At 68.0% G+C, this 112,704-nt stretch carries 106 protein-coding genes (2 of these 106 cut by a window edge); 56 read left to right on the forward strand and 50 right to left on the reverse strand.

Annotation, left to right across the window (positions count from 1 at the left end):
• Window positions 1-131, reverse strand: partial view of a vitamin K epoxide reductase family protein gene (locus ACWF4Z_RS02160; RefSeq protein WP_452241064.1) — the beginning only. The gene continues 346 nt to the left of window position 1, outside the view; 131 of the gene's 477 nt are visible here — the first part of the coding sequence; the start codon lies at window positions 129-131; its stop codon lies off the left edge, out of view.
• 3 nt (window positions 132-134) lie between these two features.
• Complete coding sequence (locus tag ACWF4Z_RS02165; protein WP_452241065.1) at window positions 135-1,037, reverse strand: DUF929 family protein; 903 nt, start codon at window positions 1,035-1,037, stop codon at window positions 135-137.
• A gap of 256 nt (window positions 1,038-1,293) precedes the next feature.
• Here ACWF4Z_RS02165 and ACWF4Z_RS02170 point away from each other — a divergent pair, with 256 nt between their 5' ends.
• Both ACWF4Z_RS02170 and ACWF4Z_RS02175 read left to right on the forward strand, forming a co-directional pair.
• A complete protein-coding gene (locus ACWF4Z_RS02170) occupies window positions 1,294-2,169 on the forward strand; it encodes an AurF N-oxygenase family protein (protein WP_452241066.1) in 876 nt (291 codons plus the stop codon).
• Window positions 2,166-3,389, forward strand: a complete 1,224-nt coding sequence (locus tag ACWF4Z_RS02175) for an FAD-dependent oxidoreductase (RefSeq protein WP_452241067.1) — start codon at window positions 2,166-2,168, stop codon at window positions 3,387-3,389. Before ACWF4Z_RS02170 ends, ACWF4Z_RS02175 begins: the two co-directional genes overlap by 4 nt.
• Here the strand turns inward: ACWF4Z_RS02175 and sigJ are convergent.
• Window positions 3,382-4,275 (reverse strand): RNA polymerase sigma factor SigJ, encoded by an 894-nt coding sequence (gene sigJ, locus ACWF4Z_RS02180; RefSeq protein WP_452241068.1) that lies wholly within the window; start codon window positions 4,273-4,275, stop codon window positions 3,382-3,384. The genes ACWF4Z_RS02175 and sigJ overlap by 8 nt on opposite strands.
• Window positions 4,276-4,364: 89 nt before the next feature.
• Between sigJ and ACWF4Z_RS02185 the strand changes: the two genes are divergently transcribed.
• From ACWF4Z_RS02185 to ACWF4Z_RS02200, 4 genes are read left to right on the forward strand one after another with little or no spacing between them, the layout of a single operon-like run.
• Window positions 4,365-4,805, forward strand: coding sequence for a YybH family protein (locus ACWF4Z_RS02185; protein ID WP_452241069.1), 441 nt, complete (start codon window positions 4,365-4,367; stop codon window positions 4,803-4,805).
• Window positions 4,806-4,862: 57 nt separating this feature from the next.
• Window positions 4,863-6,176: a sensor histidine kinase gene (locus tag ACWF4Z_RS02190; protein WP_452241070.1), complete on the forward strand. Its 1,314-nt coding sequence runs from the start codon at window positions 4,863-4,865 to the stop codon at window positions 6,174-6,176.
• Window positions 6,173-6,796, forward strand: a complete 624-nt coding sequence (locus ACWF4Z_RS02195) for a response regulator (protein ID WP_452241071.1) — start codon at window positions 6,173-6,175, stop codon at window positions 6,794-6,796. Before ACWF4Z_RS02190 ends, ACWF4Z_RS02195 begins: the two co-directional genes overlap by 4 nt.
• A gap of 55 nt (window positions 6,797-6,851) precedes the next feature.
• Window positions 6,852-7,274: a hypothetical protein gene (locus ACWF4Z_RS02200; protein ID WP_452241072.1), complete on the forward strand. Its 423-nt coding sequence runs from the start codon at window positions 6,852-6,854 to the stop codon at window positions 7,272-7,274.
• Window positions 7,275-7,283: 9 nt separating this feature from the next.
• Here ACWF4Z_RS02200 and lexA read toward each other — a convergent pair whose 3' ends face one another.
• The 5 genes from lexA to ACWF4Z_RS02225 all read right to left on the reverse strand — a co-directional run bounded on the left by lexA (window position 7,284) and on the right by ACWF4Z_RS02225 (window position 14,597).
• A complete protein-coding gene (gene lexA / locus ACWF4Z_RS02205; RefSeq protein ID WP_452241073.1) occupies window positions 7,284-7,937 on the reverse strand; it encodes a transcriptional repressor LexA in 654 nt (217 codons plus the stop codon).
• 96 nt (window positions 7,938-8,033) lie between these two features.
• Complete coding sequence (locus ACWF4Z_RS02210) at window positions 8,034-10,118, reverse strand: glycosyl hydrolase family 28-related protein (protein ID WP_452241074.1); 2,085 nt, start codon at window positions 10,116-10,118, stop codon at window positions 8,034-8,036.
• Between the two features lie 35 nt (window positions 10,119-10,153).
• Window positions 10,154-11,062 carry a carbohydrate ABC transporter permease gene (locus tag ACWF4Z_RS02215; RefSeq protein WP_452241075.1) on the reverse strand — a complete coding sequence of 303 codons (909 nt, stop codon included), beginning with the start codon at window positions 11,060-11,062 and terminating at the stop codon, window positions 10,154-10,156.
• Window positions 11,059-12,987, reverse strand: coding sequence for a carbohydrate ABC transporter permease (locus ACWF4Z_RS02220; protein WP_452241076.1), 1,929 nt, complete (start codon window positions 12,985-12,987; stop codon window positions 11,059-11,061). The genes ACWF4Z_RS02215 and ACWF4Z_RS02220 overlap by 4 nt, the downstream gene beginning before the upstream one ends.
• A gap of 2 nt (window positions 12,988-12,989) precedes the next feature.
• Window positions 12,990-14,597 (reverse strand): ABC transporter substrate-binding protein, encoded by a 1,608-nt coding sequence (locus ACWF4Z_RS02225; protein ID WP_452241077.1) that lies wholly within the window; start codon window positions 14,595-14,597, stop codon window positions 12,990-12,992.
• Between the two features lie 196 nt (window positions 14,598-14,793).
• Between ACWF4Z_RS02225 and ACWF4Z_RS02230 the strand changes: the two genes are divergently transcribed.
• Both ACWF4Z_RS02230 and ACWF4Z_RS02235 read left to right on the forward strand, forming a co-directional pair.
• Window positions 14,794-15,573: a FadR/GntR family transcriptional regulator gene (locus ACWF4Z_RS02230; protein ID WP_452241078.1), complete on the forward strand. Its 780-nt coding sequence runs from the start codon at window positions 14,794-14,796 to the stop codon at window positions 15,571-15,573.
• Window positions 15,574-15,700: 127 nt separating this feature from the next.
• Entirely contained in the window at window positions 15,701-18,466 is a 2,766-nt protein-coding gene (locus ACWF4Z_RS02235; RefSeq protein WP_452241079.1) for a BTAD domain-containing putative transcriptional regulator, read from the forward strand.
• Between the two features lie 30 nt (window positions 18,467-18,496).
• Here the strand turns inward: ACWF4Z_RS02235 and ACWF4Z_RS02240 are convergent, their stop codons facing one another.
• On the reverse strand, window positions 18,497-19,681 hold the full coding sequence (locus ACWF4Z_RS02240) for a Cmx/CmrA family chloramphenicol efflux MFS transporter (protein ID WP_452241080.1): 1,185 nt from the start codon (window positions 19,679-19,681) through the stop codon (window positions 18,497-18,499).
• 37 nt (window positions 19,682-19,718) lie between these two features.
• The gene (locus ACWF4Z_RS02245; protein WP_452241081.1) at window positions 19,719-20,294 is read right to left on the reverse strand and encodes a TetR/AcrR family transcriptional regulator; all 576 of its coding nucleotides are present in this window, start codon (window positions 20,292-20,294) and stop codon (window positions 19,719-19,721) included.
• 114 nt (window positions 20,295-20,408) lie between these two features.
• Here ACWF4Z_RS02245 and ACWF4Z_RS02250 point away from each other — a divergent pair, with 114 nt between their 5' ends.
• Window positions 20,409-22,427, forward strand: a complete 2,019-nt coding sequence (locus tag ACWF4Z_RS02250) for a glycoside hydrolase domain-containing protein (RefSeq protein WP_452241082.1) — start codon at window positions 20,409-20,411, stop codon at window positions 22,425-22,427.
• Here ACWF4Z_RS02250 and ACWF4Z_RS02255 read toward each other — a convergent pair.
• The gene (locus ACWF4Z_RS02255) at window positions 22,420-23,289 is read right to left on the reverse strand and encodes a LysR family transcriptional regulator (protein WP_452241083.1); all 870 of its coding nucleotides are present in this window, start codon (window positions 23,287-23,289) and stop codon (window positions 22,420-22,422) included. The genes ACWF4Z_RS02250 and ACWF4Z_RS02255 overlap by 8 nt on opposite strands.
• Before the next feature lie 84 nt (window positions 23,290-23,373).
• Here ACWF4Z_RS02255 and ACWF4Z_RS02260 point away from each other — a divergent pair, with 84 nt between their 5' ends.
• Both ACWF4Z_RS02260 and ctaD read left to right on the forward strand, forming a co-directional pair.
• Window positions 23,374-24,183: an alpha/beta fold hydrolase gene (locus ACWF4Z_RS02260; RefSeq protein ID WP_452241084.1), complete on the forward strand. Its 810-nt coding sequence runs from the start codon at window positions 23,374-23,376 to the stop codon at window positions 24,181-24,183.
• A gap of 61 nt (window positions 24,184-24,244) precedes the next feature.
• On the forward strand, window positions 24,245-25,939 hold the full coding sequence (ctaD, locus tag ACWF4Z_RS02265) for an aa3-type cytochrome oxidase subunit I (protein ID WP_452241085.1): 1,695 nt from the start codon (window positions 24,245-24,247) through the stop codon (window positions 25,937-25,939).
• A gap of 82 nt (window positions 25,940-26,021) precedes the next feature.
• On the opposite strand, the gene ACWF4Z_RS02270 is transcribed toward ctaD, so the two are convergent.
• Window positions 26,022-26,891 carry a helix-turn-helix domain-containing protein gene (locus tag ACWF4Z_RS02270; RefSeq protein ID WP_452241086.1) on the reverse strand — a complete coding sequence of 290 codons (870 nt, stop codon included), beginning with the start codon at window positions 26,889-26,891 and terminating at the stop codon, window positions 26,022-26,024.
• 79 nt (window positions 26,892-26,970) lie between these two features.
• Here ACWF4Z_RS02270 and ACWF4Z_RS02275 point away from each other — a divergent pair, with 79 nt between their 5' ends.
• Complete coding sequence (locus ACWF4Z_RS02275) at window positions 26,971-27,420, forward strand: GNAT family N-acetyltransferase (RefSeq protein ID WP_452241087.1); 450 nt, start codon at window positions 26,971-26,973, stop codon at window positions 27,418-27,420.
• Between the two features lie 201 nt (window positions 27,421-27,621).
• Here ACWF4Z_RS02275 and ACWF4Z_RS02280 read toward each other — a convergent pair whose 3' ends face one another.
• From ACWF4Z_RS02280 to ACWF4Z_RS02290, 3 genes are read right to left on the reverse strand one after another with little or no spacing between them, the layout of a single operon-like run.
• The gene (locus ACWF4Z_RS02280; RefSeq protein ID WP_452241088.1) at window positions 27,622-28,212 is read right to left on the reverse strand and encodes an O-methyltransferase; all 591 of its coding nucleotides are present in this window, start codon (window positions 28,210-28,212) and stop codon (window positions 27,622-27,624) included.
• Between the two features lie 51 nt (window positions 28,213-28,263).
• On the reverse strand, window positions 28,264-28,938 hold the full coding sequence (locus ACWF4Z_RS02285) for a class I SAM-dependent methyltransferase (protein WP_452241089.1): 675 nt from the start codon (window positions 28,936-28,938) through the stop codon (window positions 28,264-28,266).
• Window positions 28,931-30,511, reverse strand: a complete 1,581-nt coding sequence (locus ACWF4Z_RS02290; RefSeq protein ID WP_452241090.1) for an ATP-dependent DNA ligase — start codon at window positions 30,509-30,511, stop codon at window positions 28,931-28,933. The genes ACWF4Z_RS02285 and ACWF4Z_RS02290 overlap by 8 nt, the downstream gene beginning before the upstream one ends.
• Before the next feature lie 102 nt (window positions 30,512-30,613).
• Between ACWF4Z_RS02290 and ACWF4Z_RS02295 the strand changes: the two genes are divergently transcribed.
• Window positions 30,614-31,525 (forward strand): hypothetical protein, encoded by a 912-nt coding sequence (locus tag ACWF4Z_RS02295; protein WP_452241091.1) that lies wholly within the window; start codon window positions 30,614-30,616, stop codon window positions 31,523-31,525.
• 3 nt (window positions 31,526-31,528) lie between these two features.
• On the opposite strand, the gene ACWF4Z_RS02300 is transcribed toward ACWF4Z_RS02295, so the two are convergent.
• On the reverse strand, window positions 31,529-32,494 hold the full coding sequence (locus ACWF4Z_RS02300; protein ID WP_452241092.1) for a Dyp-type peroxidase: 966 nt from the start codon (window positions 32,492-32,494) through the stop codon (window positions 31,529-31,531).
• 51 nt (window positions 32,495-32,545) lie between these two features.
• Between ACWF4Z_RS02300 and ACWF4Z_RS02305 the strand changes: the two genes are divergently transcribed.
• Together ACWF4Z_RS02305 and ACWF4Z_RS02310 are read left to right on the forward strand one after the other, a co-directional pair.
• Window positions 32,546-33,784: a CPBP family intramembrane glutamic endopeptidase gene (locus tag ACWF4Z_RS02305; RefSeq protein WP_452241093.1), complete on the forward strand. Its 1,239-nt coding sequence runs from the start codon at window positions 32,546-32,548 to the stop codon at window positions 33,782-33,784.
• Window positions 33,785-33,828: 44 nt separating this feature from the next.
• Window positions 33,829-34,539: an HAD family hydrolase gene (locus tag ACWF4Z_RS02310; RefSeq protein WP_452241094.1), complete on the forward strand. Its 711-nt coding sequence runs from the start codon at window positions 33,829-33,831 to the stop codon at window positions 34,537-34,539.
• Between the two features lie 70 nt (window positions 34,540-34,609).
• On the opposite strand, the gene ACWF4Z_RS02315 is transcribed toward ACWF4Z_RS02310, so the two are convergent.
• The 3 genes from ACWF4Z_RS02315 to ACWF4Z_RS02325 all read right to left on the reverse strand — a co-directional run bounded on the left by ACWF4Z_RS02315 (window position 34,610) and on the right by ACWF4Z_RS02325 (window position 38,277).
• Window positions 34,610-35,569 carry a sigma-70 family RNA polymerase sigma factor gene (locus ACWF4Z_RS02315; RefSeq protein ID WP_452241095.1) on the reverse strand — a complete coding sequence of 320 codons (960 nt, stop codon included), beginning with the start codon at window positions 35,567-35,569 and terminating at the stop codon, window positions 34,610-34,612.
• 271 nt (window positions 35,570-35,840) lie between these two features.
• Window positions 35,841-37,928, reverse strand: coding sequence for a S9 family peptidase (locus tag ACWF4Z_RS02320; RefSeq protein WP_452241096.1), 2,088 nt, complete (start codon window positions 37,926-37,928; stop codon window positions 35,841-35,843).
• A 28-nt stretch (window positions 37,929-37,956) separates the two neighbouring features.
• Window positions 37,957-38,277, reverse strand: coding sequence for an NIPSNAP family protein (locus ACWF4Z_RS02325; RefSeq protein WP_452241097.1), 321 nt, complete (start codon window positions 38,275-38,277; stop codon window positions 37,957-37,959).
• Between the two features lie 127 nt (window positions 38,278-38,404).
• Between ACWF4Z_RS02325 and ACWF4Z_RS02330 the strand changes: the two genes are divergently transcribed.
• Window positions 38,405-38,812: a winged helix-turn-helix transcriptional regulator gene (locus ACWF4Z_RS02330; RefSeq protein WP_452241098.1), complete on the forward strand. Its 408-nt coding sequence runs from the start codon at window positions 38,405-38,407 to the stop codon at window positions 38,810-38,812.
• Here ACWF4Z_RS02330 and ACWF4Z_RS02335 read toward each other — a convergent pair.
• Complete coding sequence (locus tag ACWF4Z_RS02335; protein ID WP_452241099.1) at window positions 38,809-40,206, reverse strand: aminotransferase-like domain-containing protein; 1,398 nt, start codon at window positions 40,204-40,206, stop codon at window positions 38,809-38,811. The genes ACWF4Z_RS02330 and ACWF4Z_RS02335 overlap by 4 nt on opposite strands.
• 138 nt (window positions 40,207-40,344) lie before the next feature.
• Here ACWF4Z_RS02335 and ACWF4Z_RS02340 point away from each other — a divergent pair, with 138 nt between their 5' ends.
• Both ACWF4Z_RS02340 and ACWF4Z_RS02345 read left to right on the forward strand, forming a co-directional pair.
• Entirely contained in the window at window positions 40,345-41,568 is a 1,224-nt protein-coding gene (locus tag ACWF4Z_RS02340; RefSeq protein WP_452241100.1) for a Tm-1-like ATP-binding domain-containing protein, read from the forward strand.
• 48 nt (window positions 41,569-41,616) lie between these two features.
• Window positions 41,617-42,450 (forward strand): phosphoenolpyruvate hydrolase family protein, encoded by an 834-nt coding sequence (locus tag ACWF4Z_RS02345; protein ID WP_452241101.1) that lies wholly within the window; start codon window positions 41,617-41,619, stop codon window positions 42,448-42,450.
• Here ACWF4Z_RS02345 and ACWF4Z_RS02350 read toward each other — a convergent pair.
• Together ACWF4Z_RS02350 and ACWF4Z_RS02355 are read right to left on the reverse strand one after the other, a co-directional pair.
• Window positions 42,447-43,253 carry an exodeoxyribonuclease III gene (locus ACWF4Z_RS02350; protein WP_452241102.1) on the reverse strand — a complete coding sequence of 269 codons (807 nt, stop codon included), beginning with the start codon at window positions 43,251-43,253 and terminating at the stop codon, window positions 42,447-42,449. The two genes, ACWF4Z_RS02345 and ACWF4Z_RS02350, sit on opposite strands and share 4 nt — an antisense overlap.
• Window positions 43,254-43,268: 15 nt before the next feature.
• Window positions 43,269-43,736: a DUF2269 family protein gene (locus ACWF4Z_RS02355; protein WP_452241103.1), complete on the reverse strand. Its 468-nt coding sequence runs from the start codon at window positions 43,734-43,736 to the stop codon at window positions 43,269-43,271.
• A gap of 77 nt (window positions 43,737-43,813) precedes the next feature.
• Between ACWF4Z_RS02355 and ACWF4Z_RS02360 the strand changes: the two genes are divergently transcribed.
• Window positions 43,814-44,242: a MarR family winged helix-turn-helix transcriptional regulator gene (locus tag ACWF4Z_RS02360; RefSeq protein ID WP_452241104.1), complete on the forward strand. Its 429-nt coding sequence runs from the start codon at window positions 43,814-43,816 to the stop codon at window positions 44,240-44,242.
• Between the two features lie 12 nt (window positions 44,243-44,254).
• On the opposite strand, the gene ACWF4Z_RS02365 is transcribed toward ACWF4Z_RS02360, so the two are convergent.
• Entirely contained in the window at window positions 44,255-44,842 is a 588-nt protein-coding gene (locus ACWF4Z_RS02365) for a TetR/AcrR family transcriptional regulator (protein WP_452241105.1), read from the reverse strand.
• An 83-nt stretch (window positions 44,843-44,925) separates the two neighbouring features.
• Between ACWF4Z_RS02365 and ACWF4Z_RS02370 the strand changes: the two genes are divergently transcribed.
• The 5 genes from ACWF4Z_RS02370 to ACWF4Z_RS02390 are packed head-to-tail and all read left to right on the forward strand — an operon-like array spanning window position 44,926 to window position 48,904.
• Window positions 44,926-45,810 carry an SDR family oxidoreductase gene (locus tag ACWF4Z_RS02370; protein ID WP_452241106.1) on the forward strand — a complete coding sequence of 295 codons (885 nt, stop codon included), beginning with the start codon at window positions 44,926-44,928 and terminating at the stop codon, window positions 45,808-45,810.
• On the forward strand, window positions 45,807-46,943 hold the full coding sequence (locus tag ACWF4Z_RS02375; protein WP_452241107.1) for a saccharopine dehydrogenase family protein: 1,137 nt from the start codon (window positions 45,807-45,809) through the stop codon (window positions 46,941-46,943). The genes ACWF4Z_RS02370 and ACWF4Z_RS02375 overlap by 4 nt, the downstream gene beginning before the upstream one ends.
• A complete protein-coding gene (locus ACWF4Z_RS02380) occupies window positions 46,915-47,784 on the forward strand; it encodes an alpha/beta fold hydrolase (RefSeq protein ID WP_452241108.1) in 870 nt (289 codons plus the stop codon). The genes ACWF4Z_RS02375 and ACWF4Z_RS02380 overlap by 29 nt, the downstream gene beginning before the upstream one ends.
• Entirely contained in the window at window positions 47,781-48,176 is a 396-nt protein-coding gene (locus ACWF4Z_RS02385; RefSeq protein WP_452241109.1) for a YccF domain-containing protein, read from the forward strand. Before ACWF4Z_RS02380 ends, ACWF4Z_RS02385 begins: the two co-directional genes overlap by 4 nt.
• Window positions 48,173-48,904, forward strand: coding sequence for an MBL fold metallo-hydrolase (locus tag ACWF4Z_RS02390; protein ID WP_452241110.1), 732 nt, complete (start codon window positions 48,173-48,175; stop codon window positions 48,902-48,904). Before ACWF4Z_RS02385 ends, ACWF4Z_RS02390 begins: the two co-directional genes overlap by 4 nt.
• 4 nt (window positions 48,905-48,908) lie before the next feature.
• Here ACWF4Z_RS02390 and ACWF4Z_RS02395 read toward each other — a convergent pair whose 3' ends face one another.
• From ACWF4Z_RS02395 to ACWF4Z_RS02405, 3 genes are all read right to left on the reverse strand, one after another.
• Window positions 48,909-49,421, reverse strand: a complete 513-nt coding sequence (locus tag ACWF4Z_RS02395; RefSeq protein WP_452241111.1) for a hemerythrin domain-containing protein — start codon at window positions 49,419-49,421, stop codon at window positions 48,909-48,911.
• Between the two features lie 598 nt (window positions 49,422-50,019).
• Entirely contained in the window at window positions 50,020-50,940 is a 921-nt protein-coding gene (locus ACWF4Z_RS02400) for a hypothetical protein (protein ID WP_452241112.1), read from the reverse strand.
• The gene (locus ACWF4Z_RS02405) at window positions 50,933-52,288 is read right to left on the reverse strand and encodes a DNA polymerase IV (protein WP_452241113.1); all 1,356 of its coding nucleotides are present in this window, start codon (window positions 52,286-52,288) and stop codon (window positions 50,933-50,935) included. The genes ACWF4Z_RS02400 and ACWF4Z_RS02405 overlap by 8 nt, the downstream gene beginning before the upstream one ends.
• A 36-nt stretch (window positions 52,289-52,324) precedes the next feature.
• Here ACWF4Z_RS02405 and ACWF4Z_RS02410 point away from each other — a divergent pair, with 36 nt between their 5' ends.
• The 10 genes from ACWF4Z_RS02410 (at window position 52,325) to ACWF4Z_RS02455 (ending at window position 61,811) form a co-directional block, all read left to right on the forward strand.
• Complete coding sequence (locus tag ACWF4Z_RS02410) at window positions 52,325-53,086, forward strand: MBL fold metallo-hydrolase (protein WP_452241114.1); 762 nt, start codon at window positions 52,325-52,327, stop codon at window positions 53,084-53,086.
• 95 nt (window positions 53,087-53,181) lie between these two features.
• A complete protein-coding gene (locus ACWF4Z_RS02415) occupies window positions 53,182-54,660 on the forward strand; it encodes a glutamate--cysteine ligase (protein ID WP_452241115.1) in 1,479 nt (492 codons plus the stop codon).
• A 341-nt stretch (window positions 54,661-55,001) separates the two neighbouring features.
• Window positions 55,002-55,415: a universal stress protein gene (locus tag ACWF4Z_RS02420; RefSeq protein ID WP_452241116.1), complete on the forward strand. Its 414-nt coding sequence runs from the start codon at window positions 55,002-55,004 to the stop codon at window positions 55,413-55,415.
• Between the two features lies 1 nt (window position 55,416).
• Window positions 55,417-56,037, forward strand: coding sequence for an HhH-GPD-type base excision DNA repair protein (locus ACWF4Z_RS02425; protein ID WP_452241117.1), 621 nt, complete (start codon window positions 55,417-55,419; stop codon window positions 56,035-56,037).
• A 322-nt stretch (window positions 56,038-56,359) separates the two neighbouring features.
• A complete protein-coding gene (locus ACWF4Z_RS02430) occupies window positions 56,360-57,691 on the forward strand; it encodes an RNA polymerase sigma factor (RefSeq protein ID WP_452241118.1) in 1,332 nt (443 codons plus the stop codon).
• Window positions 57,692-57,696: 5 nt separating this feature from the next.
• Window positions 57,697-57,957: a DUF6412 domain-containing protein gene (locus ACWF4Z_RS02435; protein WP_452241119.1), complete on the forward strand. Its 261-nt coding sequence runs from the start codon at window positions 57,697-57,699 to the stop codon at window positions 57,955-57,957.
• 45 nt (window positions 57,958-58,002) lie between these two features.
• Complete coding sequence (locus ACWF4Z_RS02440) at window positions 58,003-58,680, forward strand: YidC/Oxa1 family membrane protein insertase (protein WP_452241120.1); 678 nt, start codon at window positions 58,003-58,005, stop codon at window positions 58,678-58,680.
• 74 nt (window positions 58,681-58,754) lie between these two features.
• A complete protein-coding gene (locus tag ACWF4Z_RS02445; RefSeq protein ID WP_452241121.1) occupies window positions 58,755-59,915 on the forward strand; it encodes an ROK family transcriptional regulator in 1,161 nt (386 codons plus the stop codon).
• Entirely contained in the window at window positions 59,912-60,754 is an 843-nt protein-coding gene (locus tag ACWF4Z_RS02450) for a sugar phosphate isomerase/epimerase family protein (RefSeq protein WP_452241122.1), read from the forward strand. Before ACWF4Z_RS02445 ends, ACWF4Z_RS02450 begins: the two co-directional genes overlap by 4 nt.
• Before the next feature lies 1 nt (window position 60,755).
• Complete coding sequence (locus ACWF4Z_RS02455) at window positions 60,756-61,811, forward strand: Gfo/Idh/MocA family protein (protein ID WP_452241123.1); 1,056 nt, start codon at window positions 60,756-60,758, stop codon at window positions 61,809-61,811.
• 275 nt (window positions 61,812-62,086) lie between these two features.
• On the opposite strand, the gene ACWF4Z_RS02460 is transcribed toward ACWF4Z_RS02455, so the two are convergent.
• Both ACWF4Z_RS02460 and ACWF4Z_RS02465 read right to left on the reverse strand, forming a co-directional pair.
• The gene (locus ACWF4Z_RS02460) at window positions 62,087-62,458 is read right to left on the reverse strand and encodes a hypothetical protein (RefSeq protein WP_452241124.1); all 372 of its coding nucleotides are present in this window, start codon (window positions 62,456-62,458) and stop codon (window positions 62,087-62,089) included.
• A gap of 36 nt (window positions 62,459-62,494) precedes the next feature.
• The gene (locus ACWF4Z_RS02465; protein ID WP_452241125.1) at window positions 62,495-63,304 is read right to left on the reverse strand and encodes a phosphotransferase; all 810 of its coding nucleotides are present in this window, start codon (window positions 63,302-63,304) and stop codon (window positions 62,495-62,497) included.
• A gap of 59 nt (window positions 63,305-63,363) precedes the next feature.
• Between ACWF4Z_RS02465 and ppk2 the strand changes: the two genes are divergently transcribed.
• Window positions 63,364-64,281, forward strand: a complete 918-nt coding sequence (gene ppk2 / locus ACWF4Z_RS02470) for a polyphosphate kinase 2 (RefSeq protein WP_452241126.1) — start codon at window positions 63,364-63,366, stop codon at window positions 64,279-64,281.
• On the opposite strand, the gene ACWF4Z_RS02475 is transcribed toward ppk2, so the two are convergent.
• The 4 genes from ACWF4Z_RS02475 to ACWF4Z_RS02490 all read right to left on the reverse strand — a co-directional run bounded on the left by ACWF4Z_RS02475 (window position 64,267) and on the right by ACWF4Z_RS02490 (window position 67,710).
• The gene (locus tag ACWF4Z_RS02475) at window positions 64,267-65,679 is read right to left on the reverse strand and encodes a sensor histidine kinase (protein WP_452241127.1); all 1,413 of its coding nucleotides are present in this window, start codon (window positions 65,677-65,679) and stop codon (window positions 64,267-64,269) included. The genes ppk2 and ACWF4Z_RS02475 overlap by 15 nt on opposite strands.
• A 101-nt stretch (window positions 65,680-65,780) precedes the next feature.
• Complete coding sequence (locus ACWF4Z_RS02480; RefSeq protein ID WP_452241128.1) at window positions 65,781-66,482, reverse strand: response regulator transcription factor; 702 nt, start codon at window positions 66,480-66,482, stop codon at window positions 65,781-65,783.
• Between the two features lie 84 nt (window positions 66,483-66,566).
• The gene (locus tag ACWF4Z_RS02485) at window positions 66,567-67,100 is read right to left on the reverse strand and encodes a hypothetical protein (RefSeq protein WP_452241129.1); all 534 of its coding nucleotides are present in this window, start codon (window positions 67,098-67,100) and stop codon (window positions 66,567-66,569) included.
• 124 nt (window positions 67,101-67,224) lie between these two features.
• The gene (locus ACWF4Z_RS02490) at window positions 67,225-67,710 is read right to left on the reverse strand and encodes a DUF456 domain-containing protein (protein ID WP_452241130.1); all 486 of its coding nucleotides are present in this window, start codon (window positions 67,708-67,710) and stop codon (window positions 67,225-67,227) included.
• Window positions 67,711-67,769: 59 nt separating this feature from the next.
• Between ACWF4Z_RS02490 and ACWF4Z_RS02495 the strand changes: the two genes are divergently transcribed.
• Complete coding sequence (locus ACWF4Z_RS02495; RefSeq protein WP_452241131.1) at window positions 67,770-69,761, forward strand: glycogen debranching N-terminal domain-containing protein; 1,992 nt, start codon at window positions 67,770-67,772, stop codon at window positions 69,759-69,761.
• On the opposite strand, the gene ACWF4Z_RS02500 is transcribed toward ACWF4Z_RS02495, so the two are convergent.
• Window positions 69,719-70,345, reverse strand: coding sequence for a LysE family translocator (locus tag ACWF4Z_RS02500; protein WP_452241132.1), 627 nt, complete (start codon window positions 70,343-70,345; stop codon window positions 69,719-69,721). The two genes, ACWF4Z_RS02495 and ACWF4Z_RS02500, sit on opposite strands and share 43 nt — an antisense overlap.
• A gap of 88 nt (window positions 70,346-70,433) precedes the next feature.
• Here ACWF4Z_RS02500 and ACWF4Z_RS02505 point away from each other — a divergent pair, with 88 nt between their 5' ends.
• Window positions 70,434-71,909: an aminotransferase-like domain-containing protein gene (locus tag ACWF4Z_RS02505; protein ID WP_452241133.1), complete on the forward strand. Its 1,476-nt coding sequence runs from the start codon at window positions 70,434-70,436 to the stop codon at window positions 71,907-71,909.
• Window positions 71,910-72,028: 119 nt separating this feature from the next.
• On the opposite strand, the gene ACWF4Z_RS02510 is transcribed toward ACWF4Z_RS02505, so the two are convergent.
• Entirely contained in the window at window positions 72,029-72,259 is a 231-nt protein-coding gene (locus ACWF4Z_RS02510; protein WP_452241134.1) for a DUF7455 domain-containing protein, read from the reverse strand.
• A 462-nt stretch (window positions 72,260-72,721) separates the two neighbouring features.
• Between ACWF4Z_RS02510 and ACWF4Z_RS02515 the strand changes: the two genes are divergently transcribed.
• A complete protein-coding gene (locus ACWF4Z_RS02515) occupies window positions 72,722-74,806 on the forward strand; it encodes a DNA gyrase/topoisomerase IV subunit B (RefSeq protein ID WP_452241135.1) in 2,085 nt (694 codons plus the stop codon).
• Between the two features lie 84 nt (window positions 74,807-74,890).
• On the opposite strand, the gene ACWF4Z_RS02520 is transcribed toward ACWF4Z_RS02515, so the two are convergent.
• Window positions 74,891-76,366, reverse strand: coding sequence for an FAD-dependent monooxygenase (locus ACWF4Z_RS02520; protein WP_452241136.1), 1,476 nt, complete (start codon window positions 76,364-76,366; stop codon window positions 74,891-74,893).
• A gap of 216 nt (window positions 76,367-76,582) precedes the next feature.
• On the opposite strand from ACWF4Z_RS02520, the gene ACWF4Z_RS02525 reads away from it, so the two are divergent.
• Both ACWF4Z_RS02525 and ACWF4Z_RS02530 read left to right on the forward strand, forming a co-directional pair.
• Window positions 76,583-77,422: a helix-turn-helix domain-containing protein gene (locus ACWF4Z_RS02525; RefSeq protein ID WP_452241137.1), complete on the forward strand. Its 840-nt coding sequence runs from the start codon at window positions 76,583-76,585 to the stop codon at window positions 77,420-77,422.
• A 66-nt stretch (window positions 77,423-77,488) separates the two neighbouring features.
• Entirely contained in the window at window positions 77,489-78,079 is a 591-nt protein-coding gene (locus ACWF4Z_RS02530; protein WP_452241138.1) for a dihydrofolate reductase family protein, read from the forward strand.
• 28 nt (window positions 78,080-78,107) lie between these two features.
• Here the strand turns inward: ACWF4Z_RS02530 and ACWF4Z_RS02535 are convergent, their stop codons facing one another.
• Window positions 78,108-79,016, reverse strand: coding sequence for an NADP-dependent oxidoreductase (locus ACWF4Z_RS02535; RefSeq protein ID WP_452241139.1), 909 nt, complete (start codon window positions 79,014-79,016; stop codon window positions 78,108-78,110).
• A 150-nt stretch (window positions 79,017-79,166) separates the two neighbouring features.
• Window positions 79,167-80,462 (reverse strand): hypothetical protein, encoded by a 1,296-nt coding sequence (locus ACWF4Z_RS02540; RefSeq protein WP_452241140.1) that lies wholly within the window; start codon window positions 80,460-80,462, stop codon window positions 79,167-79,169.
• A gap of 135 nt (window positions 80,463-80,597) precedes the next feature.
• On the opposite strand from ACWF4Z_RS02540, the gene ACWF4Z_RS02545 reads away from it, so the two are divergent.
• Window positions 80,598-81,359 carry a carbonic anhydrase gene (locus tag ACWF4Z_RS02545; RefSeq protein ID WP_452241141.1) on the forward strand — a complete coding sequence of 254 codons (762 nt, stop codon included), beginning with the start codon at window positions 80,598-80,600 and terminating at the stop codon, window positions 81,357-81,359.
• 78 nt (window positions 81,360-81,437) lie between these two features.
• On the opposite strand, the gene ACWF4Z_RS02550 is transcribed toward ACWF4Z_RS02545, so the two are convergent.
• The 7 genes from ACWF4Z_RS02550 to ACWF4Z_RS02580 form a co-directional block, all read right to left on the reverse strand.
• On the reverse strand, window positions 81,438-81,935 hold the full coding sequence (locus ACWF4Z_RS02550) for a beta-class carbonic anhydrase (RefSeq protein WP_452241142.1): 498 nt from the start codon (window positions 81,933-81,935) through the stop codon (window positions 81,438-81,440).
• Window positions 81,932-82,873, reverse strand: coding sequence for a sucrase ferredoxin (locus ACWF4Z_RS02555; protein WP_452241143.1), 942 nt, complete (start codon window positions 82,871-82,873; stop codon window positions 81,932-81,934). Before ACWF4Z_RS02555 ends, ACWF4Z_RS02550 begins: the two co-directional genes overlap by 4 nt.
• 46 nt (window positions 82,874-82,919) lie before the next feature.
• Window positions 82,920-84,593, reverse strand: a complete 1,674-nt coding sequence (locus ACWF4Z_RS02560) for an MFS transporter (protein WP_452241144.1) — start codon at window positions 84,591-84,593, stop codon at window positions 82,920-82,922.
• An 11-nt stretch (window positions 84,594-84,604) separates the two neighbouring features.
• Window positions 84,605-85,315 carry an LppX_LprAFG lipoprotein gene (locus ACWF4Z_RS02565; RefSeq protein WP_452241145.1) on the reverse strand — a complete coding sequence of 237 codons (711 nt, stop codon included), beginning with the start codon at window positions 85,313-85,315 and terminating at the stop codon, window positions 84,605-84,607.
• Between the two features lie 4 nt (window positions 85,316-85,319).
• Window positions 85,320-87,770: a DNA gyrase/topoisomerase IV subunit A gene (locus ACWF4Z_RS02570; RefSeq protein WP_452241146.1), complete on the reverse strand. Its 2,451-nt coding sequence runs from the start codon at window positions 87,768-87,770 to the stop codon at window positions 85,320-85,322.
• A gap of 142 nt (window positions 87,771-87,912) precedes the next feature.
• Window positions 87,913-89,850, reverse strand: coding sequence for an FtsX-like permease family protein (locus ACWF4Z_RS02575; protein WP_452241147.1), 1,938 nt, complete (start codon window positions 89,848-89,850; stop codon window positions 87,913-87,915).
• Window positions 89,850-90,617: an ABC transporter ATP-binding protein gene (locus ACWF4Z_RS02580; RefSeq protein ID WP_452241148.1), complete on the reverse strand. Its 768-nt coding sequence runs from the start codon at window positions 90,615-90,617 to the stop codon at window positions 89,850-89,852. The genes ACWF4Z_RS02575 and ACWF4Z_RS02580 overlap by 1 nt, the downstream gene beginning before the upstream one ends.
• A 109-nt stretch (window positions 90,618-90,726) precedes the next feature.
• Between ACWF4Z_RS02580 and ACWF4Z_RS02585 the strand changes: the two genes are divergently transcribed.
• Genes ACWF4Z_RS02585 through ACWF4Z_RS02600 form a run of 4 tightly spaced genes read left to right on the forward strand, consistent with a single transcriptional unit; the run spans window position 90,727 to window position 93,534 of the window.
• The gene (locus ACWF4Z_RS02585; RefSeq protein ID WP_452241149.1) at window positions 90,727-92,031 is read left to right on the forward strand and encodes a sensor domain-containing protein; all 1,305 of its coding nucleotides are present in this window, start codon (window positions 90,727-90,729) and stop codon (window positions 92,029-92,031) included.
• On the forward strand, window positions 92,013-92,666 hold the full coding sequence (locus tag ACWF4Z_RS02590; RefSeq protein ID WP_452241150.1) for a response regulator: 654 nt from the start codon (window positions 92,013-92,015) through the stop codon (window positions 92,664-92,666). Before ACWF4Z_RS02585 ends, ACWF4Z_RS02590 begins: the two co-directional genes overlap by 19 nt.
• 22 nt (window positions 92,667-92,688) lie before the next feature.
• The gene (locus tag ACWF4Z_RS02595; protein ID WP_452241151.1) at window positions 92,689-93,090 is read left to right on the forward strand and encodes a CoA-binding protein; all 402 of its coding nucleotides are present in this window, start codon (window positions 92,689-92,691) and stop codon (window positions 93,088-93,090) included.
• Window positions 93,091-93,111: 21 nt separating this feature from the next.
• Window positions 93,112-93,534, forward strand: a complete 423-nt coding sequence (locus ACWF4Z_RS02600) for a TIGR03667 family PPOX class F420-dependent oxidoreductase (RefSeq protein ID WP_452241152.1) — start codon at window positions 93,112-93,114, stop codon at window positions 93,532-93,534.
• A 44-nt stretch (window positions 93,535-93,578) separates the two neighbouring features.
• On the opposite strand, the gene ACWF4Z_RS02605 is transcribed toward ACWF4Z_RS02600, so the two are convergent.
• From ACWF4Z_RS02605 to ACWF4Z_RS02620, 4 genes are all read right to left on the reverse strand, one after another.
• Entirely contained in the window at window positions 93,579-93,827 is a 249-nt protein-coding gene (locus tag ACWF4Z_RS02605) for a DUF2630 family protein (RefSeq protein ID WP_452241153.1), read from the reverse strand.
• The gene (locus tag ACWF4Z_RS02610) at window positions 93,824-94,591 is read right to left on the reverse strand and encodes an ABC transporter permease (RefSeq protein WP_452241154.1); all 768 of its coding nucleotides are present in this window, start codon (window positions 94,589-94,591) and stop codon (window positions 93,824-93,826) included. The genes ACWF4Z_RS02605 and ACWF4Z_RS02610 overlap by 4 nt, the downstream gene beginning before the upstream one ends.
• On the reverse strand, window positions 94,591-96,324 hold the full coding sequence (locus ACWF4Z_RS02615) for an AMP-binding protein (protein WP_452241155.1): 1,734 nt from the start codon (window positions 96,322-96,324) through the stop codon (window positions 94,591-94,593). The genes ACWF4Z_RS02610 and ACWF4Z_RS02615 overlap by 1 nt, the downstream gene beginning before the upstream one ends.
• 93 nt (window positions 96,325-96,417) lie before the next feature.
• Entirely contained in the window at window positions 96,418-97,458 is a 1,041-nt protein-coding gene (locus tag ACWF4Z_RS02620) for an SLC13 family permease (RefSeq protein WP_452241156.1), read from the reverse strand.
• 41 nt (window positions 97,459-97,499) lie between these two features.
• Between ACWF4Z_RS02620 and ACWF4Z_RS02625 the strand changes: the two genes are divergently transcribed.
• Window positions 97,500-100,202: a bifunctional acetate--CoA ligase family protein/GNAT family N-acetyltransferase gene (locus ACWF4Z_RS02625; protein ID WP_452241157.1), complete on the forward strand. Its 2,703-nt coding sequence runs from the start codon at window positions 97,500-97,502 to the stop codon at window positions 100,200-100,202.
• Here the strand turns inward: ACWF4Z_RS02625 and ACWF4Z_RS02630 are convergent.
• The gene (locus tag ACWF4Z_RS02630) at window positions 100,199-100,708 is read right to left on the reverse strand and encodes a DUF2087 domain-containing protein (protein ID WP_452241158.1); all 510 of its coding nucleotides are present in this window, start codon (window positions 100,706-100,708) and stop codon (window positions 100,199-100,201) included. The two genes, ACWF4Z_RS02625 and ACWF4Z_RS02630, sit on opposite strands and share 4 nt — an antisense overlap.
• 53 nt (window positions 100,709-100,761) lie before the next feature.
• Here ACWF4Z_RS02630 and ACWF4Z_RS02635 point away from each other — a divergent pair, with 53 nt between their 5' ends.
• The 5 genes from ACWF4Z_RS02635 (at window position 100,762) to ACWF4Z_RS02655 (ending at window position 106,109) form a co-directional block, all read left to right on the forward strand.
• Window positions 100,762-101,817: a P1 family peptidase gene (locus ACWF4Z_RS02635; RefSeq protein WP_452241159.1), complete on the forward strand. Its 1,056-nt coding sequence runs from the start codon at window positions 100,762-100,764 to the stop codon at window positions 101,815-101,817.
• Window positions 101,818-101,925: 108 nt separating this feature from the next.
• Window positions 101,926-102,627, forward strand: a complete 702-nt coding sequence (locus tag ACWF4Z_RS02640; RefSeq protein WP_452241160.1) for an ABC transporter ATP-binding protein — start codon at window positions 101,926-101,928, stop codon at window positions 102,625-102,627.
• Between the two features lie 5 nt (window positions 102,628-102,632).
• The gene (locus ACWF4Z_RS02645; RefSeq protein ID WP_452241161.1) at window positions 102,633-104,267 is read left to right on the forward strand and encodes an FtsX-like permease family protein; all 1,635 of its coding nucleotides are present in this window, start codon (window positions 102,633-102,635) and stop codon (window positions 104,265-104,267) included.
• 104 nt (window positions 104,268-104,371) lie between these two features.
• A complete protein-coding gene (locus tag ACWF4Z_RS02650; protein WP_452241162.1) occupies window positions 104,372-104,983 on the forward strand; it encodes a DUF5998 family protein in 612 nt (203 codons plus the stop codon).
• Between the two features lie 4 nt (window positions 104,984-104,987).
• The gene (locus ACWF4Z_RS02655) at window positions 104,988-106,109 is read left to right on the forward strand and encodes an alkaline phosphatase family protein (RefSeq protein ID WP_452241163.1); all 1,122 of its coding nucleotides are present in this window, start codon (window positions 104,988-104,990) and stop codon (window positions 106,107-106,109) included.
• Here the strand turns inward: ACWF4Z_RS02655 and ACWF4Z_RS02660 are convergent.
• Window positions 106,106-107,725 carry a S8 family peptidase gene (locus ACWF4Z_RS02660; protein WP_452241307.1) on the reverse strand — a complete coding sequence of 540 codons (1,620 nt, stop codon included), beginning with the start codon at window positions 107,723-107,725 and terminating at the stop codon, window positions 106,106-106,108. The two genes, ACWF4Z_RS02655 and ACWF4Z_RS02660, sit on opposite strands and share 4 nt — an antisense overlap.
• A gap of 113 nt (window positions 107,726-107,838) precedes the next feature.
• On the opposite strand from ACWF4Z_RS02660, the gene ACWF4Z_RS02665 reads away from it, so the two are divergent.
• The 5 genes from ACWF4Z_RS02665 to ACWF4Z_RS02685 all read left to right on the forward strand — a co-directional run.
• Entirely contained in the window at window positions 107,839-108,495 is a 657-nt protein-coding gene (locus tag ACWF4Z_RS02665; protein WP_452241164.1) for a thymidine kinase, read from the forward strand.
• A 42-nt stretch (window positions 108,496-108,537) separates the two neighbouring features.
• On the forward strand, window positions 108,538-109,371 hold the full coding sequence (locus ACWF4Z_RS02670; RefSeq protein WP_452241165.1) for a sulfurtransferase: 834 nt from the start codon (window positions 108,538-108,540) through the stop codon (window positions 109,369-109,371).
• 256 nt (window positions 109,372-109,627) lie between these two features.
• Window positions 109,628-110,680 (forward strand): DUF4185 domain-containing protein, encoded by a 1,053-nt coding sequence (locus tag ACWF4Z_RS02675; protein ID WP_452241166.1) that lies wholly within the window; start codon window positions 109,628-109,630, stop codon window positions 110,678-110,680.
• A 188-nt stretch (window positions 110,681-110,868) separates the two neighbouring features.
• The gene (locus tag ACWF4Z_RS02680) at window positions 110,869-112,251 is read left to right on the forward strand and encodes an ABC transporter substrate-binding protein (RefSeq protein ID WP_452241167.1); all 1,383 of its coding nucleotides are present in this window, start codon (window positions 110,869-110,871) and stop codon (window positions 112,249-112,251) included.
• Between the two features lie 53 nt (window positions 112,252-112,304).
• Window positions 112,305-112,704: the start of a carbohydrate ABC transporter permease gene (locus ACWF4Z_RS02685; RefSeq protein ID WP_452241168.1), read on the forward strand. The gene runs 479 nt beyond the window's last position; 400 of the gene's 879 nt are visible here — the first part of the coding sequence; the start codon lies at window positions 112,305-112,307; its stop codon lies beyond the right edge, outside the window.

The raw sequence follows: 112,704 nt of genomic DNA on the forward strand, positions 1-112,704 counted from the left end.
GTACCGGCGGTGAAGTGTTCATAGGTCAGGTACGCCGCGACCCCGATGCCGACGATCGACACGGCCAGCGTGGCCCACGGGATCCAGCCCAGTCCGGTGGAGGTGTCGGAGCGTTGTGCTGTGCTGCTCATTGCTCAGCTCTTCCCCAGCTTCGCGGCCGCGCCGGTGACGGCCTCGGTCGAGCAGACGTTGGTCGGCTGGTTGTTGGTGAGCTTGCACATCGCGGCGGTGTAGACGTTGGCCGAGCCGAGGATCGCCTTCGCGATCGGGCTGGACGGATCCTTGAGCGCGTCCGCGACCTCGGCCTGCGTCTTGCCGGCCAGGACCTCCGGGGTGTTGGTGGCACCCGACCCGACGAACTGCCCGCCGAGGTCGATGAACGGGATCGAGCCCCCGGTCTTCACGTACGGCGGCTGGTTGTACTTGTCGAACGTCGCCTGGTCCGCGGCGGTCGGGGTGTCGAGCGGCTTGTAGTTGTTGCCCTCCGGCTCGTTCGTCGTGGTCTCGACGCCGGTGAAGCTGAGGTACTGGCTCGTGTACGTCGCGCCGTGGAACGACAGGGTCGGGGTGTTCGGATACACGTCGGCCGCGGCGGAGTGCGTCGTACCGAGGTTGGTGAACTTGCCGAACCGGGACAGCGCCACCGTGACCGGCCACCGCTCGAACGCGCAGTACGGGCAGAACTCGGCGCCGATGTAGAGCACCTTGGGCTTGCCGTCGGCGGTCAACGGCTCGCCGGTGATCGCCGACGGCGCGGCCTGGACACCGGAGGAGCCGACCGCGGCGAAGGCTGAGTCGGGGACCGAGGAGAGCGCGGCAACGATCGACGCGTCCGCGGCGCCGGTAGGACCGGTCGCGGTCTTCTTGCCGCCACCGACCAGGCGGATCGTCACCAGACCGGCGATGAGCACGATCACCACCACCACGGCACCGACCGCAAGCAGAACCCGCCGCCGCTGCTCGGCCCGCTTCTGGGCCGCAAGCTGCGCCGCGATCTGCTCGCGCCGCTGGGCCTTCTGCTCGACACGCCTACTCATGACTCTCCTTAAGTCGCAGCCGTCGTACTCGGGCGCGCGCCATCCATTACACCCATGGAACACAACTGCTGGTCGTCCCCGGAAGTTCCGCTCGCCCCCAGCGAACTACCGTTCCGTCACCACGAGATTACAGAGGGCAGAGACAGCGGTGTTCGGGGAGGGTCGGTGTGTCTGAGGTTCGGCTGTGTAGACGGTTGCCGGTTGGTTCGACATCGCTTATGTTACATAGGGGATGTCAGATGATCGGAGGTGCTGGATGCAAGGCACGGACGAGACGGCGCGGCGGTTGCTCGGGTCCTCGGCGCAGTTGTCGCGGGATCCGGAGACGGAGATCGACTGGGACACCCCGGTCGGCGACGCGTACGGCCTGAGCCCGGAGTGGAGCACGCTCTACGGCACGCCGTACTGGGATGAGCTGACCGTGGCGCAGCGGCAGGAGCTCAGCCGGCACGAGGCGGCGTCGGTGGCGACGACCGGGATCTGGTTCGAGCTGATCCTGCAGCAGTTGATCATGCGCGACGTGTACGACAAGCCGCCGACGAGTGCGGAGTTCCAGTGGTCGCTGACCGAGGTCGCCGACGAGTGCCGGCACTCGATCATGTTCGCGAAGGTCTCGGCGCGACTGGCCCAGGCCGAGTACCGGCCGCGGTGGCTCGCGCGTGAGCTCGGCCGGATGTTCAAGACGGTCGCCATCGGCGAGACGGCGTACGCCGCGATCCTGGTCGCCGAGGAGGTCACCGACGTGATGCAACGCGACTGGATGCGCGACCGGCGGGTCGAGCCGCTCGTGCGCCAGGTGAACCACATCCACGTCGTCGAGGAGTCGCGGCACATGGTGTTCGCGCGCGACGAGACCCGCGAGCGGCTGGCCGGCGCGGGCCGCGTCCGGCGCTGGGTCAGTGCGCTGGTGATCGCGCTCGCCGCGGACGTGATCGTGTCGAGCATGGTCGTCCCCGAGGTCTACGCCAACGTCGGCCTGGACGTCGACCGCGCCGTCCGCGCGGCGCGGCACAACAAGCATCACCGATCGTTGCTGCGGGCAAGTTGTGCGAACCTGATGGACTTCCTCGGTTCGATGGGCCTGCTGACGCCGGCGGCCGCGCGCGTGTATCGGCGGACCGGGTTGCTATGAGCTACGCCATTTCGGGCGAATGCTGCGCGGACGCGAGTTGTGTCGCGGCCTGCCCGATGAACTGCATCCACCCGACGCCGGGGGAGCCCGGATTCGGGACCGGCGCGAGCCTGTTCATCGATCCGCGGACGTGTATCGACTGCGGGGCGTGTGCCGACATCTGCCCGGTCGATGCCGCCCAGCCCGCGGATCAGGCCGCCGCGGAGGATGTGGAGCGCAACGCGGCCCACTTCGCCGATCAGGAGCCGCTCGACGGGACGGATCTGGATGCGTGGCAGCCGCCGGCCTTCCGGACCTGGGGTGGCGGGCCGCGGCGCGTGCTCGTGGTCGGCGCCGGTCCGGCGGGGATGTATGCGACCAGGGAACTGTTGCTGCGGACGTCGGCCGAGGTGACGTTGGTGGACCGGCTGGCGGAGGTCGGCGGGTTGGTGCGGTTCGGGGTGGCGCCGGATCATCCTCGTACCCGGCAGATCATCTCGACCTTCGAGCGCATCGCCGCGCACCCGCGGGTGCGCTGGCAGCCGGGGACGGATGCGGCCGAGGCTGGGCCTGAGTACGACGCGGTCATCCATGCGGTCGGCGCCTACCAGAGCCGGCGGCTGGGGATTCCGGGTGAAGAGGCGGCGTGTGCCGCGGAGGACTTCGTTGCCTGGTACAACGGTCGACCGGGTGCGGTGCTGCCGGTCGCGTTGACCGGCCCGCGAGCAGTTGTCGTGGGCAACGGCAACGTCGCTCTCGACCTGGCCCGGCTGCTGGTGAGCGACGAGGCCAGGCTGGCGGAGATGGAGCTGCCGGCGGATGTACGTCGTACGCTCGCGACCAGCGAGGTCCGTGAGGTCGTGCTGCTGGGGCGGCGTGGTCCCGAGCAAGCGGCCTACACCCAGCCGGCGCTGGCGGAGCTGATGGCCGCGGTGGGTGACCGCGTCGAGCTGCGCTTCGGCGTCCGGCCAACCCGATGGAGCTCGGCCGGACTGCAGCTCGACACCGGCGAGACGATTGCCGCGGGCAACCTCTTCACCGCGATCGGGTTCGAAGGACGCGCGATCGACGGACTGCCGTTCGACGCCGAGCGAGGCATCGTGCCGAACGTCCGCGGCGCCGTGGTCGACCGGCCCGGGCACTACGTCGCCGGCTGGATCAAACGCGGCGCGCGGGGTGGTATCGGTGTGAACAAGGCCTGTGCGCAGGAGACCGTGCATACGTTGCTCGGGGCTAGTTGATCCAGGGCCGCAGCTTTTCGGGGTTGCGGACGGCCCAGATGTTCGCGATGCGATCGTCGGCGATGTCGAACGCGATCACGGTCTCGATGACGCCGTCGTACTCGATCACGAGACCGGGCTGGCCGTTGACGGTCCGCTCGTGCAGGGTACGGCCGAGGCTGAAGATCGGCAGGTCGATGAAGTACCGCGCGACCGCTGTCCCACCGTGGACCGGGAAGAGCGAGGCCTGGACCAATCCACCACCGTCGGCGGTCGCGGTGACGTCGGGGTCCAGCAGTGCGATGAGCGCCTGGATGTCCGCCGCCTCCCAGGCCTGTTTGAACTTGCCGATGAGCTCGGGCCGCGGCGCCGGAGTCAGCGCCGGATACAGCGTCGGATTCTGGGCGGAGTTGATCCGCCGCCGGGCCGAGGTCGCGAGTTGGCGGCAAGCGGCCGGCGTCCGGCCGACGATCTCGGCCACCTCCGGGAACGGGTACCGGAACACGTCGTGCAGGATGAACGCGACCCGCTCGGCCGGCGTCATCGAGTCGAGGATGACCAGGAACGCCATGTTGACCGACTCGTCCAGGGTGACCCGGTCGGCCGGATCGGTGCTGGTCTGCCACTCCGAGGGCAACGGCTCCGGCACCCATTCACCGACGTACCGCTCCCGCCTGACCCGCGCCGAGCGCAGCAGATCGAGGCAGATCCGGCTCGCGACCTTGGTCAGCCAGGCACCGGGTACGTCGATCGCCTGTTGCTCCTGACTCGACATCGCATACCACCGGACGTACGTCTCCTGGACCACGTCCTCCGCGTCGGACAGCGAGCCGAGCAGCCGGTACGCGAGATTGATCAGCTGCCGCCGCTCGCCCATGATCACGCCCAACTCCGGGTCGTCGGTCATCGTCCGCCCTCCCTTTCCACTGGTACGACGAAACGCCGCACCAGACTGTGAGGTCTCACAGTCCCGCCGACTGTTTCGTCGTACCCGACATGACAACACAGCAGGCACTGGCCGAAGCCGACATCCGCGAACGCATCGAGACGCTGCGCGACGGGATCATTACCGGGGACCTGGGTGCGCTGAAGACGATGTTCGCGCCGAACCTGGTCTCGTTCGATGTCGAACCGCCCTTGCGACACCTCGGCGCCGAGGCGAAGTGGAAGAACTGGGAGCGCGTCTTCACCGTCTTCCGGCCACCGCTCGGTTACGACGTCAGCGATCTGACCGTCCTCGTGGACGGCGACCTGGCCGTCGTGTACAGCCTCAACCAGCTCAGCGGCACGATGCCGAACGGCGTGAAGAGCGCGTCCTGGGTCCGGTGGACGGCGGCCTGGCAGAAGATCGACGGTGAGTGGCTGATCGTCCACGACCAGGTCTCGTTCCCGACGTACTTCGAAACCGGCCAGGCCGCGATGGACCTGATCCCCTGAGTACTAGTACTGAGGTCGGGGCTGTTCTGGGCGTGAGTGGCACCTACGATCCCAGGCATGGTGAGACGTGGTGACCGTGGGCCGATCTCCACGGGTGGTTTGCTGGTGCGGTTCACCGCGGCCGGGCTGATCGTGTTGCTGTCGTTGGCTGCGTTGATCGCGTATGTGGCCCGGCAGGCGGGGGTGGAGCAGGCAACCGATTCGGCCCGGCAGGTGACGTTCGTGACCGCGCGGGGCGTGGTCGAACCACGCCTCGACCCGGAGGTGGTTAGCGGGCAGCCGGCCGCGTTGCAGTCGTTCGATACCGCCATGCGGAGGTATGTCCTGCAGGGCTCGCTCGTGCGGGTGAAGTTGTGGAACGCCGATGGCCGGATCGTGTACTCCGACGAGCCGCAGCTGATCGGCCAGCAGTTTCCGCTCGCGGCCGACGAGCTCGAGGCGCTTCGGCTGCAGGGGAGTATCGCGTCGGAGGTCAGCGATCTCAGCCGGCCGGAGAACCGCTTCGAGATCCCGTACAAGAAGCTGCTCGAGGTGTACGTCGGAGTCCGCGGCACCAACGGGGAAGCGATGTTGTTCGAGGCGTACTTCCAGTACCAGGCGGTGACCGAGGCCGGACAGGCTGCGTGGCAACGGTTCGCGCCGCCTTCCCTGGGTGCGTTGCTCGTGCTGGAACTGGTGCAGATCCCGTTCGCGTGGTCGCTGGCCCGGCGGGTGCAACGGCAACAGCGTGAGCGCGAGCGGCTGCTGCAGCACGCCGTCGACGCATCGGATGCGGAGCGACGGCGGATCGCGGGGGAGTTGCACGATGGCGTCGTCCAGGAGTTGACCGGGCTGAACTATGCGCTGGATGCGATGCGGCTGGGCAATCCGACCGAGGGCCAGCGGGCCGAGGTGATCGCCGACAGCGCCGGCAGGCTGCGCGGGAGTATCGGGTCGCTGCGCTCGTTGCTGGTGGACATCTATCCGCCGAACCTGGCCGAGGAAGGGCTCGCGTCGGCACTCGCGGAGCTGGCGGGCGGCCTCGAGCGTGCGGGTATCGACGTACGGCTCGAGACCGAGGGAGCGGAGGACTTGCCGCCGGCGACGGCGGCGTTGCTGTTCCGGGCGGCGCAGGAGGTGGTGCGCAATGTGGCCGCGCACAGTGGCGCGCGGGAGGTCCTGATCAAGGCGGAGCGGGTCGACGGTCGCGCGGTCTTGATCGTCGACGACGACGGCCGGGGATTCGACGAGTCGCGACTCGATGAGCGCAGCAGTAACGGGCACCTCGGGCTACGCTCGATCGGCGACCTGCTCGCGGAGTCGGGTGGCACGCTGACGGTCCGGGCCGCACCCGGCCAGGGGACACGGGTGGAAGCCGAGGTGCCGGTGTGATCCGGGTGTTGATTGTCGACGATCACGCGATCGTCCGGACCGGACTGTCTCAGCTGCTCGGGACCGCGGACGACATCGAGCTGGTCGGTGCCGCGGGTGACGGTGCCGAGGCGGTGACGATGGCGGCCGAGCTGCGGCCGGACGTCGTACTGATGGACCTGTCGATGCCCGGGACGGACGGGATCGCGGCGACCGGCCAGATCGTGGCGGCCGATCCTGAGGTGCATGTGCTGGTGCTGACGTCGTTCAGTGATCAGGCGCGGATCCTGGACGCGCTGCAGGCCGGAGCCGAGGGGTATCTGCTCAAGCACAGTGAACCGGAGGTGATCCTGGCCGGGGTGCGCGAGATCGTCGCCGGCGGATCGCCGCTGGATCCGAAGGCCGCGCGGGTCCTGCTGACGAACCGGCGCAGCCCCGGGCCGGAGACCAAGCTGACCGATCGCGAGCAGGAGGTGCTCGCCATGGTCGGGGACGGCCTGCCGAACAAGACGATCGCCCGTCGGCTCGGGATCAGCGAGCGGACGGTGAAGGCCCATCTCACCAACGTGTACCAGCGCCTCGGGGTGACCGACCGCACCCAGGCCGCATTGTGGGCGCAGCGCCAGCGGCGGGATGAGTAGGTACTAGTACCAAGGTCCGATGGCGCCGACCGCCCACCTGGGACACCATCTAGCCATGGACTCGGACGACCCACGCCGCCGGCCGGTCGTGCTGCGGACCGGCGGAGCAGACTCAGAGCCGACCCGGCGGCCGGTGCGCTACCTAGCCTGGGCCGGCATGAGTTTGCTGGGCTTGGTTGCGGCGGCCGGGCTGGTGGCCGGAGGTACGGCGGTCTGGTCCGCCTTCGACCCTGGTACGCCGGGGAACTCGCCGGCCCCCCTGTGGTTCCCGCCGCCGACGACCATCACTCCCCAGCAGGCCACGCCAACACCTGACGACCACGGCGGCGATCGCACCCGCACGCCGTCCAGCACCACCACGCCCTCCGACGATCACCGGACCACCACCACCGAGCCGGGTGACGACAAGGGTGGCGATCGTTCCGGCAAGTCCGGCTCCGGCAAGTCCTCCTCCGACGACAAGCTCGGCCACAACTGAACCTGAGGGCTAGACGCTCCGGAGGACGGAGACGACGATGCCGAGGATGACCGCGGTGTCGCCGTCGATGACGTCGTACGCCGGGTTCCTCGGCTCGAGGTAGACGTGCCCGTTACGGCGGCGGTAGACCTTCACGGTGGCCTCCTCGTCGATCATCGCGGCGACGATCTGACCCGAGTGCGCCTCGGACTGCTGCCGGACCACGACGATGTCACCGTCGCAGATCGCGGCGTCGATCATCGACTCGCCACGGACCCGGAGGCCGAACACGTTTCCGCGTCCGGTCAGACCACGCGGTAGCTGCATGACGTCGTCCACGTGCTCGATCGCGGAGATCGGCGTACCGGCCGCGATGTCACCGACGACGGGCACCGGCACCGAGTCCCCGTCCGATTCCCGCGCGGCCGACTCCGGGAGGAACATCCGTACGTCGATCGACCGTGAGACCGACGGGCTGCGTCGGAGGAAGCCCTTCTCCTCGAGGCTGGCCAGATGCTTCGACACCGAGGACGACGACCGCAGTCCGACCGCGGCACCGATCTGCCGGCTGCTCGGTGCGTAGCCGTACCGCGTCGCGTGGTCCCGGATCAGCACCAGGATCCGCTGTTGCCGCTCCGGAAGCGCGGCGGTGTCGAGGTCCCCGAACGGGTCAAGATCAGTCACCACGAGATCCTAGACCGCCGCCTCCCGGCCACGGTCCTTCGACCCGCCGGTGGGTGGGCCACCCGCGCTCCGGGCGACCCACCACCTGTCCGTCGGTTACGGCTTGCTGGTGTAGAGCGGCATCATCGTGCCGGTGCTGCTGCGTGGGGTCAGCGCCCGGACAGCCACCGAGGTGAGATCTCGGGTGACGCCTTGCTGGATCTCGCGGATCTGCACCTTCACATCGCCGTCGGCGACCGCCGGATCGGCCACCACCGGGTTGTGGACCGAGTTGGCGTAGATGAACGACGCCTTGGAATCCCTGATCAGGAAGGAGATCTGGTCGGTCGGAATGAGCTTCTCGACCGGGTAGAGCAACGCGCCGAGCAGTTCGGTCTTGCCGCCGCTCTCGGTGTCGATGATGCCGCCGACACCTCCGACGTCGGAAATACGTTCGGTCTTCATGCCGAGGATCCAGAGGGTGCCACCAAGGTTGATCACCTTCTGAACGGGCCCCTCGGCGTTGAACTGGCGGGCGAAGACCCGCTGCGGGTGACCGATCGTGTAGCCCGCCCCGCAGACGTCCTCGATGAAGAGATCACCGGTGCCGGCAACGCCGTTCTGGTACGCGTGCCCGGGGTCCTTGCGGTCGAAGACGGTGTTCCGAATGGTCACGGAGCCGCTGGAGTCGTGCTGGAGGTAGACCAGCCCGGGATAGACCTGCGAGCCGTTGCCGAAGCGGATGTGGTCGACGATCACATCGGTGGGACCGTTGAACACGAACAGCGGACGTCGCGGTGTGCCGGGCGCGGGGGTCGTGGTGTAGGAGGTCCCGGGCACGACCTTGGAGTCGAAGCCCTGGATCATCCGGATGCCGCCGGACACCTGGATCGGGTCGTTCAGGGTGTACTTGCCGGCCGGGAAGTAGATCGTCGTGGCGCCATGGAGGTTCGCATACGCGATCGCGGCCTGCACGCCGGGAGAACTGTTCCCCGCACCGGTCTTGTCCGCGCCGTAGTCGGTCACGTCCACCATCTTGGCCTGATCGGTCTCCTCGAACTCCGGGGTCTCGACGATCGGTAGCTTGAGCGACGCCGACCCGCCGCCGAACTGGGTGTAGACCGGTCCCGAGGTGTACTCCGCGATCGACGCGCCGGGGATCGTTTGCAACTGGGCGTCGGACAGGGCCGACTTGTACCCGGTGGTGCTGACGTCGCGTGCGTACAGGGTCTGGTAGTTCTGGATCGCTGAGACGGTGTTCGAGCCGCCAGTGAGTTGCGCCCCGATCAGGGTGACCAGACCGGACTGGCCGGTGAGCGTACTGCTGAAGTTCTGGATGGCCGGTACCCGGTTGTTCGAGGACAGATTGCGGATCGACAGCACGTTGTCGGTGTTGAGGATGCCGGCCGTCAGCTGGTTGCTGAGGGCAAGGTTCTCGAACGTGACGGAGTACTCCAGCTTGCTCGTGCGGACGCCGTACTGGAACCCGTCGATGGTGACGTTCTTCATCAGGCAGGGGCCGGTGGCATATCTGATCATCGCGAGCCCGGCGACGCCGATGTGGTTCGGGTCGCCCGAGCGCAGGGTGACGTTGCGCAGACCGCAGTAGTTGTTGCCGAGGAAGCTGACCGCGTTGGCGCCGGGGTTACCCTTCCCGGTGTTGACCGTCAGATCGAAGATGTAGTTGTCGAATCCGTTGTTGCCGCCACCCTGACCGGCGTCTCCCGACGACGGCTCCAGCGAGGCGGTGTGGATGACAGAGTTCGGCTCGGACGTGTTCTGGAAGAGCGGGTTGTTGTCGCTCAGTTGGATAGTGGTCTTGCCCTGGTTGTCGCCCTGAAGGGTGATCTCGGACTGCCACAGGCCGCTGGTGTCCTTGTAGAACAGGGGTTTGGTGACTCTGTAGGTCCCTTGCGGGAAGTAGAGGATGCGCGAGGTGTCCTGCTTGCGGATGTTCGCCGAGATGGCTGCCTGGATCGCCGCGGTGTCGTCGGCGATGCCGTCACCAACGGCACCGTAGACGGTCTTCACGTTCAGCATGCCGTTGTTGGCGGGGAACGTGCGTTGGGCCGACAGGCTGGTCCAGTTCGGTCGAGGTCGCTTCGCTTCCGCCGGAGTCTTGTCAACGGTGGACAGTCCGGTCCACGCGAGTGGTATTGCCAGTAGGAGGGAAACTGCGATGGCCAACGGGCGGTGTCTCATGGTGTCCTCACTCTGGTTGCAGGATGGCAGATCCTTCAGGCCTTCACCGCTCCGGACGTGACGCCGGCGACGAAGTACCGCATGCCCAGTACGAACACGATCAGTTGAGGGATGGTGGCGAACGCATAACCGGCGGCCTGGATGCCGAAGTCGGGCCGGTTGACGTACTCGTCGATCCGCGGGCTGAAACTCTGCAACGCCATCAGCAGCGTCTCGTTGTCCTTGCCGAGGATCAGGGTCGGCCAGATGTAGTCGCCGTAGAAGGTCAGGAAGTTCATGATCGCGACGGTGACCAGGATCGGGAACGCCAGCGGTACGGCGATCCGCAGCATCGACTGCAGTTCAGAGGCGCCGTCGATCCGCGCGGCCTGGAAGATCTCGTCGGGCTGGGACCGGAAGAAGGTCGAGATCAGGAAGATCGCGAACGGCAGCCCGGCCGCGATGTAGAACACGATCAGTCCCCACAACGAGCCGACCAGATGCAACTGGTTGGCCAGCACGAAGTCGGGGGTGAGCAGGATGACGCTGGGCACGGTCATGACCGCGAGGACCGCGTAGTACAGGAAGTCGCGACCGGGGAAGCGCAGCCTGGCGAAGGCATACCCGGCGGCGACGGAGACGACCAGGATCCCGGCGATCGACACGACCGCGACGAACAGGGTGCGACCCATTGCCGGGAGCAACTTCAGCAGCGCCGCGCGGTAGTTGCCGAAGTAGGGCGCGGAGAAGGGGTTCCAGAAGTCGACGTAGATGTCCACTCCGCGCCGCAGGGACAGGTCGATCATGGTCAGGATCAGGAAGAACGACGCGATCGCGAGGCCGATCAGGATCGCGTACTGCACAATCCCCGCGGCGGTGACCCGACGCCGGCGCTGCGGTCGGGCGACAGGTCGCTCGGCGGGTGCGGGCGGGGTGGCGGCCCGGGTCCGGGTGGTGATGCTCACGCCTCTACCTCCATGGCCGAACGCCGGAACCGCAGGATGAACATGGTCGCCGCGACGATGACCACGAACAGGATCACGCCGATCGCGGAGGCGTACCCCAGGTCGCCCGACCCGATCCGCGAGTACATCTCCAGCGCCGGTACGTAGGTGGACGTTCCGGGTCCGCCGTTCGTGAGCAGGAAGATCGACGCGAAGCCCTCGACCGACCCGACCACCGCGAAGAACGTGACGATCCGGAACTGTGGCCGCAGGTAGGCCAGATCCACATGGAAGAATCGTTGCCATCGGCCCGCACCGTCGATCGCCGCCGAGTCGTACACCTCCCGGCCGATCGTCAGCAGGCCACCGAGGAAGATCAGGAACGGGAAGGCGGTCAGGTACGGGAAGCCGACCGCGATGACGGATCCCAGCGCGGTCGCCTCCTCACCGAGCCAGGCATGCTGCAGCTGACCGAGACCGATGGCCGAGAGCACCTTGTTGACCAGGCCGTCCGGGTCGAAGATCTGCTTCCACAACAACGTGACCACGAGCGTCGGTACGACGGCCGACAGGACGAACAGGGTCCGGAAGAGGTACTGGTGAAAGGCATTGCGCAGCCAGTACACGAGCTCGGCCGCGAGCAGGGGAGCCACGATGGTCTTCACGATGCTGGCTGCCACCACGATCACCATGTTCTTGACGCCGGCCCAGAAGTAGGCGTCGTCGGTCAGGATCGTGTGGTAGTTGTTCAGACCCACCCAGGTGGTCACCGAGGTGAGGTTGAAGTCCGTGAACGAGTAGTAGAAGGCGCTCAGGGCCGGATAGAAGGTCAGACCCACCACGAGCAGGACAGTGGGCGCCACCATCAGATACGCCAGTCGCGCGCGCCAGACCTGCGTGGCCGTGCGGGTGACTGTCGCCCGGCGACGGCCCGTCAGCGCAAGTAGCACGATCAACGCGATCGCCAGGAGTACGTCGAACGCGATCCACCAGGGCTGCAATGCCTCCGCGCGGACGATGCCGCGGGCGGCGCTGACGTCGATCGCAGACCAAGGACCGGACTGCGGTACGGCGGCTGTGGGGGTCAGAGCACGGATTGCGGAGTCAGCCGCCTGGCGTGAGACCAGTAGGCGCCCTGACCCATCCAGGACGCTCACCGCGCCGTGCTGATCGCCGATGAGGATCTGGCCGGATGCTGCGTCGTACGCGATCGCCGTGATCGGGTAGTCGCCGACGTCGACCGTGCCGAGCGAGTTGCCGTCCTTGTCGAGCAGGTTGAGTCCGCCGGTCTTGTCGCCGACCAGGACCCAGCCGCGCTGCGGTACGGACGCGATGCTGGTGACGGGCTGTGGAATGGTCACTTGCCACGCTTGCCTGCCGTCCCGGAGTGAGAGCATGCCGACCCGGGCACTGACCGTTCCGTACACCGCGCTGTCGCCCGTAGCGTCCAGAGCGGTCACCGTCGAGCCGACCCGCACCGCAGTCCCGGCCGGGTAGACGTCGACGCTCGAGTTCTCGCCGTACACGCCGGCGCCGTGCGCTGTCACCAGGGTGGAATCCGGTCCTGCCCGGAGACCACTGACCGCGTCCGGCACGTGGCGGGTCGACGTCGGGTGCAGTGTGGAGTCGAAGGTGTAGACCGTGCCCAACGACGTACCTGCGTAGTAGGTCGATCCGTCCGCGGCGATGCCGCCGACCGTTCCGTCCAGCTTCTGGCGTGCGGCCACCTGGCCGTCCCGGACGATCGCCACCTCATTGCCCAGCGTGGCGACCAGCGTGGTCGACGGATCCACAGCCACGGCGGCCGCGATGCCCTCGACCGCCGCCGGCCGGGCCGACACCAGCTCGCCGTCGGTCGACGCGTGGACGACGGCGAACGCTGCGTTGCCGACCACCGCGACGCCCAGCAGCGCCGCGGTCAGTAACCGGGTCTTTGTGGTCTTCACGATTACGCCGCACCTGGCCGGCGCGACGGGTTGTCGATGTCGTCCTTGGTCAGCGACAGCTTGGCGATCATCTTGTCGAAGTTGTCGTGGAAGTACTTCTGCAGTTCCGAGGCGTAGGCCTGCGGAGTGATGCTGCCTTGCAGCGCCTTCTTCAGCAGGCCTTGCAGATCGGCCTTCGAGGTCGGGTCGGCTCCGGCCGTCCAGGCCTGGTTCAGCACGACCTCCGCGTTGCCGACGAACTTGACCGCGTCGTTCTGCTTCTGGATCGCGGCCGGCAAGGTCAATCCGTTGATGCCCATCGTGCCGACCTCGATGCCGGCGCCGATCTCGGCGTCCAGATAGGGCTGGTAGCCGGCCTTGGACAGCCAGAACATCGCGAAGTCGACGGCGAGCTCGGTGTGCTGGGTGTCCTTCTTGATGATGCTGACGTAGTCGCCGCCCTTGGGTTCGATCGCCCGCAGCTTCGACTTCACCAGGGTGCCCGACATCGCCGGGCTGTCGAAGGTCTGGACGGTGAACGGCTTGACCGACTTCGACGTGAAGTCGGCGGTCAGGGTCTTCTGCGTCTCCAGCGGGTCGGCCATGATCATCGCGACGTTGCCCTTCAGCAGCGACGGGTAGACGTCGGCCATCACGAAGAAGTCGCTGGTGGCGTACTTGGGGAAGACCTTCGCGAGGTTGCCGACCAGCTCGGCCATCGCGGGGGTGTCGAACCGCAGCTTCCCGTCCCGGATGCCCTGCCACAGGCGCTGCGGGCTGTAGGTGTACTTGGAGTGGATGGCGCCGTCGTTCGCGTCGTAGCTGAACTTGCCGTCGAGGTCCGGGTTGTAGTTCCAGTCGCCCTTCTGCGCGCGCACGGTGTTCACCCAGTCGACGTGGTACTGATCGAAGTAGATCTCGGTCAGCCACTGCGGCACGATCCACTGGTAGTTTGCCGCGATCGGCGTGATGCCCGCGGCCTTCAGCTTGGCGCAGACGTCCGCGAACTCGTCCCAGTTCGTCGGCGGGTTCACGCCGGCCTTGGCGAACAGTTCGGTGTTGTAGACCCAGCTCAGGTGCGAAACCCCGGTCGCGGCCTGGTACAGCTGGCCGAGCGCGTTGCGCGAACCGCCACGATCGAAGTTGATGTCCTGACCCCACGGCTGGCCCGTGTAGGGGTTGGTGGTTGTGCGGTACTGATCGAGGTCGACGTACCCGCTGTAGGTCTTGGCGTAGACGCCGCTGACGAAGTCGGGCCGGGGGTTCTTCGCCGCCAGTTGGGTGGTGAGGAACTGCGTGTAGGCGTCCGAACCGCTGAACTCCTGGGTCTCCCAGACGATCTCGACGCCGGGCTGGACCTTCTTGTACGCGTCGGTGAGCGCCTGCTGGGCGGCCTTCGGGGGATTGGTCGTCGTGCTGATCACCAGCTGACCGGTGAACCTCTTCGCCGCCCCGCCCGTGGTTGCGCCGGCTTTGGTCTGCTCGAAGCCCTTGTCGTCGCTCCCGCTGCAGGCCGCGAGGAAGGCGCCGAGACCCGGTACGGCGACGCCCACCGCCGCCGCCCTGGTCAGGAACTCCCGCCGCGTCGACCCACGGCCGCCCACTGGATCCAGACTCAGCTTGCTGGTCATCGTGACCCCTCCACCCACTCCGAATTAACCCGATGAATCGCTTGGTGCGGCGACCGTACAACCGAGTCTGTGAGGAGTCAATAACCGGGTGTATCTGATCTGAACCGGTACTTCGAGCCTGCAGAACGCCGGAATCATCCGGTTATTGACCCGGTTGATGGTCGCCTCTATCGTCGGCGGTGAGATCATTCATCCGATGATTCAGCGAAGAGAGGTCGTGTGGCCGATGGGACGCATCGACGGTGCGGTGGATCAGATGAAACAGCTCATCACCGACGGCCGGCTCCGGCCCGGTGACAAGCTGCCGGTCGAGAAGGACCTGGCCGGCTTGCTGGGCGTCTCGCGGAACTCGGTCCGCGAGGCCGTGCGGGCGCTGACCACGATCCGCGTACTGGAGGCGCGCCAGGGGGACGGGACCTACGTCACCAGCCTCAAGCCCGAGCTGCTGCTGGACAGCCTGAATTTCCTCGCCGACCTGCATCAGGACGCGACCGTGCTGGACTTTCTTGCGGTCCGGCGATTGCTCGAGCCGGAAGCGACCGCGCTGGCCGCGAGCCGTATCGGGGTGGACGAGTTGGAGGAGCTCGATCGACTGCTGATCGAGGCCGAGGAGCTCGCTGCCGCCGACGAGATCGACCACGCCGGCATGGTCGCCAACGACCACGCGTTCCACTCGCTGATCATGCGAGCCTCGGGCAATCCGGTGCTGGCCGGTGTCATCGCCAACATGTCCGGCCAGACCCTGCGGGCTCGTGTCTGGCGCGGTCTCATGCAGGACCAGGCCGCCTCCCGCACCGTCGCCGAGCACCGCGCGATCCTGGAGGCTCTCACCGACCGCGACCCCGACCGGGCCAAACTCCGCGCCGCCATCCACGTCGCCGGCGTCGAGGACTGGCTCCGCACCACCGTCGCCGCCGACGTAGACCCCGAAGACACCACCCAAGCCGACCGCGAACCCCCTTGGCCCGACCGATAACGCCAAGCAAGGCCCCAGGATGATCGATAAACCTGCTGCCTGCTTCCATCTCTCTTCAATTGGCTCTCGTCGGACTGCCCGAAAGGATCTTGCAGAGGAACCGCCTGTCACTGTCATGATGTAACGCATGACGGGATCGGGGGATCCCCGGGTCGAGGTGCTGGTGCTTGGGCCGGTGGGCGTTGTCGTGGGGGAGGAATCGCTCGAGATCGGGCGACGGATGGAGCGGATGCTGGTGGTCCGGCTCGCGCTCGCGCGCAGGCGGGTGGTGCCCGATGAGGCACTGGCCCGCGATCTGTGGGGTGAGGAGGAGCTGGAACCGGACCGCGTGGTCGAGCGGCTCCGGGTGCTGTCGCATCGGCTGCGCCGAGCGCTCGGTGCCTACAGTTTCGCCGTACGGCGTAGTGGCGGCGGCTACACGCTGGATGCGATCGTGGCGGACGCCGACGCGGTGTCGGAGGCACTCGGCCGGACGTCCGGCTTCCGCCGTACTGGGGAACCCAAGCGCGCATTGGGCGTCATCGTCGAGGCGCTGGAGCTCTGGCGCGGGCCGGCGCTGGCGGACCTGCGCGACATCCCGTTCGCCGCGACCGAAGCGGCTCGCCTCGACGGGATCCAGCGCGAGCTGCAGGTCCAGCGGGTGGAGCTGGAGCTCGAACTGGGCATCGACAACACCACCGACGTCGAGCGCCTGGTCATCGAGCATCCGCTGGACGAACGGCTCACCGGCCTCGCGGCGGTCGCGCTGTACCGGGCCGGCCGGCAGGCCGATGCTCTGGATCGGTTGAGCCGGTTGCGGACTAGGCTCGCCGACGAACTCGGCGTCGACCCGTCGCCGGCCACCGTCGAGCTGGAGGTGCGGATCCTTCGCCAGGACCCGGAGCTGCTGCCGGCCGCCGAAGCGGCCCGCTCCCGGCTGCCGGAGCTGCCCTGGCTGACGCCCCGTGAGAACTTCGTCGGCCGGAGCAACGATCTCGTCCAGCTCGTCGAGGAGCTGGACCGGCTCGGCCTGGTCACCATCGTGGGCGGACCGGGCGCCGGCAAGACGCTGCTGGCCCGCGAGGCCGCGATCGCGATCCAGCGCGGCGGCCGACCGGTCGCCTGGTGCGATCTGGCGCCGGTCACCGACTCGCCTGGTCTGATGGCCGCGCTGGCCGTCGCGACCGGCGTCGACGCAGGGCCTGACGCATTCGGGGGTGCGGTCGAGCGTCTCGAGGGTGCCCTGCTCGTGCTCGACAACGCCGAGCATCTGGTCGACGAGGTGGCCGAGCTGGCCAGGACCGTTGTCTGGAAGGGGAATCGGCTCTCCGTCCTGGTCACGTCGCAACGGCCGCTCCGGCTGCGCAACGAGCACATCCACCGGCTGGGATCGCTCGATTCCGCGGCCGCAGCCGAACTGTTCAAGGCCCGCAGCAAGTGGGACGCCAACGAGTTGGACGACGAGCGAGTGAGCGCGATCTGTGCGGCGGTCGATCGGCTGCCGCTCGGTATCGAGCTGGCCGCCGGTTTGTTGCGCACGCTGACGTTGGATCAGCTGGCGGTCCGGATCGACCGTCGGATGCGGCTGCTGGTGGCCGGCAACCGCGACTCGGGCGCCCGTCATTCCAGCCTGCGCGCGGCCATCGACTGGAGCTACGCGCTCCTCGATCCGGCCGGCCAGAGCGTCCTCGAACGGCTGTCCGTCTTCGTCGGCGGCTGCACGCTCGAGGCTGCCGAGGAGGTTGCCGGGGGCAACGGGATCCCGGTCGCCGACATCCCGGTCATTCTCGCCGATCTGCACGAGCGCTCGCTTCTCACCGTCACCACGGTGAACGGCGTCCCGCGGTACGTCCTGCTCGAATCGATCCGCGACTTCGCGCTCGAACGCCTGGCCGGCCAGGGCGACGCCGTACGACGCGAGCACGCCCGCTGGTGTGCGGACCTGGCCGGACGGACCGAGCGGTACGGCGCTGCCGACCACTCGGACCTGGTGCGCGAGCTCCGGGCCGAGGAGGCGAATCTGCGCGCGGCGATCGGGTTCTGCCTCGACAACGATCCGCCGCAGGTCCTCCGGATCGTGAGCCCGACCTGGTGGTTCTGGTGGAGCCACGGCATGATCGCGCAAGGCAGGGACTGGCTGCGCCGGGCGCTGGCAGCCGCCGATCCGGCGCCGAGCCTCGAGCGAGCCACGGCACTTCGCGTAACCGCTTCGTTGACCCGCAACAGTGGGGATTTCGAGCCGGCGCGGGAGTTGGGCGAGGACGCCCTGGCCATGTTCCGCGACCTCGGCGACGACCGCGGGTACGGGTCCTCGTTGGTGGGGGTGGCGATCACCAGTCTGGCCGTCCGTGATTTCGGGCAGGCGCTGGTTCAGGCAACCGAGGCCGCCGGGGTGTTCGGTCCGATGGGTAACGAGCGACTGTTGTGCACGGCCTTGAACGTGGTCGGTGCGGCGTTGCGTGGCCTCGGCCGGTCGCAGGAGGCCGAGGAGGTGCTGCGGGACGTCTGTGCGCGGTGGACCGCGATCGACGATGCACGCGGACTGGCCGGGTCGTTGGTCAGTGTCGCCTTGATCCGGCTGCACATCGGCGACCTCGTCGAGACGCGTGATCTGCTGGTCCGGGCGATGCGGCTCTACCGCCAGCTCGAACTGACCGAAGGCGTGATCGATGCCCTCGACCTGCTCGCCGCGGTCGAGGTGGTCGAGGGCCGTCCGGCGCTCGCGCTGCGGATCCTGACCGTCGCCACGCTCGAGCGGACCCGGATCGGTGCGCCCCAGATCATGATGGACGAGCTGGACGCGCGCGATGCCGCCGAACGGTCGGCGCGCGCGGCGCTCGGCATCACCGCGGCGGGCGTGGTGGCCGAGGCGCGCGCCGTACCGTTCGAGGCCATCGTCGCGGAGCTCAGCTGACTGGGTCGGACTCAGCTGACTGGGCCGGACTCAGCTGACCTCGGCCGGGATGGGGGCGCTGCTGCCGGTGCGGGCCGGCCGCGCCACCCGGGCGGCGACGAGGATGGTGCCGAAGGCAAGCACTCCGAGGACTGCTCCGATCCAGCCGACGGTCGGGTAGCCGGCGCCTGCGCCGATGGCGAGCCCGCCGAGCCACGGGCCAACGGTGATCCCGACGTTGAAGGCCGAGATGTTGAACGCGGCCGCGAGCGTCGGTGCGTCGCCCGCGACCGAGAACACCCGCGAGTTCACCGCCGGGTTGCTCGCGAAGCCGAAGGTTCCGACCAGAACGATGGCGGGTACGGCGAGCCACGGAGTTCCGGTGGTCAGGGCCAGGATCACCGCCGCGGCGACGATTCCGACCAGGGTGACGGCCAGCGTCGTGAACGGGCGGCGGTCCGCGAACCGGCCACTGATCGTGATTCCGATCAGCGCGCCCACGCCGTACAGGGCAAGGACGATCGGGACCCAGCCATCGGAGAGGCCGGTCGTCTCGGTCAGCAGGGGAGCGAGGTAGCTGAAGATCACCAGGATCGCGCCGGTCGAGAGGGCGGTGGTGCTGTAGGCGAGCCAGAGCTGGGGGTTCGCCATCGTGCGCGTCTCCTGGCGCAGCACCGGCGGGTTGTGCGTGCGGCCGCCCGGGATCGTGGCGACGACACCGATCATGGAGAGGGCGGACAGGACAGCGACGGCCCAGAACGCGGCGCGCCAGCCGAAATGCTGCCCGAGGGCAGTGCCCGCCGGCAGACCCACGATGGTGGCGACGGTCAGGCCGCCGGCCAGGACGCTCATCGCTTTGGCTCGTGCTTGTGGTCCGGCGAGCTGGATCGCCGTGACCGAGGCGACGGCCCAGAACCCGGCGTACACGAAGGCTCCGACGACGCGGGTCGCGACGAGCAGGCCGTAGCCGGGCGTCAGCGCGGCGACGACGTGGGTGAGCGCGAAGACGGCAAGGAACGCGAGCATCGCGAACCGGCGGGACCAGCGCAGCGTGACCACTGCCAAGATCGGCGCCCCGATCAGCATGCCGACGGCGAAGGCCGAGATCAGCAGGCCTGCGGCCGGGATCGAGACGTCCAGGTCGCCGGCGATCTCGGGCAGGAGACCGGCCAGCATGAGCTCGGACGTGCCCTGGGCGAAGATCGCCAGGCCAAGCAGATAGACAGCGACGGGCATGAGGGTCCTCTCGTGATGGTGCGGCGGGGGTGGCAGCTCAGAAGGCGCGCAGGGCCGCCTCGGCGACGGCCTCCTGGGTGGCGCGGGGCGTACCACCACGCGCGGCGACCCGCAGGCCGCCGAGTACGACGAACACGTAGTTGGCCAAGGCGGCCGCGTCGTGCCCGGGATCGACCTCGCCCTCGGCCTGCGCGTCGCGAACGGCCGCGGTCAGGGCCTCGATCTTCTGGGCGTGGTCGCGGTCCAGCAGCTCGATGATCTCGGGGTCGGTCGGGCCGAGCTCGACCACCGTGTTGATGACCATGCAGCCGGTCGGATCGTCCGGAGCCGGGTCGACCGCGTCCCAGAGAATCCGGCGCACCCGCTCCCGAATCGGCAGGTCCGTGCGCTCGATCACGGCGAGCTGCGCCGCGGTCGCGCGATCTGCATACCGGCGGAGCGCGCGATCGAACAGGTCCCGCTTGCTGCTGAAGGTGTTGTAGATGCTGCTCCGGCCCAGCCCGGTCGCGGCGCAGAGATCCTGGGTCGAGGTGGCTTCGTAGCCGGTGGTCCAGAACACCCGCATCGCGGCATCGAGGGCTCGATCCTCGTCGAACGTCCTCGGCCTGGCCATGGCGATCACGGTAGCACGTTTTGTACAGAGCGGTCCAAAATAGCTTGAATGCGGTCTGACCGGCCTAGGCCGATAGCATCGCGGCAGCCCGTCCGCTGAACATGAGGAGCATTGGTGAGGCTGTTCAAACCTGGGGTGCTGTCGCTTGCCCTCACACTGGTCGCTGGAGTCGCCGCAACCGGCCCAGCTGTCGCCGACGAGACGCAGACCGTCTCGTACCACGGCTACGAAGTCACCGTTCCGGCAAGTTGGCCGGTCGTTGATCTGTCCAAGACCCCGACTGCCTGCGTGCGGCTCGACCGCCCGGCCGTCTACCTCGGTCGCGGTACGGCGCAAGCCGACTGCCCAGCTCACCTGGTCGGCCGGAGTTCGGGGCTTCTGCTCGAGCCGCTGACCGCTGCCCAGCCTTCGACCGACGGACTGCTGCGCCGCGCTGTGCCGGATGCCGGCGTCCTCGCGACCGCGTACTACGTGCCCGGGGATGTGCAGGCGGCGAGCGCCGTACTGGCTACCGGGCGCGTGGTGTCGAAGTCTCAGTCCGCGCGGGTGGCTCAACCGGCCGCGGTGACGCCGTCGATCCTTGCCAGCGGCAACTTCGCGGGGTACGGGTTCGATACGTGTGACGCGCCGTCGCAGGCGTCGATGGACGCGTGGCAGGCGGATTACAAGGGCATCGGCATCTACATCAGCGGCGGCCTCCGCGCCTGCGGACAGAGCAATCTGACTTCCGACTGGGTTGCAGCGAACGCGGCCAAAGGGTGGCAGTTCCTGCTCATTGACGTCGGGAAGCAAGCGCCGTGCACGAGCTACAGCGACAGGATCTCGACGAATCCTGTGGCGGCACTGAGAGAGGGTCGGACCGCCGCGACCAACGCAGTCACCGCGGCGCAGGCACTCGGATTCAGCCAGCGCAGCGCGATCTACAGCGACATCGAGGCGTACAACTCGACGGTGGAGTGCAAGGCCGCCGTACTGTCCTACTTGAGCGGGTGGACGCAGGAGCTGACGTCGCGCGGCTACGTCGGCGGCGCGTACGTCGGTGCGGGCTCGGGCGGCGCGGACCTGTCCGGCGCTTACACGAGTACGGCGTACGCACACCCGGAGAACCTGTGGTTCGCACACTGGGGCTCGACGCCGGTGGGCACGAGCCCCTACATCGGGTCGACGTACTGGAACAACCACCAGCGGGTGCACCAGTTTGCCGGCGAAAGGACCGAGACCCACGGCAACGTGACGATGAAGGTCGACCGGAACTACCTCAACCTCACCGCGCCGCCGTTGCCCGTCAGCAGCCTCAAGGTCACGGGTGGCGTCAACGTCGCGACGCTGCAATGGGGTCTGCCGGCGAACACCACACTCGGGAAGATCATCGTCCGGGGGACTGCCGGTTCGGTGCCGCCGCCGCTACCGACGTCCGGTACGGCGATCTACAGCGGGACCGGTAAGTCGGCCGCGGCGACTGGCCTGGTGAACTCGGGCAGCTACGCGTACCGCGCCTGGGTCGTGAACAGCGCGGGCAAGACCGGCCCGGGCGTCGACGTACGGCTGGTCGGGACGAAGTCGACGATTGCACCAGCGGCGGCGTCGATCGTCTACACGGGTTCGGTGACGGTGGCGACGGTGGTCACTCGGCTGGACACCTCGGCCAGGGTGGCCGGTGCGCCGGTGACGCTGTACGCAAAGACGAAGACCGGGACGAAGTGGGTGGCGATCGGCCAGTACACGTCGGACGCCAACGGAGTGGTGTCGTCGGTGCAGAAGCCGACGGTGTCGATCTCCTACATGTGGGGCTACAACGGCGCCGCTGGGCTGCTGGGCACCCGGAGCGCGGCCGCCGTGATCCAGGTGAAGCCGGCGATCTCGTCGTACCTGACTCCGACGATCAAGCTCGGTACGTCGACGCTGTTCTACGGGTACCTGAACCCGCCGCACGCGGGGATGCCGGCGTACCTGCAGGTGAAGTCCGGGACGAAGTGGGTCGGTGTGGCGACGGGGAAGCTGTCGGCGAACGGGAAGTACGGATTCACCATCAAGCCGACGGCTCGCGGGACCTACATCTACCGCGTGGTGTGGCTGCCGGACGCTGATCACCAGGGGACGCAGACGCCGTCCAAGCAGCTGACAGTCAGCTGACGGCCAGGCCGGCCGCCACTCTCTGCGCGATCTCGATCGCGTGCGCCGCCAGCGGCGAGTGTGTGCGGCCGGCCTGCCACAGCAGGAAGATCTCCCGCGGCGGCAGTTCGGGCTCGATCGCGTGGATCGCGAGGGAGTCATCCGCACGAATGGCGAGCAACGGCATGACGGCTGCGGCCAGGCCGGCTCGGACCATTGCGAGCAGGGCTTCGTTGCCCGACGTGCGGAACACGAACTGTGGCTGAATGCCGTTGCTGGTCAGGAAGTCCTCGAATCTGCCCTGATCACAGACGGGTGGATGGGCCACGAGCGAGAGCCCGTCCAGCTGATCGAGGTCGACGGGACCGGGCGGGAAGTCGCCGCGGCGCGCCACCAGGACATGTGGGTCCTTGACGAGCTCGAGGTGGTCGGCGCCGTCGAGGCGGCTGTCGAAGAACATCAGGTCGAGCTCGGCCAGGTCGGGCTCGTCGTTCTCCTCCTCCGACAGCCTGATGTCGCAGGTCGGGTGCGCCTGTTTGAGCTCCCGGATGACGGTCGGGAGGATCACGTTCGAGACGGTCTGGAACGTGCCGATGTCGATCCGCCCGTCGCCGGCCTGGAACCGTTCGATGGCTTCGGTCATCGCGTCGGCCCGCTGGAGCAGGTCGCGAGCATGGTCCAGGACTACGGCGCCTAGTGGCGTGATGCGGACCGCCTTCGGCCCACCCGGACGGTCGAACAGCGATCCGCCGGCGGCCTTCTCGAGCAGGGCGATCTGCTGGCTCACGCTCGACTGCGTGTAGCCGAGCCTGGTCGCCGCTCGGCCGAACGTCCCCTCGTCGGCGACGGCTCGGAGGGTAGCTAGGTGCCGTAGTTCGAACATGGGGCGAGTTTATCGACGATGGCGATCCTTGTGATCGGGGATCATCGCTTTTCGTGATTGCTTTGGGCGCTTAGCGTTCTTGGTATGAACCTTTATCCGGTCAACGGAATCGAGCTCTGCGCCGAGACTTTCGGTGACCCGAGCGACCCGGCCGTGCTGCTGATCCATGGCGCCTCGGCGTCCATGCTGTGGTGGCAGGCCGACCAGTGCGCTCGGTTGGCCGCTCAAGGTCGGTACGTGATCCGTTACGACCAACGCGACACCGGCCGGTCGACGTCGTACCCGGTCGGTCAGCCTGGGTACTCGATGCGTGATCTCGCCGCTGATGCGGTCGGGCTGTTGGATGCCTTGGGCATCGAGCGGGCTCACGTGGTCGCGGTGTCCATGTCGGGTGGGATCGGACTGATCCTCGGCGTCGATTACCGGTCCCGCGTTGCGTCGTTGACCTTTGTGTCCACGAGTACGGGCGCTGACGGTCTTCCGGCGCCGACCGCCGCATACCCGGAGCCGCCGGACTTCGGGGATCCGGTTGCAGTCGAGGAGTACGTCGTACGGGCGGTCGAGGCCGAGGCGGCGGGTCACTTCGACGAGGCGGCGACGCGGGAGTTGGTGCGGCAGGACATGGCGCGGGCCTTGTCGTACGAGGCGTCGTTCACGAACCACTTTGCGATGGAGTTCAACGGGCCGGTGGGCGGTGGGTTCGGTGACGTGTCGATGCCGGTGTTGGTGGTGCACGGCTCTGCGGATCCGGTGCTTCCCTTGCCCCATGGGGAGGCCGTGCGTGACGCCGTTCCGGGTGCTCGGTTCGTTGTGCTGGACGGTGCAGGGCATGGGATCCCGGCCGACCTGTGGGACTCGTTTGCGGATGTCTTGCTGAAGCAGACGGCAGGTTGAGGCTGTTGCCCTGAGCGGGGTGGGTGTGTAATCGGAGGGATGTGAGCACACGGGAGGTCTCATGGCCAGTGTGAGCGAGCACACCGGGATAACTGAACGCTCGGGTCCGGTCGCGACCGGGGCTCGACGGCCGCTCGGGCAGGTGATCGGGCGGCTGCTGTCGACGACCGACCACAAGGTGATCGGGCACCTCTACCTGATCACGTCGTTCGCGTTCTTCCTGGTGGCCGGCGTGATGGCGCTGATCATTCGCGCCGAGCTGGCCGAGCCCGGACTGCAGTTCGTGGACGAAGAGATCTACAACCAGCTCTTCACGATGCACGGCACGATCATGCTGCTGCTGTTCGCGACCCCGCTGTTCGTTGGTTTCGCCAACGTGATCATGCCGGTGCAGATCGGTGCACCGGATGTGGCGTTCCCGCGGCTGAACATGTTCAGCTACTGGCTGTTCCTGTTCGGTGGGTTGATCACGCTGTCGGCGTTCCTGACTCCCGGCGGCGCGGCCGACTTCGGATGGACGGCGTACTCGCCGCTCTCGAACGGCGTGCGCTCACCCACTGTCGGCGGCGACCTGTGGATCATGGGCCTGTGGATGGCCGGCCTCGGCACGATCCTCGGTGGGGTCAACTTCATCACGACCATCATCACGATGCGGGCGCCGGGGATGACGATGTTCCGGATGCCGATCTTCTGCTGGAACGTCCTGGTCACGTCGATCCTGGTGCTGATCGCGTTCCCCATCCTCGCGGCCGCGCTGCTGATGCTGGAGGCGGATCGGTCGCTCGGTGCGCACGTGTACGACGCGGCCGGCGGCGGAGCCCTGTTGTGGCAGCACCTGTTCTGGTTCTTCGGGCATCCCGAGGTCTACATCATCGCGTTGCCGTTCTTCGGCATCATCACCGAGATCCTGCCCGTGTTCAGCCGCAAGCCCGTCTTCGGGTACGTCGGACTCGTCGCGGCGACCCTGGGCATCGGGCTGCTGTCGGTAGCGGTGTGGGCGCATCACATGTTCGTGACCGGTGGGGTGAACCTGCCGTTCTTCTCGTTCATGACGTTCCTGATCGCGGTACCGACCGGGGTGAAGTTCTTCAACTGGATCGGCACGATCTGGGGCGGATCGGTCTCGTTCGACACGCCGATGTTGTGGTCGGTCGGCTTCCTCGTGACGTTCCTGTTCGGCGGTCTGACCGGGATCATCCTTGCGTCGCCGGCGCTGGACTATCAGCTGTCCGACACCTATTTCGTGGTCGCGCACTTCCATTACGTCGTCTTCGGAACTGTCGTGTTCGCGATGTTCGCCGGGTTCTACTTCTGGTGGCCGAAGATGACCGGGCGGATGCTCGACGAGAGGCTGGGCAAGCTGCATTTCTGGTTGCTGTTCATCGGCTTCCACACGACGTTCCTCGTGCAGCACTGGCTCGGCGTCGAAGGCATGCCACGCCGGTACGCCGACTACGGCCCCAACGAGGGGTTCACCGTCCTGCACCAGGTCTCGACCGTCGGTGCGTTCGTGCTCGGGATCTCGACGCTCCCGTTCTTCTACAACGTCTACAAGAGCCGCCGGAACGATCCCGTCGGCGTCGACGACCCATGGGGCTGGGGCCGCTCACTGGAGTGGGCCACGAGCTGCCCACCCCCACGCCACAACTTCACCAAACTCCCCAGAATCCGCTCCGACAGCCCAGCCTTCGACCTCAACCACCCAACCCTCACCCAAACCACCCCCGCCCAAAACCTCCTCACCCCAGACCCCTAACCCCGAGGCGGGTATGGGACGACCACCCTGAAGTTCTCCCAGCTGGGACCAGGGCTGTGCACGGGCTTCCCGTGCCGGCTGGTTAGTCGAGTTGGTTGCGGAGGGTGGTGAGGAGGGTGGCGGTTTCGGTGGGTGGGGGGCTGGTGGTGGTGAGGAGGTCCAGGGCTTGGGCGTAGGCGTCTACGTCGTCTTGTTTGTCGAGGTAGAGCGCGCTGGTCAGGTGCTCGACGTAGACGATGTCGGGGAGGTCGCGTTGGGGGAAGCGCAGCAGGGTGAAGGCTCCGCCGGTTGCGGCGTGGCCGCCGCTGGCCAGCGGGATGATCTGCAGCGTGACATTCGGCCGCGTGATTGCCTCGCGGAGTGCGTCGAGTTGGTTGCGGAGGACGTCGATGCCACCGATCGGGCGATGCAGGACCGATTCCTCGATCACTGCCCAGAGCTTGAGCGGTGGCTCGCGATCGAGGACGCGTTGTCGCCGGGTCCGCAGGGCAACGACTCGCTCCACCTCGTCCTCGGAGCGGGTGTTGCCCGGTGTCAGCCGCGCGACCGCCCGCGCGTAGTCGGCCGTCTGGAGCAGGCCGGGCACGAACTGGATCTCGTACGTGCGGATCAGCTCCGCGGCCGCCTCGAGCCCGAGGTACGCGTCGAACCAGTCCGGCGTGACATCACCGTACCGATGCCACCAGCCAGGATCATTTGCCTCGCGGGCGAGTTGGAGGAGCCGATCACGCTCCCGTGCCTCGGTCACGCCGTACAGACTCAGGAGGTCCTCGACGTCGCGCTCCTTGAAGCCGACCCGCCCCAGCTCGAGCCGGCTGATCTTCGACTCCGATCCCCGGATCGCCCAGCCGGCGTCGGTCCGGCTCACCCCGGCGCGCTCCCGCAGGCGCCGCAGATGACTGCCCAGCATCATCCGCAACGCCGTCGGCCCCACCACGCCTTGCCCCGCCATGCGTAGAGTCTACAGCATTATCGAACATATGTTCCCATCGGTTCCCGGAGTGACATCTCTGCTCGGTAGGCTTCTGTGGATGGAGCAGCTGATGGTTACGCGCGCTGCAGCCGACGATGCTGAGCGGCTCACCCGCCTGTGTCATGAGTCCAGCAGCTACCAGGGCAGGTACGCCGAGGCGATCGCTACGGTCGAGGTCACGCCGGGCTACATCGCCGACCAGTTGGTCTTCCTCGCCGCGGATGAGGACGCCCGCCTCCTCGGCTTCTACTCGTTGATCCGCGATCCGCCGGAGCTCGACATGCTGTTCGTGGCCGACGAGGCGCAAGGGCGCGGGGCCGGCCGAATCCTGGTCAAGCACATGATCGAGCAGGCGCAAGAGCTTGGGCTCGCGGGCGTCCGAGTGGTCTCGCACCCGCCGGCCGAGGGCTTCTACCTCCGCGTCGGCGCGCGCCGAACGGGCACCGTGCCGGCGAACCCGCCCATGATCACTTGGGAACGCCCCGAACTCTGGTTCCCGCTCAGCTAGGTCCGCGTGGACCGGCCAGGGACCTCCGGCCATGCCCGACTTTGTGCACCAGATCCGTGCTTTTTGGCCGGCGGCGTACGGACATGCCTGACTTTGTGCACCAGATCCGTGTTTTTTGGCCGGCGGCGTACGGATCTCGTGCACAAAGTCGGGCTTGGGCTCGCCGGGCCGGGTAGCCGGAAAGGTCGGGTCTGCTGGGCGTTAGCGGGCTCTGGTGCCTGCTAGGAGGGAGTTCTGGAGGTCTGGGAGGACTACCTCGGTCGAGATCAGGCGCGGGTTGGCGAAGAAGGCGCGCTTCGGGTCGTCGGTGCGGAAGGGCGAGTCTGGTGGGAGTCGGTCGAGCGGGGTGACGTCGTCCATCACCAGATGGCCACCGACGCGGACGAGGTCGATGAGTGCTTCGGGATGGGCATCGCCACCGTCGGCGAAGAGAAGGTCGTACGGCGCGGACCTCGACAGCACCTCGAATGCGTCGCCGCGGATGACCTTGACCCGGGGTTCGGAGGCGAACACCCGCTGCGCTGCCGATGCTCGTCGTTCGTCGAGCTCGACCGTGATCAGGCGACAGTCGGCCGGCATCGCCGACGCCATCCAGGCAGTCCCGACGCCGACACCCGTGCCCATCTCACCGATCACGCCACCAACACACCCCGCAGCAAGCACACCGAGAAACCGCCCCACACCCGGCAGACAAGCCGACCCCCTACCACCAATGGGCTCGCGAGTGAGTCGCATCCCGATCTCGGCTGCTGCGGCCTGGGCACGTACGACGAGCGTCGGCAACTCCGCCATCGTTCCTCCTGGCTGTCTTCCCGAAGACAGCCAGTGTGCGGCAGGGGGGTGTCAGTCGCGGAGGTACTCGGCGCGCCAGTGCACGATCGTGCGGTCGGCCGAGCTGGGGGACTGGGTCAGCTGGATCAGCCGGAGATCAGGAGTGGTGAACGAGTCGATCGCCGCGCGGGTCAGCGGCCACGGCGGGCCTTCGATGTCGCCGTCGGGCTGATTGTCGGGTCGACCGGCCGCGATCACGATCAACGAGCCGCCAGGCGCAACCAGCTCGGTCACGTGGCGGATCGCGGATGCCTGCAAGGGGATCGGGAGTGCTTGGACCGTGTAGATCTCGACCACCAGATCGAAAGCGCGATGCCATTCGGCCGGCGGCGCGAGCAGGTCCGCAGTCTGATAGTGCGCCTTGGAATCCGGATGGTTGCGACGTGCGGTCTCGACCGCGCTGGGGGAGATGTCGAACGCGGTCGTGTCATACCCATGGTCGGCGATCTGCTCGGCGTCCCACCCCGTGCCGGCGCCGACGATCAGCGCAGTCTTCCCGGCACCATTGGGCTCCGCTTCGTCGAGCCACTCGACCAGCAAGGGATGCGCGCCACCGCGATCCCACGGCACCACCGCCGCGCCTTCGGATGCGGCCGAGTAGAGATGCTCGAACCAGCCGGTCGGGTCGTCCTGCTCCAACGACTCCTTGGCGATCCGCCGGGTCGCCACATCAGGATCCTCAGCCATCAGCTGCACCCTCCCCAGACTCAGCGCCCACGGACTCTCCGCCCATGGATCCGCCCTCATGGATCTCGCGGACCGTCTGCACCGTATCAACGTCGGCAGGTTTCTTGTCGTCGCGATACCGCAGCACCCGCGCGAATCGCAGCGCCATGCCCGCCGGATACCGCGGTGAGGTCTGCACGCCGTCGAACGCGATCTCGACCACCACCTCCGGCCGCAAGTACACGGTCCACTCGTCCTGACGCACCGCAAGCTCCTGGAACCGCGTGGTCTGCCACCGCAGCAACTCGTCGGTGAGCCCCTTGAACGTCTTTCCGAGCATCACGAACTCGCCGGTCTCCTCGTCCCGCGCCCCGAGATGCAGGTTGGACAACCACCCGGTCCGACGGCCATGTCCCCACTCCGCCGCGAGCACCAGCAGGTCAAGCGTGTGCGTCTGCTTGACCTTCACCCACCCCGATCCACGGCGGCCGGCCTCGTACGGCGAAGTCAGCGACTTCACCATCACACCCTCGTGCCCTCGCCGTACCGCGTCGACGAAGAACTCGTGTCCGGCCTCGGCGTCGTCCGTCACCAGCCGCGGAATCCGACTCTCCTCCGGCACGAGCTTGGCCAGCCAGTCATGCCGTGCGGCGCCATCGAGCCCGAGCAGATCCTGTCCGTCCTGATGCAGGATGTCGAAGAAGTACGGCGTCAACGGCACGGACTCGGGTCCGGTGGCCGCACGCGTCGCCGTCCGCGAGCCCGTCACCTGGAACGCTTCCGGTCGACCGTCCGGCCGCAATGCGATCAGCTCCCCATCGAGCACGACCTGCTGGGCATCCAGCGCCAGCACCGCCGTGACAACCTCGGGCACCCGGCTGGTGATGTCGTCGAGCGTTCGCGTGTACACAACGACCTTGTCGCCGTCACGGTGTGCCTGAATCCGAATGCCGTCCAGCTTCCACTCGAGCGCTGCCGGCACCCCGGTCTTGGCCAGCGCCTCCGCAACGCTCGTCGCGGACTGGGCGAGCATCGGCTGCACCCCGCGCCCGACCTCCAGCCCGAACTGCGCCAGCCCGGCCTCACCCTCGGTCAGGACTGCGACCGCCACCGGAGCGGCTGCACCACGCAACATCGTTGCCGCCCGGATCTTGTCGAGCGGAATCCCGGTCGCGCGCGCCACCGCGTCCGCCATCACCCCGTCGAGCGCGCCCTGGCGCAGTTCACCGCCCACCAGCAGCCGCAGGAACCGCTGCTCATCAGCGGTCGCCCGCCCGAACAACTCGTCCACAGCCGCTCGTCGCCGGGCCTGCACACCCGTGCCGCTCATCTCCGCCAGCGCCGCGAACGCCGCATCGACCTCCGCGACCGTCAATGACGCCTCCGCGGCCGGCTCGGGCGCATCCGTGAGCGTGCGCCAGCCGACGCCGGTCCGTCGCTGCCGCAGCTCGCCGGACAGATACGTCACCACGATCTCGGTGTCGGCGGGCTCCTTGGCCTTGGACAGCAACGACGCGATGAACTCGGCCTTCTTCAGCCGCGACCGAGTCCCGGCCAGCGCCGTCGACGTCTCGACCACCTCGGTAAGCAACATGACCCCAGTCTCACCCATCCCACCGACACTTTCCGGGAGATAACTTTCCCGGTCGTGACTGCATCGAGATGAGCAGAATCGTCCCCCTGAAGGAGGAACACGATGCGTCGACAGACAGCCGCGGCCGCTTTACTGGTCAGCGGCCTTCTCATACCCCTACCCGCACACGCCGCGCCGACCCAGGCGACGGCCGCGTGCGCCTTGAGCCTAGGCTCGGTGAACGCCGCCGGTGACCACCAGATCCAGGCGGTCACGGCGACCTCGCCGCCATCGACCACGACGAAGGACGTCATCAAGACCAAGGTGTTCGCACCGGGCGCGACGCGGTTGCATGGCACCTGGACGCGTGAGCCGGCCGTCCCGGAAGACCTGGATCTGTACGGCGACGTCGTCCTCGGTTCCACGATGTACGAGGCCGGGTACCAGGTCGGGAGCCAACCGTCCGGCACCGTCTCGTTCTCCCGGGTCGGGAGCGGCTGGGACAAGTTCACGTACTTCGAGGAATCCGACTACGACGAGGGTGCTCACCCCGGCGCGGTCGCCCACACCTACAACTACGGCCTCCGGAACGACGGCACGCTGTTCCGCTGGTTCGAGGACGGCAAGGGCTGGCACGCCGCCGGTTCGTCCGCGGGCTTCTCCTCGGTCAAGACGCTGGCCCTGATCAGCCAGACCCGGACCTACGACACGTTCCTGGCCAACACCAAGGGCGGCGCGCTGTACACGATCCACATCCCGATCAGCTCGCCCATGAAACCGGTCGTCAAGAAGGTCCGCACCCGCTCGTGGCAGGCGGCCGACCAGCTCATCGCCGAGCGCTGCGGACGGTACGGCACACTGCTGCTCGGCATCGACAAGGACACCAAGTCGGCATCCTTGTACGCCGTCGGCCACGCGAACGGCACGTCGACCGTCATCAACACCCTGGGGAAGGTGACCGGCACGTTCGACCAGCCGATCTACTTCCGCTGGGGCGCTGCCGCCTTCGCGAATCCGCCGCTGAACGGGGAGTAGGCCTCAGGGAGCGGGCGGGAGGTCGTCGAGGAAATCGCCGGTCGGCGTGAAGAAGAGCGAGCCGGTGACAGCGGTGGAGAAGTCGAGGATGCGGTCGTGGTTGCCTTCGGGCTCGCCGATGAACATCCGCCGCAGCATCAGCTCGGTCACCGCCGGGGTCTTCGCGTACCCGATGAAGTAGGTGCCGAACTCCTGGTCGCCGATGCTGCCGAACGGCATGTTGTCGCGGACGATCTTCAGCTCGTTGCCGTCGTCGTCCTCGATCACGTTCAGCGCGATGTGAGAGTTGCTCGGCTTCACGTCGTCGTCCATCTCGATGTCCTCGAGCTTGGTCCGGCCGACCGCATGCTCCTGCTGCTCGACGGTCAGGGCGTTCCACGCCTTCATGTCGTGCAGGTACTTCTGCACGATCACATAGCTGCCGCCCGCGAAGTCAGGGTCCTCTGGGCCGATCAGTACGGCGTCCTGGGCGGTGGAGCCGACCGGGTTCTCGGTGCCGTCGACGAAGCCGAGGAGGTCACGCATCTCGAAGTACTTGAACCCGTGCACCTCGTCGATCACCGTGGCGGCGCCGTCGAGGATCCTCATGATCTGGCTGGCGAGCTCGAAGCACTGGTCCTGATGCGCTGCCCGGATGTGGAAGAGCAGGTCGCCCGGCGTGGACACCGCGCGGTGGATTGCGCCTTGGAGCTCGATGAACGGGTGCAGCTCGGCCGGCCGCGGCCCGCTGAACAGCCGGTCCCACACGTCCGATCCGATGCTGGTCACGCACGACAGCGTGCCGGAGGGCACGCGGAAGCCGACCGAACGGATCAGTCCGCTCATCCGCTCGAGCAGGTCGCGGGCTGTCTCTTCGCCGCCGGGCTCGATCCGGACGGTCAGAAAAATCGCCGAGCCCGTCAACGGCATCAGCACCGACTGCGGCAATGCCCGTGTTGCCGCCGCTGGTCCAGGTGTCGGATCGGTCACCACTGTGGTCTCCCTCCACTGACAGTTGCCCGGATCTTCTAGAGTCCACTCATGGACCCGCAAGAACCAGGGCCGCCCTCGCACGCGGGCCCATACTCGCAGCCGGGGCAGCAGCCACCGCCCCCGGCCCCGCCCCTCCCACCGCCCTCCGGCCAGCCCTACCCGCAAGCCCCGCCCTACCCGCTGGCCGCGCCGTACCCGCAAGCACCGCCTTACCCGCAAGGCGGCTACCCGCAGCAGCCGGGGCCGCACCCGCAGCAGGCCGGGCCGTATCCAGGCCAATGGGGCAGCCCCGCGCCGTACCCCGGTCAGTTCGCCTACCGTGAGCCCCGGATCGTCCCCGCACCACCTGGTACGCCGTTCCACCGGCTGGCCCGCAACGCGAAGCACCGCTGGTGGCGTCCGCTCGTAGGCACCCTCTTCCTGGGTGCGTGCATCCTCTTCGTGAGCGTGGTCGTGGCGATCCTCTGGGGGGCCGTCCACACCGCTGTCATCGGCAAGGTCCCCGCGCCGGAGGGCAACAACCTCTTCCCGAGTGCGACCGAGAATCTCGCCCTCACGCTGGTGATGCTCGGCGTCCTCACCCCGATCGTGGCCCTGACCGCCTGGCTCACTCAACGCCGGCCTTGGTGGAGCGTCGCGTCTGTCCTGAACCGGATCCGCTGGCGCTGGCTGCTGATGTGCTGCCTGCCGGCCATCGGCTACCTCGTGGTGTCGTACGCGCTCGGCCTGCTGGTCGACGTGATCTTCCCCGGCCAGGACGCGGCAGGGACCGATGCCGGCGGCTCGTGGGTCGGTTTCGGGAAGTTCGTCGTACCGGCGCTGGTGATTCTCCTCCTGGTGCCGTTCCAGTCCTCGGCCGAGGAGTTCATGTTCCGTGGCTGGTTGATCCAGGCGGTCGGCGCGTACGGGCCGGATCAGAAGGAAGGCCGGGCGCAGTGGATCCGGACAGTGTTCCGGTCGCCGTGGCCGGGGATCCTGGTCGGCGCGGCGGCGTTCGTGTCCGCGCACGGCTACACGGGGTGGGCGATGGCCGACGTCTTCCTGTTCGCGATCACGGTCGGCTGGCTGACCGTGCGGACCGGGGGACTCGAAGCAGGCATGGCCCTGCACACCATGAACAACCTGTTCGCGTTCTTGTTGCCAGCGGCAACGGGTGGGCTCGACGGCTGGGACAACCAGGGCGGCGCACCGTGGACGCTGCTGGTGTCGGACGTCCCGAGCCTCGCGTTCTACGCGTTCGCGGTGGTCTGGCTGTCCAGGCGTCAGCGGGTCGCGCGGGTCAGCTGAAAATCGGGCGAGAACTGTCGGCGCGCTCTGGCAGGGTAAGCGGCGTGACGAACGCGAAGATCGAGGCCGTCCTGTTCGACTGGGGCGGAACGCTGGCAACCTGGCACACCATCGACCTGTACGAGACCTGGCGGTCAGTGGCCGCATTGATCGACGAGGCCCGGGTGGACGAGGTGGCCGCCCGGCTCCACGACGCCGAGAACAGCCTGTGGCGGCGCTCCCGGGACGAGCACCTGAGCAGCACGCTGGACGAGGTCTGCTTGCTGGCGGACGCGGTGATGACGCCGGCCGCACTGGCCGAGTACGAGCGGCAGTGGGATCCGCACACCGTGCTCGAGCCGGACGCGATCGAGACGCTCCAAGCCATCCGCGACCAGGGCGTGAAGATCGGCGTGCTGTCCAACACGATCTGGCCACGCCGGCGGCATGAGGAGATCTTCGCGCGCGACGGCGTACTGGACCTGCTCGACGGCGCCGTCTACACCAGCGAGATCCCGTACACCAAGCCGCATCCCGAGGCGTTCCTCGCGGCGATGCGGGCGGTAGGAGTGTCGGATCCGGCCCGCTGCCTGTTCGTGGGGGACCGGTTGTTCGACGACGTTTGGGGCGCACAGAACGTTGGCATGCGGGCCGCGCACGTTCCGCACAGCGCGATCCCACGTGAGCAGGTCGGCCACACGGAGGGTGTGCCGGACGCGACCGTCCATCGGCTGTTCGAGTTGCCGCCCCTCATCGTCAAGTGGAACGCGGCCTGACATGCGCAGGACCCCCGAGCCGGTGGGCTCAGGGGTCCTGGAGGGGTTTCGGGTGTGCGTCAGCGGGGTGTCACGCGGCCAGTGTCGGGTCTGCCATCAGGCGGAGGCGACCCAGCGCCTCGCGCTCGATCTGGCGGACCCGCTCGGCGGAGATGCCGTGCACCGCGCCGATGTCCGCGAGCTTGGCCTGGCGGCCGTCGTGCAGCCCGTAGCGGCGCCGGATCACGTCTGCCGACCGCGGGTCGAGCTGGTCGACCAGGCTGAACAGGCCCGAGCGGTCCGACGCGTCCGCGACCAGCTGGTCCGGGCCTGGCGCGGTCTCGGCCGCGATCAGGTCGCCCAGCGAGGTCTCACCCTCGTCGTCGATCGGGTTGTCCAGGCTGATGTGGTCCCGGCCGATCCGGATCAGTTCACTGACCCGCTCCGGATCCAGGTCCAGCTCCGCCGCGATCTCGTCGATCTCCGGCTCGCGCCCGAGCTTGCGCTCCAGCGTGCGCCGCGCCGACCCGATCTGGTTCAGCTGCTCCACCACGTGCACCGGCAGCCGGACCACTCGGGCCTGCTGCGCGATACCGCGGGTGATGGCCTGCCGCACCCACCAGGTCGCGTACGTCGAGAACTTGAATCCCTTGCGGTAGTCGAACTTCTCCACCGCCCGGATCAGTCCCGTGTTGCCCTCCTGGACCAGGTCCAGCAGGGGCATCTGGGAACGTCCGTAGCGGCGCGCGATCGACACCACCAGACGGAGGTTCGCGGTCACGAACCGCTGTTGCGCGGCCTGGCCTGCTTCGGCCAGCCACTCCAGCTCTTCCTCCGTCGCATATTTGGGCGCTCCGCCCTTCTTACGTCCAACCCGCCCCTCGGCCAGCAGTTGCTCCGCCAGGAGTCCTGCCTCGACCGTCTCAGCGAGCTCGACCTCTTCCTCAGCAGTCAGCAGAGGCGTACGCGCGATCTCCTCGAGGTACAGACCTACGCTGTCCTTGCCGTCGATACCGTCGTCCGTGCTGCGGACACGAGCCATGCGAGCCACCGAAACTCCCTTCGTCGTTACGTGGAGAAGAACGCTCGAGTGAGGTTCAAGATTCCATGACGACGTGTAAACACCCTGAACATTGCCTGAGAGTTCCTGGCAGCGATTCCGGCCGGGAAACCGGTGTCCCTCGAGAATCCTTGGCAACAAGGCGCGACACTCCGCGCCGAAGCTGAGAATCTGTCCAGAATCACACGTTCCAGTGCCCCCGGATGTGTTGCACAACACACGTCCGGGGGCACCTATTCCAGGAACTCGGTGGCGGTTGGGCTCAGGCCAGGCCGAGGGTGTCGAGTTCCCAGGCGAGGGTGAAGGCGATCTCGCGCCAGGCGTCGTACCGGCCGCTGCGGCCGCCGTGCCCGGCTTCCATTTCGGTCTTCAGCAGTACGTCGACCTCACCCGCGGCCGTCGACCGCAGTTTCGCCACCCACTTGGCCGGTTCGACGAAGAAGACCCGGGTGTCGTTCAGGCTGGTGATCGCGAGGATCTTCGGATACTCCTGCGCCGTGACGTTTTCGTACGGCGAGTACGACTTCATGTACTCGTAGACCGCTTTGTCCTCGAGCGGGTTTCCCCACTCTTCCCACTCGATCACGGTCAGCGGCAGCGACGGGTCCAGGATCGTCGTCAGCGCGTCCACGAACGGCACCTCCGCGACCACTCCGCCGAATGCCGTCGGCGCCAGGTTCGCGACGGCGCCCATCAGCAGGCCGCCGGCGCTGCCGCCCTGCGCGACGATCCGCTCCGGCCGGGTCCAGCCGGCCGAGACCAGGTGCTCGGCGGAGGCGATGAAGTCGGTGAAGGTGTTCCGCTTGGTCAGCATCTTGCCGTCGTCGTACCAGTGCCGGCCGAGCTCACCACCGCCACGGACGTGCGCGATCGCGAACACCACGCCGCGGTCCAGCAGCGACAGCCGCGGGATCGAGAACCACGGATCCATCGAGGACTCGTACGACCCGTACCCGTACAGCACGACCGGCGCGTTGCCGTCCTTCGCGACGTCCTTGCGCGCGACCATCGAGATCGGCACCTTGGTCCCGTCGGAGGCCGTCGCCCACTCGCGGTACTGCGTGTACACGCTGAGATCCACGCCACCGAGCACCGGCTGCTGCTTGAGCAGTCGACGCTCCCCGGTCGCCACGTCCACGTCGTACGTCGAACCCGGCGTCACCAGCGACGTGTAGCCGAAGCGGTACCGGGTGTCGTGCCACTCGTCGTTGCGGCCGGGGGAGACCGTGTAGATCGGCTCGTCGAACTCGAGCGTCTCCGGAGCTCCGAACCCGTCGGCCGTACGACGCATGATCGCCAGCTCGGTGAGCGCATCGCGACGCCGGTACAGGATCACGTGGTCGGCGAACGCATCCGTACCGAGCAGGCGGCTGGACTCGTCGCCCTGGATCAGCGTGGTCCACGAGCCCGGTGAGTCCAGCGGCGCCGAGGCGAGCGAGAAGTTGGAGGCGTCGGCGTTGTGGGTGATCAGAAGGCGGTCACCGGCGTGCTCGACGTCGTACTCGACGCCCTCGCGACGTGGCGCGACCACGACCAACTCGCCGGTGGGGTCATTGGCGTCGAGGAGCCAGACCTCGCTGGTGAGCTTGCTGCCGAGCGCGATCTGGATCGCCTGCTCGTTGCGGGTGAGGTCGACGCCGACCCAGAACCGCTCGTCGGCCTCTTCCATCACGAGCACGTCGGCGTCCGTCGTCCCGAGGGCGTGCCGCCAGACCTGGTACGGCCGCCAGGCGTCGTCGACCTTGGTGTAGAAGATCGTCGAGCCGTCGCCGGACCACGCCGACCCGTAGTGCACCTCGGGCAGCTCGTCCGGCAGCAGCTCGCCGGTGCTGAGGTCCTTGATCCGCAGGGTGAACCGCTCGTCGCCCTTGAGATCCACCGAATACGCGAGCAGGCGGCCGTCGGGGGAGACGTCGACGGTGCCCAGCGAGAAGAACTCGGAGTCGCCGGCGACCTCGTTGCCGTCGAGCATGACCTCTTCGCCGGCGATCTCACCGTCGGTCGCGGGCGGCTCGTCGCCGTCCACCTTGACCCGGCAGTGCAGTGCGTACTGCTTGCCCTCGATCGTGCGCGAGTAGTACCAGTACCCGCCGCGCCGGGCCGGAACGCTCAGGTCCGTCTGCAGCGTCCGGTCCGAGATCTCCTGAAAGATTGCCTCACGCAACGATTCCAGGTGCGCGGTCCGAGCCTCGGTGTAGGTGTTCTCGGCGCGCAGGTACGCCAGCACCTCGTCGTCGGCCTTGTCCCGCAACCACTCGTACTCGTCGACGAACACGTCACCGTGATGGCGACGCTCGACCGCCTTCCGCGCGGCAACCGGCGGCTCTACCTGGGGGTTCAACTCAGACATGCCGCGAGACTACCCGCCACCCTGCCGGTCAGAGTATCGGCGAGCCAGGTGTGGGGGTCACGGTGGTGATGACGAATTGCTCGGGGATGAGCAACTCCTCGCAGACCGGGCCGATCTCGTTCTTCCACCGGTCGCTCTCGTAGACCGCGGCGTACGCCCGCTCGCGGTGTGCCTCGTCGTCGAACCGACGGATCCAGACGTAGCCGTCCGCGTCCTCGACGTCGATGAACGAAGCGATCAGGTGCATCCCGTTCTGGACCTGGAACGGGATGAGCACGTCCTCCATGTAGCGCACCCACTCGTCACGGCGTCCGGGTTTCGTCTGGTAGCGGCGGATCTCGAACAACATCAGGCACCGACCTCGATCACGTCGGGAACGGCGTTCCCGGCTGACGCCTGGACCCTAGGCCGGGTTGTACGCTTACCCGCAAGATCGCCTACTTCCCTTTGGAAAGTACGAAGGTGAGGAGACTCGGATGACAACGACGTGCCGAAGCGGTCAGCACGAGCACCACGACGTCTACGCCCGGCTGTGCCCCGGCCGCGCCCTGTTCGAGGCGCTGGTGAACAAGTGGTCGGCGCTGGCGATCGGTGCCCTCGAGCAGGGGCCGCAGCGGTTCGGTGCGGTTCAGAGCACGCTGGAGGGCGTCAGCCCGAAGGTGCTCACAGCGACTCTGCGCAAACTCGAGGACTTCGGTCTCGTCGAGCGAACGATCTACCCCGCGGTGCCGCTGCACGTCGAGTACGAGCTCACCGCGCTCGGCCGGAGCGCGGCCGCGCCGCTGAACCAGCTCCGCGCCTGGGCCGAGGAGAACACCGACGAGGCCGAGCCCGACGAGCTGGTCAGCGAGCCCGACGAGCTGGTCAGCGAGCACCGCGCCTAGACGTGGGCGTGCGCGACGGCTGTCAGGGCGTCGCGGAGCAAGTCGCCTGTGTGCCAGAGCGGGAGCCGCAGCTGCGTGCGCTGCCCGCCGTAGACGGAGAAGCTCGGTCCGGCCGAGAGCCGGACGCCGATGCGCTTACCGATCTCGGCCAGGGCCACCGCGTCGTCCCCGGTGTCGATCCACAGCCCGGACCCACCAGAGATCGGACTCCAGCTCCACTGCGGGAAGAGCTCCCGCACCACCTCCTGCGTCGAGGCGAGCCCCTCCGAGAGCATCGCGCGACGCTGGCGACGGGCCGTGTCGGTGTGCCTCAGCAGTTCCGTCACCATGACCTGATCCATGACCGAACAAGCCAGGTCGATGGGTTTGCGCAGCTCGACCATGGCCTCGATGTGCCGCTCCTCGGCCCGGATCCAGCCGACCCGGAGCCCGCCCCAGAACAGCTTGGACGCGGTGCCGATGCTGACCAGCAGGTCGGGGTCCACCAGCCCGGCCAGGATGCGAGCGGTCGGTGGGCCGGCCAAGGTCAGGTCGGCCGAACAGGCGTCCTCGATCGTGACGAGACCGGAGGCGTTGATGGTGGCGGCAAGCTCCTTGCGGGCGCTCGCCGCCATGCTCTCACCGGTCGGATTGTGGATCGCGGTCTGGCAGTAGAGCAGGCTTTTCCGGCGGCGCAGGGCGCGCCGGAGGTGCTCGACGTCCAGGCCGCCGTCGGACAGCGGTAGACCCTCGACCTGCGCGTCGGCGGCGCGCAGCACCTCGAGCGCGCCGCGATAGGTGGGCTCTTCGACCAACACCGGTTCGCCGCCGCCTGCCAACGCGGTGACGGCCAGCCAGGTGGCCTGCTGCGCGCCCGCGGTGATCATGATCTGTTCGGGCCGAGTCGGGACACCGTCGTCGGTGTAGCGGTCCGCGACCGCCTGCCGCAGCACCGGCAGACCCGCCGGGAAGTAGCCGTCGGTGCCGAGGTATCCGGCGAGCTCTTCGCGCGGACCGGCGGCGAGGATCGCCGCCGCGACCGGGGAGGCCGGGAGCGCCCCTTTGGACAGGTCGAGCATGGCTCCGGGAGCGCTCGTGAAGGAGAACAGCCGGCCGCTCGAGCGGCCGCGGATGTGGCTGCGGGCCGAGCAGACCCGGGCGCCGGCGCCCTGACGATTCGTGACATAGCCGCGCGCCTCGAGTGCGTCGTACGCCGACGTCACAGTGCCGCGAGCGATGACCAGCGCCGTGGCCAGGGCTCGCTGCGGCGGCAGGCGGGCCCCCGCCGGTACGAGCCCGGTGTCGATCAACTCCGCCAGCGCGGCCGCAAGCTCCTGCGGCAGCGTTGCCCGGCCCGACGCCCACTGCCCGAGCAGGCGGCTGAGCTCGGCTGCGTCCGGCCCCGTCGTCGTCACGGCTCCACAGTGCCACGGTGGGGACGGTCGGCGTGGGCCAATCGGTGCCGATTGGCCCAGACAGCCGGCGTCGGCCGGATCTAGCGTGGCCACCGGGCCGGGAATTTCCGTCGATCCGCGAAATCAAGGGTGAGGTCAATGGCGACCGTGGCACTGCTGGGCACCTTCGACACCAAGGGTGCGGAGTACGCATGGCTGGCGGACCAGGTCGTCGGGCACGGCGTCGACGTACTGACGGTGGATGTCGGTTCCTTCTCCACGCAGGCCGCGGTCGACGTCGCCTCCGACGAGGTGATCGCCTCGGCCGGCGCGGATGCCGACGCCCTGCGCGACCGCCGGGACCGTGGCGAGATGATGGCGGTGATGGGGGCAGGAGCGGCGGTCGTCCTGCGACGGCTGGTCGCCGAAGGTAGAGTGCACGGCCTGCTGGCGGTCGGTGGATCGGGCGGGTCGTCGATCGCGGCGACGGTGATGCAGTCCCTGCCGGTCGGGCTGCCGAAGCTCCTCGTCTCGACGATGGCCAGCGGTGATGTCAGCCCGTACGTCGGTGAGGTCGACGTCACCCTGATGTACTCCGTCGTCGACATCGCGGGCCTCAATTCCGTCTCCGAGGCAGTCCTCGGCAACGCCGCTGCCGGAATCGCCGCGATGGCGAGTGCCTACGAACGGCGGGCGCAAGGGTCTGCCGAGCAGCGCAGGGCATCGATCGGCCTGAGCATGTTCGGGGTCACGACGCCCGCCGGGGACGAGGCGCGAGCGCGGCTGACCGAACTCGGATACGAGGTGCTCGTCTTCCACAGCACCGGCGCCGGCGGTCGCGCGATGGAGAAGCTTGCCGAGTCCGGGATGCTAGCGGGCATCTGTGACCTGACGACCACCGAACTCTGCGACGACCTGGTCGGCGGGGTGCTGAGCGCCGGACCGGAGCGGCTCGAGGCGGCGGGCCGGCTCGGACTGCCGCAGGTGGTGAGCCTCGGCGCGCTCGACATGGTCAACTTCGGGCCCCGGGACACGGTTCCGGCCGAGTTCGAGCATCGAAACCTCTTGGTGCACAATCCTACGGTCACTCTGATGCGCACCACCGCAACGGAGATGGCCGAGCTCGGCCGGCGTATCGCCGCCAAGCTCACTGCCGCGACTGGTCCGACCGAGCTCTTCATCCCTCGGCGCGGAGTTAGCGCCATCGACGTCGACGGAGCACCCTTCCGTGACGCCGAGGCCGATGCGGCCCTGTTCGCCGCACTCGAGTCGGGTCTCGAGGGCAGCGCCGTCGCTGTGCGCAGCTACGACCTCGCCATCAATGACCACGGATTCGGCACCGCGATGGCCGACGCGTTGCACCGCTTGCTCGGCGGCCGTTGAACCGCGCATCGGTGCGGGCAGTCATCCGGGAACGAGAGAGGTGAGCGCATGGACAGGCAAGAGATTCTCGACCGATTCCGGGCCCGGGTCGCCGCCGGCCGGCCGATCGTCGGCGGCGGCGCGGGAACCGGGATCACCGCGAAGTCCGCCGAGGCGGGCGGTATCGACCTGCTGATCATCTACAACTCCGGCCGGTTCCGGATGGCTGGGCGGGGTTCGCTGGCCGGCCTGCTGCCGTACGGCGACGCGAACGCCATCGTGATGGACATGGCCGGCGAGGTCCTCCCGGTGGTCGAACACACCCCGGTGCTGGCCGGAGTCTGCGGCACCGATCCCTTCCGGGTCATGCCGCACTTCCTCAAGCAGGTCAAGGAGATCGGCTTCGCCGGTGTGCAGAACTTCCCGACGGTCGGACTGATCGACGGGGTCTTCCGCGCCAACCTGGAAGAGACCGGAATGAGCTACGGGCTGGAGGTCGACCTGATCCGTACCGCGCACGAGCTGGACCTGCTCACCGCGCCGTACGTCTTCGACGAGGAGCAGGCGGCCGCGATGGCCGCGGCCGGGGCCGACATCCTGGTGCCGCACATGGGCCTGACCACCGCCGGCACGATCGGCGCCCGCACCGCGCTGACCCTGGACGAGGCGGCCGCCAAGGTTCAGGCCTTCGCGGAGGCCGCGAAGCGGGTCAATCCGGAGATCCTGTGCCTGTGCCACGGCGGCCCGATCGCCGAGCCGGCCGATGCGCAGTACATCCTGGACCACACCGACGGGATCGTCGGATTCTTCGGCGCCTCGTCGATCGAGCGCCTGCCGACCGAGGTCGGGATCCGCGAGCAGACCGAGAGATTCAAGGCCATCACGTTCAACGGGCCGGGCTAGGCCGCCTCGAAGGTCGCGACGACCGGAGCGTGGTCGCTCCAGCGCTCGGCGTACGTCGGAGCTCTGTGGACGACGCAACTGGTGGCCGCGGCGGTGAGCTCCGGGGAGGCGATCTGGTAGTCGATGCGCCAGCCGGCGTCGTTGTCGAAGGCCTTGCCGCGCCAGGACCACCACGAGTACGGGCCGGGTCCGTCACCTCCGAAGCGACGGCCGAGGTCGGTCCAGCCGTTCTCGAACAGGCGATCCATCCAGGCGCGTTCCGCCGGCAGGAAGCCGCTCTTCTTCCGGTTGGCCTTCCACGCCTTGAGGTCTTCCTCGCGGTGGGCGATGTTGAGGTCGCCGCACAGCAGGACGTGCCGGCCGTCCGCGCGCAGTTCGGTCAGGCGGGCGGTGATCGCGTCGAGGAACGCGTACTTCTCCTCTTGCCGCGGCGGCGTCTCGAACTCGCCGGTGAACACGTACGTGCTGATCGCGGTCAACGTCGTACCGTCATCCAGTACGACGTCCGCCTCGACCCACCGTCCGCAGCCCGCGAACCGCTCGGGGCCGATGTCGCCCCGCTCGTCCTTGATCGGCCGACGACTCGCGACCGCAACCCCGGCGCGTCCTTTGTGACCGTCGATCGACGGCTCGGCGTGCGCGAGGTTCCAGTCCCCGCCCAGGTGCTCCCGCAGTACGTCGTCGGGCGCGCGAACCTCCTGCATCAGCAGCAGATCCGGATCCGTCCGCTCCAGCCACGGCCCCATCCCGCGCCGGAACGCGGCCCTGATCCCATTCACGTTCACCGTGGCAACCGTCAGCACCCGAGAACCCTATCCTCAGACCCCGGTGGTCGATCCCGGCCGCACGATCATCAGCACGACGACCACCGCCCACAGCAGCGCGAAGATGCCCGTGGTCATCGACAACGCCTTCGCCTTCGGGAGCACCGCCGCGCGTACGTCGGGAGCCGCGCCGACCGCCGCGAGCACCCGCGACTGCGTCGGCAACACGACGAACGCGAGCACAGCACCGGCGATGAGCGTGAGCACGATCGAGATGATCAGCCAGGTGTCACCCATCACGCCCAGACCACCGGCGACCGCGAAGCCGAAGACCGGGACCGCGAGTCCGGCGATCGCGTAGACGAGGCTGATCCGGTGCAGCACGGTGAGGACCGAGGCATCCGGCGCCTCAGCGGCCAGCGCCCGCCGGGCGATCGGCGCAAACATGCTCGCGGCGACGGTCACCGGGCCGATGCAGATGATGGCGGCCAGCACGTGGACGCTGAGCAGGAACTTGTTCATCGCACTCCTCGCAGGATGAGTTTCAGGCAGACTGTAACTCAAGTATCAGCCAACCTGAAACCTGCGATGATGGGCGGATGGACGAGAGCCCGCCGATCAGTCCGGCGCTGCTGGTGATGATGCTGGGCCGTCAGTTCCGCGACCGGACCGAGGCCGAGCTGCGCCGGCAAGGTCTGTCGATGCGGCACTTCTCGGCATTGGGTCACCTGGCCCACAATCCGGGTCTTTCGTACAGCGAGCTCGCGCGACGCGACCGCATCACGACCCAGAGCATGCAGTCGACCCTGCGGCAGCTTCAGGAGCTAGGGGCGGTCGAGCGCCTCACCGCGCCGGGTCGCGGCCGGACGGCCGACCTCAAGGTGACCGCCTCTGGTCAGGAGCTGCTCGATCGCTGCCGGGCCATCCTCAATGCCTTGGATGCTGAGCTGCGCACCGCGCTCGGCCCGGACGCCACCGATCAGCTGGCCGTGCTGAGCATGCAATCCCTCCGGGCCTTCATGGCTTAGCCGGTGGTGAGGCTAGTCCGTCGTGGTGAGGATGGCGTCGAGGGACTGGTCGCAGAGGTGTTCGAGGGCCTCGGGGGAGATGGTCGGATTCTCGATCCAGGTGAGCAGCGTCTGTTCGACGTACCCCTGCCAGCCGTGACAGGCGAGCTCGACAGTCGGTGTGACCGTGACTCCGCGCTCGGCGATGGCGCCGATCACCCACTGGCTGAAGACCTGCCGGATCTCGGAGTGCAGCGCGCGGACCTCGGGATCGCCGGCGGCCGACATCAGCAGCGTCGCCCGGTAGAGCTGCGGTGCTTCGAGTACGGCGCGGACGAACGCGCGGATGCCGGAGCGCAGCCGCTCCGCGGGTGGCAGCGAGGGATCGGGAGCCGTGCGCAGCATGACCTCCGCGGCGGCCTCTTCGATGACGGCGTACTGGAACTTCTTCTTCGAGCCGAAGTAGTGGAACAGCAGCGCGGGGGAGACGCCGGCCTCGGCCGCGACGAGCTCGACGGTCAGCTCGCGGTGCGGGTCGTCGAGCAGCACCCGCCGCGCCGCCGCCAGGATCTGCGTACGGCGTTCGTCGGGCCGCAGCCGGGCGGACGGGGCTTGGGTCATGCGGGCCAGTCTATTGAGTAAACGGTCAAGAAGCACTTACTGTTGAGTGTCCACTCAACAAGCTGGAGGTCCAGATGCGCCCGATGCCCGGTCAAGTCGTTCTCATCACCGGCGCGTCCCGGGGGATCGGGGCCGCGGTCGCCCGCAAGCTCGCCCAGGACGGCGCGCAGCTCGCGCTGATCGGGCTGGAGCCGGACGAACTGAAGCAGGTCGCGGAGGACTGCGGCCCGGACGCCGGCTGGTGGGAGGCCGACGTCACCGACACCGAGTCGCTGCGGACGGCGGTGGAGGCTGTGGTCGAGCGGTACGGCCGGATCGACGTCGTGATGGCCAACGCCGGTATCGCCGCACCCGGCTTCAGCCGAAGCATGGACCCGAACGTCTGGGAGCGCGTCCTCGAGGTCGACCTGCTGGGAGTCTGGCGCACCGTCCACCTCACCTTGCCGTATCTGTTGGAGAGCAAGGGCTACCTGCTGCTGGTCTCGTCGCTGGCGGCGATCGTGCACATCCCCGGGCTGGCGCCGTACAACGTCGCCAAGGCCGGAGTGGAGGCGATGGGCGACACTCTGCGGCCCGAACTGAAGCACCTTGGGGTGCGGGTCGGCGTCGCGCACATGACCTTCGTCGACACCGACATGGTGCGTGGTGTGGACGAGCACCCGGTCTTCGGCAAGGTGCGGACGGGTATCCCGCTGGCGAGCAAGGTGTACCCGCTGGACTTCGCGGTGGACAAGTTCGTGGACGGCATCAAGAAGCGCTCGCGGACGGTGCACGTGCCCGGCTGGATCGGGGTGATGAAGGTGTTCCGCTGGTTGATCCCGCACGTGATCGAGGCCGGTTCGCGCTTCAGCGTCCCGAAGGCGGACCGCGCCGCGCTGGCCGACATCGAGGCCCGCGGCGCCGCCGAATCCTCGCGCGCATCCGGTGCCGGTGGCCAGGCCGACGCGGCGAAGGCCGCACGCCGGTGAGCCGCGCGTACGACGTTGTCCTGCTCGGGGCGAGTGGTTTCACCGGCGCGCTCACCGCGGAGTACCTGGCGAAGAACGCACCGGACGAGCTCCGCTGGGCCGTTGCCGGCCGCAACAAACAGAAGCTCGAAGGCCTCGGCAAGGACGTCCTGTACGCCGATGTCACCGACCCGAAATCGCTGCGGGACCTGGCCGAGTCCACGCGGGTCGTGGTCACGACAGTCGGTCCGTACATGCAGTACGGCGAAGCGCTCGTCGCCGCCTGTGCCGACGCGGGGACGGACTATCTCGACCTGACCGGCGAGTCCGAGTTCGTCGATCGCATGTACGTGCGGTACCACGAGCGCGCGGTCCATAGCGGTGCGCGGATCGTGCACGCCTGTGGCTTCGACTCGATCCCGTACGACCTCGGCGTTCAGTACACGGTCGAGCAGTTGCCGCAGCGCGTCCCGATCCACGTTAACGGCCTGCTTCGCGCCTCCGGCCAGCCGTCGGGCGGCACGTTCCAGACCGCGATGACGGCGCTCTCCCGACCGAAGCAGAACCGCGATGCCCACCGCGCCCGCCGACAGGCGGAGCCTCGCCCGGACGGTCGCCGGGCCAGAGCGGTCATGGGCCGGATCCATCACGAGCAAGGCCTGTGGGCCGTACCGTTGCCGACCATCGATCCGCAGATCGTCGCCTACTCGTCCCGGTTGCTCGACAGCTACGGCCCAGACTTCAGCTACTCGCATTTCGCCGCGTTCAAGCGTCTACCGATGGCTGCCGGCGGCATCGGATCGGCCGGGTTGCTGGCGACGGCCGCGCAGATCCCGCCGCTGCGCAACGCCCTGCTCAACCGCCTGAAGCCGGGCGACGGTCCGAGCCCCGAGCGGCGGGCAAAGTCCTGGTTCAAGGTCCGCTTCGTCGGTCGAGGCGGCGGCAAACAGGTGGTCACCGAGGTCGCCGGTGGCGATCCCGGGTACGACGAGACCGCCAAGATGCTCGGCGAGAGCGCACTGTCCCTGGCCCTCGACGACCTGCCGGCAACCGCGGGCATCACCACCACGGCCGCGGCCATGGGCCCCGCGCTCCGCGAGCGCCTGATCAGGGCGGGGATGACCTTTGCCACCCTCAGCACGAACGACTACTAGCCGCGACGGCTCCCGGATCGCACTGCACGAGTACGGCGATCCGGACGCGCCCGTCCTCATCTGCGTCCACGGCTACCCGGACAACGCGTCCCTGTGGAAGCCCGTCGCGGAGCGCCTCGCGTCGGACTTCCGGATCATCGCGTACGACGTCCGCGGTGCAGGTGACTCCGATCAGCCCACCGGCCGAGCGGCGTACCACCTGGATCGGCTCGAGGAGGACTTCCTCGCGGTGCTCGATGCGGTCTCGCCGGATCGGCCGGTGCATGTGCTCGCGCACGACTGGGGTTCGATCCAGGCCTGGCATTTCGTCACCAGCGACAGCACCCGAGGCCGGATCGAGTCGTTCGTGTCGATCTCGGGTCCGTCGCTGGATCACGCGGGCTACTTCCTGCGCAAGCGCAACGCTGCAGCGGCCAAGCAGTTGCTGCACTCTTGGTACATCTTCTACTTTCACGTGCCGTGGTTGCCCGAGCTTGGTTGGCGGAAGGGTTGGGCGCACCGCTTGTTCGGTCGACTGGAACGGGCTGCCGGGGGAGTGGAGTCCGGTCCGGGCGAGCGATCACTCGGCGACTACCTCAACGGGCTGAATCTCTATCGCGCCAACGTGGTTTCCCGACTCGTCCGGCCGGCTCGGCGGCGTACCGACGTACCGGTTCTTGCTGTTTCTCCTGACGGCGACGCGTTCGTCACGACGCCGCTGCAGACCGATGTGGCGCGGTGGGCCCCGAACCTCACCGTCGAGGTGGTCAGGGGTGGCCACTGGATGCCCCGGAACGATCCCGGACTTGTCGCCGAACTCGTCCTGACCCACACCCGTCAGGTGGCAGGCTGGGAGGCATGAGGACGCTTCTGAACCTGATCTGGCTGGTGCTGGCCGGTTTCTGGCTCGCGGTCGGCTACGCGATCGCCGGGCTGATCTGCTGTCTGCTGATTGTGACGATCCCGTTCGGGATCGCGTCGTTCCGGATCGCCGGGTACACGCTGTGGCCGTTCGGCCGGACCATCGTCGACAAGCGCAGCGCCGGCGCCGGAGCCGTCCTCGGCAACATCATCTGGGTGATCTTCGCCGGCTGGTGGCTGGCACTCGGGCACCTGACCACCGGGATCGCGCTCTGCCTGACGATCATCGGCATCCCCCTCGGCATCGCCAACTTCAAGCTGATCCCGATCTCGCTCTTCCCCCTCGGCAAAGACATCGTCCCCACCGACCAGCCCTTCGCGATGGCCCGGTGAGACGGCTCACGGTCCTCGGCTCTTGCGGTGCGTGGCCCGAAGCGGGTCGCGCGTGCGCAGGCTTCCTGCTCGAGTACGACGGGTTCCGGGTGGTGCTCGATCTTGGGTACGCCGCTCTGCCGCGACTGCTGGAGCACACGCCCTCGGCTGAGGTCGACGCGATCGTCGTGACGCATCAGCATCCGGATCACTGTGTTGATGTGAGCGGGTTGGCACGCGTCAGGTACTACGAGGCCCGGGACGCTGCGCCCATCCCGTTGCATTGCGCGCCAGGGGTTCTCGACGTACTGCGGGCGCTTGAACCTGAGCCGGATCCGGCGAGTGTGTTCGCCGTACAGGAGCTTGCGACGACCACTCGGCTCGGTCCGTTCGCGGTGGAGATCGTGGAGTTGCCGCACTACCAGACCAACCTGGGTCTGCGGCTGTCGGCGCCTGGGGTGAGCATTGCCTACACCGGTGACAGCGGACCGTCTCCGGACCTGCCGAAGCTTGCCGAGGGCACCGATCTGTTCATCTCCGACGCCACCCTCCAAGGACCGTCGCCGCAGACCACGCCTCGCTACGTGATGACCGCGGGTGAGGCCGGCCGGGGTGCGCGTGGCGCTCGGCGCCTGCTGCTGACGCACTTCTGGCCGGGGTCTGATCGTTCCGTGTCGGTCGCGGAGGCGCAGCAGGAGTTCGACGGTGAAGTCATCGCCGCCGAGGAAGGGCTGACGCTCGCGTTGTAGGTCGTCAGCCGGCGTTGGCCACGATCTTGCGGACATTGGCGATGTCGCCGCAGCCGGAGTCGATCAGGCGGGCACGCTCCTCGGCGAAGGCGTCGCCGAGACTGCGGCGAACCTCTTCGGTGATGTCGGTCCGGGCCGGGTTGAGGACGTCCCGCTCTTCCTCGTCGAGGTGGTGGGACAGCGCCTCGGACAGCTCGTGCAGCTTGTCGCTGAACTCCTCGCTGCCGGTGTCCTCGACCTCCATCAGCGCGAGCAGCGCCTCGTTCCCCTCGTCGTGCTCGTGCTCGGAGTGCTCGACCTCCTCGGCGTCGATCGCGTCGCGCTTGCGCAGGCTCGGGTACACCTTGGACTCCTCGGCCTCGGCATGCGCGATCAGGACCGTGGCGAGATCCGCGAGCACGGCCGGCCGGTCGCTCCGGACGTCGCGCAACTCCCGCAACGCCTCCTCGAACCACCGGTGGTCCGCCAGGATGATCTCCACGACGTCGCCGCCCGCCGCCGGCAGAATCTTCGGCATCCTCGTTCCTCTCCTCGCCCGAACAGCTCCGCCGGCCCAGTACCCACCGACCCGCCGGATATCCGGCTCTTTGTGACGGGTGTGGGTTCGATCGGTCACCGCCGTGTTGCCGCCCTCGGCGGGCGAGCTGCCCCGATTTCATGGGTTGGCCCATGAAATCGGGGGTTGCGGACCCTGAATACGGGTGTGGAACCCCCGATATCAGTGGCGGACCCACGAATTTGAGTGGGCTACCCAGGAAATCGGGCCGGCGGTGCGGGGGCGGGGTGGCCGGGGTGGGGTGGCCGGGGTGGGGTGGGCGGGGTGGGCGGGGTGGGGTGGGCTGGTGGGGATGGGTTGTTGAGTCGTGGCGATTGGTTCGTGCCGGGATATTCGAGTCGTGGATTATGTCGCGACCGTCGGGCGTGTCGTTCACCACGATCCACGACTCGATGCTCGATCGGCGAGATCTCGACGTATGGCCGGATCTGTCCAGGTAGCGGGATTCGTCCCCCAGCCTGCCTGGTGCGGGCGGTTCGGAAGTCGTACGGATGAACCCGCGCAGACGACACAAGGACCGGACATCGGCCGGGACCGCTTGCACCCGAGGGAGATCCGCTCAGGTCGGGGCGAGGAGTCGGCGGGCGGACTCGGCTGCTTGGAGATCGCGCTTCTTGCCGCGGGCCTCGGCGACCCGGCACGCGTCCAGGAGGGCAGCGCGGTAGACCGCGGTGTCTGGGTGATCCGGGATCGCGTCGGCGACCGTCCGGGTGAGCGCCTCCAAAGCTGCGGTGATGTCTCCGCAGGCCAGGAGTGCGCGGCCCAGAGCGGCACGGTCCCGGAGCAGTTGGGGATCCTGGCGGTCGAAGCTCTCGGCGTCGACAGCAACGATGTCGGTCAGGAGCTGCGCCTCCGACCGCGGACCGCCGACCATCAACCGCGCGCCCGTGGCCGCCTCGGTGGCGCTCCGCACCAAGTCGTGGCTCGGCCCGAACACCTCCACCAGCTGAGGCGTCAGCAGCTCGAACCATGCGAGCGCCCGCCCGTAGTTCCCGGTGGCCAGGAGCCCCTGGGCAACCCGCAGCCTGATCCGCAGCGTCGCCGGATCGTCCGCGGCCAGCACCTTCTCCCGCTCGATCAGCGTCGACTGGTAGAACGGCAGCGCCTGCCCGGGCTCGCTCTCGGCCCACAACGCCTCGGCCTGCCGGTACGCCGGATCGCCGTCGAGCTCCGGGTGACGGGCCAGCGCCGACACCGGCTCTCGCCGTACGACGGAGTCCACCGGCTGATCGGTCACCTTCCGGCCGATGAAGCTGCGGCCCCCGGTCGGGATGATCCGGAACCGGCCGACCTTCGACACCGGCAGCCACAGGATCGTGCTGTAGAGCGTGCGCACCGAGGACCCACAGTCCTGGCAGACATCGCGATGCCCGTAGAAGCGACTCCCCATCGGCCCGGCCGACCCGGCCGCGCGCCACGCCTCGGAGGACGCAGTACATCGAGCACAGAACGGGTAGACCCCCCGCCGTTCCTCATTCATTTTCCCCATTGTGGTCTTTTTCCGGCTCATCGTCTTCTTCCACCGCCGACATCTGCACTTTTGTCAGCAGCGGGTCGTCGACGGCGAACGTGCGAACCGGCCCGGGCGGGGTCTGCGCGGTCTCGAATCGGACCGTCACCCGGCCGCGGCCGGAGCCCCAGACCCAGCCGTGGCCGTAGTCGGGGTGAGCGACATCCTGGCCCGGGTAGTAGCCGGTCAGGTCGCGTGCGCGTTCGGGCAGCTCGACCACCTCGACCGTTGCCTCGGCGTGCTCGCTCTCGGTGAAGAGGTCGTCCTGGATCCAGTCGGCGAGTGACGAGACGCCTACGCCGAGCAACCGGATCCCGCCGCCGACCTCGCTGTCGTCGAGGAGCCGGCGCGCGACGCGGGCGATCACCCGGGCGTCGTCGGTCGGGCCGGCCAGTGTGGACGAGCGGGTGTGGGTGGTGAAGTCGTGCATCCGGGTCTTGACCGTGACGGTCCGGCCCGACAGCTGTGCCTTCTGGAGACGCTCGGAGACGCGATGAGCCATCCGGTCACCGATCGCGGACAGCAACGAGCGGTCGATGATGTCGGTCTCGAAGGTGTCCTCGACGCTGACCGACTTCGTCTCGCGATCGCTCACCACCGGTCGGTCGTCGGCCGCGACCGCGAGGCGGTGCAGGCTCGTGCCGTGGGCGGATCCGACCTGACGGATCAGCTCGTCCTCGTCGAGCTGCTGGAGGTCCCCGACCGTGCGAACGCCGGCCATGCTCAACCGCTGAGCCGTCGCCGGACCGACGCCGGGGATCACCGTCACCTGCATCGGCGCGAGGAACTCGGCCTCGGTCCCGGCCGGTACGACGACCACGCCGTCGGGCTTGTCGAGATCACTCGCGATCTTCGCGATCAGCTTGGACGTCCCCGCGCCGACCGACGCGGTCAACCCACCGCTGGCCTTGTGGATCGACTCCTTCAAATCCTGTGCGATCGCCCGGACGTCGTCATCGGTGAGACCGGTCAGCCCGGCGGCGGCCAGATCGATGAACGCCTCGTCCAGCGACAGCGGCTCCACCAACGGCGACAGCGCGCGCATCTCGGCCATCACCGCCCGGCTCGACTGCCGGTACACCTCGAACCGCGGACCCAGGTACGCCGCGTGCGGACACCGCGAACGCGCTTCCGCCGTCGACATCGCGGACCGGACGCCGTACTTGCGGGCCTCGTACGACGCGGTCGACACCACGCCGCGGAGGCCGACACCACCGACCACCACGGGCTTGCCCCGCAGCGACGGCTTGTCCCGCTGCTCGACGGCCGCGAAGAACGCGTCCAGATCGACATGCAGCACCGACGGCTCTCCACGCACGTAGCCAGTCTCGCCGGTAGCACCGACAATTCCCGCATGAGCTTTCCCGAGCAGTGGGACGACGGCACCGACCCGACGAGCCCCGAGCACCAGGTCCACTGGTACGACGAACGCACCGCGATCATCCGGCAGTCGCTCCGGACGAACTTCGAAGGCCCCTTCATCTATCTGCTGCTCGGCTCCGAGCGTGCCTTGCTGCTCGACACCGGCACGGGTCACGCCAAGCTGCGGCCGGTCGTGGAGAGCCTGCTGACCGGTCAGGAGTTGATCGTCGCGCACACCCACGGCCACAACGACCACGTCGGCGGCGATGCCGAGTTCGACCAGGTCGTCGGCCGGTCGGCGGAGGAGGTCGCGGCGTACTTCGGGATCGCGGACTGGCCGAACGACGTGGTCCAGCTCGACCTGGGTGATCGGGTGCTCGACATCGTCCCGATCCCCGGGCACCACGCGTCTCACATCGCCGTCTACGACCGGGCGTCGCGGGTGCTGTTCAGCGGGGACTCGCTGTACCCGGGCCGGTTGTATGTCTTCGACTGGGCGGCGTTCCGGGCGAGCGCGCGGCGGCTGGCCGCATTCGTTGCCGCGGGCAATCCGATCGACGACATCCTCGGCGCGCACATCGAACTGACCAACGAGCCCGGCCGCGATTACGAGATGGGCGCCGACAAGCATCCGGGTGAACACGCGTTGAGGCTCGAGCCCGCCGTACTCACCGAACTCGCCGAGGTCCTCGAAGCAGCAGGGGAGGAGCCGGTACGGATCGGCCGAGATCACTTCATCGTCTACCCCGTCTGATTTTGCTCGGTCTGATTCCACCACGCGATTGCGCATCACATCCGCGGGCACCTTCAGGCACACTGAGGTCCAGGTAGCCACCTAGGGGAGGCGCAATGGGTGAGGAAGTCGACCGGGTCGAGTTCACCCGGGCGGACCGGACCGCGTTCCGCAATCAGGTCCATCGCAATCTGGATGCCTTCGCGCGCATGTTGCGCGAGGCCCGGTTCGCCCCCGACCGGCCGATGACGGGGATCGAGATCGAGCTGAACCTGGTCGACGAGCGGAACGACCCGGCGTTCAAGAACTCCGAGGTGCTGAGCGCGATCGAGGACGACGCGTTCCAGACCGAGCTCGGCCAGTTCAACATCGAGATCAACGTGCCGCCCGGCCAGATCGACGGCATCGGGCTGGACACGATGGAGTCCAACATCCGCGACAGCCTGAACGAGGCCGAGGAGAAAGCGGCCCGGACCGGTTCGTCGATGGTCGTGATCGGCATCCTGCCGACGCTGCTGACCGAGCACATCCATCGCGAGGCACTCAGCACGAATCCGCGCTATGCCTTGCTCAACGATCAGATCTTCGCGGCGCGCGGCGAAGACGTGCAGATCTCCATCGACGGGATCGAGCGGTTGCAGGTGACCGCGGACTCGATCGTGCCGGAGGCGGCGTGTACGTCGACGCAGTTCCATCTCCAGGTCACACCGGACGCGTTCCCGCGGTACTGGAACGCTGCGCAGGCGATCTCCGGCGTACAACTCGCGGTCGGTGCGAACTCGCCGTTCCTGTTCGGCAAGGAGTTACTGCGCGAGACGCGGATCGCGTTGTTCGAGCAGGCCGCCGATACCCGGACACACGAGCTGAAGACGCAAGGTGTGCGGCCGCGGGTTTGGTTCGGTGAACGATGGATCACCTCGATCTTCGACCTCTTCGAGGAGAACTCGCGCTACTACCCGGCGTTGCTCCCGGTGACGTCGGACGAGGATCCGATCGCCGTCCTCGATCGTGGAGACACGCCAGCCCTTTCGGAATTGCGCTTGCACAACGGGACGATCTATCGCTGGAACCGGCCCGTGTACGACGTTGTCCGGGAGAAGCCGCATCTGCGCGTCGAGAACCGCGTCCTGCCGGCCGGGCCGACGGTCGTCGACACGATCGCGAACGGTGCTTTCTACTTCGGGCTGGTGCGTGCGCTCGCCGACGACGAACGGCCGATCTGGTCGCAGATGTCGTTCAGCGCCGCCGAGGAGAACTTCCACGAAGCGGCCCGGAGCGGGATCGACGCCGAGGTGTTCTGGCCGGGTGTCGGGACGGCTCGCGCCACCGAGTTGGTGCTGAGACGCCTTCTGCCGTTGGCATCTCGCGGACTCGACGCGTGGGGCGTCGACACCGCGGTCAGTGATCGGCTGCTCGGCATCATCGAGCAGCGGTGCCTGACGGGCCGCAACGGTGCGTCATGGCAGGCCGACGAGTTTCATCGACTGTATACAAAGGGATCGCACGGACGGCGCGACGCGCTGCGCGGAATGCTCGGCCGCTATCGCGATCACATGCACGAGAACACCCCTGTGCACGAGTGGCCGATCGACTGAACCGGTTCGTCATTGCGCGACAACGATGGACACCCGGCGCGGAACCGAGGTCCCTCCGACGGAACCGTGCGTACTAAGGGTGACCTTGCCCAAGGCAACTGGGTGGACGAGTTCGATAACGACCCGGACTACAGGGGTGGCGCGTTGGGTGACAGCCCTGCAAAGGTGTGCGCACCGGAAGGTTAGACAGTTCTGTCGCGGGTAGTACTGGGGCACCGCGCGAGATCAGCTGACCGTCACCGCCGCGACACAACAGGTGTAAATGCAGCGGATGCCGACCACGGTCGGGAGCAGTATCGTTCGGAACGGGTCGACACGACACCCGGAGGTGAGGCAGGGCGATGACGACCATCGTCGTGGGTTACGTGCCGAAGGCGGAGGGCCGTGCGGCCCTTCGGCGGGCGGCGGAAGAAGCGACGCTTCGAGACGCCAAGTTGGTGGTGGTCAACTCGCATCGGGGCGGTCGTAGCTTCGACAGCGACGAAGCCGCGGCGAGCGACGCCGCACTGATGGAAGTACGGGAGCAGCTCGACTCGACCGGTGTGCCGTACGAGGTGCGGCAACTGGTGCGTGGACTCGACCCGGCGGAGGACCTGGTGGCCGTCGCCGAGCAGGTGCACGCGGAGTTCATCGTGATCGGCCTGAGGCGCCGCTCACCGGTCGGCAAACTCATCCTCGGCAGCAACGCCCAGCGGGTGCTGCTCGATGCGCCGTGTCCCGTGCTGGCTGTGAAAGCCGAAGAAGGGGAGGACTGAGGTGACTTCGACACGCAGCAAGAAGCTGTGCCTCGCACAGCAGCCCGACGCCGACGACATGCTCAGCAGGGATCCGTTCGCCCTGCTGGTCGGGATGTTGCTGGATCAGCAGATCCCGATGGAGCGCGCCTTCGCGGGCCCGGTCTCGATCGCGCAACGGATGGACGGACCGTTCGACCCGGCCACCGTCGCGCACTACGACCCCGACGCGTTCGTCGAGGTGGTGGCCGGCCCGCCGGCCGTGCACCGCTTCCCGACCGCGATGGCCGCCCGGATCCAGACGCTGGCCAAGCACCTGGACGAGGAGTACGGCGGTAACGCTTCGGGCCTGTGGTCCGATGTGAAGTCCGGGGACGACCTGCTGGCCAGGCTGTCGGCCCTGCCGGGGTTCGGCGCGCAGAAGGCGAAGATTTTCGTCGCGCTGCTCGGCAAGCAACTCAAGGTTCGTCCGCGCGGCTGGCGTGAGGCGTCCGAGCCGTACGGCGAGGACGGCGCGTACAAGTCCGTGGCGGACGTGATCGATGTGGCATCGCTGGTGAAGGTGCGACAGTTCAAACAAGAACAACAGCTGGTCCGGCAGCGCGTGGTGGCCCGGCCGCTGCGGCAGACCCGCAACGGGTGAGGACAACCGACGCACACTGACGTGATCAGGCCTCTACCGGGCGGGAATCCCCGCCCGGTAGAGGCCTGAGTGCGTCGTTGCAGGACCCGAACAGGTACTGATCGGGGGGTCGCGCGACGCGAGGGCTTGGTCCGCGGATTACAATGTAGTGTTGCCGCCGCCTGACCAGCGAGCTGCGACCGACTGTCGTACCCAAAGACTCGCGACACCCGAACTAGGCTTGTAGCAACTGTGCAGCAAACGTGGCAATTCTGAAGGCACCACCAGCTCCACCGCAACGTCGTACCGCCGTACAAACCCTGCGTCAGACGAGAGGTAATTCGTGTCGTCCAGCTCGTCCGAGAATCTTCCCGCCGAGTCAGCCCGGGCAGTGGCCGCCACTGCCCGCAGCACGGCTCCGAGGACCAGCGCCCGCGTGACCGACGCCGCCGCCAAGAAGGCGGCCGTGAAGAAGGCCGCGGCGAAGCCCGCCGGCACCAAGGAGGACGGTATCCCCGCGAAGAAGGCCGCCGCCAAGAAGGCTCCGGCGAAGAAGGCCGCCGCCGGCACAGCTGTCACCGAGGCGGGTCTGGCGATCGATCCGAAGACCGGCAAGCCGCGCGCGCTGGACGACGTGGACGAGGCGGACTTCAGCCCGGACGCGGTCAAGCCGCTGGAGAAGGAGCTCACCGAGGACGAGGGCTTCGTCGTCTCCGAGGCCGACGAGACCGACGAGCCCGAGCAGCAGGTGATGGTCGCCGGTGCCACCGCCGACCCGGTCAAGGACTACCTGAAGCAGATCGGCAAGGTCCCCCTGCTGAACGCCGAGCAGGAGGTCGAGCTCGCCAAGCGGATCGAGGCCGGCCTGTTCGCCGAGGAGCAGATGGGCGACGAGGCCGCCAAGCTCAAGGAGAAGGTCCGCGACGAGTACGAGTGGATCTCCGAGGACGGCCGCCGCGCCAAGAACCACCTCCTCGAGGCGAACCTGCGACTCGTCGTCTCGCTGGCCAAGCGCTACACCGGCCGCGGCATGCTGTTCCTGGACCTGATCCAGGAGGGCAACCTCGGTCTGATCCGCGCGGTGGAGAAGTTCGACTACACCAAGGGCTACAAGTTCTCGACGTACGCGACCTGGTGGATCCGGCAGGCGATCACCCGCGCGATGGCCGACCAGGCCCGGACGATCCGTATCCCGGTCCACATGGTCGAGGTCATCAACAAGCTGGCCCGCGTGCAGCGGCAGATGCTGCAGGACCTCGGTCGCGAACCGACTCCGGAAGAGCTCGCCAAGGAGCTCGACATGACCCCGGAGAAGGTCATCGAGGTGCAGAAGTACGGCCGTGAGCCGATCTCGCTGCACACTCCGCTCGGTGAGGACGGCGACTCCGAGTTCGGCGACCTGATCGAGGACTCCGAGGCGATCGTGCCGGCCGAGGCGGTGTCGTTCACGCTGCTCCAGGAGCAGCTGCACGCCGTTCTCGACACGCTGTCCGAGCGCGAGGCCGGGGTGGTCTCGATGCGGTTCGGTCTGACCGACGGTCAGCCGAAAACGCTGGACGAGATCGGCAAGGTGTACGGCGTGACCCGCGAGCGGATCCGCCAGATCGAGTCCAAGACGATGTCGAAGCTCCGTCACCCGTCCCGCTCCCAGGTCCTCCGGGACTACCTGGACTGATGACGATGGGTCAGGCAGTCGCCGGCGTACTCGCGCTGGTGCTGCCTGTCCTCAGCACTCCCTCGTTGGCCGCCGCCGTGTTCACGGCGGCGGCCCTCGTGTTGCTGGCGCTCGTCGTCGCCGGCACTGCCGCGCGGCGGCCGCTCGCCTCGCCGATCCCGGCGCGCGTCAGCGCCAATCGTGCCAACGCGCGCCGCACGGCTTACCTCGCCCTCCGGGATCCCGACCTCGCCGGCCGCCCCCGACCACGAGCACCAGGACAGTAGCGCTCCACCTCGCTACCTTTTCCTTCTGACTCGTGGAGTTGTGCTGTGCCTTCTTTCCTGGAGGCACCGGTCGCCGGTGCCTATCACTTGCTCACGTCCCTCGTCTCAACCCTCCAACCGCTCGCGGGCGCCTACGCCGCGGTGATCGCGATCGTGCTGTGCACTCTCGTCGTACGCCTGTGTCTTGTCCCGCTGAGCGTGCGCGCTCAGCGGGGTCTGCGTGCCCGCGCGGAGCTGATGCCGCAACTGAAGCAGCTCACCGATCGCCACAAGGGTGATCCGGAGCGGTTGCAGCGCGAGGTGGCGAAACTGCAGTCGGAGTCCGGTACGACGCTGTTCGCCGGATTCCTGCCGTTGCTCGCGCAGTTGCCGTTCTTCTGGTTGATGTACACGCTCTTCTCCCGCTCGGTGGTGGCGGGGGAGTCGAACCAGTTGATCAGCGGGAGCCTGCTCGGTGCGCCACTCGGTGTGCACTGGCCGGTCTTCGCCGGTACGTCGGCGTTCATCGTGGTTGCGGTTCTCCTGGCGGTCGTGGCGTGGTTCTCGGCCCGGCTGCAGCTGCGCCAACTAGACGCGTCGGCGTCGACGTTGTCCCGCCGGCTTGCTCAGCTTCTGCCGTACGGCACGATCCTGACCGTCGCGTTCGTGCCGCTCGCAGCGGGTCTCTACCTGCTCACGACAACCACCTGGACCGTGGTCGAACGGACCATCCTGCAGCGCTGATCGAATCCGTTGCCACCCGCCGATCCGTTCTGCTACGGTCTTTATTAAAGCCGGTTGCATAACGGGTTGGGGCGATGGACACAGCGCGTGGAGCCGCACAGGCGGAGCGGTCGGCGAACCAGGGTGCGTGTCTGCGGTTCCTCGCGGACACGGACGAGGCGCAGACGGTCGGCGCCATCAGCGAGCACACCGGACTGTCCCGACCCACCGTGCACGCCGTACTCGACGATCTCGTCGAGCTCGGCCTGGTGGTGCCGACCGGCCCATCGACGGGCGGGCCGGGGCGGCCCGCACGAGCCTTCCGGTTCGCCCGGGAGGTTGGGTTGGTGGCCGGAGTGGATCTGGGCCCACGTGGGGCGAGGGCCGTCATCTGTGATCTCTCCGGCCGCCGACTCGCCTACACCGAACTGACACCGGGCCGGCGCGGTGACGTCTCCGCGATCTCCCGCGCGGTCCGGACCGTGGCGGCGGAGAGCGGGATCGACCTCGAGCGGCTTCGGGCGATCGGCGTGGCGCTGCCCGGTGTGATCGAGACGGACGGGCGGCTTCGGGCGAGTCTCGCGCTGCCCGAGCTGGTCGGCCGCCCGATCGCGGAGCTGGTGGCGGCGGACCTGGGCCGCCTCGTTGCCGTTGACAACGACATCAAGCTGGCCGCACTCGCCGAGCAACGCGGCGGTGCCGGCCGCGGATACTCCGATGTCGTCTACCTCCAGATCGGCCACCGGCTGTCGGTCTCGATCGTCCTGAACGGCGTGATCCGGCAGGGACGGCATCGTCTGGCCGGCGAGCTCGGAGCCCAGCGGGGGATGCGATGGACCCGGAACGCGCAGCGCGGTCAGCTGGCGTGGACCTCGCATTCGACCGGTGAGGCTGTCCTGCGGGCGGCGGCCGCCGGCGACGCGGATGCCCAGGCGGAGATCGAGGACTTCTGTGCGCAGATCGCCGCACGCATCGCCACCGTGCTGCTGGTCGTCGATCCGGAGATCGTGGTCGTGCGGGGTGGGCTCCCGCCGGAGAGCGACGTACTGCTGCGTCCGCTCGAGGCCGCGGTCGAGAAGGAGATGGTCTTCCCCGAGCGTCCGCCGTTCGTCTCGTCGGCGCTAGGCCGTGAGGCAGTGGTGCTCGGGGCGGTCGGCACGGCGTTCGACCGGTTCGGTTCTGACATCTACGGCGTCCACGACTACCCCAGTCCGTGGAGCTGGATTACCACCCCTGTGGAGAGGACCACCAAGTGAAGCTCGGAGTCAGCACGTACTGCTTCCGCTCGCTCATGACGAGCGGTGAAATGGACCTGATCGGCGTCCTCGACTGGGTCGCGGCCTCGCCGGCCGGCCACATCGAGGTCGCCGGCATGGACGGCGGTGAGTATCTGGAGAACCCGGATGTCGTCCGCGCCGCGGCCGAGCACTCGGCCGAGGTCGGCGTACCGATCATCAACTATCTGGTCAGCGGTGACCTGCGGGCCGCGGAGGAGAAGGAGATCGACCGGCTTCGCCGGCAGTTGGACGTCGCGAACGCGTTCGGTGCGAAGATCTTCCGGCACGACGTCGCGCCGTGGTCGTGGCGTGAGGAGAACCCGGGGGAGCTCGAGTCGACGTTCGAGAAGGTCGTGGAAGGCTGCCGTGCGGTCGCGGACTACGCCGCCGAACTGGGCATCGTCTCCACGGTCGAGAACCACGGCTTCTTCATGAACGGCAGCGAGCGCGTCGCGCGGCTCGTGCACGCCGTCGACCGCCCGAACTTCAAGGTGACCCTCGACCTCGGCAACGGACTCTGCGTCGGTGAGGTGCCGGGGCGGACCGCCGCAAGCCTGATCGATGTCGCCGCGTCGGTCGGCGTGAAGGACTTCCACATCCGCCGTTCGGCGGGCGACGGCTGGCTGAAGACACTGGCCGGTGAGTATCTGCTCGGCACGATCTCCGGACACGGCGATCTCGACCTCGCGGGACTGCTCGCGGTGGTCGGTACCAAGCCCGACGTACCGGTGAGTCTCGAGTTCGAGGGTCTGGAGTCGACTCCGGACGCGATCGAGCGCTCGCTCAACAACATCCTCCGACTGGCTGGAGCTGCCTGACATGACGACCCGAATTGCTGTCATCGGTGTGGGTGCCATCGCGACCCAGCACCTGATCTCGTACCAGAAGAACCCGCAGGCCGAGCTGGTCGCCGTGTGCGACATCGACCGGACCCGGGCGAAGGCGCGCGCCGACGAGTTCGGCGTACCGAAGGCGACTGATGTCGTCGAGGAGATCCTCTCCGACGCGAACGTCGACGCCGTCAGCATCTGCGTGCCGAACCTGCTGCACGCCAAGATCGCCGAAGCCGCGCTGCGAGCCGGCAAGGATGTGCTGGTCGAGAAGCCGATGTCCGTGACGGTCGACGAGGCTGAGGCGCTGGTCCGCGCGACCCAGGAGACGGGCCAGGCGCTACAGATCGGCTATGTACGACGCTTTGCCCCGAATGCTCTGGTCACGAAGCGTTTCCTGGACGAGGGCGAGTTCGGTGACATCTACGCCGCGCGGGCGACGATCATCCGTGCCGCCGGGAATCCCGGTGGGTGGTTCGGTGATGTCGACATCTCCGGTGGCGGGCCGCTGATCGACCTGGGTGTGCACATCATCGACCTGTGTTGGTATCTGATGGGCAAGCCCGTCGCGGTGTCGGCGTCGGGGGCGACGTTCTCGCATCTTGGTGCCCGGGACAACATCCAGCACCTGTCGCGGTACCGGGCGATCTCGGAGACGCGGGTCAACAACGTCGAGGACTACGCGACCGCGCAGATCCGCTTCGAGGGCGGGGCGGTCCTCGACGTGGACACGTCGTACTCGCTGCACGCCCGGAACTCGACCAGCGTGAAGATCCACGGCACCAAGGGCGGCGCGGAGATCGAGCCCGAGCTGCTGATGATCACCGAGCGACACGACACGCTGCTCCACGTCCAGCCCCAGATCGATTCCCTCGGCTTCGACTTCACCGTCGGCTTCGCCAACCAGATCGACCACTTCCTCCAGATCTGCCGCCGCGAGATCCCCGCCGACGCCACCGCCGACCAAGGCCTCGAAATGGCTCGAATGCTCACCGCAATCTACGAGTCCGCCAAAACGGGCACCGAGGTAGCCATCACCCACTGAACAACAAAGAGGCAGCCGGGTGCCTGTCCGGCGCGGTACCCCGGACGCGCAGGACATCCGCACCCGGTTCTGCAGGCCATCACAATCGCCGTCCAGTGGCAGAGTTGCGCCTGGCCTCCACCGAAACCATGGATTGTGATGGCCTGCAGAACCGCTCACTCGGCGGCCGGTAGCGGACCGGCGGCACTCAGCAACCGGGTCGTTGAGACTGTGTCCACGCTCAAGCGCCGGACTGGGCGGTGCAGAGTCGGTGTTGATGAGTGGCTGGGATCCGCTCAGCCTTTGCTTGGGGTCGAGGGGCCGCGGCCGCGTGGGGAGCGGCCGGTGGGGCCGCGGCCCAGAGCACGTCCGCGAGTCCGCTTGGTGCCGCCAGGGGAGGTGGCCAGATCGAGGGCCTCCTGGCCGTCCTTCAGCTTCGGGTCGTCGGGTGCGGTGTCGGTCTCGACTTCGTCACCCGGCGGCCGGCGGATGTGTGCGTCTCGGCTGCCGGGAGCGCTCGCCTCGAGGCCTTGGTCGCGTTCGGGGGCGATGGAGCGGATTGCGCGTCCGCCTCGGCCGCGGGGAGTCTCCTCGGGCGGCGCGCCGTCGGGGCTCTGGATGTCAGCCTTGTCGATGGCTGCCTTGGTCTCCTCGACGCGATCGGGCATGCGACGAGTGTAAGCAGCGGCAAGGCCAGGCGCGGCTCAGTCGAGCATGGCCTTGGTGAGGACGTCGGCGTTCTGTTCGAGCCAGATCTGGCGGTGCTTGATGGTGTCGCCGACGCCCTCGCTCCACATCCGTTGCCAGCCACCGCCGAAGGTCTCGGCGCGGTACTTCATCAGGTGCCACGCCTGTTCGTTCAGCCCGATCGACAACTGCATCAACCGCCGCCGGTCCTGCTCGGCCAACCCGTAGGCGTCGGCGATCAGGCGGCACCGATGCGGGCGATCCAGACCGCGTACGCCCGCGTCGAGGTCTTCGTCCGCGCCGAACGGCGCCCACCACAACATCAGGTTGACGAGCTCACGGGCCCGGCTGACCGGCCGGGCCAGGTCGAAGTCGATCAGGGCGTACGCGCGGCCGTCGCGGAAGACCACGTTCTCCGGCGTGATGTCCTGGTGCCCGACGAGTTCCGGCGGATCCATCAGATCCGGCAGTCCAGGCACCACGATCGGTGCCGGCAGGTCGGTCGGGATGCCGAAGCCTTCGACAGCCTGGTGGTACGCGCGAACCAGCTCCGCAACCGACACCAACCGATCCTCGTCGGCGATCCACGCGGGCCGCGGCCGCCCCGCAACCTCACCCTCGATATAGCTGAGCGCCTGCCGCCCCGCCGAATCCACCCCGAGGAACCGTGGCGCACCCGTGAAGCCCACCGATTCGAGGTACCGCAGCAGATCCCGCACGAGCTCGTCGCGCTCACCAGGCGGCCGCCGTACCGTGTCACCGACCCGGACCAGACCCTCGGTCACGTCCCCACCGGCCAGCGGAATCTCTTCGCCCTCTTCGATCATTCGGCCGATCCTAGAGCTGTTCACCTGTTTGTCACCGACGAGGCAGAAGGTTGGCTCTCATGAGCACCCCTAATCTCGTCGATGAGCTCGGTTTCCGTGTCCTGGACGAAGAGGACGACGATCCGGTGCTGTTGCGTGCGGACGGTACGCCGGTGGACACGTGGCGTGAGGGCTATCCGTACGGCGAGCGCCTGGCGCGCGAGGTCTACGACCGGGACAAGCGGCTGTTGCAGATCGAGCTGCTCAAGCTGCAGTACTGGGTGAAGCGGTCGGGCCAGAAGATGGTGGTCGTCTTCGAGGGACGCGACGCGGCCGGCAAGGGCGGCACGATCAAGCGGTTCATGGAGCACCTGAACCCGCGCGGCGCGAGCATCGTCGCGCTCGAGAAGCCGACCGACCGCGAGCAGTCCCAGTGGTACTTCCAGCGCTATATCTCGCACCTCCCGGCCGCAGGGGAGATGACGCTGTTCGACCGGTCCTGGTACAACCGGGCCTGTGTCGAGCGGGTGATGGGGTTCTGCACGCAGGACCAGTACGAGGAGTTCATGCGGCAGGCGCCGGAGTTCGAGCGGATGCTGGTCAGGTCGGGGATCTCGCTGGTCAAGCTGTGGTTCTCGGTGTCGCAGGCCGAGCAGCAGACCCGCTTCACGATCCGGCAGATCGACCCGGTGCGGCAGTGGAAGCTGTCGCCGACCGACCTCGCGTCGCTGGACAAGTGGGACGCCTACACCGAGGCGAAGGAAGCGATGTTCCACTACACGGACACCTCGTACGCGCCCTGGACCGTGGTGAAGAGCAACGACAAGAAGCGCGCCCGGCTCGAGGCGATGCGGCACGTGCTCAGCCTGTACGACTACACCAACAAGGACGTCGAGCTCGTCGGTTCTCCGGATCCGAAGATTCTTGGCCCGGCCTCCCAGGTCCTTGAGCACGGCGAGACCGCGAACCGCGTCTTCCCGGCCCTATCGCGGGGGTAGTGGCAGCAGCACGGTGAAGATCGCGCCGTGCGGGGCGTTGTCGGTCACGGTGACTCGGCCACGGTGCGCGGCGACCAGGGCCGCGACGATCGACAGCCCGAGCCCGGAGCCGCCGGTCGCGCGGGCCCGGGCCGAGTCGGCGCGATAGAACCGCTCGAACACGCGAGCCTTCTGCTCGTCGCTCAGCCCAGGTCCCGAGTCGCTGACCTCCAGTACGGCGTCACCGTCGCGAGTCCCCACCGACACCACGATCGGCGCGTCGATCGGCGTGTGGTTGAGCGCATTGCTGATCAGATTGCCGAGAACCTGGCGCAGCCGGGTCTCGTCGCCCTCGACCACGGGAGCCTCGGAGTCCGGCAGGATCTGCAGCGAGATGTTGCGTTCGCGCTGCATCGCCTGCGCGTTGTGCAAGGCATCGGCCGCGATCGGCAACAGGTCGACCGGCTCCATCCGGAGCGGTCGCTGCTGGTCGAGCCGGGCCAGCAGCAACAGGTCGTCGACGAGGAGACCCATCCGCTTGGCCTCGTCCTCGATCCGCCGCATCGTGTCCGCGTCGCCGCCATCACCCCGCTGCCGGGTCAGCTCGGCGAACCCGCGAATCGAGGTCAACGGCGTACGCAGCTCGTGCGACGCGTCCGCGACGAACCGGCGCATCCGCTCCTCGGACACACGCGCCGCCTCTTCCGACTGCCGGGCGATGTCTTCGGAACGGCGGGCCGCCAGCTCCGACGCGGTTCGTTGTGCGAACGCCGTTTCGATCTGCCCGAGCATCTGGTTCAGCGCCAGCGACAACCGACCCACCTCGGTGCGTGGATCCCGCTGCGGCACGCGCCGGCTCAGGTCCCCACCGGCGATCGCGACGGCCGTGTGTTCCACATCCTCGAGGCCGCGCAGACTCCGCCGTACGACGTAGGTCCCGAGGCCGGCCAGCAGGATCAGCAGGATCACCCCGGCCGCCGCCTGGATCCCGACCAGCCGCTGGATCGTGCGGTCCATGTCCTTGAGGCTCTGCGCCACCATGACCGAGGCGTTCCCCTTGTCGAGGGGTACGGCGACCACACGCCAGGTAGCCCCGCCGGAGACGGCGTCGACCTCGAACGGCCGACCGTTCAGCGCTCGAACCTGGTTGAGATTGAGCACAGGCAGCTTCGGCAGCGGATCGGTGCTCTCGGACAGCCGGGCTCCGAACGGACCGTCGTCGCTGGCCCCCTCGGAGTCGTTGAACTGGACGACGAATTGACTCGGCAGCTGCCTAGGACCCTGCCCGTTGGGGCCTTGCTGCTGCGGTGGTTGTGGCCGCCGGTTGAGCGGAATGTGCTGCAGCTGGCTCGCCGTCTGCTGGAGTTGTTCGTCGACGCGGTCGATCAGGTAGCCGCGCATGGTCGTCGTGGCGAGCACTCCGGAGGCACCGAGCGCGAGCGCTACCAGCGTCAGCAGGACGACGACGATCGTGACGCGGAGCGGGTACCGGTCGGCGAACCGCCGGTGGGGATGCTGTATCAGTTGGGGCCTCGCGGGGTGCGCAGTACGTAGCCGACCCCACGGACCGTGTGGAGCAGCTTCTGGTCGCCGGTGTCGACCTTACGGCGCAGGTAGGACATGTACGACTCGACCACGCCCGCGTCGCCGGCGAAGTCGTAGTTCCACACCGCCGACAGGATCTGCCCCTTCGACATCACCCGCTCCGCGTTCTCCAGCAGGCAGCGCAGCAGCTTGAACTCGGTCAGCGAGAGCTGGACCGCCTGGCCGGACTTGAAGACCTCGTAGCTGTCCTCGTTCAGCTCCAGATCCGCATACTTCAGTACGGCGGCCTCCGTCGTGGTCTGCTCACGGTGACCCGACCGGCGCAGCAGTGCCCGCACCCGGGCGACCAGCTCGTCCAGGCTGAACGGCTTGGTGACGTAGTCGTCTCCGCCGGTGTGCAGCCCGAGGACCTTGTCCTCCACCGCGTCGCGGGCGGTGAGGAACAGCACCGGCACGTGCCGGTCCTCACCACGCAGCCGCCGGACCACCTCGAAGCCGTCGAGGCCGGGCATCATCACGTCGAGGACGACGAGGTCGGGCTCCACCTCACGGGCCTTGCGCAGCGCCTCGGTGCCGTGGGTCGCCGTGGTCACGTCGTACCCGGCGAACCGCAGGCTCGCGGAGAGCAGCTCGACAATGTTCGGCTCGTCGTCGACCACCAGCAGATGCGGACTCATGCCCTCAGTGTGCAGCCGCTACCCATGCGAATGCTGGAAGCTTCCTGGCAATCAGCTGTGAGTCGGCCCTGAGTTGGCTCTGGATCACCGGGGGCCGTGCTTGAATCCCCACTTCTGTCCGGCCGCGTCCCGCGCCGTACCGTCGTTGATCGAGGTCGCGGTGGCGGTGTTGTTCGCCACGGTCGCGCTCACCGTCACCTGGCTGCCGGTCTTGATCGACGCGATGCCGTCGCGGGCGGAGTTCACCAAGGTCTCCGCCGCGACCGTGTAGGTCCGGCTGTACCCGTCCTCGCTCTTGACCGTGATCGAGTCCTTGCTGACCGCGGTCACCGAACCCCGCTGCGTCGCGACGGTCTGGTAGCCACCACCGTCTTTCGGTACGACGAACTCGCCGTGCAGTGCGCCGGCCGCACCGAACTCGCCGCGCGGCCCGAAGCCCTTGCCCGGACCTGGGTGGTCCGACGGCGGCGTGGCGGGAGCGGACTGGGAGGTCGACGGAGACGGCGATGGCGTCGGATCGGCGCTGTTCGCGGCCCACGCGACTCCACCGGCGGTCGTCGTCACGGCGACCGCGGCCACCGTGCCGGCCAGCCTCCACTGCTTGGTCGAAAGCTTCATGCTGCCTTGCCTTCCGTACTGCGTGCCCGATTCGTCACCTGGCACTGGTGCTTCTCACGGTGCCCGGTGGATCTGAGACGAGGCTCCGCTGCGGCTGGCAAAACCCTGAGAATTCAGGCAGTTCTCAGACCAGGAAGAGGACGGCGATCAGCCAGACGGCCGCCGCCAGCGAGGTGCCGATGAACTCGATCAGGATCGAGAGACCGGTCGCCTTCAAGGCATGCTTCGTCGACGCCCAGGCGTCGGCGTGGGTCTTCAAGCGCTGCCACTCGGACAGGTAGACGCCGAGCGGGAAGCCGACGAACATCCCGACGACCGGGATCACGAAGAAGCCCACGATGCCGAGGACGACGCCGATCAGCATGGATCGGCGGGGTACGCCGGATTCCCGAAGTCTTCGCTCCGGAATGATGTACTTGACCACCTGGCTGGCCCCGATCAGCACGATGGCCGCCGACAGCACGATCCAGGCGGTCGCACTGCGGTCCACCAACGTCCACACCAGGATCGCCGCGAGGCTGAGGATCGCGCCGGGCAGCACCGGGATCACGATGCCGAGGATGCCGACGAAGATGACGATCCCGATCAGGACGGTCAGACCAGTGTTCACGTGGACCACTCTGCCGCATCCGGGCTGATAGTGGGGGACCAGCCCTCTACGGTGGCTGCATGGCTCAGCTGCATGAACTGGTCACCGCACTCGCCGCTCCTTGGGTGGCGCTCTCGCCACGGTCCGGTCAACTCACCGGCGCCGACGCAGAAGGGGTCTATGCCCGCGACCGCCGCATCCTGTCGAAGCTGAGCGTCACGATCGACGGCCGGGAGCCGGTTCCGCTGCACGTCGACGAGATCGGCGCGGCCGCTCATCAGTACGTCGCGATCGTGGAGGGTCTCGGCGACACCTGGCACGATCCAACCGTCATGCTGTACCGGACCCGCGAGGTCGACAGCGAAGGGATGACCGAGCGCATCACGCTCGTGAACCGTACCCGCGGGGTGATCGAGGGTCGGCTGGATGTTGCCCTAGGCACCGATCTCGCCGGTACGGCGGCGGTCCGCAGCGGCGCGGCCGCCGAGCTACCGCAGCTGACCCCGCTCGCGGACGGCCCGAACCGGCTGCATTGGCAGAGCGGCTCTACCCGGGCGACGGTGACTGCGGAGCCCGGGCTGTCTGCCACCCCGAGACTCGAGCCGGGCGAGGAGTTCACCATCACACTCCGCATCTCCGCGGAGTTTCCGGAGTCCACCACCGGCTTCACGATCGAGCCGCCGGCGCGGAGAACGCCGTACACGATCGAGATCTCGTGTGACGACCGGCGGGTCGAGCGGTGGGTCCAACGGTCGCTGGAAGACGTGCAGGCGCTGCAACTCGCCCGCGGCGACGACCGCTATCTCGGTGCCGGACCACCGTGGTACCTGACTCTCTTCGGCCGTGACTCGCTGATCTCCGCGGGCATGCTGATCCCGGTCGACCCCGGACTGGCCGCCGGGACGCTGCGCGCGCTCGCCGCGTGGCAAGGCGCCAAGGTCGATCCCAACTCCGCCGAGCAGCCTGGCAAGATCCCGCACGAGCTTCGCGCCGAGGTCGCGGATCACGGTGGCGGCCTGGTCCTCCCGGCGGCGTACTACGGCACACACGACGCGACCCAGCTCTGGATCATCACGCTGCACAAGGCTTGGCGTTGGGGTCTGCCCGCCGAGGAGTTCCTGCCGAACCTCCGCCGCGCACTGACCTGGATCAAGGAGTACGCCGATCCCGACGGCGACGGATTCCTCGAGTACATCGACGAGTCCGGCCATGGACTCGCCAACCAGGGCTGGAAGGATTCGGCCGACTCGGTGCAGTGGCCGGACGGGACGATCGCCACGGCGCCGATCGCGCTGTGCGAGGTCCAGGGCTACGCGTACTCGGCCGCGATCAAGGGCGCCGAGTTGCTCGAGGCGCACGGCGAGTCCGGCGACGAGTGGCGCGCGTGGGCCGCTGTCCTGCAGGAGCGATTCCGTGCTGCGTTCTGGGTCGACGGCTATCCCGCCATCGCACTCGACGGCGCGAAGAACCCGGTCGCCGGCCGCGCGTCGAACATGGGCCACCTGCTCGGGACGGGACTGCTGGACGCAGACGAGGAGGAGACGGTCGTCGACGTATTGGCCGGTCCGGAGCTCAACAGCGGCTTCGGGTTGAGGACGTTGTCCACGGCAATGACCCGCTTCAACCCACTCGGCTATCACACCGGCAGCGTCTGGCCGCACGACACCGCGATGACGATCCAAGGCCTCTACGCATCCGGTCACGCGGCGGTGGCGTCGTCGTACGTCGACGGTCTGATCCGCGCCGCCGAGGCCTTCGACTACCGGCTGCCGGAGTTGTACGGCGGCCGCGGGACGGACGAGGAACGTACGCCGACGCCGTACCCGCTGTCGTGTCGCCCGCAGGCCTGGGCAGCTGCGTCAGCCATCGCAGTGATCGTCGCGGCGCTGGGGATCGAACCGGGGGAGACGCTGGTCCTGAACCCGAGCGAGGCTCCATGGCGGTCACTCGAGGTGCGAGGGCTGCGGATCGGCGATGAGCTGCTGTCGTTGCGCCACGACGCGGACGGTCTCACGATGCTCGACGGGCCTCAGAGGACAGTGATCAACGCGAACGCGGATAGCGCGAGGTAGATCCCGGCGACGACCAGGTTGCGGCCGCGACTCGTCGTACGGACCGACCGGAAGCGTCGGCCGATCGCGTCCGCGCCGACCGCGTAGGAGAGGTCGAAGACGAGACCGATCAGGAGGGCGCCGGCCCCGAGCAGGAGCATTTCGGTGCGCAACTGGTCCGGCCCGGCGTCCCGCGTGGTGAACTGCGGGAGGAAGGCCAGAAAGAACAACGCGGCCTTCGGATTCATGAGGTTCACCAGCACGCCGTCGCGGAAGACGCGGCCGAGCGGCGCAGCGTCGACGCCACCGACCTGATCGGATGGTCGGGTTCTGATCAGCTTGATACCGAGGTACGCCAGATAGAGGGCACCGGCGATGGTGATCGCGGTGAAGAGCGTGGGGGAGGCCTTCACCAACGTCGCCAGGCCAAGGGCAGTCACGACGATGTAGACGATCGTGCCGGTCTCGATCGCCAATGCGGAGACCACACCGGCCCGGCGTCCTTGAGTGAGGCTGCGCAGCGAGATGTAGAGGTTGTTCGGGCCGGGCATCCCCACCAGCACCGCCGTCGCGCCGGCGAACCCCACCAGCTGACCGATCCCCATCCCATCACCCTTCCGTTCGAACTGGACTGCCTGCCGGTATTAGCCTGACGGCGTAGGAAGCAGTCCGCCCGAGCCAATTGGGGGAGAAGTGGACCGTTCTGGAGATCCGGCCGCGGTGGCCGACCTGATCGGCCACCGCCTGGCCGGCGGGGCCGGCGGTCTGTACCGGCGGCTGGCCGACGCGATCGCGGCCCTGATCGGTTCGAGCGACCTCCCGGTCGGCGCGCGCCTCCCGGCCGAACGCCGGCTGGCCGACGCCCTCGCGATCAGCCGATCCACCGTCGTCGCGGCGTACGACGAACTCCGCGCCCGCGGCCTGGTCGAGAGCCGGAGGGGCAGCGGTACGACGGTCGCCCGGTCCGCCGACCCGGGTCGGTCCCGGGCGGGCAAGACCATGCCGACCGGATTCGACGACTCGCTCTTCCACCGCATCACCGTCGGGAAGGAGGAGGTCATCTCGCTCACGTACGCCGTGGACCCCGGCCTGCCCGAACTCGGCGCGGAGCTGATCGACCTGGCGGCGACGGATCTGCCGGGGTTGCTCGACCACGTCGGGTACCACCCGCGCGGGCTACTCGTGTTGCGGGAGCGGATCGCCGAGCACTTCACCGGGTCAGGCCTGCCGACCTCCCCGGACGAGATCGTCATCACCACCGGCGCGCATCAGGCGATCGCGTTGGTGACGCAGATGTACCTGCGCGCCGGCGACGTGGTCGTCACCGAGCAGCCCAGTTGGCCCGGCTGCTACGACCTGTTCGGCGCCGCCGGTGGACGGATGGTCGGCGTACCACTCGACGATGCGGGGATCCGGCCGGATCTGTTGACGACGGCGTTCGTCGAGCATCAACCGGCGATGCTGTTCGTGATGCCGACGTTCCACAATCCGACCGGCCAGTTGATGTCGGGCAACCGGCGGCGGCAGGTGGCGGAGCTCGCCACGCGGCACGGCGTGGTCGTGGTGGAGGACAACGCGTACGCGGCCTGGGATCCGGCCGGTCCGGCGATTCCGCCGCCGCTGGCGGCCTATGCACCGGACGATGCCGAGGTGCTGACGATCGGCTCGGTGTCGAAGGCGGTGTGGGGCGGGCTGCGGATCGGATGGATCCGCGCGTCACGCCCGGTCGCGGAGAGATTGGCCCGGCACAAGGCGCTGGCCGATCTCGGGAGTCCCGTGATCGATCAGGCCCTCACTGCCCGGCTGCTGCCACGGTTGAGTGAATTGACCGCGGAGAGGGGGCACGTCGCGACGACACGCAAGAAGGTGATGGGGAAACTGCTGACCGCGCGACTGCCCGAATGGGAATGGTCCGCACCGGTGGGTGGATCGGCGTTCTGGATCCGGCTGCCGGAGACCGATGCGCGAGTCTTCGCTCAGGTCGCGGTCCGGCATGGTGTCGAGGTGATCGCGGGTCATGCGATGGATCCGACCGGGGCACACGACGACTACATCCGGCTGCCGTTCGCGTACTCCGAGCAAGTGCTTGATGATGCGGTGACCCGGTTGGCCCGGGCCTGGCAGGAACTGCGCCGGCACGGGCCGGCTCCCGCCGTACCCGTTGTCTAGGTGTTGGGTCAGGAAACTGTGCCGGACGTGAAGGATGGCGGCCACTCTGCCGAGTGGACCGCCACCGAAGCCTGTATGACCTTTGGCGCCGCCGTTGGCGCGTTTAGGAAGTCAGCTGGTTACTTCTCTTCGTCCGTCGCGACGGCCGGAGTCTCATCGAGCCGACCGGTCTCGTCATGGATCGTGATCGCGATGTTGCGCAGCTTGTCCGCGTGCTCCCGACCGTGGTGGGCGCAGAACAGTAGCTCCCCACCGCTGGTCAGGGTGACTCGGACGTAGGCCTGCGCACCGCAGCGGTCACAACGATCCGCGGCCGACAGGGTCGAACCCGGGGCGAGTGCTGTAGTCATTGAGGCCTCATCTCATCTAGTTCCGTACTCACCAGATAGCAACATCCTGACACGCGGATCGCTTCCCTGGAGGGGCAGCGTGTCCGTATGTGAGACGAACCACCTGTTCCCGTATGACGCATCTTGACGAGGAATCGTTTCGGAAGCGGGCGTTTTCTTGTTTCCGGCGGGTGTCGGGCGTGTCTTCTCTCACTGTGCGCCATGACTTGGTCACAGCGCGGTGATGTTCGGAGTGTCGTACACCACTCCGGATCGAGTCCGGATCGATACCTGCCGGAACACCTTTTCTGGCGTCTGTGTGTTCTGTCGCGCCTGTACCCACGGGGATGCGGGCCCAACGGTTCATCCGGCGAGCATGTGCCATGTTTTGGGGGTGCGGGCTCGTAGGCTAGGGAGTGTGGTGGTCAGAGCCGAATCAGGGCCGCCGTGCGATGTCTGCTTGTGAACCAGTGAAGGAGCCCTGTGGCCGCCCCGACGCCTCGTAGTACCGAGCTCGACCCGACGTACAACGCCCGCAACCTGCTCGTCCTCGAAGGTCTCGAAGCGGTCCGGAAGCGGCCGGGGATGTACATCGGGTCGACCGACAGCCGCGGCCTGATGCACTGCCTGTGGGAGATCATCGACAACTCCGTCGACGAGGCCCTGGCCGGGCACGGCGAGCGGATCGACGTCGTGCTGCACAAGGACGGCTCGGTCGAGGTCCGCGACCAGGCCCGTGGCATCCCGGTCGACATCGAGCCGAAGACCAAGCTGACCGGTGTCGAGGTCGTGTTCACCAAACTGCACGCCGGCGGCAAGTTCGGCGGCGGGTCGTACAACGCCTCCGGTGGTCTGCACGGCGTGGGTGCCTCGGTGGTGAACGCGCTGTCCGCGCGGCTGGATGTCGAGGTCGACCGCGGCGGGACGGTCTGGACCACGTCGTTCCGGCGTGGCGTCGCCGGTGAGTTCGACAGCGAGGGCGCGAACGCGAACTTCACGGCGGCGAAGGGCCTGCGTAAGGCCGGCCGGGCCAAGAAGGGCGCCACCGGCACCCGGATCCGGTACTGGGCGGACCGGCAGATCTTCACCCGGGACGCGACGTTCAACTACGACGAGCTGGTGACCCGGGCGCGACAGACGTCGTTCCTGGTGCCGGGCCTCGAGCTGGTGATCCGCGACGAGCGCACCGACGAGATCACCGAGGAGACCTTCAAGCACGACGGCGGGATCAGTGAGTTCTGCGAGTTCCTGGCGACCGACCAGAAGGTGACCGACGTCGTCCGGCTGACGGGGACCGGGCACTTCACCGAGACCGTGCCGATGCTCGACGACGCCGGCCACATGACGCCGACCGACGTCGAGCGCGACCTGGACGTCGACATCGCGGTGCGCTGGGGCGACGGGTACGAGACCGAGGTGCGCTCGTTCGTGAACATCGTCGCGACGCCCAAGGGCGGGACGCACGTCGCGGGCTTCGAGCGGGCGCTGTCGAAGAGTTTCACGAATGCACTTGATGGGACCCGGCTGCTGAAGAGCGGCGAGGAGATCATCAAGGACGACGTGCTCGAGGGACTGACGTCCGTGGTGACGGTCCGGCTGGCCGAGCCGCAGTTCGACGGGCAGACCAAGGAGGTGCTCGGCACGCCGGCCGCGTCGCGGATCGTGGCGAAGGTCGTGCAGACCGAGCTGGAGGCGTTCCTCACCTCGACCAAGGCCGGCCAGAAGGCGCAGGCACGCGCCGTACTGGAGAAGGTTGTCGCCGCGTCGCGGACGCGAGTCGCCGCGCGTCAGCACCGCGAGCTGCAGCGGCGGAAGACCGCGCTGGAGTCGTCCGCGCTGCCCGCGAAGCTGGCTGACTGCCGCAGCAACGACGTCGACCGGTCCGAGCTGTTCATCGTCGAGGGTGATTCGGCGCTCGGTACGGCGAAGCTCGCGCGTAGCTCGGAGTTCCAGGCGCTGCTGCCGATCCGCGGCAAGATCCTGAACGTGCAGAAGGCGTCGATCGGCGACATGCTGAAGAACGCCGAGTGCGCGTCGATCATCCAGGTGGTCGGCGCCGGCTCGGGTCGTACGTTCGACATCGAGCAGGCGCGCTACGGCAAGATCATCTTCATGGCGGACGCCGATTCCGACGGTGCCCACATTCGTTGCCTGCTGGCGACGCTCTTCTTCCGGTACATGCGGCCGCTCGTCGATGCGGGTCGCGTCTACACCGCCGTACCGCCGCTGCACCGCTTCGAGCTGACGAACCCGAAGAAGGGGCAGGAGAAGTACATCTACACCTACAGCGACGCCGAGTACCAGCGGAAGACGGCCGAGCTGATGAAGAAGGGCGTCCGCTGGAAAGAGCCACCCCAGCGCTACAAGGGCCTCGGTGAAATGGACGCCGATCAGCTCGCCGAGACCACGGTCGACCCGCGCCACCGCACGCTGCGCCGCATCACCGTCGACGACGGCGAAGCCGCAGCCAACGTCTTCGACCTCCTGATGGGCAACGACGTCGCTCCGCGCAAGGAATTCCTCGTCGCAAACGCCTACGAACTAGACGAAAACCGCATCGACGTCTGATGCGGTCGACCGTTAGTTGCTCACGACAACGGTGGCTTCACGCCGAGACCTGACTTGTTCGCGCAAGCGGGTCGAGGTGGCGGATTATGTGGTTGAGGCTGTGGTTGGGGCTTTTTTGGTGATCGTTGGGTCTGGGTGACCGAACCAGCGGGTGAGGTGGGGGTCGAGGTCTTGCTGGGTGGTGCCGAGCCAGGCTATGTGGCCGTCGGGGCGTAGGAGGATGGACGGGGTGTTTGGTGGTGCGGTGGGGTCGGCTGCGTAGTCGACTCGGTCTGACCAGGGGGCAACGGTCAGGTGGTTGGTGCGGTCCAGGAGGAGCCCGCGGCCGTGGTGGAGCAGGTCGTACAGGTGGCCTTGGTCGAGGTCTTGATCGGGCTGGCGGCGGCCGAGGAGATCGGGGCCTTCGCCGAAGTCGTAGCGGATGTCGATCGCGGTGACCTTCGCGATCAGGCGACGGTTCACCTCGTTGATGTCCATCAGTTCGGTGAGGAGCCTACGGACCGCCTGTGCGCCTGGTTCGGTGGACATCAGCTCCATCTGGGCGCGGGTGTTGTCGAGCACATCCTCGGCGACCGGATGGCGTTCGGCTTCGTAGGTGTCGAGCAGAGTCTCCGGCGCCCAGCCGCGGATCTGTGCGGCGAGCTTCCAGCCGAGGTTGAATGCGTCCTGAACGCCGAGGTTGAGACCCTGACCGCCCGTGGGCGGGTGGATGTGTGCGGCATCCCCGGCCAGCAGCACCCGACCGACGCGGTAACGGTCGGCCACCCGGGTGGCGTCCCCGAACCGAGACAACCAGCGAGGGGAGTGCACGCCGAAGTCGGTCCCGGCAATGGCACGCAACTGTTCCTGGAAGTCATTGAGGGTGGGCGGTTCGGCGCGATCGCTCACCCCGTCAGCCGGGACCACAACCTGATAGACCCCATCGCCGAACGGCCTGAGCCAGAACTGCTTGGTGGTCTCCTGGATCTCGGTCACCTTGGCGGCGATCTCCTCCTGCGGCACACCGACCTGCATCTCGCCCATCAGCGTATCGACCCGCGCGGGTTCGCCGGGGAAGCCGACTCCGAGGAGCTTTCGCACCGTACTGCGTCCGCCGTCACAACCGACGAGATAGCGCGCACGCACCTGTTCGCCGTCAGTCAGCTGAACGGTGATGCCTTGGTCGTCCTGCTCGAAGGCCACAACCGCCTGGCCGCGCCGGACCTCCGCGCCGACTTCGATCGCGTGTTCTTCCAGCAGGCGAACGATGACCGGGTGCTGGATGCCGAGCAGGTACGCCTGCCCGGAATCAAGGCCGTCAGGGGCGGGTTTGGCGATGGCGGCGAAGAACCCGCCGGCCGGACGCCGTCGGCCGTGTTCGAGAACGCGGTCGAGCAGTCCGCGCATCGCCAGCAGCTCGAGACTGCGAATGTGCAGACCGACTATCCGTACGAACGAGGCAGGCTCGGTCTCCTTCTCCAGAACGAGTACGCGCACCTCGTGCAGCCGCAGCTCGGCGGCCAGCATGGCGCCGGTCGGTCCACAGCCGGCAATAACCACATCGAAGGCAGGTGAGTCCATGGGTGTTTCCTCTCGGGAGTGCTTGTCGAGGCGCTCCCGGCGACACCTACGTCAATCGCCCGGCCGTGACGGGAAGAGGGAGCACCCACAGCGATACGGCGTTCATGGGGCTCACCTCCTCAAGTAGCGTCACGATCCCCAGCAAGCTACAAGCCGGAGCCCCACCAAGTCCAACCCATTCCGGGCTCGCATCGCCGGCGGGGAGTCGGAGATGCTGTGGAGTACGTGTCCAGAGTGCCGCGACCGCCGCTGGACGGGCTGATCGACGACCTCTACTACCTGGAGGGTGCGTCGCCGTATGCCCGGTTGACGCTGCCCCCGATGCCGGCGGCGTTGCTCATCGTCAACCTCGGGGAGCCGTTCCGTATCCGCGCCGGCAAGGACATAGACACAGCCGAGTACGCCGACGGCTGCGTCGTCACCACGCCCACCCGTGCGTTCGAGTTCGGGTACCCACTCCAGACCCGGTCCGTCGGCGTGCACTTCAAGCCGTGGGGGCCGGCGCCGTTCCTGCCGATGCCCGCGGCCGAGCTGTGTGACCGGCCGGTGACGATCGAGCAGGTGTGGGGTCGGCCCGCCATCGCTGAACTGCGAGACCGGCTGGCTACGGCGGATGGACCTGCCGAGATGCTGATGCTGCTCGAGGCGGAACTGATGCGACGGCTGTCTGAGACCGCCGGCCTGGGGCTCGTCCGCCATGCGAGCGGCCTCATCGCGGCGACCAGCGGGACGGTAGCGATCCGCGACCTGAGCATGGCGGCCGGCGTCAGCAGCACTCATCTGGCCCAGCGGTTCAAGGAGCTCATCGGCATCACACCGAAGCGGCTGGCCCGCAGCCACCGCTTCGCCACCGCCGTGTTGTCGATCGACCCCGCTGGACCGGTCGACTGGAACGACCTCGCCGCTCGCGCGGGGTACTTCGACCAGGCCCACTTCGGCCACGAGTTCCGCGAATTCACGGGGCTGACGCCGACCCGGTACGTCGAAGTCCGGCGACGATTCCTGCGTGAGCATCCCGGAAGCGCGCTGGAAGGCTGGCCACTGCCGGCCGATTGATTTCTTACAAGATCGAGAGCTCACGACACGCTAATTTGGGCGGACCCCGAAGCAGAGGAGAGGCCCGTGGGCAAGGTGGTCATGTACAGCTCGGTGTCGGTGGATGGCTTCGTCGCTGACGAGAACGACCAGCCCGGGCCGCTGTTCGACTGGCTGACCAGCGGTGACGTCCCGTTGGACGAGAGCGGCGTGGTGAAGGTGTCGCAGGTGTCCTACGACTACACCCGGGCGTACTGGGACCAGATCGGGGTGACGATCGTCGGCCGCCACGTCTTCGACCTGACGGATGGCTGGGACGGCAAGCCTCCGGGTGGGGTTGACTACGTCGTCGTCGTGACGCACCGGCCGAAGCCCGAGGGCTGGGACCCCGAGGCGCCGTTCCACTTCGTCGACAGCGTCGAGGTGGCCGTGGCCACGGCGCAGGAGCTCTCGGGTGACCGCATCGTCGAGGTCGCCGCCGGCGACGTCGGTGGCCAGGTGCTTGCCGCGGGTCTGGTGGACGAGGTGCGCATGGACGTCGTACCGGTCGTGTTCGGCTCCGGGAAGCGGTACTTCGGATCGGTCGACGCGCAGCACCTGTTGGAGGATGCCGACGTGATCCAGGGCAACCGAGTCCTTCACCTGCGCTACCAGGTGCGCCCGCCGATCACAGGATGAGTCCCCGCAGCGCGGGGCCACACCTCGACTAGGGCGCCTGGACCAGCAGGACGAGCTTTCCGCGGACCTGGCCCGTCTCGCCGAGGTGGTGTGCCTCGGCGATGTCGGCCAGGGGGAACGTCGCTCCGACGGGCACTGAGAATCGACCCGACTCGACCAGCTCGCCGATCTGCCCGAGCGTGTAGAGAGCACGACCAGAGTCGCCTCGACTGAACCGAACGCCGTACTGCTCGGCGCCGGCGAAGTCGGCGACCGTGATGACATTGTGCGCACCGCCTGCGAGCTCGATCAGTTCAGGCAGGATGCCGCTGCCGGCGACGTCGAGCGCCCGGTCGACGCCGGTGGGGGAGAGCGCACAGACCCGCTCGATCAGGCCGTCGCCGTACGCGATAGGCTCGGCGCCGAGTGAGTGGAGCGACTCGTGGCTGGCCGGGCTGCCCGTTCCGATCACGCGGGCGCCACGTGCCACGGCGAGCTGCGCGGCCGCGCGGCCGATGCTTCCTGAGGCTCCATTGATCAGCACGGTCATGTCACCCTGGACGCCGAGCTGGTCGAGTGCGCGGGCTGCGGTTTCGAGCGCGACGGGCAGGGCAGCGGCCTCGGCGAAGTCGAGCGATGGCGGGATCGGGGCGTACGCGCTCATGATCGCCAACTCGGCCTGCCCGGCACCCTCAGCACTGAACCCGAGGACGCGATCACCGATGGCGACGCCTGATACGCCGGCGCCGAGCTCATCGACGATCCCCGCCACCTCGTAGCCCAACGTCTGCGGCAGCTCCTGATCCATCAGGCCTTGCCGCTTCTTCCAATCACTCGCGTTGATCCCCGCAGCTCGCACCGCGACCCGGACCTGATCGGGACCGGGGTGTGGATCAGGAAGATCCACGACCTCGAGAACCTCCGGGCCCCCGAACCGCCTGAACTGGACTGCCTTCATGAGCTGCTCCCCGATCCTGCCCCGGTGGTCGTCACGATCAACGATCGTCACACGACCACTGCTCGTTTCGTCGACACGACGCTCGGGCGCATCGGTCGGCATGATCAGAAAAGTGATCATGCCGACCGATGAGGTGTGCAGTTTTCTGTTCTACCGCAGGGCTGCGCGGAGGACTGCGTGGGCGCCGTTGACGATGGCTTCGCGGTTGGCTTCGTAGGTGGGATCCGTGATCGCGGTCTTGTTCGCGGGGTCGAAGGAGAGGACGGGGACGTGCAGGTGGCCGGCCGGCATCGAGGGGTCGATCAGGTCGCGCTGCAGAGTGTTGCGGTAGGCAACTTCATTGGACAGGTAGCCGCCGCCGGTGCCTTCCGAGGCGATGGACCCGGGCGTCGGACCGAGCGGTTGGCGCACCGGCGCGGTCTGCCCGGCGGGGATCTCGAGCACCGACGTGTTGACCCGCGTCCGGAACGGCGTGACATCGGCCTGCGCCATCCGGGCCAGCGGGAGGCTCGACGTGATCCACTCCGGTCCCGGCGGCATGCTGGGGGAGACCACAGGGGCTGAGATCGTGCCGCCACCCCAGAGATTGTTGTTGTCACCGATCGAACTGACCGAACGACGACGTCCGTTGAACACCTCGAGGTCGAAGATCCCGACGCGGCCCTGGCTGGCCGTCATGACCAGATCGGCCCGCTGAGGTCCGGGACGGTAGTGCGGCGCGAGCGCGTTCTCGACCATGTTCTCGTCGAAGTCCGTGTACCGGACCGGGAACACCACGGTCTGGATCTCGTACGTCTTGCCGTTGATCGTCCAGCGCTGCCCGTCCAACGAGAGCGCGTTCGCCCCGGACGGATTGCCGATCCGGATGTCGGCATCGAGGGTGAACGGGTCGAACCCGGTGACGAGGATCTTCTGTACGCCGGGCGTGAAATGGGTGCTCGTGATCCCGCGCGAGCTGTATTCGAGTGACCGGATCAGGCCGGCGCGTTCCGTCGTACCGAGACCGAAGCGGGGGTGCCATTGCCTCAGTGCGAGGGCCATCGAGAGCCGGGCCCAGTAGAGGCCTCGGTCGTCGGTGGCGGGGAGGGCGTCCGGTCCGGCCGGTGGGTGCTGGGCGCGGTAGGTTGCCGTGCGCCACAGGGCTTCGCCTTGGGCGCGGACGAGGACGGCCGCGGCCTGCCGATTCGGGATCGAGCAGAGCAGGCGGCCGAAGAGCGCGACCTGATGGTCGAAGCCGGAACGGCGCAGGATCTCGGCCGGGACCGAGGGGCCGCCGGCGATGCCGTTGTCGAGGCGTTGCTCCTCGACCGTCCCGGTGGCCTGGTCGAGGCATCCCGTGCCGGTCGCCGGAGCGGCTTGGACCGTCGGTGCGCCGGACAGGACGGCGGTCAGGGCGAGCGCCCCGACGAACAGGGAGCGCGAAAATGAGCTTGGGCGGAGTCTCATACAAGGTGTCTATCAGATCCGGGCCCGGGTTCCGAGAGAATCAGACCAGCCCCGGGTATTGCAGACAGTATGCAAGGGGTTACCTTCAAAGGGAACGGCGATCGCCCACGCCGTCAGTCCCCGAGGAGTACAGCGTTGTCTACCCCATCTCGGCGCCGGTTCCTGACCGCCGCCCTGCAGACTACTCTCGTCGCCGGTGTCAGCGGCGCAGCTGTCGCTGCCTGCAGCACCGCCGGTACGACGCCCGGACCAGCGGCAGCGGAGACACTGAGCGGGACCAGTCCACCCAACCCATCCGCACCATTGGTTGTCGATGGCAACCAAGCGCTGACCCGGTTGAAGGCGGGCAACGAACGCTTCGTCGCCGATCAAGCCGGCACCCTCGATGAGGGCATCGCCCGCCGGGTCGTGGTGAGCAAGGGACAGCACCCGTTCGCGACCGTGCTCGGTTGTGTGGACTCCCGCGTCCCGATCGAGCTCGTCTTCGACCAGGGCCTCGGCGACCTCGTCGTCGTACGCAGCGCCGGCCAAGCGCTCGACCACTCGGTGATCGGAAGCCTCGAGTTCGGTGTCGCGGAGCTGCACACGCCGCTCCTGATGGTCCTGGGCCACCAACGCTGCGGAGCACTGGACGCCACCATCAAGGCTCTCGACGCGGACCGACGCACCTCCGAAGGCGGCGAGATCGGCTACCTCGTCGACACGCTGGCGCCCGCGGTGCGCCAGGTCACCGGTAAACCCGGCGACCGCCTCACCAACGCCGTCCACGCCAATGTCGACCTGGTCCTGGCCAAACTCCGCCAGTCGCCTGTGATCGCCCCACTGGAGAAGTCCGGCAAGCTCAAACTCATCGGCGCCTACTACGAACTCGACACCGGCAAGGTCATTCTCAGCTAACTGGGCACCATCACGCTCGGCGTGATCACAATACTGATCAGGCCGAGCGTGATGACCAGAAAACTGCACACGGCTCGGTCAGTCGAACTGGGTCAGCAGGCCGGTGTCGACGTCGTACATGAAGCCGCCGACGAGGATGTCGTCGCCGATCAGTGGGTGTTCGCGGACGGCGGCGACGTCGTGGTGAAGGGCCTCGAGCTGGTCGGGGATGACCGGGATCGGGAGGTAGCCGGCCGGTTTACCGGCGGCGAGCTCGACCTTGGCGCGCATTGCGTCCTCGGTCATCGAGGCCATCGCGCAGCGGGTGTGCGGGATGATCATGATCCGGCGGACACCCAGCAACTGCACGCCGAGCACGAGGCCGGTCAGCGTGACCTCGGTGACCCGGCTGCCGGCGCTGCGCAGCACCTTCGCGTCGCCCGGCTTGAGCCCGAGCAGCTCCAGGGGCGGGATCCGCGAGTCCATACAGGTCACCACACCGACTCCGGCGTGCGCGATCCCGTCGAAGCCGCCGTAGGAGAAGTCGGCGGCGTACTCGGCGTTGGCGGCCAGCAGGTCCTCGAATCCGCTGGTCATCGGACGTCACTCAGTTGAGGGGCTCCGGCATACGGGATCGACATGGCGAAGGGCTCCTTTCCGCAAGAATCCGGACGTGGTGGATCTGCTGGGGTACTGCCGACCGGCACGGTCCACGACCGGCCGTCGACATGCCGTACGACGACGGCGGCGGCATCCTCGCCCGCAACGCTGAGGGCATCCAGGTCGAGCTCACCGATGAGACGCCGTACGGCGATCTCCGCGACCTGACCGCGTTTGGACCAGGTCGACCGGCCGCGCAACCCGGTCAGCACGGTCTCGCCGCGACCGGCCGCGTCGAGCACGGTCGCGGCGAGCTCGACAGTTAGTTGGCCGTGCATCACACCGGCGGGCAGGAAGGTCGCCGTCGGCGCGAACCGGTGGCCGCCCAGGTGGGTCGCCTCCCACACCCGACCGGGCGCGATCTCAGCCAGTCCGGACACGAGTGGTCGGCCGAGCAGCGCACAGCATCCGTCGCGCTTGCCATTCGTGCACACCAGCACGAGGGGGTCGTCGAGCGGCGCGAGGACTGGCAGCGAGGCGATCACAGCCGCCTGATCACCGCGGCTGACGGCATCAAGGTCGAGCCCATCGAGCTCAGCCGGGTCGTCGACACAACCGCCGACCAGCCAGGTCCGGCCCGGCGTGGTCGAGGCGACAAAGACCTGATGCGACCGCTCGACCGCGTCCGAATGCCGTCCGGGGGAGCGGATCAGCCCGAAGCGCACATCGACCTTCTTGCACTCTTCGTCGAACGCACCACCGAACTCAGGATCGAGGTGGCTCTGCGTCGGCGCCTTCGCACCCCATGGGCCTGGTTGCTCGACGACCACCCACCCGACCGCGACCACCGCCGTACCGGGAAGGGGCTCGCCCAGCTCCCGGCAGTACGTCGAGCACAGGCCTGGTCGGCCGGTCGCATCGAGGGGTCGGATCACGCCTCAACGGTACGCGAGGTGAGACGCCTGTCCCTCATGATGATCATCACCCATGCCTCTCTCTGGGTAGTTCGCCACGTCGGCCGAGCACCAGGACCGCCGCGACGGCCGCGACGAGAGCGCAGACGGCCGCTCCGGCGAAGATCGTGTGAACTTGTGAAACCGCGGCGTCGCGGAGTGCGTCGACGAACGGCCGGCAGTTGCCGGGGGAGGACGGGCAGAGCTGGTTCGGGGACGGGATGTCGTCGGCGATCGCGAAGTACCTTCGGAGCCCGATGGCGGTGAGTGCGGAAACACCGATCAGCATTCCGATCATCCGCGCGACCACGACCAGCGCGCTGGCCAGGCCGTGGCTGTCCGCGGGAGTGGCACCGAGCATCGCCGTGTTGACCGGGGAGAGCGCCAGACCGAACCCGAAACCACACAGCAGGAGTACGACGGTCGCCGGCCAGTGATCGAGCGCCGTACGACTCCAGAACGCCATGAGCACGAACATCACCCCGGACAGCCCGAGTCCGGCTCCCGTGATCAGACCGAGCCCGTAGCGCCGAGTCAGCCAGCCCCCGACGACCGCTCCGATCGGTAGCGCGATCAGGAACCGCAGCAGCACCAGAGCGGCGGCCAACTGTCCACCGCCCTGCGTAATGCGAGCAAATACGGGTACGTCGACCAGTGCGGCGATCAGCGCACATCCGACCAGGAAGCTGACGAGTAGTGACCCCCAAGCAGGCCGTGCGCCGAGGAGACCACGTGGCACGATCGCTCGCGTCGTACGACGTTGCCAGAACGCAAAGCCGATCGCGAAGACGACCGCCGCGACCAGCAGCCACGGCCCGGCCGGTGCCATCAGCTCACGCTCTGGATCGGCCGTTGCGAACGCCAGTACGACGCCTGCCAGCGCAACGGCCAGCAGGACGGCGCCGACCAGATCGACCTGATCCAAGACCGCGCCGAGGTGTGAGCGAGTCCGCCACAACACCAGACCGAGCCATAGCAAGGCCAGCACGAGCGTGGCGGCACCGATCGGTGTCAGCAGCCGGGATGTGCCCGTGAAGGGAACAAACGGCAGCCCGAGCGTGACTCCGCTCGCTAGCCGTTCTGGGGCAGTCAACGTCAGCCCGAGCGCGATACAGGCCAGCAGACCGACCAAAGCCGACACGGGTGGACGCTTGAGACCGCGGAGCAGCAGGGCGAGTACGACGGCAACGGTCAGGTTGAGCCAGAAGATGTACCGCCAGTCGGCGATGGCCAGGACCGCAGCACCTAGCAACGGGCCAAGGACCGAGCCGAGCTCTTGCACCGCACCGACGACACCCAACGGCAGGCCTCGCCGGTTGGCCGGCCAGAGGTCCGCCACCAACGCCAGCGTGGCCGGCACGAGCCCGCCGCCACCCACGCCTTGAAGAAACCGACCGGTTACCACGAGTGGAAGGTCGTACGCCGACGCCGTGATCAGCGATCCGACAGCGAACAGCATCAGCGCCCCGACGAGCACCGGCGTCCGCCCGACAACGTCCGCGATCCGCCCGATCAACGGCAGCACCGCGATGTACCCGAGCAGGAACCCGGAGATGATCGGCGCCGCCCGCTGCAGCTCGTCCGTCGACAGCCCGACGCCGGACATCATGTCCGGCAGCGCCAGCACGACGACGTACGTGTCCGCAGCCGCGAACGCGACGGCGATCGAGGCCAGGGTGAGCTGGGTCCTCGGCCTGGTCACCGAGTCCGCGCTCACGGCTTGGTGATCTCGACCTTCTCGCCGTACTTGTCGAAGGTGATGTCGTAGCTGCTGGTGGCGCCGTCGTAGAACGGGCCGGTGATGGTCGCGGCGGCGAGCTGCTTGGTGTCTTTGTCGATCTTGAAGGTGCTGGGGAAGTCCTTGTCGGCAGGCGCCTTCGGGAAGATGCCCTGCAGCGAACTGCCCTGAACCGCGCCGGTGACCTCGGTCAGGATCTTGGCGCCGTCACGGGTGTCGCCTTTGACCTTCGGGTCTTTCAACGTCGGCAGAACCGAGGTGAGGCCCTTGGCCGGGTCGAGCAGGACGGCCGGGTCAGGTGCGCCGAGGCCGGCCAGCTGCGAAGGCGCCAGCTCGATGAAGCTGGGCGTGAGCGAAAGCTTCGCGTAGACCTTGCTGCCGACCGCGACCACCTCGGCGTCGATCGACGAACCGGCGGTGCGCACGGTCAGCTTGCCCTTGAACGCGGGCGCGTGCGTCGCGACGCCGTCACCGCTGACCAGCGCCTGCGCGCTGTCCGGCAGATCACGTCCGGCCAGAACGATGTGCACGCTCGCCGCATCGTCGATGTTCTTCTTCGCCGACGTCAGCAGCGCGACCGCGTCGTCACCCGACTTCGCGCCGGCGTTGCTTCCGGAGTCCTTCTTGTCGCTGCATCCCGCCACCGCTATCACGAGCACCGCGCCGAGCGCGAGCAGTCTCTTCACGGGGTCAGCCTGCCAGATCGGGAGCGCACGCCGCGATCGGCTGTGCCACCGGTACGCCGGAGCCGTCGCGCCGCGGGTCGATCGGCGGCAGCTCCACCGGCGCGCCGCTCGATGCACTCGCCCGGACCGGCGCCGCACCGACGAATCCGAGCAGCAGCCCGTCCTCGCCCTTGAGCAGCCGCTGGCAACGCACACCACCGGTGCCGCGTCCCTTGCCCGGGTACTCGCTGAACGGCGTCACCTTCACCGCGCCGACCTCCGTCCCCGGCAGCGCCGACGACGAGCCCGCGATCGTGACGACCTCAGCGTCGCGGCTGGTGTCGACGGCGCCGAAGAAGACGACCTTCGCCTTGGCTGCCAGCCGAACCCCGGCCATACCGCCCGCGGTCCGCCCCTGCGGACGCACTGCCGAGGCCGGGAAGTGCAGCAGCTGCGCGTCCGACGTGATGAAGCACAACGCCTCGTCGCCCGTGGTCAGCTCGACCGCGCCGATCACCTCGTCGTCGTCGTTCAGCCGGATGATCTCCCACGAGTCGCGGTTGCTCAGGTGGTCCGGTACGACGCGCTTCACCACGCCGCCCGTCGTCCCCAGCGCGACGCCGACCGAGTCCGGATCCATCGTGGTCAGCGCGACGGCCTTCTCGCCGGGCTCCAGCGACACGAACTCCGCGATCGGCGCGCCACCCTGCAGGTTCGGCGCGTTCGCGGTCGTCGGTACGGCGGGGAGATCGAGCGACTCGAGCCGGATCAGCCGGCCGGTGCTCGTGATCAGCCCGTACTGACCGCGTGCCGTGCTCTTCACCGCGGAGATGATTGCATCGTGCTTGGCCCGGGTGTCTCCGGTGCCGAACGGCTCCACGCCGTTCGTCCGGGCAAGCAGGCCGGTCGTGCTCATCAGGATCCAGCACGGGTCGTCGCTGACCTCGAGCGGCACGGCCGCGGTCTTGGTCGCGCCGGACGACTCCAGCAGGACGGTCCGCCGCGGCGTGCCGTAGGTCTTGGCGACCTCGGCCAGCTCGTCGGAAACCATCTTCTTCAGCAGTGACTCGTCCTCGATGATCGCGGTGAGAGCCTCGATCTCGCGTTCGAGCTCGCCCTTCTCGGTGTCCAGCTCTAGCTTCGAGAACTTGGTCAGCCGACGCAGCGGCATGTCGAGGATGTAGTTGGTCTGCACCTCGGTCAGGTCGTAGATGTCCATCAACCGGACCCGCGCGGCGGCCGCGTCGTCGCTGGACCGGATGATCTGGATGACCTCGTCGATGTCCAGGATCGCGATCAGCAGGCCGTCGACGATGTGCAGCCGGTCTTGGGCCTTCTTCCGGCGGAACTCGCTGCGCCGCCGGACCACGTCGTACCGGTGGTCGAGGTAGACCTCCAGGAGCGGCTTGAGGCCGAGCGTGCGCGGCTGGCCGTCGACCAGGCAGACCGCGTTGATCGAGAACGAGTCCTCGAGCGGGGTCAGCTTGTAGAGCTGCTCCAGCAGGGCCTCGGGGACGAAGCCGTTCTTGACCTCGATCACCAGCTGAGTGCCGTGGGTGCGGTCGGTGAGGTCCTTGACGTCGGCGATGCCCTGCAGCTTCTTCGACTGGACCAGCGTCTTGATCTTCTCGATCACCTTCTCCGGCCCGACCGTGTAGGGCAGTTCGGTGACCACGATGCCCTTGCGCCGGGGCGTGACGTTCTCGATCCGGGCGGTGGCGCGCATCTTGAAGCTGCCGCGGCCGGTGGCGTAGGCGTCCTTCACACCCTCCAGGCCGACGATCTTGCCGCCGGTCGGCAGGTCCGGCCCGGGGATGTACCGCATCAGGTCGTCCAGGTCGGCCGACGGCGTCTTGATCAGGTGCCGCAGTGCCTGGATCACCTCGACCAGGTTGTGCGGGGCCATGTTGGTGGCCATGCCGACCGCGATCCCAGTGGCACCGTTGACCAGCAGGTTCGGGAAGGCGGCCGGCAGCACCGCCGGCTCCGTCTCCTGACCGTCGTAGTTCGGCCGGAAGTCGACAACGTTCTCGTCGAGCCCGATCGTCATCGCCATCGCCGGCGGCGCCATCCGGCACTCGGTGTATCGCATGGCCGCCGGACCATCGTCGAGAGATCCAAAATTGCCGTGGCCGTCGATCAGGGGGACGCGCATGGACCAGGGCTGGGCGGTGCGGACCAGGGCGTCGTAGATCGCGCCGTCGCCGTGGGGGTGGTACTTACCCATGACCTCACCGACGACGCGGGCGCTCTTCACGTGACCGCGGTCGGGGCGGATGTTGTTCTCCGACATCGAGAACAGGATCCGGCGCTGGACCGGCTTCAGCCCGTCCCGCGCGTCCGGCAGCGCCCGGGCGTAGATCACCGAGTAGGCGTACTCCAGGAAGCTGCTGCGCATCTCGTCGGAGACATCGACGTCGAGGATGCGCTCCTCGAAGTCCTCGGGCTCGGCGGTGGTGCTGGAACGACGTGCCATGCGGGTCTACGAACTCCTCGATCAAAACCGGTACGGCGTCGCGACGGTTCGGCGCCGTGCCTATTGTCCCTGGTGAACTCACGTTTGCCCGCTACGACCCGCCCTCCGCCTGTCGCGTCACTCAGCGCCGCCGCATACTGGTCTACTCCACCGCCGCGGACGGCTGCGACCGGCGCAGGATGTACGTCGTCGGGGCCAGAGCGGACCCTACCGCCAGGATCAGACAGACCGCTCCGATCCCCAGCAGGATGGTCCAAGGCACGGTGACCGGTACGTCGGCCACACCTGACGTCATCGCATGCCGGATCAGGATCCCGACGGTGATCGTGATCGCCGTACCGAGCGTGAGCGCGGCGGCGCCGATCAGCGAGGACTCCCACAGCACCATCCGGCGGATCTGCGCGGGCGTGGCCCCGAGCAGCCGCGAGGTGATGAATTCGTGCCGCCGCTGCAGGCTGCCCATCAGCAGCGTGTTGGCGATCGCGATAGCGCTGTAGAGCGCGGCTGGACCGAGCAAGAGGATCAGCCCGAACTGGTTGCCCTGGCGAACCCCGGCTGCCTGCTCCGCCTCCCACTCGTCGGCAGGTACGGCGTGATCGATCCTGCCAACCAACTCGTTCGCGGGGACCCCGTCCGCGGGCAGGACGAACATCCGGTCGGGCTTCGTGGTCGGCGCGTGCTCGCGGGCGAGCTCGAGCGGCAGGAGGAACTGCGGATTCACGCCGAACGCATCCGGAACGATCGCGACGATCCGAAGCTTCGCCGCGGTCTTGTCCAGGAAGGTCACCGGCAGTTCGTCGCCGACGTGGTAGTTCTCGAAGCCCGCCGATTCCTTGCCGATGGCAACGGTATTTCCGGACAGTTTGCTCAGGTCACCGGCGATCGCTGTGAGGTGTCGCGTCGTGACGGCGACCGCAGGATCGATACCTTCGGCATCCTCGAGCTGGGCGTAGTCCTGGCTGATCCGGATCAGCTGGAGCGGGATACCGGCATCGACAGCCCCCACGCCCGCAACCTTGGACAGGTCGCCGGCCTGCGTCACCACGATCGGTGCCTGCACGGCGTCCCGGATCGACGCGCCCGCGCTGTCGGCGGCGAAGCTGAGGCTCAGCACCATCGAACCCGCGATCGCCGAGATGGCCAGGATCGGCGCTGCCAGCGACGCGCTCCGCCGCGGGGCGGCGACCACGTTGCTTCGGGCGAGCCGACCCGACACCCGCGTCCACGCGACCAGCGGCTGCGCCCACACCCGGCTGATCCATGGCACGATCAGCGGCGCGAGCAGCGTCAGCCCGATCACCATCACCATCGGCGTGAACATCGACAGCGGTACGACGCCGTCGCCCGACGACGGCCTGATCAGCGACAACATCACGATCGAACCGGCGACAAAGACGAGCCCGAAGACGATCCGCACCGGACCGATCTGCGGCGGCTCCAACGCCGCCTCGCGCAAGGCATCGATCGGTCCGACCCGTCCCGCTCGCCGCGCGGCCGACCGGGCGCCAAGCATCGCCACCAGCAGCCCGGCCGCCACCGCGATCGACAAGGGCAGCCATGGCGAGGCCGGCTCGAGTTTCACCGGCGCAAGCTCGGTGTACGACGCCTTCCGCAGCAGCAACGGCGTGGCGAGCTGGGCCAGCCCCGCTCCCGTCAGCGACGCCGCGACAGCAACCATCAGGGCCTCACCGAGAACCATGCGGCGGATCTGACCCGGGGTGGCACCGATCAGCCGGATCAGCCCGATCTCCCGTCGCCGCGCCGCGACCGCGAAGGCAAAGGTGCTTGCGATCACAAAGATCGTGATGAACCCGCTGATCACCCCGATCAGGCTCAGGACCGTCTGCAGCCCGGACACATCCGCGTCGGAGGTGGCCACGCTGACTCGCTGCGGCGCCACCTCGCTACTGCCCAGCGTCATCACGCTGATCTTCGATGCCGCCGGTCCGTCGTACGCGATGGTGGCGGCCGTCGCAGTGGCGGCGAGCCCGAGCAAGAACACCCCGACCGCGAGGGCGACGAAGGATCCGGCGTACAGCGATCGATGCCGACTGATCGTCTGGCGGCTCAGGTAGAACATCAGCCCTCCAGCTCGCTCATCGCCGCGGCGATCTGGGTCGGTGAACCCCGGTCGAGGTGGCCCGCGATCAGGCCGTCGGACAGGAACAGCACCCGCTCCGCGTACGCCGCGGCGACCGGGTCGTGGGTGACCATCACCACGGTCTGCCCGTCCCGGTCGGTTGCCTCCCGCAACAATCCGAGGATCTGCCGGCTCGTCCCGCTGTCCAGGGCGCCGGTCGGTTCGTCCGCGAAGAACACCGACGGCCGCGTGATCAGGGCTCGGGCGATCGCGACCCGCTGCTGCTGCCCGCCGGACAACTCGGCCGGCCGCCGCTTGGCCTTCCCGTCCAGGCCGACTTGCTCGAGCACCCGCTGTACGTCGCTGCGCCGTGGTCGACGGCCGGTGAGCCGCAACGGCAGCGCCACGTTGTCGTACACCGTCAGCGAGGGCAGCAGGTTGTACGCCTGGAACACGAACCCCATCTCGGCCCGGCGCAGCTTGGTGAGCGCGACCTCGTTGAGCCCGCTGAGCTCCACTCCACCCAGCACGACGCTGCCGCTGGTGGGCTTGTCGAGCCCGGCCGCGCACTGCAACAGCGTCGATTTGCCGGAGCCGGACGCTCCCATCACCGCGGTGAACGAGCCGCGGGCGAAGTGATAGGTCACCCCTCGCAACGCGTCGACGGCTCCGGCCTTGGAGCGGTACGTCTTCGTGATGCCGTCCAGCAACAAGGCCGGGCCCTGAGTGGGTACGACGCTCGAGTACGTCGGGGCAGTGGTGGTCATGGTTCCAGCCAACCGCCGTACGACGCTTCGCACCCGGGCGCACGGTAGACACCTGGAGTAGCGCGGACGCTACCGTCCTGGCGGGGGTCGCGGACCTAGGGTTGGCTGGGTGGAAGCAACCGCGACGAGCAACCAAAAGCGCTCCAGCCCGAGGTCGGGCTGGGCAGCGCTGGCGTCGCCGCGGTACCTGATCTCTTCGTGGCCGTGGCGCAGCTACCTCTACCTGTTCACCTCGGTGCCGCTCGGTGCAGTGACCCTCTCGGTCCTCCTGGCCGCCGCGGCGGTGAGCGCCGTGCTCAGCCCGATCGTGATCGGGATCGTGCTGTGGATGGCGTTCCCGCTGATCGGAGCCGGGGTCGGCTGGCTCGAGCGGGCCCGCGCCGGACAGATGCTGAGCGGCGGCATCAGCAGCCCGCACCCGAAGCTCCCGGCCAGACTCTCCTTCCGGGAGAAACTGAAGTACCGCCGCCGCGAGCAGGCCTCGATGCGCGCACTCGGGTACAGCTTCGTGCTCGGCGTCTTCCTGTGGCCGATCAGCCTCGCGTTCGCCGGGTTCAGCGCGACCGTCCTGGGCGTCACCCTGGCCGCCCCGCTGATCGCGGACACCGACGCGATGGGCATGGGCCCGTGGACTCTCGACACCGCCTGGGAAGGGCTCATCTTCCTGGTGGCCTTCGGCCCGCCGTTCTTCATCGTGAGCTCGTACGCGATCGGCGTTGTCGCCGCGGCCGAGGCGTCGCTGGCGAAGGCCATGCTCGGACCCCGGCAGGAGGAGCTGGAGCGGCACGTCGCCGAGCTGCGCCGGTCCCGGCTCGACCTGGTCGACGCGTTCGAGACCGAGCGGGCCCGGATCGAGCGGCACCTGCACGACGGCGTCCAGCAACGACTGGTCGGGCTCACGATGACGCTCGGGCTGGCCGAGCTCGACCTGCCGCAAGGAGAGGGCCGGCGGTTGGTGGTGAAGGCCCACGCCGAGGCCGAGGCGGCGCTCGCGGATCTTCGGGAGGCGGTGCGTGGGATCCACCCGCGGGTGCTGGTCGACTTGGGGCTGGAGGCTGCCGTTCGGGAGGTCGCCGACCGGATGCCGTTGCCGGTGCGGGTGCAGATGTCGCTGCCCGGACGATTACCCCCGCCGATCGAGGCCGCGGCGTACTTCGTCGTCAGTGAGACCCTCGCGAACGTGGCCAAGCACGCGCAGGCCACCAGTGGTGAGGTGATCGGATGGATCGAGCGGGACCTGTTGGTCGTCGGCATCACCGATGACGGGATCGGTGGAGCAAAGCTCGGCGCCGGGACCGGACTCACCGGGTTGGTGACCCGATTGGACGCGTTGGGAGGCACACTCGTCATCGACAGCCCACCTGGAGGGCCGACTCGATTGAGGATGGAGTGCCCGTGCCGCCTCGGCGACTGAGCATCGTGCTGGCCGAAGACTCGCTGCTGCTGCGGGAGGGGCTGGCCAGCATCCTGGACCGCGCTGGTCACGAAGTACGCGACACCGTCGGCGATGGCGACACTCTGCTGGCCGTCGTACGGAAAGAGCCGCCGGACGTGGTGATCACCGATGTACGGATGCCGCCCGGGCACAGCGACGAGGGCCTGCGGGCGGCCGCGGCGATCCGCGCCGAGCTCCCGTCGATCGGAATTCTGGTGCTGTCGCAGTACGTCGCCGACGCGTACCTGTCGACGTTGCTCGAGACAACGACCGGTGGGATCGGCTACCTGCTGAAGGACAGGGTCGGGCATGTCGCGGAGTTCCTCGAGTCGCTGGATCGCGTCGCGAGCGGCGGGACCGTGGTCGATCCCGAAGTGGTCCGGCAGTTGCTCGCGCGCCGCCGCAACGATGGTCCTCTCGCGGCCCTCACCCCGCGCGAGCTGGAGGTGCTCGCGCTGATGGCCGAGGGCCGCGTGAACGCGTCGATCGCCGACCAACTCGTGGTGAGCGAAGCCGCCGTCCGCAAGCACGTCGGGAACATCTTCGCCAAGCTCCAGCTCGACGACGGTCTGGACCGCCGGGTCTCCGCCGTCCTCACCTACCTGCGCGGTTGAGTCGGCGAGCGACGATTTAGGTATGGATGCTGATATCCGCAAGATTCTGGCCGACTGCGAGACCTGGGCCGTAGTCGGCTTGTCGAACAATACGAGCCGGGCGGCGTACGGCGTGGCGCGATTTCTGCAGGCCCATGGGAAACGGATCGTGCCGGTGCATCCGTCCGCCGAGACCGTGCACGGCGAGCAGGGGTATGCGACGCTCGCGGACATCCCGTTCCCGGTCGACTGTGTCGATGTGTTCGTCCGCTCCGACCTGGCCGGCGAGATCGCGGACCAGGCAGTGGGAATCAACGCGAAGGCGGTGTGGTTCCAGCTGGATGTAGTCGACCAGGACGCCTACGACCGCACGACCGCAGCCGGCCTGACCATGGTGATGAACCATTGCCCGGCGATCGAGTGGGGGCGTCTCGGTCCGTCCTGACCCTCACTGCGGAAGGCTCCGATGTTCACCATCGACACGTCCACGGATTTCGGGAAGCGGATCGCACGACAGCTGGATGAGGAAGTGGTGGTCTGGCTGACCACCGTCGGCGCCACCGGGACCCCAGCTCCGAAGCCGGTGTGGTTCCTCTGGTACGACGACGAGATCCTGATCAGCTCCCAGCCGGACAAGGCCAAGCTGCACCATATCGAACGGCACCCCCAGGTGGCGGTGAACTTCAACGCGACCCACAGCGGGGGAGAGGTCGGCGTCATCTCCGGTACGGCGGCCATCGACCCGGCCCCGATCTCCGGCGGGGCCCTGGCTGCCTACAACTCCAAGTACGCCGACGACATCACCAGGCTCGGGATGAGTCCGGACCAGTTCCACGCGTCGTACTCGGTCCTGATCCGGATCACCCCGGCGAAACTGCGGGGATTCTAGGCAGATTCTGGGGCAGATTTCTGGGGCGCTTCCTGACGCGCGAACTACCCGAGGTAGCCCTCGACCGTGTCGGCCGAGCGTGGCTGGGCGTTGTCGGGGTTGTCGCCGTACTCGCGCTTGGCGCGGCGCTGGCGGAGCAGGTCCCAGCACTGGTCGAGCTCGACCTCGAGGGCGCGCAGGCGAGCGTGCTCGTCGGTGTCGTCGATCTGGCCGGCGGCGTGCTTGGTGCGGAGCTCGTGCTCCTCGGCGACCAGCTCGTCGATCCGGCTGAGGAGGGTCTTGTCATCGGTCATGAATGCACCGTACGCCCGTCGGGCAGCTGGGCGCGGGACAGGAGCTCGGTGATGACGAGGATGGCGATGGCCTCGGCGGCGATCAGGCCGATGAGGACGACCAGCTGCAACGCGGCGGCTGCGGTCGGTGACGCGCCGCCGAGGACCATGCCGACGAACGCGCCGGGCAGCGAGACCAGCCCGACCGTGCGGGTCTGATCGAGGGCCGGAAGCAATGCGTCGCCCGCGACCGGGCCGACCACGAGCTTGAACGCGTCCGGCTGCAGCAAACCGATCGACAGGCCCGCCTCGAACTCACCGAACCGCGTCCCGTACTCGTTCAGCACCCGCCGGCCGGCGAGGGTCGTGGCGGTCATCGCGCCGCCGACGATGATGCCGCCCGTCGGCAGGATCGTGGCCGGGTTGCGCGGCACGACGCCCGGGAGGATGAGCAGCAGCAGTACGACGAGCGCACCGCTGCCGATCGCGGCCGCGCAGTACATCCACTGACCGGGGATCGCGGCGGTGGAGTGAAGCCGCCGGGTGCTGGTGAAGGTCGCGACCCCGAACATCAGCAGCACGAACGCGATCGCACCCAGCGTGTGCTGCAGGGCCACCCCGACGACCGCGCCGACCGCGGCCAGCTGCACCACCGCGCGCAGGGCCGCGGTGACGATCCCCTTGTCGTGATGGAGACCGGCGTACCGGGAGGCTCCGACGCCGATCGCGATCAGCAGGGGCAGAACGACGACGGCCGACCAGCCCAGGCCGGTGTCGAGCGACATCACTCTTCCTTGAAGTCGGCCTCGTCGTACGCGTACTCCCCGTGCGTACCGTTCGACACCTTGACCGCCTCGTCGTCGCGCAGCTCGACCCGCCGGATCTTCCCGGAGATCGTCTTCGGCAGCTCGGCGAACTCGAGTCGTCGGATCCGCTTGTACGGCGCCAAATGCTCCCGGCAGAACTGCAGGATCTCGGCGGCCAGCTCACGCGACGGCTCACGGCCGGCCGCGAGGACGACGTACGCCTTCGGCACCGCCAGCCGGACCGGATCGGGCGACGGTACGACGGCTGCCTCGGCGACCGCGGGATGCTCGATCAGCACCGATTCCAGCTCGAACGGCGAGATCCGGTAGTCGCTGGCCTTGAACACGTCGTCGGACCGGCCGACGTAGGTGATGTAGCCGTCCGCGTCCCGGCTCGCGACGTCACCGGTGTGGTAGAAACCGCCGCGCGTGACCTCGGCGGTCAGCTCCTCGGCGTCGCGGTAGCCGCGCATCAGCGGCACCGGCGGGGGAGCCAGCTCGATGCAGATCTCGCCGTCGTCGCCGATCGCGTCCGTGGTCGGGTCGATCAGCGCGATCGTGTACCCGGGCAGTGGGCGGCCCATCGACCCGAGCTTGACCGGCTGACCCGGCGGGTTGCCGATCTGCGCGGTCGTCTCGGTCTGCCCGTAGCCGTCGCGGATGGTGATGTCCCAGGCAGCCCGGACCTGCTCGATCACCTCGGGGTTGAGTGGCTCACCGGCCGAGATGCACTCCCGGATCCGGACCTGCACGGCGGACAGGTCGGCCTGGATCAGCATCCGCCACACGGTCGGCGGCGCGCAGAACGTGGTCACGCCGTACGTCTGCAGGACCTGCAGCATCTTCTCGGCGTCGAACCGTGTGTAGTTGTAGAGGAAGACGGTCGCGCCGGCATTCCACGGTGCGAAGACGTTGCTCCAGGAGTGCTTCGCCCAGCCGGGGGATGACACGTTCAGGTGGACGTCGCCGGGCTGGAGGCCGATCCAGTACATGGTCGAGAGGTGCCCGACCGGGTAGCTGACCTGGGTGTGCTCGACCAGCTTGGGCTGACTCGTCGTACCGGAGGTGAAGTACAACAGCAGTGAGTCGTCGGCCGCGGTGTCCACCTCGGGAACCGGTCCGTCGTAGGCGATCGTGTCGTCGTAGCTCAGCCAGCCCTCGACCGAAGGGCCGACCGCGACGCGGATGCAGTCGTCCGCGATTCCGGCGTACCTCTCGGCCTGTGCGCTGGTGGTGACGACGGCGCGGACGTGGCCGCGGGCGATCCGGTCGGCGAGGTCGGCGTCGGTGAGCAGGGTGGTCGCGGGGATCATCACCGCGCCGGCGCGGATGCAGCCGAGCATGGTCTCCCACAGCTCGATCTGGTTGCCGAGCACAATCAGTACGCGGTCGCCCGGCGACACTCCCGCCTGGGTGAGCCAACCGGCCACCTGACGGGATCGCTCGGCCATCTCGGCGTACGTCCGCGAGTTGACCTCGCCATCGGCCTCGACGATCGTCAGCGCGGCGACCTCGGGCTGCTCCACCGCGAGCGCGTCGAACCAGTCCCGTGCCCAGTTGAACCGCTCGAAGACCGGCCAGCTGAAGTCCCGGTACGCCGTCTCGTAGTCCTCGCGTTGCGCGATCAGAAAGTCCCGCGCGGCCCGAAACTCCCGGGTGACCTCGGCCGTGCTCTGTTCGGTGCTCTCCACTGGGCTCTCCGCTGAACTCATGACCGCACTATTGCCCAACGACTACCCATCAGTAAACGCGCCGCACCCGCCCCTGCCCCTTCGGACGCAATACATGTGCGTTGAGCCGGGCCGCTAGAGCGCGAGGATGGTGCCGGTTAGGACTAGGGGGGTCAGGATCAGGCCTCGCCAGAGGACTGACCACCAGGAGATGTGGACGTCGGCGGCGCGGCAGCGGGCTCGCCAGAGGAGGGTGGCCAGCGATCCCCAGAGGGTCAGGAGGCAGCCGCAGTTGACTCCGATCAGCAGGGCCATCATGCGGTGCGGGTCGCTGGAGGCGACCGGCTCCATCGCGAGGTACGCCGGGAGGTTGTCGACCAGGTTGGCGCCGACGGCCGCGGTCACGCTCAACCGCAGCTCGGAGGTGGTTCCGGCGATCCGGGTCAGCAGCGTCTCGAGTCCGTGGGCGCTCAGGAACGCGACGACGGCGAAGAGTGCGGCCACTCCGATCACCAGTTTCGCCGGGACCAGGGACCACCGCAGCGCGCTGCGCTGTCGAACCGCGAACAGCACGACCAGCACGATCGCGCCCGCACTGGCCGGGTACGCGACCTCAACTCCCGACACGAACGCCGGTCCGATCAGCAGGCAGACGGCGGTCGATCCCCAGAACAGCACCTTGTCGTCCACCTCCGGCGCCGCGGGTACGACGTACGACCGGCGCAGCTCCCGGTGGAACAGCACGGCCAGCACCGCGACCGTGATCACGATCGCGACGATCGCCGGCCGCCAGCTGAAGCTCAGGTAGCTCGCGTCCAACTGGCGGAACTGGTGCAGCGCCAGCAGGTTGGTGAGATTCGACACTGGCAGCAGCAGCGACGCTGTACCCGCCAGCCAGACCGTGGTGAACGCGAAGAGCTTCGGGGGTACGTCGAGCTGCCGCGCCATCGCCAGGACGACCGGCGTCAGGAGCACCGCGCAGGTGTCCAGCGATAGGACGATCGTGAGCACCGTCGCCAGCACGACGACCAGCAACCAGAGCCGCCAGACTCGCCCGCGGGCGAGGTGTGCCGCCTCACGGGCAGCAACATCGAACACCTTGGCCTTGTCGGCCAGCTCGGCGATCACGGTCACAGCGATCAGGAAGACCAGCACCGGCGCGATCCGCGCGACCAAATTCCTGACCTCCGAGGTGACTGTTTGAGTACGCTGGCCGGGTGAGTCTGTCCGACCAGTATGACCCGCACCAGCCGGACGGATATCCGGCCGAGTACGAGGCCGACGTCGTCCTGCGGGACGGCGCGACCGCGCACCTGCGGCCGATCACGCCCGCGGACGCGGAGCTCCTGGTCGCTTTCTACGCCCGGGTCTCCGAGCAATCGAAGTACTACCGCTTCTTCGCGCCGTATCCGGAGCTGTCCGACCGGGATGTGGCGAGGTTCACGCAGGTCGACTACCACGACCGTCTCGCGCTGATCGTCACGGTCGGTGACGAGATGATCGGCGTCGGCCGGTACGAACGGACCGGACGGCGTACGGCGGAGGTCGCGTTCCTGATCGAGGACGCTCACCAGGGCCGCGGCCTGGGTCAGCTGTTCCTCGAGCATCTGGCCCAGGCAGCCCGGGAGAACGGCATCAGCCGGTTCGTCGCCGAGGTGCTGCCGGACAACCGCAAGATGATCACGGTCTTCACCGAGGCGGGCTACAAGGTCGCGCGCGAGTTCGAGGACGGCGTGATCGTGGTCGAGTTCGACATCGCGCCGACGGACACGTCGTTCGGGGTGATGCAGGCCCGCGAGCAGCGGTCCGAGGCGCTGTCGATCGCGCGGCTGCTCACGCCGGCCAGCGTCGCCGTGATCGGTGCGAGCCGACGTGAGGGCACGATCGGGAACGCGCTGCTGCGTAACCTGCGCGACGGTGGCTTCCCCGGTCGCCTGTACGCCGTGAACACCGATACGAAAGCCGATGAGATCGAGGGCGTCCCGGCGTACCCGACGATCCGTGAGGTGGACGACACGGTCGATCTGGCGGTGGTCGCCGTACGTGCCGACATGGTGGCCGACGTCGTGCTCGACTGCGCGGCCAAGGGTGTGCGCGGCCTGGTGGTGGTGTCGAGCGGGTTCGCGGAGATCGGGGACGAGGGCCGGAAGCGGCAGCGGTATCTGGTCGGCCTCGCGCGGTCCTACGGCATGCGGGTGATCGGGCCGAACGCGCTGGGCGTGATCAACACCGCCCCGGGAGTGTCGTTGAACGCGACGCTGTCCCCGCTGATGCCGAGCAGGGGGAGGGTCGCGTTCTTCTGCCAGTCCGGCGCGCTGGGCGTCCCGATCCTGGCCGACATGGTGCGGCGTGGTCTCGGGCTGTCCAGCTTCGTCTCGGCCGGGAACCGGGCGGATGTCTCGGGCAACGACCTGATGCAGTACTGGTACTCCGACGAGGCGACCGAGGTCGTGCTGCTCTACCTGGAGTCGCTGGGCAATCCGCGCAAGTTCAGCCGGGTCGCGCGCCGCCTGGCCGGCCGCAAGCCGGTGGTCGCGCTGAAGTCGGGCCGCTCGACGCAGGGGGTTCCGCTCGGGCAGATGGTCCGGCGCAGTCAGTTGCCGCCAGCAACCATCGAGTCCATGTTCCGGCAGAGCGGTCTGATCGGGGTCGACACCACCGGCGAGCTCTTCGACGTCGCCCAGCTGCTCGCGCACCAGCCGTTGCCGAAGGGTCGCCGGGTCGCGATCGTCAGCAACTCCGACGCGTTGACGTTGCTCGCGCTCGACACGATGGCCGAGCGCGGACTGGACCTGGCCGGGGAGCCGCGCAACCTGAGCGCGGACGCGACCGCGGCCGACTTCGGTGCGGCATTGGCCGAGGTGTTCGCCGACGAGCGGGTGCACTCGATCGTCGTGATCTACACGCCGCCGGTGCAGTCGAACGGCGCCGAGGTCGCGCAGGCCCTGGCCGCGGCGGCCGCGGGTTCGAAGAAGCCGGTGGTCACGACGTTCCTCGCGTCCCGGAGTGTGCCGGCCGAGCTGCGTGTGCCGGATGGCGACGGCGGTGCCGCGCGCGGATCGATCCCGTCGTTCCTCAATCCGCAGTACGCCGTCGGCGCGCTGGCGAAGGCGACGCAGTACGCGGAGTGGCGGCGGCGATCGGACAGCCGGATCCCGGACCTGCCCGACGTCGACACCGCGGGGGCCGAGGACTTCGTCGCCGAGTTCCTGCAGCGTCATCCGCAGGGCGCCGATCTGGAGGATGCCGATCGGCTGCGGTTGCTGAGCTTCTACGGGATCCCGATCCTGCCGGCGTTCCCGGTGCTGACCGCGGACGAGGCCGTCGCGCGGGCCGCGGACCTCGGCTTCGAGGTGATCCTCAAGGCGACGGCCGAACAGTGGCGGATGCGGCCGGACCTGGCCGACATCTGGCGGCACATCCACGACGAGGAGGACATGCGGGCGGCCTGGGCGGAGATGACGCAGACGTTCGGGGTCGCGTCGGATCCGGCCCGCGCGCAGTTCGTTGTACAGAAGATGGCGCCGCCTGGGGTGCCGGTGGTGATCGCGGCGCAGGAGGACGTGTCGTTCGGGCCGGTGGTGACGTTCGGCCTGTCCGGTGTCGCGACCGACCTGCTGGGCGACCGCTCGTACCGGATGCCGCCGTTGACCACGCGCGATGCTGCGGAGATGGTCCGCGAGGTCCGCGCGGCGCCGTTGCTGTACGGCTACCGCGGCTCCGATCCCGTGGACATCTCCGCGATCGAGGACTTGCTGCACCGCGTGTCGCGCCTGACGCTCGACCTGGAGGAGGTCGTGCAGTTGGACCTTCGCTCGGTCCTGGTCGCGGTCCAGGGCGCGACCGTCCTGGACACGACCATCCGGGTCGCCCCGAACGAGAAGCCCCGCCAGGACGCCCCAGCCCGCCGGCTGACCTAGCTCCTGGAGTAGACGCCGTCGGTACGACGAAGCAGCCGGTAGTCGACCAATTGCCGCCGCAGCGTCGCGTAGTCGTCGTGCCACCGGCCGAGGATCTCGTTGACCTCGGACTCCGGATAGCTACGGCCGGGCTCGAAGCCACTGACGAGATGCTCGAGCACGATCTCGAACTTCGCCGGAATGGTCGGGAAGTGGGTCAGGCGACCATCGCGGATGAAGGCCCTCAGGACGTTGTCGCGGACCGGATCCGGATCGAGCGGCACCCACTCCGGACGGCGCTCACGCACCGCGTCCTTGAACACCGCTTCGTCGGCCTGCAGTTCCGTTCCGACGGCGGTGATCAGTCCGCCGTTGGTCAGCCGTTGCAGTGCCTTCACGACAACCGGCGCGGGGAGGCCGGTGCTGCCGGCAACCTGCTGGGGTGTGGTGGCGCCGAGGACGACAGCGGAGTACACCCACAGCCTCGACGGCTCGGCCAGCAATCCACAGAGCTGATCGGCGTTCATACCTTCCACGCTAATGTCGGAAGCAACGTATTTATTGGTGAGGGAGCTCGACGATGAAGCCTGGTCCGTTGAACGCGATCACCGATGTCCCCGGCGTGCTGGTCGGACAGGTCGAGCGCGTGGATGCGCCGTACCTGACCGGTACGACGGTCGTCCACATCCCCACCACCGCCGTGGCCGGTGTCGACGCCCGTGGTGGTGCGCCGGGCACGCGCGAGACGGACCTGCTCTCCCCGGTGAATTCCAATCCGGGCGCCAACGCGATCGTGCTGACCGGCGGGAGCGCGTACGGGCTCGACACGGCCGGCAGTGTGATGCGCTGGCTCGAGGAGCGCGGTCAGGGTGTCCGCGTGGGTCAGGGTGAGAAGGACGTCGTACCGATCGTGCCGACGGCAGTGCTCTTCGACCTCGGCCGCGGCGGTGGCTTCAAGGCCCGGCCGGAGCCGTCCTGGGGTGCCGACGCAATCGCCGCCGCCACCGACGGACCTGTTGCCCTGGGCAACCATGGTGCCGGCGCCGGAGCCCGGGTCCGGTCGCTGAAAGGCGGCGTCGGCTCGGCGAGTGTCCGCTTCGACGACGGTACGACGGTTGGCGCGCTCGTCATCGTGAACGCCGCCGGTTCGGCGGTCGACGCCGACGGGAACCTGTACGGCGCCCGCTACGGGCTGGGGGACGAGTTCGCCCACCTGCGCACACCGACCGAGCCCGCGCCGCCGGCCGCGCCCGGGCGCAACCTGATCCCGGGGCCTTCGATGAACACGGTGATCGCTGTGGTGGCGACCGACGTACCGCTGGACAAGGCCGCGACGAAGCGGATGGCGATGATCGCGCACGACGGGCTGGCCCGTGCCATCGACCCGATCCACACGCTGGTCGACGGTGACAGCATCTTCGCGCTGTCGACGCGGATCGAGGACGACGACCGGCCGCGGCTGAGCGTGACCGATTCGACCGCGCTCGGGCAGCTGGAAGCCGTCTACGCCGCCGGCGCCAGATCGTTGACGCGCGCGATCGTGTACGCCGTTCTGGCCGCCGAGTCGGTCGAGACACCGGCCGGTGCCATCCCGAGCTACCGGGACACGTATCCGTCGGCCTTCCGGACAGACTGATCTACGACCCCAGTCGTACGTGCGGTCGTCGAACGATGCTGGAAGACGACGGCAAGACCGGTCCCTGGGCCGACGCTGCGGCTGCCGGTTCACGGAAGGCTCTGGGGCATGAGCTTCCAGAGTCCCCAACCACAGGTCGTCCTCAGCGGTCACGGCCTGGTCAAGTACTACGGCGAGGTGGTCGGTCTCGCCGGTGTGGATGTCGGCGTCCGGGCTGGTGAGGCGCTCGCGGTGATGGGCCCGAGCGGCAACGGCAAGACCACCCTCCTGCACGTCCTGGCCGGCATCCTGACGCCGGATCAGGGCGAGGTGTGGCTGGGCGGTGAGCGCGTCGACAAGCTGAACGACGCCGCGCGGACGGTGTTGCGTCGGCGCCGGCTGGGCTTCGTCTTCCAGGACAACCAGTTGCTCGCCGAGTTGCCCGCGGACGAGAACGTCGCGCTGCCGTTGATGGTGGACGGGCTGAGCCGGCGGGACGCGGTCGGGCGGGCGCGGATGATGCTCGCGCAGGTGGGGCTGGCCGCGGAGGCTGGGCGTCGTCCGGGTGAGCTGTCCGGTGGCCAGGCGCAGCGCGTGGCGATCGCCCGTGCGCTGGTCGGCGAGCCGCAGGTCGTCTTTGCCGACGAGCCGACCGGCGCGCTCGACGCGACCACCGGCTCGCAGGTGATCGATCTTCTCGTTGGAGCGGCGACCCACCGCGGCGCGGCCGTGGTCGTCGTTACCCACGACAACGCCGTCGCGGCGCGCTGCCATCGGGTCCTCCAGATCGTCGACGGCCGGGTGAGCGTCTCGATGGGGGCCGGACGATGAATCCGATGACTGAGCTCGGGCTGCGGTTCGTCCGTCGCCCGGGTCCTGGCGGGCGCGCCGCCAACCTTGCCGCGCTCGGCGCGACCGCGGTCGTCGCGCTGCTGGTCACGTTCCTGATCGCCGGTTCGCTCGGGCTCGCACATCGCTCGGATCGGATCGGCTGGCGCCAGGCGGACCGGGCCGACCCGGCAACAGCGATCGGCGCGATGACGCTTGCGGACAAGCCCGTCAACGGCCACCAGTTGGTCAGCATCGACCTCCGCACGCTACGGCCGAACCAGCTCCCGCCACCACCCGGCCTCGACCACACACCCAAGCCAGGTGAGGTGTTCGTATCACCCGAGGTCGCCAAGAACTGGTCCAGCTTCAGTCAGCAGTACGGCGTCGACAAGCCGACCGGAATCATCAGCTCCGCGGGTCTTTCATCGCCCGAGGAGTACGTCGTCATCCACGGCGTCGACTCGTTCCACGCCGGTGAACCGCGCTATGTGAGCAGCTGGAACGAGGACGTGTGGGACAGCCGGATGCTAGGCCTGCTGATCGCAGTGGCCTTCGGAATCACGCTCGTACTGTTCCCGATTCTCAGCCTGGTCGGTCAGGCCGCTGGTGTGGCGGCAAAGCGTCGTGAGCACCGGCTGGCCGCACTCCGCCTCGCGGGTGCCACCAGAACGCAGGTGCTCTGGCTGAGTGCTGTGGAACAAGCCGTCCTGGCTCTCGCCGGTGCGGTGGTCGGACTGGTCGGTTACACACTGCTCAGTCCATTGATCGCCCGCATTCCGCTGGGTGGCGGACGTTGGTACGTGCACGACATCACGGTCAATTGGTGGACTGTGCTCGTCGTACTGGCCGCAGTGCCGGTTCTGTCGGTGATCAGCGCGTTGATCGGGCTCGGTCGGGTCAGCATCACCCCGCTGGGCGTCGTACGCGGTCAGACGCGCAAGGCGACCAGCTGGCTGCGGCTGGGATTCCTGGTGATCGGTCCGCTCATTCTCGGGTACTACGGGATGCAGGCCGCGATCATTCCCTTGCTGATCGGAGTGGGGTTCGCGGCACTCGCCGTACGCATCATTGGTCCCTTTGCCGTGCAGGTGATCGGTAAGACGATGGCTAACCTCGCCAACGGTCCGGTGGCGTTGTTGGCCGGTCGGCGCCTCGCTGATGATCCGAAGGGTGCGTTCCGGCCCGTGGCGGCGCTGGTGCTGGCCGGGTTCGTCACCGGGTTCATCTCGGTCTTCATGCCGCCGGGGGACGACGACCCGTCCTTCCACGACATGCGGATCGGTGTGGCGCTGCTGCTCGGACTCGTGTTCCTGACGGTTGCCGCGTCCACAGCAGCAGGGGCAGTTGGTACGGCGCTGGACCAGGCGGCTCCCGCCCGTGCGCTGCGGCGGTCCGGGGTGGAGTTGCGCGTCATCGAGCGGTCGGCGCGGCTGGCGGCCGTCGTACCCGTGCTCGGCGTCGGACTGCCCGTTGTCGGCTTCGGTGCGCTGTGTGGACTTGCCTTGAGCGGTGGAAAGGTCATCACGGAAGGAAACTCCGGCGTACTGCTCCTGATCGGCCAGGTCCTCGCCGGACTCGTGCTGGTCGCGGTGGCCGGTGCCGCGGGTGCGCCCGTGCTGCGGAAGGCGAGCGCGAACTGATCTCCGGGGTGTCCCCAGGTCGTGCCCGGGTTGGGGACAGCACAGGTTGAGGTTGTCCACAAGGGGAAATCGGCCCAGGCTGCGGACCGTGCAAGGATGTGAGCATGCGTGACCTGAATACACCGGAGCTCGCGGACGCATCCGCATCTCTGCGCGAGGCGATCGACCGGTGTGGCTACTACCCCGATGTCGTGACGGATTCGCTCGCGGTGGCGATCGCCGGCGAACCGATCCGCGCGTTCATGCTGCAGCACGAGCCGACGTTCGACCGCGACGAGGTCCGGCGCCACATCACGATCCTGGCGCTGACCCCGAGCCGGCTGATCGTCGGGCACACCGACGAGCACGCGGCCGACGAGCTGATCCGGGCGCCGTATGCGTCGACCTCGACCGAGGCGATCCCGTTGCACCGGGTGAACGCGGTGGTCGTGAACCGCGTCGTCCCGAATCCGGCCGGCTACGCCTCCGGCAAGTCCGACCCGGCGGTGGCCGGTGGTGGCGAGGTCGTGCTCACGATCGGCTGGGGCATGGTGAACCGGATCGACCTGGAGCCCGCGGTCTGCGCTGACCCGAACTGCGAGGCCGACCACGGCTACACCGGTTCGGTCGCGGCCGACGACATTTCGCTCCGGATCAGCGCCGCCGCCGACGGTCCGGCCGGCATCCAGCAGGTGCTCGAGTTCGCGAAGGCTCTGTCGTTCGCGACCAGCAAGTAGCGTCGTGATCGCGCCCGTCACCCCGCAGTACGGGGGTGGATCGCTCGCCGACGTCCTGCCGTCTGTCGCCGGTGCGCTGTCGGTCCCCGACTCGGACAACGTGCTGGGACTGCCCCCTGCTTCGCGGTACGCCGTGCTGCTGTTGGACGGACTGGGGTGGAACCTGCTCCAGCGCCACGCCGATGCAGCGCCGTACATGGCGTCGCTCCTGCCGGCCGGTCGCAGTCTGACCGCCGGAGTGCCCTCGACGACCGCGGTGAGCCTGACCAGCCTGGGCACCGGGCTTCCGCCGGGGGCGCACGGCATCGTCGGCTACACGTCGATCGTTCCGGAGACCGGTGCGTTGCTGAATGCACTGCAGTGGGACGCACCGGTCGATCCACGCCGTTGGCAGCCGCACCAGACCGTCTTCGAGCGGATGGCCGCGGCCGGAGTTGCGACCCGCAATGTCAGCAAGGCACGGTTCGACTCGTCCGGCCTGACGACTGCGGCGTTCCGGGGGAGTAAGCATCGCGGGGCGGACACGATCGAGGATCGGCTGGATGCGACCCGGTTCGCGAGCCGTGAGGGCAGTTCGTCGATGGTGTACGTGTACGACTCCCAGTTGGACTACACCGGTCATTCGCAGGGCTGCGAGTCGTGGCAGTGGCGGAAGGAGTTGGGTGCGATCGACTCCTTCGCATCGCAGGTCCGATCCGCGTTGCCACGCGATGCCGTACTACTCATCGTTGCCGACCACGGGATGGTCGACGTGACGCCGGAGCATCGGGTCGACCTGGACGCCGAGCCGGCGTTGACCGACGGAGTGCGACTCATCGGGGGCGAGTCTCGCTTCCGGCATCTGTACTGCGTCGACGGAGCTCAAGCCGACGTGATTGCGACGTACCAGGAGCGGCTGGGGGAGAGGGCGATCGTGCTCAGTCGGGAGGACGCGATCGGGCGTGGCTGGTTCGGCGCGGTCGAGGAGCGGGTAGCGCCGCGGATCGGTGACGTTGTGGTTGCCGCGCTCGGTCCTGTCGGGCTCGTGGCGAGCCGCCGGTACCCGGACGAGGCCGGGCTGATCGGCCAGCACGGGTCACTGACGGAGGACGAGATGCTGGTTCCGCTGCTCGTCGACGCGGGTTAGAAGCTCCAGACGTTCCAGAAGAAGCTGGACTGGACGGTCTTGGCCTGGCCGTCGCGGGCTGTGACCGTCACCTTGTAGCGGCCGGAGCCGGGGGTGAGGACGCCGGTGATCCAGCCGCGCTCGGTGTTGATGGTGAGGCCGGGCGGCAGGCCGACCGCGGTGTAGCTGATGTCGCCGGTGCCGCCGGTGCCCTTCATCAGCAGGGGGATGGCCGGTACGCCGCCGACTCCGAGCTGTTCGCCCGGTTCGGTGATCGTGAGCGCGCCATTCCTTTGCGCGGGTGCAGCGCCCACCGCCTCGGCGGCGTCGACCAGGCCTTCGCCGTAGAACGAGTTGTTGGCGGCCGAGCCGTCGCATTGACCGGAAGCGCCGGGCGGGCACGGCAGATCGTTGGCCTGCTTGGCTAGCTGGGCCCGCACCTGGGCGGGATTCAGCTTCGGGTTCAGGCTGCGGATCAGGGCCGCGACACCCGCGACATGCGGCGAGGCCATCGACGTACCCTCGAGCAGTTTGTAGCCGCCACCGGGGACGGTCGAGTAGACGCCCTCGCCCGGGGCGGCGAGGTTGATCTTGTTCTCGCCGAAGTTCGAGAACTGCGACTTGATGCTGGTCGGGCCGACCGAGGCCACGACGACCACGTTCGGCAGCTCGGTCGGGAGACTGATGCAGTCGTTCGTGACGGTCCGCTCGGTCGGAGTCGGCACGTCGTCCGGGCTGCTGGTGTCGTTGGACTTGTCGGCCAGGTTGTAGTCGTCGTTGCCGGCCGCGGCCACGTTCACGACCCCTTTGGAGTCGGAGTACGCGACAGCTCGGCGGACGGCCTCGGAGATCGCGTCCTGGTCCGGGTCCGACGGACACAGGAACAGCCACGGGTCGACGTAGTAGCTGTTGTTGGTGATCGAGACACCCTTGTCGGCGGCGAACATGAACGCGCAGACCGTGTTCTCCGGGAAGAACAACTCGCTCCCGGCCTCGGCGATCCGGATCGATGACACCTTCACGCCGGGTGCGACGCCGACCATACCGACGCCGTTCTTCGCGGCCGCGATCGTGCCGGCCACGTGCGTCCCGTGCTCGGCGATCGGCCGCCACGCACCCGGGCGGCTATCCGCCTTGCCGTACGCGCAGGAGACCGACTTGGTCGCGTCGAAGTTCGCCTTCAGATCCGGGTGCTGGTCGTCCACGCCGGTGTCGAGGACGCCGACGGTCACGGTCTTGGAGCCCTGGTTCTTCTCCCAGGCCTGGTCGGCTCCGATCTGCGTCATGTCAGCACGGTCCGTCTCGGGCGCGGTGACCGCGGCTTCGGGGACCTGCGCCGGGATGGCCGGGTTGGCCGCGTCCGCGGGCAGATCCGTGGTCCGGGTCGCGCCCGCCTTCTGGACGCCCGCGACGCTGCGCATCTTGGCAGCGAAGTCACCGGCCGCCGAGTGCGCCACGATCACGCCGATCGCGTCGTACGTGGCGTAGACGGCACCGCCGTTCGAACTGACCGCACCGGTGACCTTGCCGGTCTGACCCGGTTCGGTGATGACGAAGTACGCACGGAGCCCTGCCTCCACCCGCACCGGCACCGCAACAGCCGGCAAGGTGGCCACAGCGGCCGTCAAACAGGCCACCACAAAAACAACCAGAGCTTTGCGCACGACCCATTCAAACCGCCCACCCCCACTTTCCCCAACCCGCCCCCCGAAGTGTGACCCGAACCGTTGACTTGGCAGGATGTGCCCCCGTGGCTGAGCTGTTGTATTTCACTGGGACGATGGACTGCGGTAAGTCGACATTGGCGCTGCAGATGGATCACAACCACAAGGCGCGTGGGCGGCTCGGGCGGATCTTCACCAGCCATGACCGGGCCGGGGAGTCGGTGCTTTCGTCGCGGCTCGGGCTGGCTGCCGAGGCGGTTGAGGTGCGGCCGGACTTCGACTTCTGGGACTACGTGGTCGGCGAGCTGACCCAGGGTGGGCGGATCGACTACGTCGTGTGTGACGAGGCGCAGTTCTACAGCCCGCTGCAGATCGAGCAGTTGGCGCGGCTGGCCGACGAGTTGCAGATCGATGTGTTCTGCTTCGGCATCCTGACGGACTTCCGGGCCACGCTCTTTCCTGGGTCGGCTCGGTTGGTCGAGCTTGCGGACCGGATGGAACTGCTGCAGGTCGAGGCGCTGTGCTGGTGCGGCGAGCGGGCTACTCACAATGCCCGCACGATCGGCGGCGAGATGGTCACCGAGGGGGAGCAGTTGGTGGTGGGCGACATGGAGACCCGCGACCACGAGATCTCGTACGAGGTGCTCTGCCGGCGTCACCACCGCCGCCGCCTCACCCAGGCACGAGCCCGAGCCACCCTCTCGCCCGAGGTGCTGCCATTCGGCGGCGGAGCCGGGAGCTAGGCTCACGGCATCGGGTTACTGCCGTTCGGAGGAGTCGCTGTCATGAGTCCCTTGATCTCGGTCGACGAGCTGCGCGCGCTGGACGAGACCCCGGTCCTGATCGATGTCACCTGGAACCTGGCCGGCCCACCCGGCCGCGACGCGTACGACGCCGGCCACATCCCCGGTGCCCACTTCGTCGACCTCGACACCGAACTGGCCGGCCCGCCCGGCCCCGGCCGCCACCCCTTGCCCGAAGCAACCACAGTCACCACCACCCTCCGCCGCGCCGGCGTCACCGCAGACAGCACGGTCGTCGTCTACGACGCCGCCAACTCCATGGCCGCAGCCCGAGCCTGGTGGATCTTCCGCTACTTCGGCCTCCCCAACGTCAGAGTCCTCAACGGCGGCCTAGCCGCCTGGAAGTCATCCGGAGGAGAAACCACCACGCAGCTCCCACCCGACGGCACCACGGGTGACGTTTCCGGCGGGTTCATCGCGACGCCGGGCCATCTGCCGCTTCTGGACGCAGCTGGGGCCGTGGAGATCACGAAGGCCGGCGTACTGCTGGATGCCCGCGCCCCCGAACGCTTCGCCGGTGAAGTCGAACCAATGGACCCAGTAGCCGGCCACATCCCCGGCGCCACCAACGCGCCCACCACAGCAAACGTGGCAGCGGACGGCCACTTCCTCCCCGCCGCCGACCTCCGCGAACGCTTCAAGAAACTAGGCGTCACCCCAGACACCCAGGTAGGCGTCTACTGCGGCTCCGGCGTAACAGCAGCCCACGAAGCCCTCGCCCTGGAAACCGCCGGCCTCCCAGCCACCGTCTACATCGGCTCCTGGTCCGAGTGGATCACCGACCCCACCCGCCCAGTTGCCACCGGCAAGGACTGAACCGTCAGCACCACCCGTTCACCGGGCCGCGCCGGCTCACCCCACGCCGGTCGCCGGCTCGCCGAACAGGGGGAGGCCGAGGTGACCCGCCGCGTCACCGAGCGGACCAAGCGCCTCAATGCCACCCAGCGCAAGCAATTCACCCAACTGGCTTCCGTCCTCGTCACCGATTGACTTCACCGGATGCTTGCGGCACGGTAGGCGGGCAATCGATTCCCCACAGATTCTCCACAGTCGCCCCCTGGGAGTTGCAGTGATGAAGCGATCCACGTTCCTGCGCGCGACACTCGGCGCGGGTGTTCTGGCCGCCGTACCAGGTCGTGCGTTGGCGACGAGCCAGGCGATCACCACGAACAAGGTCGCCGACCTCACCGGCCCAGGCCTGACCGATCGCTTCCGGATGGCGGCGACCGACCTGGGGATTCCGGTGCGTACGCCGGACGGCCGGCTGCTCTTCATGTTCGGCGACACCTTCGAGCAGCCCACGGTCGGTGGCGGCTGGTGGCGCTCGCCGGTCGCGTTGTGGTCGACGACAACGGACCTGAACGGCGGGGTGAAGTGGTCCGGTGCGGTCGGGGGAGCGGCGGCCCAACAGCTCTGGGCGTACGACCACGACAACCCCGTCTTCTCGACCGTCCTGCCGTCGGACGTGATCACCATCGGCGGCTCGATGTACCTGCACGCGATGGTCAACAAGGGTCTCGGCAACGTCGTCTGGACCGAGATCTGGCGCTCGGACGACTCAGGCGCCAGTTGGTATCACACCGGCGCGAAATTCGACCCGAACCTCGACGGCGGACTCTTCCAGCTCCTCACCTGGGGTGAGGGCAACGACGGCTACGTGTACGTCTACTCGACCGGGTTCCAGCGCGACAAGCCGATCATCCTGAAGCGCGTCCGCAGCGACCAGATCGCGAACCCGGCGGCCTACGAACCGTGGGGCTTCCGCGACGGGGTCTGGGCCTGGGGTAACCCGGCCACGCCGATCCTGACCGGCAGCTTCGGCGAGCTGAGCCTGCGGCCGCTCGGCGGGAAGTGGGTCCTGACCTGGTTCAACGCCGGCGACTACCGCATCGACGGGATCATCATGGACACGCCGACGTCCAACCTGTACACGGCGTACCGGCAGACCCTGATCTACGGCGGCGCCTGGGGTTCGGAGGACGGCAACCACGTCGCCCAGTTGTACGGCGGCTACGTCATCCCCGGCTCCACGCTCAGCGACCTCCACCTCTCGGTCAGCCAGTGGAACACCGATGCCGGCTGGCCGTACCGCGTCATGCAGTTCCGGGTCCGCGGTTTCGGCTGACCCGCAGGGCTCGCCACGGACCGGCCTGGGGATGACTTGTGGACTGTCTGAGCGGGGTGCGAAAGCGCTCCTCCAATTTGATGCCGTCTAGGCATTGAATTAGTAACACGCTTGGTTTAACTTACTCGGGACTTGGCCGGTGTGTGGCTCAGAGCACATCGGCGGCATCAGGAAACCGAGGAGTTCCGATGACGAGAGTGAACAGGTGGGCCGCCGGGCTGGGACTCGCCGGCCTGGTGCTCGCGAGCGTGGCAGCGTGTGCCAAGGACGATGCGCCGTCAGGTGGCGCGAGCGGCGCGATCGACCAGAACGCGCCGGTCACCATCACGATCGGGGACCGCCCGACCCCCGACAAGCCGAACGACATCAAGGCGTTCGACCAGAAGATCAAAGACTTCATGGCCAAGAACCCGAACATCACCGTGAAGTCGACCGAGACCAGCTGGCAGGCGCAGACCTTCCAGGCGCAGGTCGCGGGCGGGACGCTGCCGACGGTGATGAACATCAGCTTCACCGAGCCGGCCAACATGATCCCGAACAAGCAGCTGCCGGACATCACCGACGAGCTGAAGCTGGTCGACCTGACCAAGGACCTGAACCCGAACGTCCTGAAGATCGTCCAGGACGCGAACGGCCGGATCTACGGCGTACCGACCGACGTGTTCTCCGTGGGCCTGGCCTACAACCGCAAGCTGTTCACCGAGGCCGGGCTGGACCCGGACAAGCCGCCGACAACCTGGGACGAGGTCCGGCAGTACGCCAAGCAGATCTCGGAGAAGACCGGTAAGGCGGGTTACGCCCAGCTCACCACCAACAACACCGGTGGCTGGATGCTGACCACGATGACCTACAGCATGGGCGGCACCGTCGAGAGCGCGGACGGCAAGAAGTCGACGTTCAACGACGCGCCGACCAAGAAGGCGCTGCAGCTGCTCAAGGACATGCGCTGGACCGACAACTCGATGGGCAGCCGCTTCCTGTACAACCAGGAGGAGGTCCGCCAGGACTTCGCGGCCGGCAAGATCGGCATGGTCCTGCAGGCGCCGGACGCCTACGACATGAGCGTGAAGCAGTTCGCCATGAAGCCCGCCGACTTCGGTGAGGGCGCCCTGCCGCAGGACGGTGGCCCGTACGGGACGCTGACCGGTGGCTCGCTGAAGATGATCAGCCCGAAGGCGACCAAGAACGAGGTCGTCGCCGCGCTGAAGTGGATCAAGTTCGACCAGTTCGACAAGTACACGACCGAGTCGGTCGCGGTGCAGGACGCGAAGACCTCGATCGCGGACAAGGGCTTCGTCGGCCGCCCGGGCATCAGCCCGCTGAGCCAGGCGACCTACGACCAGTTCAACAAGTGGCGTGAGCCGTACGTGAACGTCCCGGTCAAGCAGTTCCAGGGCTACATCGACTCCACCACGTCGCTCAAGCTGCTGCCCGAGCCGTCGAACAAGGGCCAGGAGGTCTACTCGCTGCTCGACCCGGTCGTCCAGCAGGTGCTGACCAAGAAGGATGCGGACATCGACAAGCTACTGAGTGACACCGCCTCGAAGATCGACGCACGCCTCGCGCGGTAGCCGCCATGTTCCAGCAAACATCAAGTAGGTCCGGCCGGAGCGGTGCTCGATCTTTGGTCACCTGGTATCGCTCCGGCGGGCTGAGCGCCATTTTCTTCGCCCTGCCCCTGGTCCTGATCTTCCTGTACTTCTCCTGGGGTCCGATCGTCCGCGGACTGGTGCTCAGCTTCCAGAAGAACAACCTGGTCGCTCCGGCCGAGTGGGTCGGGTGGTCGAACTTCAGCTACGTGCTGACCGATCCGCAGCTTCCGCAGGCGGCGCTCAACACGCTGTACTTCGCCTTCCTGGCCCTGATCTTCGGTTTCCCGGTGCCCTTGTTCCTGGCCGTGTTCATCAGCGAGCTGCGCAAGACCGGCTGGCTGTACAACGTGCTCTCGTACCTGCCGGCCGTCGTACCGCCGGTGGCCGCGATCCTGTTGTGGACGTTCTTCTACGACCCGAGTACGTCGGGCG

This window comes from Kribbella sp. NPDC055071, assembly GCF_053608045.1.

Excerpts from the sequence above, each read along its gene's own strand:
- ACWF4Z_RS02275 (WP_452241087.1), top strand. The coding sequence starts at position 26,971 with ATGGAGCAGCTGATGGTTACGCGCGCTGCAGCCGACGATGCTGAGCGG.
- ACWF4Z_RS02285 (WP_452241089.1), bottom strand. The coding sequence starts at position 28,938 with ATGGCTGAGGATCCTGATGTGGCGACCCGGCGGATCGCCAAGGAGTCG.
- ACWF4Z_RS02330 (WP_452241098.1), top strand. The coding sequence starts at position 38,405 with ATGACAACGACGTGCCGAAGCGGTCAGCACGAGCACCACGACGTCTAC.
- ACWF4Z_RS02165 (WP_452241065.1), bottom strand. The coding sequence starts at position 1,037 with ATGAGTAGGCGTGTCGAGCAGAAGGCCCAGCGGCGCGAGCAGATCGCG.
- ACWF4Z_RS02365 (WP_452241105.1), bottom strand. The coding sequence starts at position 44,842 with ATGACCCAAGCCCCGTCCGCCCGGCTGCGGCCCGACGAACGCCGTACG.
- ACWF4Z_RS02280 (WP_452241088.1), bottom strand. The coding sequence starts at position 28,212 with ATGGCGGAGTTGCCGACGCTCGTCGTACGTGCCCAGGCCGCAGCAGCC.
- ACWF4Z_RS02355 (WP_452241103.1), bottom strand. The coding sequence starts at position 43,736 with ATGAACAAGTTCCTGCTCAGCGTCCACGTGCTGGCCGCCATCATCTGC.
- ACWF4Z_RS02210 (WP_452241074.1), bottom strand. The coding sequence starts at position 10,118 with ATGAGACACCGCCCGTTGGCCATCGCAGTTTCCCTCCTACTGGCAATA.
- ACWF4Z_RS02290 (WP_452241090.1), bottom strand. The coding sequence starts at position 30,511 with ATGTTGCTTACCGAGGTGGTCGAGACGTCGACGGCGCTGGCCGGGACT.
- ACWF4Z_RS02245 (WP_452241081.1), bottom strand. The coding sequence starts at position 20,294 with ATGGCCAGGCCGAGGACGTTCGACGAGGATCGAGCCCTCGATGCCGCG.
- ACWF4Z_RS02445 (WP_452241121.1), top strand. The coding sequence starts at position 58,755 with ATGGACACAGCGCGTGGAGCCGCACAGGCGGAGCGGTCGGCGAACCAG.
- ACWF4Z_RS02495 (WP_452241131.1), top strand. The coding sequence starts at position 67,770 with ATGGCTCAGCTGCATGAACTGGTCACCGCACTCGCCGCTCCTTGGGTG.
- ACWF4Z_RS02400 (WP_452241112.1), bottom strand. The coding sequence starts at position 50,940 with ATGAATGAGGAACGGCGGGGGGTCTACCCGTTCTGTGCTCGATGTACT.
- ACWF4Z_RS02500 (WP_452241132.1), bottom strand. The coding sequence starts at position 70,345 with ATGGGGATCGGTCAGCTGGTGGGGTTCGCCGGCGCGACGGCGGTGCTG.
- ACWF4Z_RS02595 (WP_452241151.1), top strand. The coding sequence starts at position 92,689 with ATGGATGCTGATATCCGCAAGATTCTGGCCGACTGCGAGACCTGGGCC.
- ACWF4Z_RS02345 (WP_452241101.1), top strand. The coding sequence starts at position 41,617 with ATGGACAGGCAAGAGATTCTCGACCGATTCCGGGCCCGGGTCGCCGCC.
- ACWF4Z_RS02635 (WP_452241159.1), top strand. The coding sequence starts at position 100,762 with ATGAAGCCTGGTCCGTTGAACGCGATCACCGATGTCCCCGGCGTGCTG.
- ACWF4Z_RS02645 (WP_452241161.1), top strand. The coding sequence starts at position 102,633 with ATGACTGAGCTCGGGCTGCGGTTCGTCCGTCGCCCGGGTCCTGGCGGG.
- ACWF4Z_RS02410 (WP_452241114.1), top strand. The coding sequence starts at position 52,325 with ATGAGCTTTCCCGAGCAGTGGGACGACGGCACCGACCCGACGAGCCCC.
- ACWF4Z_RS02640 (WP_452241160.1), top strand. The coding sequence starts at position 101,926 with ATGAGCTTCCAGAGTCCCCAACCACAGGTCGTCCTCAGCGGTCACGGC.
- ACWF4Z_RS02600 (WP_452241152.1), top strand. The coding sequence starts at position 93,112 with ATGTTCACCATCGACACGTCCACGGATTTCGGGAAGCGGATCGCACGA.
- ACWF4Z_RS02225 (WP_452241077.1), bottom strand. The coding sequence starts at position 14,597 with ATGACCAGCAAGCTGAGTCTGGATCCAGTGGGCGGCCGTGGGTCGACG.
- ctaD (WP_452241085.1), top strand. The coding sequence starts at position 24,245 with ATGGCCAGTGTGAGCGAGCACACCGGGATAACTGAACGCTCGGGTCCG.
- ACWF4Z_RS02420 (WP_452241116.1), top strand. The coding sequence starts at position 55,002 with ATGACGACCATCGTCGTGGGTTACGTGCCGAAGGCGGAGGGCCGTGCG.
- ACWF4Z_RS02615 (WP_452241155.1), bottom strand. The coding sequence starts at position 96,324 with ATGAGTTCAGCGGAGAGCCCAGTGGAGAGCACCGAACAGAGCACGGCC.
- ACWF4Z_RS02460 (WP_452241124.1), bottom strand. The coding sequence starts at position 62,458 with ATGCCCGATCGCGTCGAGGAGACCAAGGCAGCCATCGACAAGGCTGAC.
- ACWF4Z_RS02480 (WP_452241128.1), bottom strand. The coding sequence starts at position 66,482 with ATGAGTCCGCATCTGCTGGTGGTCGACGACGAGCCGAACATTGTCGAG.
- ACWF4Z_RS02235 (WP_452241079.1), top strand. The coding sequence starts at position 15,701 with ATGACGGGATCGGGGGATCCCCGGGTCGAGGTGCTGGTGCTTGGGCCG.
- ACWF4Z_RS02255 (WP_452241083.1), bottom strand. The coding sequence starts at position 23,289 with ATGTTCGAACTACGGCACCTAGCTACCCTCCGAGCCGTCGCCGACGAG.
- ACWF4Z_RS02395 (WP_452241111.1), bottom strand. The coding sequence starts at position 49,421 with ATGCCGAAGATTCTGCCGGCGGCGGGCGGCGACGTCGTGGAGATCATC.
- sigJ (WP_452241068.1), bottom strand. The coding sequence starts at position 4,275 with ATGACCGACGACCCGGAGTTGGGCGTGATCATGGGCGAGCGGCGGCAG.
- ACWF4Z_RS02535 (WP_452241139.1), bottom strand. The coding sequence starts at position 79,016 with ATGAAGGCAGTCCAGTTCAGGCGGTTCGGGGGCCCGGAGGTTCTCGAG.
- ACWF4Z_RS02230 (WP_452241078.1), top strand. The coding sequence starts at position 14,794 with ATGATTCAGCGAAGAGAGGTCGTGTGGCCGATGGGACGCATCGACGGT.
- ppk2 (WP_452241126.1), top strand. The coding sequence starts at position 63,364 with ATGAGCACCCCTAATCTCGTCGATGAGCTCGGTTTCCGTGTCCTGGAC.
- ACWF4Z_RS02540 (WP_452241140.1), bottom strand. The coding sequence starts at position 80,462 with ATGAGACTCCGCCCAAGCTCATTTTCGCGCTCCCTGTTCGTCGGGGCG.
- ACWF4Z_RS02675 (WP_452241166.1), top strand. The coding sequence starts at position 109,628 with ATGAAGCGATCCACGTTCCTGCGCGCGACACTCGGCGCGGGTGTTCTG.
- ACWF4Z_RS02185 (WP_452241069.1), top strand. The coding sequence starts at position 4,365 with ATGACAACACAGCAGGCACTGGCCGAAGCCGACATCCGCGAACGCATC.
- ACWF4Z_RS02200 (WP_452241072.1), top strand. The coding sequence starts at position 6,852 with ATGGACTCGGACGACCCACGCCGCCGGCCGGTCGTGCTGCGGACCGGC.
- ACWF4Z_RS02650 (WP_452241162.1), top strand. The coding sequence starts at position 104,372 with ATGCGTGACCTGAATACACCGGAGCTCGCGGACGCATCCGCATCTCTG.
- ACWF4Z_RS02465 (WP_452241125.1), bottom strand. The coding sequence starts at position 63,304 with ATGATCGAAGAGGGCGAAGAGATTCCGCTGGCCGGTGGGGACGTGACC.
- ACWF4Z_RS02455 (WP_452241123.1), top strand. The coding sequence starts at position 60,756 with ATGACGACCCGAATTGCTGTCATCGGTGTGGGTGCCATCGCGACCCAG.
- ACWF4Z_RS02370 (WP_452241106.1), top strand. The coding sequence starts at position 44,926 with ATGCCCGGTCAAGTCGTTCTCATCACCGGCGCGTCCCGGGGGATCGGG.
- ACWF4Z_RS02320 (WP_452241096.1), bottom strand. The coding sequence starts at position 37,928 with ATGTCTGAGTTGAACCCCCAGGTAGAGCCGCCGGTTGCCGCGCGGAAG.
- ACWF4Z_RS02610 (WP_452241154.1), bottom strand. The coding sequence starts at position 94,591 with ATGTCGCTCGACACCGGCCTGGGCTGGTCGGCCGTCGTCGTTCTGCCC.
- ACWF4Z_RS02575 (WP_452241147.1), bottom strand. The coding sequence starts at position 89,850 with ATGTTCTACCTGAGCCGCCAGACGATCAGTCGGCATCGATCGCTGTAC.
- ACWF4Z_RS02325 (WP_452241097.1), bottom strand. The coding sequence starts at position 38,277 with ATGTTGTTCGAGATCCGCCGCTACCAGACGAAACCCGGACGCCGTGAC.
- ACWF4Z_RS02190 (WP_452241070.1), top strand. The coding sequence starts at position 4,863 with ATGGTGAGACGTGGTGACCGTGGGCCGATCTCCACGGGTGGTTTGCTG.
- ACWF4Z_RS02340 (WP_452241100.1), top strand. The coding sequence starts at position 40,345 with ATGGCGACCGTGGCACTGCTGGGCACCTTCGACACCAAGGGTGCGGAG.
- ACWF4Z_RS02385 (WP_452241109.1), top strand. The coding sequence starts at position 47,781 with ATGAGGACGCTTCTGAACCTGATCTGGCTGGTGCTGGCCGGTTTCTGG.
- ACWF4Z_RS02630 (WP_452241158.1), bottom strand. The coding sequence starts at position 100,708 with ATGAACGCCGATCAGCTCTGTGGATTGCTGGCCGAGCCGTCGAGGCTG.
- ACWF4Z_RS02520 (WP_452241136.1), bottom strand. The coding sequence starts at position 76,366 with ATGGACTCACCTGCCTTCGATGTGGTTATTGCCGGCTGTGGACCGACC.
- ACWF4Z_RS02580 (WP_452241148.1), bottom strand. The coding sequence starts at position 90,617 with ATGACCACCACTGCCCCGACGTACTCGAGCGTCGTACCCACTCAGGGC.
- ACWF4Z_RS02485 (WP_452241129.1), bottom strand. The coding sequence starts at position 67,100 with ATGAAGCTTTCGACCAAGCAGTGGAGGCTGGCCGGCACGGTGGCCGCG.
- ACWF4Z_RS02270 (WP_452241086.1), bottom strand. The coding sequence starts at position 26,891 with ATGGCGGGGCAAGGCGTGGTGGGGCCGACGGCGTTGCGGATGATGCTG.
- ACWF4Z_RS02305 (WP_452241093.1), top strand. The coding sequence starts at position 32,546 with ATGGACCCGCAAGAACCAGGGCCGCCCTCGCACGCGGGCCCATACTCG.
- ACWF4Z_RS02570 (WP_452241146.1), bottom strand. The coding sequence starts at position 87,770 with ATGGCACGTCGTTCCAGCACCACCGCCGAGCCCGAGGACTTCGAGGAG.
- ACWF4Z_RS02360 (WP_452241104.1), top strand. The coding sequence starts at position 43,814 with ATGGACGAGAGCCCGCCGATCAGTCCGGCGCTGCTGGTGATGATGCTG.
- ACWF4Z_RS02175 (WP_452241067.1), top strand. The coding sequence starts at position 2,166 with ATGAGCTACGCCATTTCGGGCGAATGCTGCGCGGACGCGAGTTGTGTC.
- ACWF4Z_RS02605 (WP_452241153.1), bottom strand. The coding sequence starts at position 93,827 with ATGACCGATGACAAGACCCTCCTCAGCCGGATCGACGAGCTGGTCGCC.
- ACWF4Z_RS02260 (WP_452241084.1), top strand. The coding sequence starts at position 23,374 with ATGAACCTTTATCCGGTCAACGGAATCGAGCTCTGCGCCGAGACTTTC.
- ACWF4Z_RS02170 (WP_452241066.1), top strand. The coding sequence starts at position 1,294 with ATGCAAGGCACGGACGAGACGGCGCGGCGGTTGCTCGGGTCCTCGGCG.
- ACWF4Z_RS02550 (WP_452241142.1), bottom strand. The coding sequence starts at position 81,935 with ATGACCAGCGGATTCGAGGACCTGCTGGCCGCCAACGCCGAGTACGCC.
- ACWF4Z_RS02240 (WP_452241080.1), bottom strand. The coding sequence starts at position 19,681 with ATGCCCGTCGCTGTCTATCTGCTTGGCCTGGCGATCTTCGCCCAGGGC.
- ACWF4Z_RS02415 (WP_452241115.1), top strand. The coding sequence starts at position 53,182 with ATGGGTGAGGAAGTCGACCGGGTCGAGTTCACCCGGGCGGACCGGACC.
- ACWF4Z_RS02510 (WP_452241134.1), bottom strand. The coding sequence starts at position 72,259 with ATGACTACAGCACTCGCCCCGGGTTCGACCCTGTCGGCCGCGGATCGT.
- ACWF4Z_RS02680 (WP_452241167.1), top strand. The coding sequence starts at position 110,869 with ATGACGAGAGTGAACAGGTGGGCCGCCGGGCTGGGACTCGCCGGCCTG.
- ACWF4Z_RS02435 (WP_452241119.1), top strand. The coding sequence starts at position 57,697 with ATGGGTCAGGCAGTCGCCGGCGTACTCGCGCTGGTGCTGCCTGTCCTC.
- ACWF4Z_RS02670 (WP_452241165.1), top strand. The coding sequence starts at position 108,538 with ATGAGTCCCTTGATCTCGGTCGACGAGCTGCGCGCGCTGGACGAGACC.
- ACWF4Z_RS02295 (WP_452241091.1), top strand. The coding sequence starts at position 30,614 with ATGCGTCGACAGACAGCCGCGGCCGCTTTACTGGTCAGCGGCCTTCTC.